The organism is Pantoea cypripedii (assembly GCF_011395035.1).
Lineage (GTDB): Bacteria > Pseudomonadota > Gammaproteobacteria > Enterobacterales > Enterobacteriaceae > Pantoea > Pantoea cypripedii_A.
On record NZ_CP024770.1, the window covers coordinates 1 to 115,343 of the forward strand.

Annotated in this window: 104 protein-coding genes and 5 pseudogenes (1 of these 109 running past the window's edge); 68 read left to right on the top strand and 41 right to left on the bottom strand. The window is 52.6% G+C overall.

Features of this window, described 5'->3' with window-relative positions; genetic code table 11:
• Positions 1–85: 85 nt before the first annotated feature.
• Positions 86–214, bottom strand: a pseudogene (locus CUN67_RS30700) (transposase); the annotation flags it as partial.
• Positions 215–317: 103 nt separating this feature from the next.
• Between CUN67_RS30700 and CUN67_RS23345 the strand changes: the two are divergent.
• The 3 genes from CUN67_RS23345 to CUN67_RS23355 all read left to right on the top strand — a co-directional run bounded on the left by CUN67_RS23345 (position 318) and on the right by CUN67_RS23355 (position 2,021).
• On the top strand, positions 318–593 hold the full coding sequence (locus CUN67_RS23345; protein WP_208717871.1) for a hypothetical protein: 276 nt from the start codon (positions 318–320) through the stop codon (positions 591–593).
• A gap of 468 nt (positions 594–1,061) precedes the next feature.
• Positions 1,062–1,391, top strand: a complete 330-nt coding sequence (locus CUN67_RS23350; protein WP_208717872.1) for a hypothetical protein — start codon at positions 1,062–1,064, stop codon at positions 1,389–1,391.
• A 141-nt stretch (positions 1,392–1,532) separates the two neighbouring features.
• Entirely contained in the window at positions 1,533–2,021 is a 489-nt protein-coding gene (locus tag CUN67_RS23355) for a DinB family protein (RefSeq protein WP_208717873.1), read from the top strand.
• Positions 2,022–2,089: 68 nt separating this feature from the next.
• Here the strand turns inward: CUN67_RS23355 and CUN67_RS23360 are convergent, their stop codons facing one another.
• Positions 2,090–2,884: an MBL fold metallo-hydrolase gene (locus tag CUN67_RS23360; RefSeq protein ID WP_208717874.1), complete on the bottom strand. Its 795-nt coding sequence runs from the start codon at positions 2,882–2,884 to the stop codon at positions 2,090–2,092.
• Positions 2,885–3,227: 343 nt separating this feature from the next.
• On the opposite strand from CUN67_RS23360, the gene CUN67_RS23365 reads away from it, so the two are divergent.
• From CUN67_RS23365 to CUN67_RS23375, 3 genes and pseudogenes are all read left to right on the top strand, one after another.
• Positions 3,228–4,130 (top strand): Rpn family recombination-promoting nuclease/putative transposase, encoded by a 903-nt coding sequence (locus tag CUN67_RS23365; protein ID WP_208717875.1) that lies wholly within the window; start codon positions 3,228–3,230, stop codon positions 4,128–4,130.
• Between the two features lie 137 nt (positions 4,131–4,267).
• A pseudogene (locus CUN67_RS23370) lies at positions 4,268–4,513 on the top strand (ISNCY family transposase); the annotation flags it as partial.
• A 153-nt stretch (positions 4,514–4,666) separates the two neighbouring features.
• Positions 4,667–4,864, top strand: a complete 198-nt coding sequence (locus tag CUN67_RS23375; RefSeq protein ID WP_208717877.1) for an Rpn family recombination-promoting nuclease/putative transposase — start codon at positions 4,667–4,669, stop codon at positions 4,862–4,864.
• A gap of 47 nt (positions 4,865–4,911) precedes the next feature.
• Here CUN67_RS23375 and CUN67_RS30455 read toward each other — a convergent pair.
• Positions 4,912–5,025, bottom strand: a pseudogene (locus tag CUN67_RS30455) (glutathione transferase); the annotation flags it as partial.
• A 193-nt stretch (positions 5,026–5,218) separates the two neighbouring features.
• On the opposite strand from CUN67_RS30455, the gene CUN67_RS23380 reads away from it, so the two are divergent.
• On the top strand, positions 5,219–6,337 hold the full coding sequence (locus tag CUN67_RS23380) for an endonuclease domain-containing protein (protein ID WP_217621315.1): 1,119 nt from the start codon (positions 5,219–5,221) through the stop codon (positions 6,335–6,337).
• Between the two features lie 81 nt (positions 6,338–6,418).
• On the opposite strand, the gene CUN67_RS23385 is transcribed toward CUN67_RS23380, so the two are convergent.
• On the bottom strand, positions 6,419–6,634 hold the full coding sequence (locus tag CUN67_RS23385) for a YdgH/BhsA/McbA-like domain containing protein (protein ID WP_084872098.1): 216 nt from the start codon (positions 6,632–6,634) through the stop codon (positions 6,419–6,421).
• 558 nt (positions 6,635–7,192) lie between these two features.
• Between CUN67_RS23385 and CUN67_RS23390 the strand changes: the two genes are divergently transcribed.
• The 15 genes and pseudogenes from CUN67_RS23390 (at position 7,193) to CUN67_RS23455 (ending at position 25,585) form a co-directional block, all read left to right on the top strand.
• The gene (locus tag CUN67_RS23390; RefSeq protein WP_208717879.1) at positions 7,193–8,053 is read left to right on the top strand and encodes an NAD(P)-dependent oxidoreductase; all 861 of its coding nucleotides are present in this window, start codon (positions 7,193–7,195) and stop codon (positions 8,051–8,053) included.
• A 131-nt stretch (positions 8,054–8,184) separates the two neighbouring features.
• Positions 8,185–8,310, top strand: a pseudogene (locus tag CUN67_RS30465) (LacI family DNA-binding transcriptional regulator); the annotation flags it as partial.
• A gap of 1,381 nt (positions 8,311–9,691) precedes the next feature.
• Positions 9,692–11,869 (top strand): polysaccharide biosynthesis tyrosine autokinase, encoded by a 2,178-nt coding sequence (locus CUN67_RS23395; RefSeq protein WP_208717880.1) that lies wholly within the window; start codon positions 9,692–9,694, stop codon positions 11,867–11,869.
• 78 nt (positions 11,870–11,947) lie between these two features.
• Positions 11,948–12,691 carry a hypothetical protein gene (locus CUN67_RS23400; RefSeq protein WP_208717881.1) on the top strand — a complete coding sequence of 248 codons (744 nt, stop codon included), beginning with the start codon at positions 11,948–11,950 and terminating at the stop codon, positions 12,689–12,691.
• A gap of 111 nt (positions 12,692–12,802) precedes the next feature.
• Positions 12,803–12,973: a hypothetical protein gene (locus CUN67_RS23405; protein WP_208717882.1), complete on the top strand. Its 171-nt coding sequence runs from the start codon at positions 12,803–12,805 to the stop codon at positions 12,971–12,973.
• Positions 12,974–13,002: 29 nt separating this feature from the next.
• Positions 13,003–15,153, top strand: coding sequence for a polysaccharide biosynthesis tyrosine autokinase (locus CUN67_RS23410; protein WP_208717883.1), 2,151 nt, complete (start codon positions 13,003–13,005; stop codon positions 15,151–15,153).
• Between the two features lie 121 nt (positions 15,154–15,274).
• Positions 15,275–16,132: a glycosyltransferase gene (locus tag CUN67_RS23415; protein WP_208717884.1), complete on the top strand. Its 858-nt coding sequence runs from the start codon at positions 15,275–15,277 to the stop codon at positions 16,130–16,132.
• Positions 16,133–16,176: 44 nt separating this feature from the next.
• Entirely contained in the window at positions 16,177–17,421 is a 1,245-nt protein-coding gene (locus CUN67_RS23420; protein WP_208717885.1) for a hypothetical protein, read from the top strand.
• A 31-nt stretch (positions 17,422–17,452) separates the two neighbouring features.
• A complete protein-coding gene (locus CUN67_RS23425) occupies positions 17,453–18,490 on the top strand; it encodes a glycosyltransferase family 4 protein (RefSeq protein ID WP_208717886.1) in 1,038 nt (345 codons plus the stop codon).
• Positions 18,491–18,529: 39 nt separating this feature from the next.
• Positions 18,530–19,345, top strand: coding sequence for a glycosyltransferase (locus CUN67_RS23430; protein ID WP_208717887.1), 816 nt, complete (start codon positions 18,530–18,532; stop codon positions 19,343–19,345).
• 68 nt (positions 19,346–19,413) lie between these two features.
• Positions 19,414–20,724, top strand: a complete 1,311-nt coding sequence (locus CUN67_RS23435) for a flippase (RefSeq protein WP_208717888.1) — start codon at positions 19,414–19,416, stop codon at positions 20,722–20,724.
• Positions 20,724–21,260, top strand: a complete 537-nt coding sequence (locus tag CUN67_RS23440; RefSeq protein WP_208717889.1) for a serine acetyltransferase — start codon at positions 20,724–20,726, stop codon at positions 21,258–21,260. The genes CUN67_RS23435 and CUN67_RS23440 overlap by 1 nt, the downstream gene beginning before the upstream one ends.
• Before the next feature lie 69 nt (positions 21,261–21,329).
• Positions 21,330–22,205, top strand: a complete 876-nt coding sequence (locus tag CUN67_RS23445) for a beta-1,6-N-acetylglucosaminyltransferase (RefSeq protein WP_208717890.1) — start codon at positions 21,330–21,332, stop codon at positions 22,203–22,205.
• A gap of 49 nt (positions 22,206–22,254) precedes the next feature.
• Positions 22,255–23,925 carry a hypothetical protein gene (locus CUN67_RS23450; RefSeq protein ID WP_208717891.1) on the top strand — a complete coding sequence of 557 codons (1,671 nt, stop codon included), beginning with the start codon at positions 22,255–22,257 and terminating at the stop codon, positions 23,923–23,925.
• 85 nt (positions 23,926–24,010) lie between these two features.
• On the top strand, positions 24,011–25,585 hold the full coding sequence (locus tag CUN67_RS23455; RefSeq protein WP_208717892.1) for a hypothetical protein: 1,575 nt from the start codon (positions 24,011–24,013) through the stop codon (positions 25,583–25,585).
• Between the two features lie 51 nt (positions 25,586–25,636).
• On the opposite strand, the gene pckA is transcribed toward CUN67_RS23455, so the two are convergent.
• Entirely contained in the window at positions 25,637–27,262 is a 1,626-nt protein-coding gene (gene pckA, locus CUN67_RS23460; RefSeq protein WP_208717893.1) for a phosphoenolpyruvate carboxykinase (ATP), read from the bottom strand.
• Between the two features lie 218 nt (positions 27,263–27,480).
• Here pckA and CUN67_RS23465 point away from each other — a divergent pair, with 218 nt between their 5' ends.
• On the top strand, positions 27,481–28,374 hold the full coding sequence (locus tag CUN67_RS23465) for a LysR family transcriptional regulator (RefSeq protein WP_084878285.1): 894 nt from the start codon (positions 27,481–27,483) through the stop codon (positions 28,372–28,374).
• A 2-nt stretch (positions 28,375–28,376) separates the two neighbouring features.
• Here the strand turns inward: CUN67_RS23465 and CUN67_RS30470 are convergent.
• A pseudogene (locus CUN67_RS30470) lies at positions 28,377–28,559 on the bottom strand (hypothetical protein); the annotation flags it as partial.
• Positions 28,560–28,977: 418 nt separating this feature from the next.
• On the opposite strand from CUN67_RS30470, the gene CUN67_RS23470 reads away from it, so the two are divergent.
• The 9 genes from CUN67_RS23470 (at position 28,978) to CUN67_RS23510 (ending at position 44,191) form a co-directional block, all read left to right on the top strand.
• Positions 28,978–30,087, top strand: a complete 1,110-nt coding sequence (locus CUN67_RS23470; RefSeq protein ID WP_208717894.1) for an SDR family oxidoreductase — start codon at positions 28,978–28,980, stop codon at positions 30,085–30,087.
• 407 nt (positions 30,088–30,494) lie between these two features.
• On the top strand, positions 30,495–31,031 hold the full coding sequence (locus CUN67_RS23475) for a hypothetical protein (protein ID WP_208717895.1): 537 nt from the start codon (positions 30,495–30,497) through the stop codon (positions 31,029–31,031).
• 44 nt (positions 31,032–31,075) lie between these two features.
• Entirely contained in the window at positions 31,076–37,711 is a 6,636-nt protein-coding gene (locus CUN67_RS23480) for a hypothetical protein (RefSeq protein ID WP_208717896.1), read from the top strand.
• A gap of 347 nt (positions 37,712–38,058) precedes the next feature.
• Positions 38,059–38,505, top strand: coding sequence for a hypothetical protein (locus CUN67_RS23485; protein WP_208717897.1), 447 nt, complete (start codon positions 38,059–38,061; stop codon positions 38,503–38,505).
• A 658-nt stretch (positions 38,506–39,163) separates the two neighbouring features.
• Entirely contained in the window at positions 39,164–40,264 is a 1,101-nt protein-coding gene (locus tag CUN67_RS23490; RefSeq protein WP_208717898.1) for an ABC transporter ATP-binding protein, read from the top strand.
• Between the two features lie 27 nt (positions 40,265–40,291).
• Complete coding sequence (locus tag CUN67_RS23495; protein ID WP_208717899.1) at positions 40,292–41,569, top strand: ABC transporter substrate-binding protein; 1,278 nt, start codon at positions 40,292–40,294, stop codon at positions 41,567–41,569.
• Between the two features lie 10 nt (positions 41,570–41,579).
• Complete coding sequence (locus CUN67_RS23500; protein WP_208717900.1) at positions 41,580–42,491, top strand: carbohydrate ABC transporter permease; 912 nt, start codon at positions 41,580–41,582, stop codon at positions 42,489–42,491.
• Positions 42,488–43,282, top strand: a complete 795-nt coding sequence (locus CUN67_RS23505) for a carbohydrate ABC transporter permease (protein WP_208717901.1) — start codon at positions 42,488–42,490, stop codon at positions 43,280–43,282. The genes CUN67_RS23500 and CUN67_RS23505 overlap by 4 nt, the downstream gene beginning before the upstream one ends.
• 12 nt (positions 43,283–43,294) lie before the next feature.
• The gene (locus CUN67_RS23510; protein WP_208717902.1) at positions 43,295–44,191 is read left to right on the top strand and encodes a metallophosphoesterase; all 897 of its coding nucleotides are present in this window, start codon (positions 43,295–43,297) and stop codon (positions 44,189–44,191) included.
• Here CUN67_RS23510 and CUN67_RS23515 read toward each other — a convergent pair.
• The 4 genes from CUN67_RS23515 to CUN67_RS23530 form a co-directional block, all read right to left on the bottom strand.
• A complete protein-coding gene (locus tag CUN67_RS23515) occupies positions 44,188–44,964 on the bottom strand; it encodes a TraX family protein (protein WP_208717903.1) in 777 nt (258 codons plus the stop codon). The two genes, CUN67_RS23510 and CUN67_RS23515, sit on opposite strands and share 4 nt — an antisense overlap.
• A 185-nt stretch (positions 44,965–45,149) precedes the next feature.
• The gene (locus CUN67_RS23520; protein WP_208717904.1) at positions 45,150–45,551 is read right to left on the bottom strand and encodes an H-NS family histone-like protein; all 402 of its coding nucleotides are present in this window, start codon (positions 45,549–45,551) and stop codon (positions 45,150–45,152) included.
• Positions 45,552–46,178: 627 nt separating this feature from the next.
• Positions 46,179–47,447, bottom strand: a complete 1,269-nt coding sequence (gene otnK / locus CUN67_RS23525; protein WP_208717905.1) for a 3-oxo-tetronate kinase — start codon at positions 47,445–47,447, stop codon at positions 46,179–46,181.
• Complete coding sequence (locus tag CUN67_RS23530; RefSeq protein WP_208717906.1) at positions 47,441–48,109, bottom strand: aspartate/glutamate racemase family protein; 669 nt, start codon at positions 48,107–48,109, stop codon at positions 47,441–47,443. The genes otnK and CUN67_RS23530 overlap by 7 nt, the downstream gene beginning before the upstream one ends.
• A gap of 198 nt (positions 48,110–48,307) precedes the next feature.
• Between CUN67_RS23530 and CUN67_RS23535 the strand changes: the two genes are divergently transcribed.
• Together CUN67_RS23535 and CUN67_RS23540 are read left to right on the top strand one after the other, a co-directional pair.
• Complete coding sequence (locus CUN67_RS23535) at positions 48,308–49,558, top strand: alpha-hydroxy acid oxidase (protein ID WP_208717907.1); 1,251 nt, start codon at positions 48,308–48,310, stop codon at positions 49,556–49,558.
• Positions 49,555–50,250 carry a molybdate ABC transporter substrate-binding protein gene (locus CUN67_RS23540; protein ID WP_254711472.1) on the top strand — a complete coding sequence of 232 codons (696 nt, stop codon included), beginning with the start codon at positions 49,555–49,557 and terminating at the stop codon, positions 50,248–50,250. The genes CUN67_RS23535 and CUN67_RS23540 overlap by 4 nt, the downstream gene beginning before the upstream one ends.
• Here the strand turns inward: CUN67_RS23540 and CUN67_RS23545 are convergent.
• Positions 50,247–51,281: a LacI family DNA-binding transcriptional regulator gene (locus tag CUN67_RS23545; RefSeq protein ID WP_208717909.1), complete on the bottom strand. Its 1,035-nt coding sequence runs from the start codon at positions 51,279–51,281 to the stop codon at positions 50,247–50,249. The genes CUN67_RS23540 and CUN67_RS23545 overlap by 4 nt on opposite strands.
• A 265-nt stretch (positions 51,282–51,546) precedes the next feature.
• On the opposite strand from CUN67_RS23545, the gene CUN67_RS23550 reads away from it, so the two are divergent.
• The 8 genes from CUN67_RS23550 to CUN67_RS23585 all read left to right on the top strand — a co-directional run bounded on the left by CUN67_RS23550 (position 51,547) and on the right by CUN67_RS23585 (position 60,774).
• On the top strand, positions 51,547–52,854 hold the full coding sequence (locus CUN67_RS23550) for an MFS transporter (protein ID WP_208717910.1): 1,308 nt from the start codon (positions 51,547–51,549) through the stop codon (positions 52,852–52,854).
• A gap of 11 nt (positions 52,855–52,865) precedes the next feature.
• A complete protein-coding gene (gene otnC, locus CUN67_RS23555) occupies positions 52,866–53,504 on the top strand; it encodes a 3-oxo-tetronate 4-phosphate decarboxylase (protein WP_208717911.1) in 639 nt (212 codons plus the stop codon).
• An 88-nt stretch (positions 53,505–53,592) separates the two neighbouring features.
• Positions 53,593–54,744, top strand: coding sequence for a lactonase family protein (locus CUN67_RS23560; RefSeq protein WP_208717912.1), 1,152 nt, complete (start codon positions 53,593–53,595; stop codon positions 54,742–54,744).
• Positions 54,745–54,795: 51 nt separating this feature from the next.
• The gene (locus CUN67_RS23565) at positions 54,796–55,503 is read left to right on the top strand and encodes a hypothetical protein (RefSeq protein ID WP_208717913.1); all 708 of its coding nucleotides are present in this window, start codon (positions 54,796–54,798) and stop codon (positions 55,501–55,503) included.
• A gap of 137 nt (positions 55,504–55,640) precedes the next feature.
• Complete coding sequence (locus CUN67_RS23570; RefSeq protein ID WP_208717914.1) at positions 55,641–57,047, top strand: c-type cytochrome; 1,407 nt, start codon at positions 55,641–55,643, stop codon at positions 57,045–57,047.
• Positions 57,037–57,561, top strand: a complete 525-nt coding sequence (locus tag CUN67_RS23575) for a sugar dehydrogenase complex small subunit (protein ID WP_208717915.1) — start codon at positions 57,037–57,039, stop codon at positions 57,559–57,561. The genes CUN67_RS23570 and CUN67_RS23575 overlap by 11 nt, the downstream gene beginning before the upstream one ends.
• Positions 57,558–59,195 carry a GMC family oxidoreductase gene (locus tag CUN67_RS23580; protein ID WP_208717916.1) on the top strand — a complete coding sequence of 546 codons (1,638 nt, stop codon included), beginning with the start codon at positions 57,558–57,560 and terminating at the stop codon, positions 59,193–59,195. The genes CUN67_RS23575 and CUN67_RS23580 overlap by 4 nt, the downstream gene beginning before the upstream one ends.
• Before the next feature lie 148 nt (positions 59,196–59,343).
• The gene (locus CUN67_RS23585; RefSeq protein ID WP_208717917.1) at positions 59,344–60,774 is read left to right on the top strand and encodes a ShET2/EspL2 family type III secretion system effector toxin; all 1,431 of its coding nucleotides are present in this window, start codon (positions 59,344–59,346) and stop codon (positions 60,772–60,774) included.
• Positions 60,775–60,900: 126 nt separating this feature from the next.
• On the opposite strand, the gene CUN67_RS23590 is transcribed toward CUN67_RS23585, so the two are convergent.
• Entirely contained in the window at positions 60,901–62,328 is a 1,428-nt protein-coding gene (locus CUN67_RS23590; protein WP_208717918.1) for a Cu(+)/Ag(+) sensor histidine kinase, read from the bottom strand.
• A complete protein-coding gene (locus CUN67_RS23595; RefSeq protein ID WP_208717919.1) occupies positions 62,318–63,001 on the bottom strand; it encodes a copper/silver response regulator transcription factor in 684 nt (227 codons plus the stop codon). The genes CUN67_RS23590 and CUN67_RS23595 overlap by 11 nt, the downstream gene beginning before the upstream one ends.
• Positions 63,002–63,163: 162 nt before the next feature.
• Here CUN67_RS23595 and CUN67_RS23600 point away from each other — a divergent pair, with 162 nt between their 5' ends.
• Genes CUN67_RS23600 through CUN67_RS23615 form a run of 4 tightly spaced genes read left to right on the top strand, consistent with a single transcriptional unit; the run spans position 63,164 to position 69,348 of the window.
• Entirely contained in the window at positions 63,164–64,549 is a 1,386-nt protein-coding gene (locus tag CUN67_RS23600) for a Cu(I)/Ag(I) efflux RND transporter outer membrane protein (protein ID WP_208717920.1), read from the top strand.
• 32 nt (positions 64,550–64,581) lie between these two features.
• Positions 64,582–64,935 (top strand): cation efflux system protein CusF, encoded by a 354-nt coding sequence (gene cusF / locus CUN67_RS23605; protein WP_208717921.1) that lies wholly within the window; start codon positions 64,582–64,584, stop codon positions 64,933–64,935.
• Positions 64,936–64,961: 26 nt separating this feature from the next.
• On the top strand, positions 64,962–66,203 hold the full coding sequence (locus CUN67_RS23610; protein ID WP_208717922.1) for an efflux RND transporter periplasmic adaptor subunit: 1,242 nt from the start codon (positions 64,962–64,964) through the stop codon (positions 66,201–66,203).
• A gap of 10 nt (positions 66,204–66,213) precedes the next feature.
• On the top strand, positions 66,214–69,348 hold the full coding sequence (locus tag CUN67_RS23615; RefSeq protein WP_208717923.1) for a CusA/CzcA family heavy metal efflux RND transporter: 3,135 nt from the start codon (positions 66,214–66,216) through the stop codon (positions 69,346–69,348).
• A gap of 4 nt (positions 69,349–69,352) precedes the next feature.
• On the opposite strand, the gene CUN67_RS23620 is transcribed toward CUN67_RS23615, so the two are convergent.
• Positions 69,353–69,955 (bottom strand): cupin, encoded by a 603-nt coding sequence (locus CUN67_RS23620; RefSeq protein WP_208717924.1) that lies wholly within the window; start codon positions 69,953–69,955, stop codon positions 69,353–69,355.
• Between the two features lie 234 nt (positions 69,956–70,189).
• On the opposite strand from CUN67_RS23620, the gene CUN67_RS23625 reads away from it, so the two are divergent.
• The gene (locus CUN67_RS23625) at positions 70,190–70,474 is read left to right on the top strand and encodes a hypothetical protein (RefSeq protein WP_208717925.1); all 285 of its coding nucleotides are present in this window, start codon (positions 70,190–70,192) and stop codon (positions 70,472–70,474) included.
• 9 nt (positions 70,475–70,483) lie between these two features.
• Positions 70,484–70,903, top strand: a complete 420-nt coding sequence (locus CUN67_RS23630) for a type II toxin-antitoxin system PemK/MazF family toxin (RefSeq protein ID WP_208717926.1) — start codon at positions 70,484–70,486, stop codon at positions 70,901–70,903.
• A 59-nt stretch (positions 70,904–70,962) separates the two neighbouring features.
• Here the strand turns inward: CUN67_RS23630 and CUN67_RS23635 are convergent, their stop codons facing one another.
• The 4 genes from CUN67_RS23635 to CUN67_RS23650 all read right to left on the bottom strand — a co-directional run bounded on the left by CUN67_RS23635 (position 70,963) and on the right by CUN67_RS23650 (position 74,505).
• Positions 70,963–72,075 carry an NAD(P)/FAD-dependent oxidoreductase gene (locus CUN67_RS23635; RefSeq protein WP_208717927.1) on the bottom strand — a complete coding sequence of 371 codons (1,113 nt, stop codon included), beginning with the start codon at positions 72,073–72,075 and terminating at the stop codon, positions 70,963–70,965.
• A gap of 14 nt (positions 72,076–72,089) precedes the next feature.
• Positions 72,090–72,833 (bottom strand): amino acid ABC transporter ATP-binding protein, encoded by a 744-nt coding sequence (locus CUN67_RS23640; protein ID WP_208717928.1) that lies wholly within the window; start codon positions 72,831–72,833, stop codon positions 72,090–72,092.
• The gene (locus CUN67_RS23645; protein WP_208717929.1) at positions 72,830–73,624 is read right to left on the bottom strand and encodes an amino acid ABC transporter permease; all 795 of its coding nucleotides are present in this window, start codon (positions 73,622–73,624) and stop codon (positions 72,830–72,832) included. The genes CUN67_RS23640 and CUN67_RS23645 overlap by 4 nt, the downstream gene beginning before the upstream one ends.
• Positions 73,625–73,692: 68 nt before the next feature.
• Positions 73,693–74,505 carry an ABC transporter substrate-binding protein gene (locus tag CUN67_RS23650; protein ID WP_208717930.1) on the bottom strand — a complete coding sequence of 271 codons (813 nt, stop codon included), beginning with the start codon at positions 74,503–74,505 and terminating at the stop codon, positions 73,693–73,695.
• A 198-nt stretch (positions 74,506–74,703) separates the two neighbouring features.
• Here CUN67_RS23650 and CUN67_RS23655 point away from each other — a divergent pair, with 198 nt between their 5' ends.
• Positions 74,704–75,795 (top strand): LacI family DNA-binding transcriptional regulator, encoded by a 1,092-nt coding sequence (locus CUN67_RS23655; RefSeq protein WP_208717931.1) that lies wholly within the window; start codon positions 74,704–74,706, stop codon positions 75,793–75,795.
• Between the two features lie 322 nt (positions 75,796–76,117).
• Here the strand turns inward: CUN67_RS23655 and CUN67_RS23660 are convergent, their stop codons facing one another.
• Positions 76,118–76,666, bottom strand: a complete 549-nt coding sequence (locus CUN67_RS23660; RefSeq protein ID WP_208717932.1) for a DUF2778 domain-containing protein — start codon at positions 76,664–76,666, stop codon at positions 76,118–76,120.
• Positions 76,667–77,046: 380 nt separating this feature from the next.
• Between CUN67_RS23660 and fecI the strand changes: the two genes are divergently transcribed.
• The 8 genes from fecI to CUN67_RS23700 all read left to right on the top strand — a co-directional run bounded on the left by fecI (position 77,047) and on the right by CUN67_RS23700 (position 86,049).
• Positions 77,047–77,568 (top strand): ferric citrate uptake sigma factor FecI, encoded by a 522-nt coding sequence (fecI, locus tag CUN67_RS23665; RefSeq protein ID WP_208717933.1) that lies wholly within the window; start codon positions 77,047–77,049, stop codon positions 77,566–77,568.
• Position 77,569: 1 nt separating this feature from the next.
• A complete protein-coding gene (fecR, locus tag CUN67_RS23670) occupies positions 77,570–78,523 on the top strand; it encodes a ferric citrate uptake sigma factor regulator FecR (RefSeq protein WP_208717934.1) in 954 nt (317 codons plus the stop codon).
• Between the two features lie 87 nt (positions 78,524–78,610).
• Positions 78,611–80,950: a TonB-dependent Fe(3+) dicitrate receptor FecA gene (fecA, locus tag CUN67_RS23675; RefSeq protein WP_208717935.1), complete on the top strand. Its 2,340-nt coding sequence runs from the start codon at positions 78,611–78,613 to the stop codon at positions 80,948–80,950.
• Positions 80,951–80,964: 14 nt separating this feature from the next.
• Positions 80,965–81,831 carry a Fe(3+) dicitrate ABC transporter substrate-binding protein gene (locus CUN67_RS23680; protein WP_208717936.1) on the top strand — a complete coding sequence of 289 codons (867 nt, stop codon included), beginning with the start codon at positions 80,965–80,967 and terminating at the stop codon, positions 81,829–81,831.
• On the top strand, positions 81,828–82,793 hold the full coding sequence (fecC, locus tag CUN67_RS23685) for an iron-dicitrate ABC transporter permease FecC (protein WP_208717937.1): 966 nt from the start codon (positions 81,828–81,830) through the stop codon (positions 82,791–82,793). The genes CUN67_RS23680 and fecC overlap by 4 nt, the downstream gene beginning before the upstream one ends.
• On the top strand, positions 82,790–83,749 hold the full coding sequence (gene fecD / locus CUN67_RS23690; RefSeq protein WP_208717938.1) for a Fe(3+) dicitrate ABC transporter permease subunit FecD: 960 nt from the start codon (positions 82,790–82,792) through the stop codon (positions 83,747–83,749). Before fecC ends, fecD begins: the two co-directional genes overlap by 4 nt.
• Positions 83,750–84,523, top strand: coding sequence for a Fe(3+) dicitrate ABC transporter ATP-binding protein FecE (fecE, locus tag CUN67_RS23695; RefSeq protein WP_208717939.1), 774 nt, complete (start codon positions 83,750–83,752; stop codon positions 84,521–84,523). It abuts the gene before it with no gap.
• A 143-nt stretch (positions 84,524–84,666) separates the two neighbouring features.
• Positions 84,667–86,049, top strand: a complete 1,383-nt coding sequence (locus tag CUN67_RS23700; protein ID WP_208717940.1) for a scabin-related ADP-ribosyltransferase — start codon at positions 84,667–84,669, stop codon at positions 86,047–86,049.
• A 35-nt stretch (positions 86,050–86,084) separates the two neighbouring features.
• On the opposite strand, the gene CUN67_RS23705 is transcribed toward CUN67_RS23700, so the two are convergent.
• Positions 86,085–86,771 carry a response regulator gene (locus CUN67_RS23705; RefSeq protein WP_208717941.1) on the bottom strand — a complete coding sequence of 229 codons (687 nt, stop codon included), beginning with the start codon at positions 86,769–86,771 and terminating at the stop codon, positions 86,085–86,087.
• Complete coding sequence (locus CUN67_RS23710) at positions 86,761–88,398, bottom strand: ATP-binding protein (protein ID WP_208717942.1); 1,638 nt, start codon at positions 88,396–88,398, stop codon at positions 86,761–86,763. Before CUN67_RS23710 ends, CUN67_RS23705 begins: the two co-directional genes overlap by 11 nt.
• Before the next feature lie 334 nt (positions 88,399–88,732).
• Between CUN67_RS23710 and CUN67_RS23715 the strand changes: the two genes are divergently transcribed.
• Genes CUN67_RS23715 through citG form a run of 8 tightly spaced genes read left to right on the top strand, consistent with a single transcriptional unit; the run spans position 88,733 to position 96,088 of the window.
• On the top strand, positions 88,733–90,103 hold the full coding sequence (locus CUN67_RS23715) for a 2-hydroxycarboxylate transporter family protein (protein ID WP_208717943.1): 1,371 nt from the start codon (positions 88,733–88,735) through the stop codon (positions 90,101–90,103).
• Between the two features lie 22 nt (positions 90,104–90,125).
• On the top strand, positions 90,126–90,989 hold the full coding sequence (locus tag CUN67_RS23720) for a fumarylacetoacetate hydrolase family protein (protein ID WP_208717944.1): 864 nt from the start codon (positions 90,126–90,128) through the stop codon (positions 90,987–90,989).
• Between the two features lie 15 nt (positions 90,990–91,004).
• Positions 91,005–92,024 carry a [citrate (pro-3S)-lyase] ligase gene (citC, locus tag CUN67_RS23725; RefSeq protein ID WP_208717945.1) on the top strand — a complete coding sequence of 340 codons (1,020 nt, stop codon included), beginning with the start codon at positions 91,005–91,007 and terminating at the stop codon, positions 92,022–92,024.
• Positions 92,025–92,041: 17 nt separating this feature from the next.
• Entirely contained in the window at positions 92,042–92,335 is a 294-nt protein-coding gene (citD, locus tag CUN67_RS23730) for a citrate lyase acyl carrier protein (RefSeq protein ID WP_208717946.1), read from the top strand.
• Positions 92,332–93,207 (top strand): citrate (pro-3S)-lyase subunit beta, encoded by an 876-nt coding sequence (citE, locus tag CUN67_RS23735; RefSeq protein ID WP_208717947.1) that lies wholly within the window; start codon positions 92,332–92,334, stop codon positions 93,205–93,207. Before citD ends, citE begins: the two co-directional genes overlap by 4 nt.
• A 10-nt stretch (positions 93,208–93,217) precedes the next feature.
• Positions 93,218–94,744 carry a citrate lyase subunit alpha gene (gene citF, locus CUN67_RS23740; protein ID WP_208717948.1) on the top strand — a complete coding sequence of 509 codons (1,527 nt, stop codon included), beginning with the start codon at positions 93,218–93,220 and terminating at the stop codon, positions 94,742–94,744.
• A complete protein-coding gene (gene citX / locus CUN67_RS23745; protein ID WP_208717949.1) occupies positions 94,741–95,280 on the top strand; it encodes a citrate lyase holo-[acyl-carrier protein] synthase in 540 nt (179 codons plus the stop codon). Before citF ends, citX begins: the two co-directional genes overlap by 4 nt.
• Positions 95,258–96,088 (top strand): triphosphoribosyl-dephospho-CoA synthase CitG, encoded by an 831-nt coding sequence (gene citG, locus CUN67_RS23750; RefSeq protein ID WP_208717950.1) that lies wholly within the window; start codon positions 95,258–95,260, stop codon positions 96,086–96,088. The genes citX and citG overlap by 23 nt, the downstream gene beginning before the upstream one ends.
• Here the strand turns inward: citG and CUN67_RS23755 are convergent, their stop codons facing one another.
• The 10 genes from CUN67_RS23755 to CUN67_RS23800 form a co-directional block, all read right to left on the bottom strand.
• Complete coding sequence (locus CUN67_RS23755) at positions 96,089–96,634, bottom strand: GNAT family N-acetyltransferase (protein WP_208717951.1); 546 nt, start codon at positions 96,632–96,634, stop codon at positions 96,089–96,091.
• Positions 96,631–97,902 carry a type II toxin-antitoxin system HipA family toxin gene (locus CUN67_RS23760; protein ID WP_208717952.1) on the bottom strand — a complete coding sequence of 424 codons (1,272 nt, stop codon included), beginning with the start codon at positions 97,900–97,902 and terminating at the stop codon, positions 96,631–96,633. The genes CUN67_RS23755 and CUN67_RS23760 overlap by 4 nt, the downstream gene beginning before the upstream one ends.
• Positions 97,899–98,213: a helix-turn-helix domain-containing protein gene (locus tag CUN67_RS23765; RefSeq protein ID WP_208717953.1), complete on the bottom strand. Its 315-nt coding sequence runs from the start codon at positions 98,211–98,213 to the stop codon at positions 97,899–97,901. The genes CUN67_RS23760 and CUN67_RS23765 overlap by 4 nt, the downstream gene beginning before the upstream one ends.
• A 159-nt stretch (positions 98,214–98,372) precedes the next feature.
• The gene (locus tag CUN67_RS23770) at positions 98,373–99,314 is read right to left on the bottom strand and encodes a threonine ammonia-lyase (RefSeq protein ID WP_208717954.1); all 942 of its coding nucleotides are present in this window, start codon (positions 99,312–99,314) and stop codon (positions 98,373–98,375) included.
• Entirely contained in the window at positions 99,311–100,318 is a 1,008-nt protein-coding gene (locus CUN67_RS23775; RefSeq protein ID WP_208717955.1) for a succinylglutamate desuccinylase/aspartoacylase family protein, read from the bottom strand. The genes CUN67_RS23770 and CUN67_RS23775 overlap by 4 nt, the downstream gene beginning before the upstream one ends.
• 5 nt (positions 100,319–100,323) lie before the next feature.
• The gene (locus CUN67_RS23780) at positions 100,324–101,106 is read right to left on the bottom strand and encodes a transporter substrate-binding domain-containing protein (protein WP_208717956.1); all 783 of its coding nucleotides are present in this window, start codon (positions 101,104–101,106) and stop codon (positions 100,324–100,326) included.
• 18 nt (positions 101,107–101,124) lie between these two features.
• On the bottom strand, positions 101,125–101,853 hold the full coding sequence (locus CUN67_RS23785; protein ID WP_254711473.1) for an amino acid ABC transporter ATP-binding protein: 729 nt from the start codon (positions 101,851–101,853) through the stop codon (positions 101,125–101,127).
• Complete coding sequence (locus CUN67_RS23790) at positions 101,834–102,490, bottom strand: amino acid ABC transporter permease (RefSeq protein WP_084878931.1); 657 nt, start codon at positions 102,488–102,490, stop codon at positions 101,834–101,836. The genes CUN67_RS23785 and CUN67_RS23790 overlap by 20 nt, the downstream gene beginning before the upstream one ends.
• 2 nt (positions 102,491–102,492) lie before the next feature.
• Entirely contained in the window at positions 102,493–103,155 is a 663-nt protein-coding gene (locus CUN67_RS23795; protein WP_208717957.1) for an amino acid ABC transporter permease, read from the bottom strand.
• Positions 103,139–103,666: a RidA family protein gene (locus CUN67_RS23800; RefSeq protein WP_208717958.1), complete on the bottom strand. Its 528-nt coding sequence runs from the start codon at positions 103,664–103,666 to the stop codon at positions 103,139–103,141. The genes CUN67_RS23795 and CUN67_RS23800 overlap by 17 nt, the downstream gene beginning before the upstream one ends.
• A 281-nt stretch (positions 103,667–103,947) precedes the next feature.
• Between CUN67_RS23800 and CUN67_RS23805 the strand changes: the two genes are divergently transcribed.
• Positions 103,948–104,682 (top strand): FadR/GntR family transcriptional regulator, encoded by a 735-nt coding sequence (locus CUN67_RS23805; protein ID WP_208717959.1) that lies wholly within the window; start codon positions 103,948–103,950, stop codon positions 104,680–104,682.
• 105 nt (positions 104,683–104,787) lie between these two features.
• On the opposite strand, the gene CUN67_RS23810 is transcribed toward CUN67_RS23805, so the two are convergent.
• The 3 genes from CUN67_RS23810 to CUN67_RS23820 all read right to left on the bottom strand — a co-directional run bounded on the left by CUN67_RS23810 (position 104,788) and on the right by CUN67_RS23820 (position 106,010).
• Positions 104,788–104,940 carry a Hok/Gef family protein gene (locus CUN67_RS23810; RefSeq protein WP_208717960.1) on the bottom strand — a complete coding sequence of 51 codons (153 nt, stop codon included), beginning with the start codon at positions 104,938–104,940 and terminating at the stop codon, positions 104,788–104,790.
• Positions 104,941–105,323: 383 nt separating this feature from the next.
• Positions 105,324–105,476, bottom strand: coding sequence for a Hok/Gef family protein (locus tag CUN67_RS23815; protein ID WP_208717961.1), 153 nt, complete (start codon positions 105,474–105,476; stop codon positions 105,324–105,326).
• 381 nt (positions 105,477–105,857) lie between these two features.
• Positions 105,858–106,010 (bottom strand): Hok/Gef family protein, encoded by a 153-nt coding sequence (locus tag CUN67_RS23820; RefSeq protein ID WP_208717961.1) that lies wholly within the window; start codon positions 106,008–106,010, stop codon positions 105,858–105,860.
• Between the two features lie 353 nt (positions 106,011–106,363).
• On the opposite strand from CUN67_RS23820, the gene CUN67_RS23825 reads away from it, so the two are divergent.
• Entirely contained in the window at positions 106,364–107,074 is a 711-nt protein-coding gene (locus CUN67_RS23825) for a methyltransferase domain-containing protein (RefSeq protein WP_208717962.1), read from the top strand.
• A 270-nt stretch (positions 107,075–107,344) separates the two neighbouring features.
• Positions 107,345–108,958: a dipeptide ABC transporter ATP-binding protein gene (locus tag CUN67_RS23830; RefSeq protein WP_208717963.1), complete on the top strand. Its 1,614-nt coding sequence runs from the start codon at positions 107,345–107,347 to the stop codon at positions 108,956–108,958.
• Here CUN67_RS23830 and CUN67_RS23835 read toward each other — a convergent pair.
• The 7 genes from CUN67_RS23835 to CUN67_RS23865 all read right to left on the bottom strand — a co-directional run.
• Complete coding sequence (locus tag CUN67_RS23835) at positions 108,944–110,038, bottom strand: hypothetical protein (protein ID WP_208717964.1); 1,095 nt, start codon at positions 110,036–110,038, stop codon at positions 108,944–108,946. The two genes, CUN67_RS23830 and CUN67_RS23835, sit on opposite strands and share 15 nt — an antisense overlap.
• 87 nt (positions 110,039–110,125) lie before the next feature.
• The gene (locus CUN67_RS23840) at positions 110,126–110,938 is read right to left on the bottom strand and encodes a rhodanese-like domain-containing protein (protein ID WP_208717965.1); all 813 of its coding nucleotides are present in this window, start codon (positions 110,936–110,938) and stop codon (positions 110,126–110,128) included.
• Entirely contained in the window at positions 110,928–111,899 is a 972-nt protein-coding gene (locus tag CUN67_RS23845; protein ID WP_208717966.1) for an ornithine cyclodeaminase, read from the bottom strand. The genes CUN67_RS23840 and CUN67_RS23845 overlap by 11 nt, the downstream gene beginning before the upstream one ends.
• On the bottom strand, positions 111,900–112,898 hold the full coding sequence (locus tag CUN67_RS23850) for a 1-aminocyclopropane-1-carboxylate deaminase/D-cysteine desulfhydrase (protein WP_208717967.1): 999 nt from the start codon (positions 112,896–112,898) through the stop codon (positions 111,900–111,902). It lies immediately after the preceding gene.
• Positions 112,882–114,309, bottom strand: a complete 1,428-nt coding sequence (locus CUN67_RS23855) for a M20 family metallopeptidase (protein ID WP_208717968.1) — start codon at positions 114,307–114,309, stop codon at positions 112,882–112,884. Before CUN67_RS23855 ends, CUN67_RS23850 begins: the two co-directional genes overlap by 17 nt.
• Positions 114,306–115,220, bottom strand: a complete 915-nt coding sequence (locus CUN67_RS23860) for an ABC transporter permease (RefSeq protein ID WP_208717969.1) — start codon at positions 115,218–115,220, stop codon at positions 114,306–114,308. The genes CUN67_RS23855 and CUN67_RS23860 overlap by 4 nt, the downstream gene beginning before the upstream one ends.
• A 1-nt stretch (position 115,221) precedes the next feature.
• Positions 115,222–115,343, bottom strand: the 3' portion of a protein-coding gene (locus tag CUN67_RS23865) for an ABC transporter permease (protein ID WP_208717970.1). Its footprint extends 727 nt past the window's final position; the window shows 122 of its 849 coding nt (coding positions 728–849); its start codon lies beyond the right edge, outside the window — the gene reads right to left on this strand; it ends in the stop codon at positions 115,222–115,224.

Consider the following 115,343-nt stretch of genomic DNA (forward strand, 5'->3'; position numbering starts at 1 on the left):
GCGTTTTTGTTTTACGCCCCCGGGGCTTAGCGACGCGGCCCTCATTTTTCCAGAGACGCATCCATTTAAAGAGGAGGTTGTCGTTAACATTATGCTGTCGTGCCAGGGCGGCAACGCTGCCGTTTTCCTCAAGGGTTTTAAGCGCCATGTGAACCAGCCGGAGCTTAAATTCGGGCGTATAGCGCTGGCGTGTCAGAGATGTAGAGTCAGTCATCAGGTGTCCACCTAACCGGAATAAGTGGACGCTTAAATTACAGGGAGAGACGAAATTAACCAGACGGTGCTGGCTGCACGCTTACTGATAGCAGGAGGTTGGCATGAATGATAATAGACCAGTTCCCTGGCCCTGGGCGCAGGAAATTAAGAACAACCCCAGGATACTGAAAGACGGTGAGTCAATCATAATTGTTTGGCCATTGTCGGTTCAGAAGGATAGCCCTTTAGTGCAGGACTTACTTGGAAAAGTATGTCAGATACATCGTAAAGGTGATGTTCTTATCCAGGACATTGTTCCGGGTAGAATTACTATCTGTCTCGATGAAGATAGCAGGGTGATCGAGGTGTTTGAGGAGTCTCCCCTCCCACAGAGTTAAATTCAAAGTTGAGCCAGATCTTACCCAACAATGAATTTAAAGCCCGGAATTTATCAAGATGACGCAATACCAACCTGCACGTGGCGGACAGGTATCACAGCGTCATCTGTTCCTACTGGCACTGATAGAAAGACAGTAGATTAGCCCCTTAGATCATCAAGCGGACGGCAAATCCGATAAGAATGACGCTGAAAAAGAGTTGCTGAATGCGCTGAAAGCGGACGTTTCTATCAGGAAAACGGCCATAGATACCAGTGAGTAAACCCCGTAAGGACAAGAGCCAGACCCAGCCCATACAGATAGATAGCTCCTGCCCGATTCACGATATCTAACGTCCATGATTGCATCCTGAATAATGTCCTCAGTCCAAATGCTGCTGCTGTTAGCGTTAGTTTCTGTTAAACGGTGGTTTAGTGTTAAATTTGCATAAGTAACGTATTCGTCAAGAGCATTAGTAATAGGGACATTATGAAAATCAGTGAAGAACAACTTTTACAGTCTGGTTTTACCTGCAATGACCTGCAAAAGCTAAAGCGGTATCTTGTTAAGAAAGAACTGACCCTGGATATGGTGGTCAGTGACTTATCAAGACGTTTCCAGGCTGCAGTATGCCTAACCATAGGAATTGTGGCGATTTACATCGCCATCCTGCTGCTCGCCTCAAGAGAAAACATAATCTCTACAGGTATTGCGATGATTTTTGCGTTTCTCGTAGTCTGGTTCTTTCAGCCGCCGATTCTGGCCTGGAAATCCTGGTGTTTCCAAAAAAAGTGCCTTAGCGGGAAGAGCCATCCGTAGAGAGAAAATCAAAAATGATTTTTGCTTTCAGACCATAACCAACGATTCTCTAAAGGTGTTTGTTAATCTGGAGCAGATTCTAAGTTATTGTCCAGTATCTTATTGATATGATGGACCAATGTATAAGGCCGGGAACAGACCATGAGCACACAAACCATCGTTACAATGCTTAAATACAAGCGCTGGATCGATATCGAAACGTTAAAAGCGATTAAAGAAGTCGACACCTCTGCTAATGCAGAAAAACGACATCTGACGCTCCGCCTGATGAACCATATTTATGTCGTTGATATGATTTTCAGGGCCAACCTGACAGGGCAGCAGCATGGGTACACTGCGCTCAATACTCCGGAGACTCCCTCTGCTGATGAGCTGCTGAGTAAAATGGCCGCATGCACAGATTGGTATATCGAAGCGGTTAACGCCATGGCTGCAGAGGATCTCGCTGCTACGATAAAGTTCCAGTTCGTAGACGGCGGTGAGGGTGAAATGAAGGCCGTGGATATGCTTAATCATGTTTTGTTCCACGGGACATATCATCGCGGTGCGGTGGGCTGGCTACTTTCAGAGTGTGGAGTCACGCCTCCCAAAGACGTTTTGACGGTTTTCCTCAGAGACCATAATCAGTAGATCCGCCTGACTGCGCTCCTGATTTTCCAGATACTGGGTGGGTTTTTTAAACTACCCAGATGTCCGCTTCACACCCCGATACAGGCGATATATTTCTCCCCTGAACGACGTACAATTTCCCCCGCATTTCCCGTGATATTCCTTCCTTCAAACGCACCATAAAGTCTTGCAAACTTCACGGCACTCAGGCGCTGCACGATGTCCCGGACCGTTGCCGCCGGTAGCGGCAGCATGTTGGGGTAGCTCCACATAAAGGAGACGGCATTCGCCCCCGGGGTGACCTGGACAGTGTCCCCGCTAAGCAGTATCCCTTCATCCCACGCCCAGTGCAGCACGCAGCTACCTGCGAAATGCCCTCCGAGATGCATGACGGTGACGTCAGCAGCCAGTTTAATCGCGTCGCCTTCCCAGAGTCTGATATATGGGCTATCGCGCATGATCCACTGACGATCGCTGGTGTGCAGATATACCGGGGCGTCAAATTCGGCTGCCCATTCCTGCATGGTGGTGTAGAAATGCGGATGCGATATGGCGATGGCTTTGAGTCCACCCAGCGCGGAAATTAACGTTTTCGTGGCGTCGTCGAGAGTGGCTATGCAGTCCCACAAAATATTCCCTTCCGCTGTTCTCAGCAGGAACGCGCGTTGACCAATCGCAAAATCAGGCACGGTGGTGATGCTGAAGAGGCTGGTTTCGTGTTGTTGCCACTTATTGGTGTGTGAGGCGAGGAGGCCAGGTAAATCGACCCATTGCTGTCCTGTGTCAGGCACAAACTGCCTTGCATCTTCGCAGATTTTACATAGGTCCGGGGGAGTGCCGGTGATCGCATAGGATGTGCCGCAGGCTTTGCATAACATGATCATCGCGTCGTCCTCTCTGTCTCATGAGTATCCAATCAACATGGCATATCAACGCACCAGGGTGTGCCGGTTAGTGCTGCTTTTGCGTCCGATGTTCGTTATCCACCTGACCAGAAAACCGACTTAATAAGGCGAACGAAATGCTGAGGCGGGAAATATATGAGGGTATCGATAGCGGATCTCGGGGCCTAACTACCGACATTGCGCACAGAAAGCTGTATGAATAACCAGTAATCTATCAAAATTCTGCGGTTCAGGATCCTTTATTGAAATGCCCATAAGATCAAATGCATAGCAGATTTTTCGTCAATAGCAGGTGAGCACCATCCCCATCAAGGAGAAGGACATGTCGTACAGGAAAGCCAGGAGAGGGAAAAATGCCACCCCAACCCCGCATGACCTTGTATTTAAGCAGTTTCTGACTCACCCCGATACCGCCCGGGATTTCATGCAGCTTCACCTCCCGGCAGAGCTGCAGTCCGTCTGTGACTTCAGAACCCTTAAGCTGGAATCAGGAAGTTTTGTTGAGGAAAGTCTGCGTCCCTACTTTAGTGACGTTCTCTACAGTCTGAAGACCACAACCGGTGATGATGGCTACGTGCATGTGCTCATCGAGCATCAGTCTTCCCCGGACAGACATATGGCTTTCAGGCTTCTTCGCTACGCAGTGGCAGCCATGCAACGCCACCTGGACGCCGGGCACAAAAAACTTCCGCTGGTGATACCGGTATTGTTTTACACCGGTAAGCGCAGCCCTTATCCGTATTCAACCCGCTGGCTGGATGAATTCAGCGATCCGATTCTGGCCGGGAAGCTCTACAACAAGGGGTTCCCGCTGGTTGATGTCACCGTCATTCCTGATGCTGAAATCATGGAACACCGCAGTATGGCGGCCCTGACTTTGATACAGAAACACATTCACCGACGCGATCTGGCTGAGCTGCTGGATAATCTGGCCACTCTTTTGCAGACGAAACCCATGACAGGACAGCAGTTTGTTTCGCTGATAAACTACGTTGTGCAGGCAGGCGAAACTTCAAACGCAGAAGCCTTTGTACGTAAACTGGCACGGCAAGTGCCGAAACACGAGGACGAACTGATGACTATCGCGGAACAACTTGAACAGAAGGGCTTCGAGAAAGGTAAACTCGAAGTTGCCCGTAATATGTTGCTGAACGGCATGGACCGTAGCACCGTCATGAGAATGACCGGTCTGACCGAAGAACAGCTGTCACAGATTAAGCACTAATCTATACCTCGCCTGTATCCTCCCCGAACAACCGTTTTTCTGATACTGACAGGACGGGGAGGTAACCACATTAAACCTGGTGTTCTGCCTTACTATCGGAGGCATTTATTGAATTTACAGGTGGACGGGCACAGTGAGTGCCAAATTTCGAGGATGAACTGATGACTATCGCGGAACAGCTTGAACAGAAGGGCTTCGAGAAGGGCATCCAGCTCGGTGAACAACGCGGAATCGAGAAAGGCGAACAACGCGGAATCGAGAAAGGTGAACAACGCGGAATCGAGAAAGTTGCCCGAAGTCTGTTGCTGAACGGCATGGACCTTTGCACCGTCATGAGAATGACCGGTCTGACCGAAGAACAATTATCACAGATAAAGCACTAATCTATACCTCGCCTCTATCCTCCCTGAACAACCGTTTTTCTGATACTGACAGGACGGGGAGGTAACCACATTAAACCTGATATTCTGCCTTACTATCGGAAGCATTAATTGAATTTACAGGCGCACTGAGTGCCAAATTTTGAGGATAAACTGATGACAATCGCACAACAACTTGAAATGAAGGGCTTCGTAATTGGATTCGTAATTGGCTTCAAACGGGGTATGTGGATCGGTGAACAAAAAGGTAAACGTCAAGTTGCCCGAAATATGTTGCTGAACGGCATGGATCGCATCACCGTGATGCAAATGACCGGCCTGACCGAAGACGACTTGTCACAGATTGACCACTGATCGGTCCCTGTCGCCATCAGATTGTTGCCAAACTCTGCTCAGCCAGACTAGAAAAACTCCATCCCGTCATAAGGATGAGCCATGCAGGCGCTGAGTCGGCTCTCCAAATCCCCGTCATGAACTTCCAGCTTGTGTCCATCCGGATCCAAAAAATAGATCGATTAACATCACTCACGGCGATGGTTAGGCGATTTATTCCGTTAAGCACGCGAAACCTCGTTAGCAGGATGGAGGAGGATGTCATTGAGCCATAAAACGCTCCATATTCAAACGGGTGTCTGTGATAATGCCACCAGGAATATTATTGACGTGTCAAAATGCCCATTGCAGAGGCATACAAATAAACAACGATAAGTGATTTACGACAACAGGGGTGTAGGTGTGCAGGATAATAAAAATAAGACCATCTGGCGTCGCGTTGGGATTATCGCGGTGCTGTTGCCCGTCTGCTTCTTCTTTCCATTTATGTTGCTGGTTATCGGCTGGCTGATATGGACTATCTATCAAGATTTGAAGACCCCCTCAGTCATCAGCGTTCCACCCGCGCCCACCTGGCGTGATGTGAAAGCGGGCGATGAGGACTGGCTCAGTCAATTCTGTGCTGGTTGTGAGTCACCCGCTGAAGAACAGTTTCTTCGTGCGATGGTTACCGCGTTTAATCTCACACCGGATAACGGAAAATTAATCTCCGCCACATTAACGCTGGAAATGCAGGTAAGCGTAGGGAACTACCGCTTTGATTTTCTGGCGAACGGTCGCCAGGTGATTGAGATTGACGGTGCTGCGTGGCACTCGTCCCCGGAACAAAAGGAGCGCGATCGCATCCGTGATGAGTTTTCTGTTGGCGAGGGTTACGGCGTTTTACGTATTCCGGCGAAAGTGGTTTTCAACACCCCCGACCAGGCCATCAGCCAGGTCAAAGACGCTATTGCGGCGACACCACGCTATACCCGGCCAGTCAAACCGCAGTCTGCAGCACCACGCAAAAGTTTCTCTCAACACCTCAGTGCAATTGCAGACGGAGTGAACGCGCTGGATCGCTTCGTAGACGATGCCAGTACGAAGCAGAAGGCGCTGGCTGAGTTTAAGTCGGCCATCCGCAACGAGCAGATGTTACTCGAAGCACTGGTATCGGAAACAGAGCGCGACATAAGTCGTGATGCCATGCCGCCATTAGCCCGCAAAAATTACGAGAATCTTAAGGCTAAACTTGAAGCGCAAGACGATGGCAAGGTGAAAGTATCGCGTGAAGAGATTTACCGATGGAAAACGATTATTCAAGCCGCTCCGAACGATGATCTGGAAATACAGGGGCAGATCGAAAGGGAATATCAGCATGAAATGGTTCAGCGGCACCAGCGGATGACGCAGCTCAAACAGCGCTGCGCGGATGATCCGGATTTTGCGTGGCGTTTTCGCCTGAAAGTTGAAGAAACCCACTTCCCTGAAGCAGACGTTATTTTTGGTGTGTGAAAAACGTTAAAACGGGTTCAGATGCGAAAAAGGCCGCCCCATGGGGCGACCTCTTCCGGCACTTCCTTTTGCGACCATCTGTTATTTGTACAGTTCAGCGGTCATGTGCACACGGTTATTGGTGTTGGCTTCGGTAATTTTATACTGATCGCCATGCTGCGCGGCCTGAGCGGCAACCTGAGCTTCAGCACCGTCCAGAGTATCGGCGGTAACAGAGATGCTCTGTGCGAAGCTGGCAGCTGACATCAGAGAAAGAGCGGCGGCAGCGGCGATGGTCATTGCTTTGATAGTTTTCATGGTCTTATTCCTTAGTTTGTTTGGTGGAAGACAGTGTGTCTTCGATGGGAATAATGATAACCATGGTAACCATTAGCATATTAACAATAAATGCGGGTATTGTGATCATGCTAACTATCACGGTGATAGGGCATACCTATATGCGCTGTACGGATTGAAGGAACACTCCCCGGCAAACCTTCGTTCAGGCTAACCCTGGTCATCAACAAAGTTTTCCCACAACGCCTCTATAGTCCGGGACATTCTCGCTGCTGGCCGGAAAAGCCTGATATCAATCGGTACCCGGAGTGCGCTTTTTTTACCAGCAGCGGCAATCGTACCAGCTTCAACATCCGGACCTTTCCCACTAATATACTAAACGATATATATGTTGACGGGCTGACTTTTACGTTATTAATATACCGATTGATACACATGTGAACGCCAGTCGACTCGCCTTCACATTTCAGTTCAATCTTGCCTTTAAGGATGTCAGTCCATAATCAGTGAGTGGCTGACAACATAACGCTGTCAAAAGCTTCACGATTTCTCACCTCATTAAGATAGAAGGATCATGATATGGAGATAGGAATCATTGGTCTGGGGGCGATGGCGCGCGCAATGGCCCTCAACCTGGTGGCTGCGGGCAATAAAGTCAGGTGCTGGAACCGCTCCGGTGGAGAAGTGCAGGGCGTGCAGATGGTGGATACGCCCGCCGAAGCCTTTCAGGCTGATGCCGTGCTGACGATGCTATCGGATGATGCGGCGATACGCAGCGTGCTGCTGGAAGGAAATGTACTCGCGCAGGCGAAACCGGGCGTTGTGCATGTCGTGAGTTCGACCATCTCGGTGGCATTTTCACATGAGCTGGCAGAACACCATCACCAGGCAGGAGTCACCTATGTGGCGGCGCCCGTACTGGGTCGGCCCGATGTGGCCGCAAAAGGCGAGCTTAACATCCTGGCTGCCGGCGATCCGGCGGCATTGCAACGTCTGCAGCCGGTGCTGGATGTAATCGGCAAGCGCACCTGGCAGCTCGGAGAGCACCCGCCGGGGGCACATGCAGCCAAAATCGCCTGCAATATGATGATTGCGATGGCGATTGAATCAATGGCCGAAGCCGTTGCTCTGACGGACGCCAATAATGTGCCGCGCAGTGACTTCTTTGAGTTGATGCTGGGAACGCTGTTTGGCAGTCGTTCCTATCAGGTGTATTCGGCGATCATCACTGAAGGAAAATACCAGCCGGGTTTTAAAGCTGAGCTGGGACTCAAAGACCTGCGTCTGGCGAGCGAGGCGGCGCAGCACCTGGCCGCACCGCTTCCTGCTCTGGCGGCAGTACATGAACAGATGCGCAAGGCCGTCGAGGCGGGAGGCGCAGAGCGTGACTGGTCGATAATGGCTGATTACACACTGCGGCAAGCACGCGGACCATATTAAAGCGGTCGGGCTGACCGCGTTAGCCCACGGAGCGACTGTAAATCCTAAAGCCACTCAAAGTGACTTAGGTAGGTTGCAGTGAAGTGGGAATCCTCGCCCTTTAGGGCGGGGAGCAGTGAAATCAGTATCCGCGGATCCGCGAGTTGTTGCCGACGCGTTTGGTTATCCGTCAGTCAACCTGGCCTTGCGTAGGAGATACCGGGGATGAGAAAGAATCTGTCATTGCGCAATTAAAATCGCTGGTGGAAAAATTATGAAGATGTTGCGTTCAGAGGAACGATCTGCAAGACACTTCTCCCTTACCGGCTTCAGGGACGATTTTATTTACCGCAGATAAACGACGCTTAGCCAGGCATAATGATATTACTTAACAATAAATCATGAATGCGAGACAGGGGTTATTAAAATCCATTAATGTTCATTCATAACCTAAATGACGTGGGTATAGGCATGACCTTGTTATAAAGCATGCTATTAAGATAAATCGCAACGACAGTTAATTAAACATTAAAAGGAAATAAAGTAATGAGAGCGAGGGATATCGAATGGACACCAGATAAGAATCGCTATGGCTGCGGATACATGGGAGTGCAATAGTCAACGATGACTACTTTAGAGTGGGGGTAATAAGCGCGTAAAATCCCCGGAAACAGGAAGCTGAAGACATTATCTTCCCGATCAGTTTTGACCTGAGTCTCATTCAATTCGGCGAATTGTAACACTCTGTTGTCAGATGGTTTTTTTGAGATTTATCACCTCATGGCCTTGAGCCTGCATACCCTGTCATATCAAGGCCTATCACCTCTTTCCCACAATCGCTATAAGATAATCACTAAATCAAATACCGTCTCATGGATGCCTGAAAAAGCCGATATGTTCGGCGAATTGTTGTGCAAAGAGAATATTCAGTGCATCTAATGTCGTTATGGATTAATTCCTAAAAGCATCAAAATTCCCAAAAATTCTCTCTTTAAAAACCGAAGGTTAGTCATTTTTATATGCCGGGCGTCTCTGTTTTATTACCCGGCAATCTATTCTATGGAAAGAAATGCAACCTGCTGGTAAACGATGGTTAGATGTCAGGAGCAGGTTGTTATTTACTCTGCGATGTCAGCATTTCTTGTATTTTCGGAAAGAGGCTATATTCTTTTCAACTTAATAGGCAGATAGTGCCATCCAGGACGAAGACATTTTCTTGCAGGCTATCTGGTATGGCGATCTCTATTTTATTTTTTCTGCCTGCGTCCTGGTTCCTGAACATTTTTTACCGGTGAGTAGTAAATAATGGGTTAAGTAAATGGATGAAAACAGTGTGGCGAAAAATATCTGGCTACCAATCCATTGATACCAATAATTAATAGAGTCATTGCAGCCGAAACGGTGATTTCCAGACAATAGCTGGAAGGTGAAATTATAAAATATCCCTACCGTATCGGCATTCGTGATGTGCTGATGGTTGCGCGTTCGCCTCAGGTAAGAGGAAAAAATCATGCTATTTGGGCACGGGTTAGGCCAGCGGGTCGTTAACAATCCCTGGCACCAAAACACGGAAGCTTGCGAACCGTTTATCAACTTATCGATCAGGCCTGTAAACGTGGGGCAAAAAGGCTCACTGGCTGATTACACAGGAATCATGGCATGACAACGGCTATCAAACATAAAATCGTCACCGCCGAATCAGATGAAATCGATTTGGGGCGCGCATACGGTGAGCTGCTCGATCATCGTAAATTGATTATTGGTGCGGTAATCGTTTCTACCATGATTGCCATAACCTATGCGTTATTTGCCACGCCGGTTTATCAGGCAAATGCGATGGTCCGGATTGAGAAAAATCAGGGTAATGCCATCCTTGAAAGTATTAACCAGATACTGCCGGATACTCAGTCAGTTGCCAAACCCGAAATAGCCTTGCTGCAATCGCGGATGATCCTGGGGAAAACTGTTGATGATTTGAATTTACAGGCCGTCATTAGCCAGAACTATTTTCCCATCTTTGGCCGCGGCTGGGCGAGGATGACCGGAGAGGTGCCGGGTAAAATCAGCATCAACCGGTTATATATGCCGCGAACTTCTGCTGGCGTCCCGCGTATTACCTTGACGGTTCTGGATAACAACCGCTTTCACGTTGCGGGTGACAACGTTCAGTTTGATGGTGAAGTGGGAAAACTCATTACCCGTGATGGCATTGCACTGAATGTTGACGCGATGAACGCGCAACCGGGTACCCAATTTACTATTACCTGGCTCTCACGTCTGGCCGCCATTGCTAACCTGCAGGATGCATTCAGTGTCGAGGACCAGGGGAAAGATACCGGGATCCTGCTGCTGAGATTGAGCAGTGACGACAAAGCCTGGGCAGCTTCGACCCTCAACAATATCACCCAGAACTATTTAGATCAGAACGTCATCCGACAATCGGCCCAGGATTCGCAAAGTCTCAATTTTATCGGCCAGCAACTGCCCCAGGTGCGTAGTGACCTCGATGCCGCCGAAGATAAACTGAATCATTATCGTAGCCAGAAAGATTCAGTGGATTTATCGCTGGAAGCAAAATCCCTGCTTGATCAGATGGTGAATGTCGATAGCCAGCTGAATGAGCTGACTTTCCTCGAAGCGGATATTTCCAAGCTGTATACCAAAGGTCATCCAACCTATAAGACGCTACTTGAAAAGCGTCAGACCTTATTGCAGGAACGCGATAACCTGAATAAGCGCGCCGCAGAAATGCCCGCTACCCAGCAGGAAGTTGAACGCCTGAGCCGCGATGTGGATTCTGGCCGCGCAGTTTACATGCAACTGATCAATCGTCAACAGGAGCTGGATATTTCGAAGAACAGCGTTATCGGCAATGTACGTATTATTGATTCGGCCGTCACGCAACCGAAACCCGTCCAGCCACAAAAACCGATGGTGGTTGTCACTGGTCTGCTTTTAGGTTTGATGTTTGCACTCCTTGTGATCGTGCTGAAAATTCTGCTGCGCCGCAGAATTGAATCTCCTGAGCAGTTGGAAGAACAGGGTATTAGCGTGTATGCCAGTGTCCCTATGTCCGAATGGCTAAGTAAGCTGAATAACAGCGGGAAAGTAAAACGCTTCAAAGGGAAAAGCTCCGTCGCAGAGAGCAAGTTCCTGGCGATCGAAAATCCTGCTGATATCGCTATTGAAGCATTGCGCAGCCTGCGCACCAGCCTTTACTTTGCCATGCTGCAGGCGAGAAATAATGTTCTGATGATCTCGGGTCCCACACAACATGCGGGTAAGACATTTATCGCCAGTAACTTAGCGGCGGTGATGGCTCAGTCAGGCAAGAGAGTTTTATTTATTGATGCCGATATGCGCAGAGGCTATGTCCATAAACTGTTCAACCATAAAGGCACGAAAGGGCTGTCAGACATTATCAGTGGCAACGTCAACCCTGACGAGTTAGATAAGAAGATTCCCTGCGTCGGCTTCGATTTTATATGTCGCGGGAGCATTCCACCTAACCCTGCGGAATTATTGTCACATTACAGATTTGAAAGATTTTTAGCATGGGCATCCAGTAATTATGATCTGGTTCTTGTCGATACCGCCCCCATTCTGGCCGTGACTGATGCAGCAATTATTGGACGCCATGCAGGTACATCCATGCTGGTGGCACGTTTTGAGGTCAACACGCTCAAGGAAGTTGACGTCAGTATTAAACGTTTCGAAAGTGCAGGGGTGGAAATTAAAGGATGCATTCTTAATGGTGTGGTCAATAAGGCCAGTAGTTATTATGTCTACGGATATAGCCAATATAACTACGCATATGCGGAAAACAAAAATGGATAATCGCTGCGGGTAAATGACATTGTCGTCCCGAAAAAGTGGCTGCTTCTAAACGCTAAACTCAATAGTTAAGGGTTTCCTATGCGTAAAACAATTTTCGTCGTAATTTTAAGCGGTAAAAATTATAAAGACTCACAAGTACTGAATTGCATGATGAACAGAACCTACGCTGATACCGATCTTCTGATCATCAATAGGGGACCGAATCCATTACAATTTGATAAAGACTTTATTCATACGCTGGGCTTTTTTGTGAATAGTATCGATATTAAAGAGTCGATTGGTGACCTGCCACTCGGGGAAGTGTGCAACAATGTCATCAGGATGAATGACAGATATGAAAGATTCATATTTTTTGATGATGACAGCATTCTGAACAAAGAATATATAAAAAGATTGGATCGTTACCATCAACATGGCGTGGATTTACAAATACCCAGCATTCGTGGTCGGCTTGATGGTAAGGTTTATTTTCCCATCATTAATGATTCGGTTTGTAAAACCAGCGATGGTTTGACGATTAACACAGAAGTGAACGTAAAATCATTAGGTTTGGGGTTGGTGATCTATCGTTCTTTGGTGGAAAAGTTTTCTGCAATAAGTGCGGGTGTGTTCGACAACCATTTCACCCTGAATGGTTGTGATACCGGTTTTTTTAGTCGGCTCGAATTGCTGAAAATGGAAAAGATTGATGTAGCGATACAGGTGGTCAATACGCTGAACTACTCACTGGCGCAATCTCACGATTTAACCAGTAAATGGCGTTTGCTCGATAAGATAAGGGACGGATTCTTATCCGTGAAAGTCAGTCGGTTTCGCTATTGAAACGAGTTGTTATCAATGATGTTTTTGCGAAAGAGATGGTTTTGTATTTATAAAGTTTTTACAACAAACACTTAAAATAATCAGTGATGTAATTGATTGGATTTACTTTATATGACTACTTTACAGCAGCGCATACACGTTAACGCCGCCTTGTTAATCTCTCTGGCATTGATTCATTTTATGGCGCACTCGCCACTGGCAGCCATTACTGCGAAATATCTCAATCTGGAGATTGCCGCAGATATTTGCCTGTCTGTCATGTGGCGCGGGCTATGCCTGTAAATTATGCAGCAAGATAACAGGATGAAATCATGGCCACAAAACCCGTTGTGAGTATTTATAGGCAAGAAGAAGATGGCATTGAGGTAAACCGACTCTGTGCAGAGTTGCTTGACTCCCGTCATTTAATTCTGGGGATCACCACTGGTTTTATGCTAATGGCTTTGGGCTACGCCTTTCTATTGCCCGCCACCTACCAGGCAAACGCGCTGATTCAGGTAGAACCAGAACCGACCAACACCGTGCTGGCCGGCCGCAGCAGTCTGTTGCCAGACGGTAAGCCGGTCTCTTCGATAGATGTGAAGATGTTACAGTCAAGACAGATCATCGGTGAGACAGTTGACGACCTGAATTTGCAGGCCAGTGTTCAGCCGAAGCGTTTACCTCTGATTGGTAATGTACTGGCGCGGTTGACGGGTGAAACCGGGGGCGAAATGGAGGTAAGCCAGCTCTATCTCCCCGGAGCAACGGACGATAAAACTGACCAGGCAACATTAACGGTCATTGATAGTCACCACTACCAGGTTGATTATCATAATAAATCCTTTATTGGTGAAACCGGTAAGGTGGCCGGTCAGGCGGGGATGAAGATTCTGGTAGAAAGAATGAGTGCCCTGCCTGGTGCGCAATTTATCGCAACCTATACCTCACGGTTGAATGCAATCAACGCGGTGATGCGTAATCTGACGGTACTGGACCCTGTTATAAATAGCGGCATGCTGAACCTGACACTAACAGGTAATAGCCGCAGCGAAACCATTAAGATTCTGGACAATATTGCATCGCATTATCTGAGCCAGAATATCAGCGAGCAGTCTGCGCAGGATAGTCAAAGCCTGGCGTATTTAGATCAGCAACTGCCGATTGTCCGCAGTGATTTAGATCACTTTGAAGATAAACTCAATGCTGCCAGGGAGATGAATGGGACGATTGATCTGCCGTTAGAAGCGCAGTCAGTTCTCGACCAGTCGGTCGCTATTGATAGCCAGCTGAATGACCTCACCATCAGCGAATCTGAAATCGCACAGCTTTATACCCGGGATCATCCGGCTTATAAGATCCTGCTCGATAAACGTAATACGCTGCTGACAGCGAAAGCGAAGTTGAATGAGAAAATTTCCGCGATGCCACTTATCCAGCAGGAGATATTGCGTCTGACGCGCAACGTGGATTCTAAGCACGAAATTTACATGCGGTTACTGGCCAGGCAGCAGGAACTTAAAGTCGCGGTCTCCGGAGCGATTGGCAATGTACGTATCGTCGATAGCGCGGCAGATGATTCCGACTCACTTTCATTACAAAAACTGATTATTGTTGTGCAGGGGTTGCTGCTGGGGCTTTTTGTTTCAGCGACGGTTATTTTTATCAGAATAGCGATGAATAAAGCGGTGGAAGCTGCAGATGAGCTGGAACAACGGGGACTGGCGGTGTATGCCAGCATTCCGTTTTCAGAATGGCTGGAAAAGAGAAACCGGAAAAAAACTTATCAAAAGTCATCGGCTTTTCTGCTTCGGGAAAATCCCGGCGATCTGGCAATTGAGGCGATGCGCAGCCTGCGCACTAACCTGTATTTCGCCATGCTTGAAGCTCGCAATAATATTCTGATGATTTCCGGTGCCAGTGCGAGCGCAGGGAAAACCTTTGTCAGTACCAACTTCAGTGCGGTGATGGCACAAGCCGGGAAAAAAGTGTTGTTGATTGATGCGGATTTAAGAAGGGGAACAGCGCATCAGATCTTCAATATTCAGGGGAATGCAGGGCTATCGGAGATACTCACTGCGGATTATCCGATTTCATCAATCCTGCCTGCTGAAATTAGTGACAGTCTGCATTTTATCGGACGTGGAAAAGTTGTTCAGGGTTTTACTGAGCTCCTGATGAGCAAAAGATTTGGTGAGCTAATGCGCTGGGCAGAGAAAAATTACGATTTAGTGGTGGTAGATACTCCACCGGTTCTGGCGGTTACGGATGCGGAAATTATTGGTACCTATGCCGGAACAACCATGATAGTCGTGCGATGTGCAAAAAATACGTTAAAGGAAATTGAAATCAGCCAGCGACGTTTTGAACGCAACGGTATTACCGTTAATGGCTTTATTCTGAATGGGGCGAAAATCCGTGCCAATGGTTATTACAGCTACAGCGATATCCAATATTCTTATGAATCCGTAGGGAAAGGTTAACAATGATTTTTCGCGAATAATTACGCAGCCTGGATAACCGGGAACTGGTGAATTCAATTTAAACAGCAACTTTTCACATAAAAAACGAAAGTGCATGTTGATTATGCATGGAGATAAGATTATGAATGCTAAACACGCAGCACAACCACTGGTGACAGTTTATATTCCCACGCATAACCGTTCGTCACTGGTCAAGAGCGCAATAGCATCCGTCCAAAATCAGACCTATAAAAATCTGGAAATTATTATTTGTGATGATGGTTCATCAGACGATACCGAAGCTGTAATAGGGGAGATGCAAAAGAGTGATAATCGGATCGTTTATCTGAAAAATGACGTGCCAATGGGGGCCTGTTATGCCCGCAATCGCTGTATTGAAATTGCAAAAGGTGAGTTTATCACTGGCCTTGATGATGATGATTATTTCCTCAGTGCAAGGGTAGCTAACTTTGTTGAAGCCAGCAGAAGGCTGAATAAATCGTTCCTGTGCGCCAATATGATCTTCAAAAACCGTGATATCGAGCGTAAATGGAAAGAATACACCGGTGATGTCACGCTGAATATGATGGGTTTTAAAAACTGGGTGGGTAACCAGGTTTTCATCAGGACAACGATGATGAAAAATATCGGAGGTTTTGATACCAGTTTCCCGGCCTGGCAGGATTATGACCTCTGGTATCGTATGATTCTGCGCTACGGTGCCTGTTACAGAATGAATGATGCAACTTATGTGGTAAATATTGAGGATGACCGGCCGCGTATTACCACCGGAAGCAAAGCATGGCAGGGCTATCAGAAATTCATCGCAACGCATAAAGCACACTTGAGCCGTCAGCACCTTAACTCACTTTATTTTCAGGATAAACAAAACAGGAAAGATGAAATAAATTTCAAAGAATTTATCAACTATCCTGGCATAGATAACCTGCTGATTCTGGCTAAACATAAGGTCAGAAAGCTTATTGGCATCCAGAAGTAAGTGAATTTGTGACAACAATCTAAGGTACTCTCATGACTATGAGAATGAATAAGCTAATGCCCCTGAGCTTAGCCATGAGCATGACTATTCCATTGGGTGGTTTGGTGCTGTCCTTTTTTTCTCTGGATAAAAAAGGAATGAACCGCTTGCCATTTTTTGTTATGTCGATGTTCTATTTCTTCCTGCTGATTAAGATCCCGCCATTAGGTGATCTCTACCGGCGTTATCTTGAGATCAGCGCATATGGTCCGGGGACGCGATTTTCAGATATTGCCGGTGCGCATACGGATGTTCTGCTTTATGTGAATGGCTGGATATTTCAGTTGCTGAAAATACCTTTCTTTTTCATTCCTGCTTTTTATGGCGGAGTGATGTGCTATTTATTGCTGGCATCTTTCAGAAATGTAACGCTGATAAAAAACAAAGAAAATGAGAGTCGCTCGATCTCTTCCGGAAGACTCGCGTTAACCTATTTTACAATATTTTCAACTCTCAATATCCTGAACCTGGTGTTGGGCATCCGCTACGGGGCCTCACTGGTATTTATGATTTACGCTGTCACCTGTTATTACAGCCGCAGCAAGTTGCGGTGTGGTGTATTTGTCACACTTGCGGTACTGATGCATTTTTCCATGATGTTTGTGCTATTGATTTTTCTGGCCAGCCTTGTGGTTAAAGTTGAAAAGAAATATGTACTGCCACTCAGCATATTTTTCTGGCTTTTGAGTGCAGTGGCGTTGCGCTCGATTCTGCCCAGCATCGCTTTTATGGGGATTGGCGATTACGCGATGGGAGGGTATGTTGATGGGTCCTTTAGTGCCACACCAAACGATAGTAATACCATCGCTGTGGCGTTTATTACCCGTTTGCTTGGGTTAGGTTCTTTAGTTTTCTACCTTCTGAGCAGAAGTGAAGTGAAAGGGTTCGACCGGTTCCTGAACCTATTTATTCCCTGCTGTTTTATTATGTCAATTTCATACACGGCGATGGGACGCTATCTCAATATTGCGCAGTATCTGCTGGCGATCAGGATTTGCTATGTCTATTTATTTTCAGCGGGAATCAACTCGGCAAAATTTCGCATTCTGCTCAGGAATTTTCTGGTCGCATTCGCTCTGCTTAGTCTGATTGTTATCAATATCTATACGCAGCGAAGGACATTATCGATGGGCGGCTTATGGTCTTACGCCTGGACAAGCCCGGTGTTTCTGCTGAGTTATACCGAGAAAGATTTTGATAAGTACCTCAACGATATCGACTATGACGGGTACTGGATAAAACATAGATAACTTTATTCATTTTTTAAAAAGACACCATAAAATGAAAAATAAGATCCTTTTTATTGTCCCGAGTCTGAAAAACGCGGGTCCCGTAAACGTATGTCTCACTATAATAAAAAATTTACCTGTGTTTTATGACATCGAAGTTCTGGCTCTTAATGATGGCGAACGTAAAGGGGAGTTTGCTACACGCGCTAAAGTGACTATTTTCAAACGGACAGCCGTATTACAGGCTCTGACTTTTATCAGAAAAGGCGGCTTTTCGGTCGTACATAGTCATTGCACAGTTTCGGACATCTTCAATTATTTATCGTTCGTTTCAGCTCCGCAGGTCACTACGATACATAATTACTTTGAAGTCGATTTCGTTCAGACCAAAGGGTTCGTTAAAGGAATGCTTGAAGGTCTGGTCGGACGCTTCATGATCCGTCATTTCCATAAAGTTGCCTGTTCCTATGCGGTTATGAGACATTGCGTAAGTCACCACGCGATGAAGCAGGTGACTGCCATCCCCAATGGTGTGGAACAACCGCGTTCGCAGAATAATCAGAATCATGACAATGTGGTTCATTATTTTTATTTAGGCGTGCTAAACAAAAGGAAAAATGTTCAGCAAATTCTCGAAGCGTTTAGTCACTGGTGTGAAGGCAAGCACGCGGAGCTTCATATTATTGGTTCAGGCAGCGATGAATCGTACCTTCGTGACACATTCAAAAACGATCAGATTATTTTTCATGGTAGCACTGATCAACCCCATGATCTTTATAAAGACTTCGATTGTTTTATTTCAGCATCTCATGCTGAAGGCCTCCCATTAGCACTTATCGAATCAATGGCTTCAGGTAAAACGTTTATTTGTTCAGATATCGAGCCACATAAAGAAGTCCTTGATGCTCACGAGGAGAAAAGTGGATTTTTATTTAATAAAACAACATCAGGGCTGATTGATTGCCTTGATGAGCACTATTTTTTCAACGACAAGGTCAGTCTGTCAGTCAACGCTAAAAACAATTATTCGAAAAACTATTCCGCAAAAAAAATGGCACTTAGCTATAGCGAACTTTATCAGGAGATTTGATTGCAATGATTACTGATTACACACAGCAAAAGGTGACGTATGTTACAACAACAATTCTCTGTACTAATGTCCTTATACTTTAAAGAAACACCAGAAAATCTGGAAAGTTGTTTTCTCAGCCTGGAACAGCAAACACTCCAGCCTAAGGAAATCATTCTGGTTATCGATGGCCCTATTGATAATGTACTGGAGGAAGTGGTGACACGGTGGGAAAGTAAACTCGCCGTTCAGCGGGTACAACTGGAAAAAAATATCGGGTTGGGATTAGCGCTGGCGGAAGGCATGAAGCACTGTTCCTGTGAATACATCGCCCGTATGGATACAGATGATATCTGTCTTCCGGAACGTTTTCAGCGACAGATGGCATTTCTGGCAGAAAATGGTGATGTTGCTTTACTGGGAGCAGCGGTTATTGAGTTTGACGAAACCGGACAGCAACGACTTAAACGTTTACCTGAAAGTCATGTGGATATTAAACGCTTTTCACGGCTTAAGAATCCATTCAACCATATGAGTGTGATTTTTAAAAAGTCGGTAGTTGAGCAGGTTGGTGGTTATCAACATCATTTATTTATGGAGGACTACAACCTGTGGTTAAGAATAATCGCAGAGAATTTCACAACACATAATTTAACAGATATTCTGTTGAATGTCCGGGTCGGTTCTGGCATGTTAAAGAAACGCCGAGGCATTAACTACATCAAAAGTGAAGCGTCTCTCTTTAATCTGAAAAGAAAGCTGAAGACGGTTTCAATAGTTAACAACCTTGCCGCTTTTCTTGTTCGGGTTTCCACCCGGGTTGCGCCAGAGAAGTTCCTGAACTTTCTTTATCGTGTTGATAGAGTGAAAATTTAATCTTTACCTTTCCATCCCACCATATTTATTTTTGACGTGAAACAGTTTTGCTCTTACAGGAGATTGCTGTGAACAGGCGAGTGGTCACTAATGCTTTCTGGATCATATCCGAAAAGCTGATAGCTGTATTTGGCCTGATTTTCGTTACGTCCTTCGTAGCAAAATATGTAGGGCCAGAGATATTTGGAGAAATCGCGTTTGCGACTTCAATTTTTCAGATAACGCAAATTGTTGCCCAGATGGGTAGTGATGTCATCATTTTCAAAAGGATGAGCAGGAACCAGCAGTCGGGGATTAAGATCACACTCACCACAGCCTGGTTTAGGTTGTTGATTTTTGCTGTCCTCTGTATTCCCTTTATTGCATTTACCTGGTGGCGTTTGGGTGAAGAGGGGATCTATTTTGTCTTTGCATGTTGTCTGGCCTGCTTATTCACCACGCTGGATGTGTATAACCTGTTCTTTGATGCAAAGCTGGAGTCAAAAAAGAACACGTTGATCAATGTGATTGGCCTGGTAGTGAGCCTGCTTTGTCGCTGGGGGATTGCCTGGCTGGAAATGGATCCCGTCTGGTTATGTGTACCGATAATCCTGACTGGCCTGATACCTTATGTTCTGCGACGGTTTCTTTTCCATCTGGAAATTGACAGGCCAACTGTGGTCTGGAGAAATCAGATGCGTTATGCAAAATACCTGTTTTATTCCGGTATGGCATTTGTTATCTCCTCAATCTCAGTTGCACTCTATACACGACTCTCGATGATGGGGCTGGAATTTATGGAGGGTCATGGGAGTGTCGGGGTGTTCTCGGTTGCAGCCACGCTCGCAGGCGCATGGTCATTTGTGTTCAATGCCTTTACAACTTCTGCTTTTCCTGCAATTTTTTCAGAAAATGATGATGAAGAAGCATTGAACAAAACGGCTAAGCTTAATATCACAGTCATTGCCTTATCATTACCTGTTTTTATCATTTCATTCTTTTTTGCCCGGTATTTCATCGATTATTTCTACGGTGATAAATATGAGGATGCGTATATTCCCTTGTTAATTATCTTTGGCTCAACCGTGCTCTCGGCGTTGGGGACTGTGTCTGGACGATTTATTGCCAGGTATTCAGGCTATTCATTTTTATCTAAAAAAACACCTTTGGTTCTGCTTACCAGTGTGATTCTAAATCTCCCGCTCATCTGGTTCTATGGCATTTACGGTGCTGCGTTAGCGACGCTATTAACAGAACTGATCTCTTTAACTGTGTTTAATTATTTCTTCAAAAATGGGATCATCTTTAGATTACATGTCAGAACATTTCAGATTAACTGTTTTGGTTTTCTTAACAATAAACAAATCAGGATTAATTACCATCCTGGATCAGGTGAGTAATGATGAATATTTTTCGCAGCATGAGACTGACGTTGTCAGAAATCAAAATGAATCCAGGCATCAAATCGAAGCTGGTTGTACTGTTGTATCGGCTGGCAACGCTGCATGCACGGAGAGTAAAGATATTTTATCCGATAACACTGCTCTTTGTTATCATGCATAAGTTCTTCAATGAGTTTATGTTTGGTGTCGAGATTTCATACCGGACAAAAATTGGTCACGGATTTGTTATCTGGCATGCCTATTCGGTTATCATCAATAGCGGTTGCGTGATTGGCAAGAATTTCAATATCAGACAATGTTGTACCGTAGGAGGGAACAGGCTGTCATACCCGGAACATTTTATCATTGGTGATAATGTTTCGATGGGTGTTAATTCCTGTATTCTCGGTGATGATATTGAAATTGGTCATAATGTTGTTATTGGCGCGGGTGCGATAGCGATGACCAATGTTGCTGATGATCACTATGTGATAGCGCAGAAGCCGTTTATCAAAACCCGTAAATATCAACCTGAGAATGTTCGTGTAGCCTGAGATAATGTGTAGCTTATCCTGTTGATTGAATTCATAAAATGAGCTGTTTCATCTTTAGGAGAGTAAGAAATGAAGAAGATATTTTGTATTCTTTGCCATAAAGTTACGAACCCACTTTTGTATACGGTGAATTATTTATCTTCTTTCGACGAAAATATCATCCTAATCCATGTGGACGCCAAGTCCACTATGGAGGAATTTGAGGCTTTCACTGCGAAGAATGTTTTTTTCGTCAAAGAACGTGTCGACATCTCCTGGGGCGGATTCAGTCTGGTCGATTCTACGATTAAAATTTTCAATGAAGCATTAAATTTTGATTTTGATTATATGTTCCTGATTTCGGGTGATGATCTACCTTGCATGAACAATCAGGAAATTAATGATTTATTATCCTCCATTGAAATGCGGAATCTGGTCCATTATCAGGATCAACGCAATACTTATGTTGATCCTCTGCTCAGAGTCAGGTATGACTACCCGAAATATTTCTATAAGAAAGATAAGAATTTTGTTGAGAAGGTGAAGGCACGAACATTCAGACTTATCATGCCATTTTATGTCAGCAGACGTTTTAAACAGGATGCTCATAAGGTTGCGCAGTTTTACAAAGGTACCAACTGGATTTCTTTGAACCAGAAAACGCTGCATGCTTTAATGGCCTTTATTAACACCAATGATTGGTATCGTGATTTATTTCATCATTCCTTTATTTCTGATGAGGTTTTTTTTCATACCGCACTCAAGCAGATCGGTGTGACCGATAATTATCATGACGAAAATAAACTGAATGACGCCCTAAGATATATCGACTGGACAACCGGACCGGATTATCCGAGAACTCTTGATAGCAGTGACCTTGCGAAGATCAAAGCTTCAGGCTGTGTTTTTACAAGGAAAATATCATCAGGCATTCCCTATGAGTTCTTCGAAAAACTGATCCAATAAATATTACAGGGCGTGCCTGCTGGCTCGCTCATTATCAGGGTATTTCAGAATGAAGTATATTTATGTTGATCCCTCATCAACTGTGCGTGGTGACGGGAGTCTGGCGCACCCCTTTCGTTCGATGGATGAAGTCATCGCCTCCGGAGTTACCCATCCGGTCACCGTCTCAATCAAACGCGGCACGCGTTTTTACTGGTCCTATCTGAGCCAGAATCTACTCGCTTTTTTCCTCAATCGATCGGGTACGCAAAGTGTCCTGACGTCCTATGGCGAAGGTGCCTGGCCGATCTGGTTTCCTAAAGACGCCGCCACGCGTCATACCGACACCATTTTCCAGAACTTTAATATCAACTCGTTGCAACTTTCCTCTCCCCCCGGCGAGCAACATACCGGCGGTTATCTATATGGCACGGTCCGGGGCGACGAAAACGGGGTATGCAATCTGGAAATTCACCATATCAACTTTATTGGTGATCCTGCCGCCATTTCTGGCTCAGCGCCGACAAAAGAAGTCGCCTGTATTCATCTGGCTGTCAGAGACAAAACGAATATTGCCCATAAAGTCTTTATTCATGATATTTACGGCGACCACATCAACTGTGGCATATTCTTTCGTGGTAATCCCAATCTTTCCGATCCGGCAACCTATTACGGCGATCAGCGCAAGAGTTATGGGGTACGTATCCTCGATGTTTCATTCACCAATATCGTCAACTATGGTGTTTTACTTTCCGGTGCCGCCAGTAAAAATAAAAGCCGCGATGTGCGTGGCGATGAATGGGAGTCAGGCTGGGATAATATTTATTATTCTTCCTACCGCACCAATGTTTATAACCCGGTAAAAGATCCACAAGCCTGGACCACGGCGCGTGCTGATGTCCCGCTCTGGATGACCATGTGCGCTTATGCAACCGGTCAGAATTTTGAGGTGCATGGTTCCGGCCCGGCCGCCCCCGATCGTTATGCGCTGGATTTAGATTATCACTGCAATAACTGCCTGTTACGCTGGGGTTATCTGACCAACAACGCCAAGCCATTTATGTTGGTTCAGGGACCTTTTTCTAACAGCTGGTACAACGCTAACGGTTATAAACCGCTCAGCACGGACACTTATACCCTGTACCACACCTATGGTGTCGGCTGTGTCGATAACGTGATTGAATATATTGTGTCATACAACGATGGGGTAGCGCGGACACAGCGTACCTCTGATATTTACTGGAAAAAGGCCTGTTGTTTTCGCTACTGCTATAACAACGTGGTGCGTAATTGCCTGTTCATTGACACTGTTTCTCAGGCGAATGACCATGTTCTTTATTGCAATCCGCGTAAAGAAGATAATCCTGCTGCCACCGCTCTGACGCTTGAAAATTGTATTTTTTACTGGAAACACCGGGATAATTCAGATCTCATCAGCCCGGAACATGTGTCGAAGTTTGGCAGTTTACTGACTAAATACGCTTTTAAAAATTGTATTTTCTTCTCGGAAGCCTGGCCAGCTGACGCCCCCGCGGCTTTACCTGGGGTCTCGACCAGCGACTTACACTATGTCGATCCTAAATTCCGCTTCACCGTACCCCTGGTGCCTCCAGCGGGAATGAAAGAGGCAAAAAATATCCTTCAGCTCGCCATCGATTCACCTGCGCTGAAAACGGGAAGTGCCAACACCAGTCCCGATATATGGGGACGAACAGGAAATAACATTGGCTGGCAGCAGTAACCATCGGCTTATAACCATGATGTCCGGGACTCTTTTTCGTGCTGTAGAGTTTTTTTAAAATTACCAGCATAGGCAGTAATTGATTATGACGATATCACGCAGAAATCTTTTGAACTGGCTTCTTCCTTCAGCGGTTCTCACGCTTTTCTCAACCCGTAGTTCGGCGGCAGGTACGGGTGAGGCCAGGTTAAATACGCATCCGGCAGCTGGCCACTCTCCCGCTGCGGCGGCGGAACAGACTGCTGACTTCTTTCGCGGTGAAGGGAAGGAGAGCGTTGGTAGTGGAACCGCCTCCGTGTTCGAACGGGTAAAACAACGCGGCCAGTTTGATGTTGTACAAGGGGTTTCGGATCCCAAAGGCATCGCCGGAATGGTTTTTGGCGGCCCGAACAACCGCGCGGCTTTAATTATTGATGAACGCGGCCGTATGCAGACTTATGCGACAAAAGATGGTCGACCCTCTGCGGCCAGAGTCGCCATTCCGTTCAGTGAACCCTATGGGCAGGGCGTCGCGGCCTGGAATGGCAGTATATTGCGTATGCCCTTTGCCGGTGCCGAGGATGATACGCTGCATTCTTCGCTGATATTTATCCCGAAAACTGACGGCTCCGCTGACATGTATATTGCTGGTCCCGGACAATATACCGACTACGGCGCACCTTATGGCGGGGCTGGGGTGGTTGCGCCGCGTGCCTTAACGGAGAAGGATTTAATCGCGCCATTGAGAATGGGAAGTGTCTATCCCACTGGCTGGAACAGTCAGCCTTATTGGGTCAAATTATTCACCATCAGGACCGGTGTCAGAAGCTCCGGTCCTAACTTCACCGGGCTTTATATCTCCGGCGGGACGCTAGCAGAATCAATCTATACCTATCTTATCCAGTGTAATGATGTGCTGGTTTCATCTCTGAATACCTCTACATCAAAGCATGTTTTGCGTATTACCAACCTGCGCGATCCATCCGACTCCCGGCATGACATTTCAGATCTGACCCAATTTGGCTATGTGTATGATGTTGCGAACAACATGCTGATGGTTTATGCAAAAATTGCAGCACGTAATGAAGGCGCAACGTTTATTCCACTGCGCTATACGGATGCGGCAAATTCAGGTGTGGATAAAGTCATCATCAACAGTTCAGATGATGAACACGTCACCAGTGAACCTGAAGGCATTGTGTATGTGGAGACCGCCAATTCATTGACATCAAATACCTATGTCCCACTCAATGATGGACGCGTGGTCAAGACGCTGGGAGCAGTGATCCGTATTTCTGATGCTATATCCGCTGCAACCCGATCGCCGGTACAGGATGGTTTTAAACAAAACGATAATTTGAGTGCGATTAATCGCGGTTATGCGCAGTCAGGTAAAGTCACGGTGACAAAGGAATCGACGGGAAAATATAAGGTCACAGGCGCATCAGCCATAACGAAAAATTCCGCCTGGAGAGTCAGCAATCCGATGATTGCCGGTGGGGCAGGAATACAACACCTGGTAGCCGCTATCGAGTCAGACGCTGCAAATACCCTTGTGATTGGTGTCCGGGCGCTGAAGTACGTGTACAACAGTTCCGAGGGTTTAGTCACCCCTGTCGCCAGTGACTATACGGATATTCCCGCTGACAGCTGGGTTGATATACACACAACCCTGTTGTGATGGCGACAGTTGCCTCCCCACTGACAGCGGGGAGGCATGGGGGCTTAGCGGTTATTCGCTTGCAATGTCAGGGCCTGCCAATGCAATGCGCGCTCCTTCCGACGTCTGTGCGTACTGACTGAAGTTTGTCACGAACAGACGACCCAGTTTGGCCGCTTCTTCCTGCCATTTTTCTTCTGATCCCCAGCCATTGCGTGGATCGAGCTGGCTGGTTTGTACTTCCGGCACCGCATCCGGGATCAGCAGTCCAAATACCGGTAGCGTGTTATCACCGAGCACAATGGTGTCATTCAGAATGCCACGAATGATATTACGCGTGTCGCGCAGGGAGAGTCGCTCACCGGCACCGTTCCAGCCGGTGTTAACCAGCCAGGCTTCCGCACCTGTTTCGGCCATTTTTCCCGCCAGCACTTCAGCGTATTGCGTTGGATGCAGCATCAGGAATGCTGCGCCATAGCAGGCAGAAAACGTCGGGGTGGGTCGGGTAATTCCCCGTTCGGTGCCTGCCAGTTTTGACGTGAATCCAGACAGGAAGTGATACTTCATCTGATCGGTGGTCAGGCGTGATACCGGTGGTAATACGCCAAAGGCGTCAGCCGCGAGGAAAATCACTTTGGACGGATTTCCGGCACGCGATACCGGTTTGACGATATTTTCAATATGCGACAACGGGTAGGAGACACGCGTGTTTTCGGTTTTACGTCCATCGGCATAGTCGACGCTGCCGTCAGCCCTGACGACCACATTCTCCAGCAGTGCATCGCGACGAATAGCGCGGTAGATCTCCGGTTCGGCGGCTTCACTCAGATTGATGGTTTTAGCGTAGCAGCCACCTTCAAAGTTAAACACGCCTTCATGGTCCCAGCCGTGTTCATCATCACCGATTAGCTCGCGCTGTGGATCGGTGGAGAGGGTGGTTTTGCCGGTGCCTGACAGGCCGAAGAACAGCGCCACATCGCCCTCAGCACCCCGGTTGGCTGAGCAGTGCATCGAGGCAATGCCCCGCTGTGGCAGAAAGTAGTTCATCACCGAGAACAAACCTTTCTTCATTTCACCGCCATACCAGGTGCCGCCGATCAGTTGCATTTTCTCGGAGAGGTTAAAGGCGACGAAATTCTCAGAGTTAAGCCCCTGTGCCTGCCAGTTCTGATTGGTACATTTGGAGCCGTTCATCACGATAAAATCAGGTGTGAAATTCTCCAGTTCTTCAGCCAGAGGCGGGATAAACATGTTTTTCACAAAGTGAGCCTGCCAGGCTACCTCGGTGATAAAACGTACCGCCAGGCGAGAGTCGTTGCTGGCACCACACCAGGCATCAACGACATACAGTTTTTTGCCGGATAACTGGTTGGATACCAGATGACGTAATTCAGCCCAGACCGAAGGGGAAAGGGGTTTGTTATCATTGCGACCGGTGCCCGCGTCAGACCACCACACGCTGTCCTGAGTCAGTTCATCGCGGACAATATATTTGTCTTTCGGGGAACGACCAGTGAACTCGCCAGTATCAACCGCGACGGCACCGGATGCAGTCATCATTCCGCGCTCATAGCCGCTGAGTTCAGATGAAGTTTCATGCTCGATAAGCAGATCATAATCCGGGTTATAGATCACTTCCGAAACGTCAGTGATCCCTAAATCTGACAGGGCAGTTTTAATAATCGCAGTGCTGGACATGTTATACCTGACTGATAGCTGGCTGAATATTGGGTTGCATTAAGCTGCGACCGTTTGTTGAGCGTGATAGTTAACTGAGCTGTTAATGAGTTTGCGGAAATCAGTTAATCAACTGTTCTGGATACTAGCACCATCAATCAGATGCAATGATTGCATAATTTCTATATGCCATGCATAATTTGCATAGCGCCGGTTATGGTTTTGTGAGATTCCGCACTGTGGTCAGTAATCTTGAAGTTAAATGGTTTTATGACGTCATTGCGCTGGAAGAGACCCGCAGCTTCACCTTAGCGGCGGAAAAAAGAAACATTTCTCAGTCCTCGTTCAGCCGTCGTATTCAGTCACTTGAGTCTGCCATCGGCTTTGCCATCTTCGATCGCAGCGTCAATCCACTGCAACTCACCCGGCAGGGGAAGAGTTTTGTCGGTTATGCACGCAATATGCTGGACGATATGGATTACCAGCTGAATCGAATCAAAGGGCTCGACAACTTCCGGCAAAGTATCAAATTCGATGCCGCGCCCTCACTTTCCGTCCTGCTGCTGCCTAATCTGATCGCCGGATACACCGACAGCGCCGAAAGGATCCATTATGTTGAGTCGATCAACGTGGACGAGGCGGTTTATAACCTGAAAGAAGGGAAAAGCGACTTTATTCTGACCTTCTACAATGAAGAGTTTATGAATTATCCCTTTATTCATCATAAGGTTTTCGATTCCTTCCTTCATTTAGTCAGCCCCTGTGATGTCGATGGCAGACCCTTATTCAGTCTGAATGGCGATGTTTTGCCGCTGATGAAATATGCGAACGACAGTTACATGGGACGTCAGGTTAATCAGGTTATCGACAAAATTCCCGAGAATACCTTTACCCTCAGCTTTGTGTCTTCCATGAGTGAACTGCTGAAACGCATGATCGTAAACGGCCATGGGGTGGGGTGGTTACCGCAGTATTCGATTCAGCGTGAGTTGAGAGAAGGTAAACTGGCCATTATGGATGGTTCGCTGTCTTTGCCTATCTCAGCATATGTTTATCGTTCGGGAGCGAGGTTAAATCTTGCGGCAGAGCGCTTCTGGCAGCATATAAAATCGCAAAATATCAGGCTGGATTAGTGTTAATCTTGTTCAGGTTCATGCCAGGTTGAGTATGAGTGGTATATATTACCTGACTTATAAATCTGTTGTACTTCTGGATCATCCAAACTTTGGTATGAAACTTCTCCCTTATCCAGACCATCCAGGCCTTTGATTCCGCTGATCGTGTCAGGCCAATCGTCTCGGCTTGAAATTTCTACAAGAGAGTTGCTGCATCATAGATTGCCACCTGCTTACTGACGCGCCCGACCCCGTCATTTATCCCTCCAAAACGCGCAATGTATTGTGTCGTTAATTCACCCCGTGTTTTTGAATTTTCCTGGGATACGGCAGAATAATGGTAATAAGAATGAGAATCGTAGCGGTGTGAATGAGTAACTAAACCTGCCGATGTTTTTATTAAAGTGTTTCACAGTTATGCATAATTGCATCCAAATGAAAGCGATAAGAGATAATATTTTCTTATCCCTCGTGTTTATCGGGTGAGTTGAGTTTTCTGATAAAAGTTCACTGCGACTGGGGATTTTTTTCAATGAATTATCTATTTAACTGCCATTTAATCTTGATGGAATAACGTGTGCCGGATAGCCACTATTTACACATCATCATTAGACTAAATCCATGCAAAATATATTAATCACCGGCGCAACAGGTTTTCTTGGCGGGGCAGTCACCGTTAATTTGTTAAAGAAAGGTCAAATAAATAATCTGCTGCTGCTTGTCAGGGGAGAAACGTCTGAAGAGGGGCTGGAGCGGGTTAAAAAAAATCTGGCGAAATTCGGGGTGGACCGCATTCTGCTGGAGTCCCTGACCACGCAACACATCCTGCCCGGTGATCTCTCAGAACCGGAGCATTTTGTTGCGGCTCCCCGGCTTGATAGCGTTACCCATGTCCTGAATTGTGCCGCGGTCGCATCGTTTGGCAATAACCCCTATATCTGGAAGGTGAATGTCGAGGGGACCTTTAAGTTTGCCAGCCGGATGAGCAAGGTGACTGGACTTAAACGCTTTGTCCATGTGGGAACCGCGATGTCCTGTGCTCCGCGCGCCAATAGCCTGGTGACGGAAAGTGAACTGACAACATCCCGCCAGCAGCACATCGTCGAGTACACCTGGAGTAAAGCGACGATTGAAAGAATGATGATGGAATCCTTACCCACGCTGCCACTGGTGATTGCACGTCCTTCCATCGTGGTCGGCCATTCGCAATACGGCTGTGAACCCTCTGCCAGCATCTTCTGGGTGTTCCGCATGGCACTGATGCTGGGTAAATTTATGTGTGATCTGGATGACCGCATTGATGTTGTTCCGGTGGATTATTGTGCCGATGCGCTTGAGCTGCTGCTGACAGCCGAGAAAGTTGAGAAGGATGTGTTTCACATTTCTGCCGGGGTGGACAGTAGCGTAACCTTTGCCGAAATCGACCTCGCGATGGCAAAAGCCTCGGGAGACTCCCCCGTTTCTGCCAGTTACCAGAAAGTAAATTACAAAGAATTAAGTGCCGATAAGAAAAATTTTGCTGCTCTTTTCGGCCCCTGTAACGAACGCATCATGTTGCGGGCGATGAATCTTTATGGCCATTTTTCAATGCTTAACGTAGTGTTCAGTAATGAGAAGTTACTCAAATTAGGCATGCCGCAATCATCCAAATTTACTGATTATCTCGATCGCTGCGTGGCTTCAACTAAGGGTTCTACGATTGCGGAGTTGATGGCGATTGATTTTAAATAAGGCGGCGTGACATCCGTTTTCTCCCTTATTCTGCTCCTCCACATTCCCTGCTACGGATTTTCTCTGCTTTGCTGCCGCGCAAAGCAGAGTCACGGCAATAATATTCCCACCAAAGAAATGATACGGGCATCTTAAGCGTCAACAGTTTCGCTTATAAATCGAGCGAAATTCGATAGTTCAGGTCTTTTCCCGATAATCCCGCCGGAGTGTTACCGGTAATCTCCCCTGATTGTTTTTTTACTTTCTTAACATCAGGGATTTCCATGAATCGCAACACCCTCAGTAACATTCCATCTTCAGCTACACACAAGATTGACCTCACGACAAGCAATCCGGATATATCCAAAATTCCTTCCCAGTCAGATTATTCATTTGTCGATGAGGAGTCGCTGGCCCTGATGGACGTCATGATGAACAGGGCCCTGTTCCTTGAGACTCAGGCCAAAAACGGGGAGGGTGAGAATAATGACTGGCTGCGTGATCCTGTCATCGGTGGCTTGTTTAACGAGCTGATGAAGAACAATGACATGCGCTGTTTTCTGGAGCAGCAGACGGAGCTGGAGATTACGCCGGACGCCGGGGATACACTGGCGTCAATGGTCACCTGTAAAAGCGGGTTACTGACATTTGAAGATGACATCAAGCTGGGTGGTGTGCTGGTGAAACTGCTGCGTAAGTCGGAAGCGCTGCTGATGAATAGCCCGCCAACTGAGACGATGGAAGCGCCGGAGACACCACTGCGGGCGAACCTGCCGGATGTGCCGGACCTGCTGGAGCAACGCGAGAAGCTGAAAGAGTTCCGTCAGCTGGGGGAAAACCGTAAGTTTCTGGTGGTGGACAGAGAGCGGCTGCCAGAGAAAGCTTCGGAGCTGGGAAAACAGGTGTGGACACCCTATACGCCCGCGTTGGGGGGGCAGCTGAGGCATTGCAGACTCTGTGCCTGACGCTGTCAGCTCACCCGCCCAAAACGGGCGATCAGAATGTGGGGATGATGAACGCGGTGGTATCACTGAGCGACCTGGCGGAGGCGCTGATAAAGGCGAATAAAGTGCTGGCTGGGGTGGCTGCACATAAAGCCAGCGGGGGAGAAGTGAAGCTGGAAGCTGGACCGGAGGCGGCACTGCGTGGGTTGCGACAGGCGCTATCAAAGAGTGACTGGAAGCACGTATGGGATGCCGTGGAGAAGAAAGAGAATGATGAGAATAATGAGAATAAGAAGCTTACGTGGCAGGGCAAACTGCGTGGCACGCTGAAAACGGCCTGGGAGGCCAAGGAGCAGCAGTGCGGGGAGGTGACGAAAGCCCTGAAGAAAGAACGTGAAACCTATCTCAGGAATGTATCACATGAGCTGAAGTGGCTGGAAGATGAAGACGAGGCACTGAGAACCGCCTGTTCTGGCAGCAGTAGCGCAACGGTCCGTGAGGCACAATGGGAGCTAAGAGCACTGTGCCGGGAAATCAGGGTTGAACTGGAGTTGGCAAAAACGGGTGACAAAAATCTCTTACAGGATTTGAAAAAAGTCGCGTCAGACCTGTGTGATATGTCAGCAGCATTGCAGAGCATGTCAGCTATTCAACAGGCGGTGAAGGACGGGCAGATGGCGAGTCCGGAAGATCCAGTAGCAGTACTGGCGGGTAAGGCGCTGAAAACAGTGAGGTATGACCTGGAGAAGGCGCGAGGAAAACTGGAAAAGCACCTCAGGGAGAGGCGTCTGTGCCGAAAGGGTAACGGGAGCCTGTCAGAGCAACTGAAAAAAACCAGTGAAGCGGCAAAGAAAGCGGCCGGAATGATGGACCTCAGGCGTGAAATGTTGAAACCGAAGCTGCCAGAGGCGACGATGGCAATACTGACGCGCGGGCTTAAACACAATAAAGGCGTACATGCCATAGGCCAGACGTGCGCCAGCGCGGGAGAAGTGCTGGCAGCGCTGAAGTTTATGGCAGTGAAGGGCTGGTACGGGGTAGAGAACGGCTTTGCCCACTGGTTCCACGGGGCAAAACACAGCCCACATGATCAGCAGATAAGGCTGGCGGCGACCGGTCCGCTGGGGATGATGGTTAACCTCTACCGGGCAACGGAGGATCTGGCTGCAGCGTCACTGGAGGCATCGGGGAAGCAGGCGACGGTGACGCGGCAGGTGCACGACGGAAACAGCCGGCTAAAGGCGGATGCGCAGGCGGAGACGGTGGAGCATTACCGCGCCACAAAGCTGGAGGAGCTGGATAAGAAGCGTCAGGCGACAGATCAGCAGATGGCGAATCTGAGCAACGAACTGATCGCGACACGACAGGAGCTGGACGGTATGTGGTCGCGGACGAGCAACCTGGAGCATAAGAGTGATATCACCCGGTTGCGTGATATGTGCGGTAAAACGGTAAAGGCGTGTCAGGATTCCGCGGCAAAAATGGGGCGGGAAATGGATCAGCTGGTTAATCCGGCCGGAGACAAGGCAGACATAAAAGCGAATGCGCTGAACGATAAAGACTCATACCAAAAGGCACTGTACGCCATTCAGGGATGTCAGCGTGATATCCAGCAGGCGATGAAACAGCTGGAGCTGACGGTTGCGCATATTACAGGAAAGAGTTTTGCGCTGTTTTCAAAGGATGCGCAACTGGCGAAATACTGCGCGGATATGCTCTATCAGTCGGAAACCATGCTGCCAGAAGATCTGACGGATGCAGAGCGTGATAAGTATCGTCTGCTGATAGATCATGCGGCCGAAGAGGCGGGTGCGGCTTTTCCGAAAAAATCGGACCCGGAAGGGACGGCACTGAAAAACCGGATAAAACGCGAGATCAGTCTGCGGCGGGCGGGGAGGGAACTGAAACCGGAAACGCTGGAATGTGCGACAAAGTATCGGAAGGGCTGGGCGCAGAAGCTGGCGGATAAGGCGTCAGGGAAAGTGTCGTCAGATTTCTCGAGGTGGATAATGAAATCCGCATTTAAGCAGGCACTGCCGGAGTTGTTTGGCGTGTCGTTCCCGTTGATCAAGGTGCTGAAACTGGCCTGGGGGGCCTCGCGACTGCTGGAGGCGTTTCATGAGGATATGAAACGCGTGAATGCGACGGTGACGCCGGGAACAAAGGTGCCAACGGAAGTGATAAGTGCCATGCGAAAGGCAGTGGTGCTGGGGCTGGCGGAAAAGCTTGTTACAACAGTGGGTGGGACCCCGGTGAAACTGATAAAGGACATCGCAGCGTTAGCACTGAGGGTACGCAGTAGCGGTTGCGAAGAGGCGTTCTCAGCCACGATTAAGGCACTGCCGAAAGAGTCACTGATTAACCTGGGCTTTGAGGCACCTTTCCGCGCGGGCACGGAAGTGGTGCGGCTGGTGCGTGAAGGGTTGAATGACGCGGCACAGGCAACCGCCAGCGATGAAGAAAGGGCAGGTGAGGTGGAGAAGATCCCAGTGGGGAATAGCCGCCCGGCAGAGGAGCAGGTAAAGAGCCGTCGCAAACGAAGTACACAGCCCGATATGGAACAGGCTGCTGCAGCACAGCCACCGGTAACCGGCGTACCTGAAGATGCAGAAGACGATAACCAGGTGAATGCCAGCCAGAGGACGTCCGTCGGCAGTACCGACGCCAGCGAATTCTCGATGACCGAAGCGGAATATAACGATACGCAAATCGGTATTGACGTCCGGAATAACAGCAAAATCAGAACATTTATCGAGAAAGATATTCAGAAAGTCATAGACAGGCATCCGGATGGACATGGAAAAATAACGTCGCCCTACAGCTATGTGGATACCGTTAATTACAAAACACAGCCGCCTACTTTTAAGCGCATGCGCGTGATTGATATTTACACCGGTAACGGTGCTCCTGATGATGTTAAGATATTATGGGAAGGTGGAACGGGTAAACGTGATTCAACTGACACCAGTGAGGCATTCCGCAGGGAGCTTTTTGGGCATAAGCCGTATAAATCAAACAAGGAAAAACCTTTTGAAATTATTCCTCTTGAAGTTGGAGAAATAGATGTAGAGAAATATCCGCGTTCATACACCAGGCTGCGTCAGGAATGGGCGAAGCATATGACGGAAATGCGCAAACGCATGCCAGAACTGGCAACCCTTTACCGCAGCATATTTAAACTTGGTTTTACCAATGCACTCGATTCGCCAGAAAACGATCTTTCCGCAACTGAAAAAGCAACGATAAGGGAGTACTTAAAGGGTAACACTAACCGTGTTATTACTCTGAGATATAATGGCGAGCGAGTGCCGGACGTTATTGCTTTGGTGGTGCCTGGTACCCCGGAGAATAAAACACATATATTAATTATGGATTATGATGGTAACTTCAAACGGGTTAAGGCCACTCGTGTACTTGGTGAGGTTGAAGACACTAATGTTCGCTACTCGTTTGAGCCTGATGAAGAAACTCAGCAATTTATTTCTCGCCATTTAGTCCTGGGTGACAGGGAAAAAGCCGCAGAACAGAAGACGCCAAAGATAATAATGGATCCTTCCAGTCATTACGACACAAAACTGGCAGATCGGTATTTTACTGCTCAGGAGAGAGAATTCGACCGAGTAGTGGCTGATGCACAGAAGGAGAATCTCGATAACGTATATAAAGTTATTGATACCACCGCAGGATATGTGGGTATGGCGTTGGGGATGGCGGGTTTTCCTAAATCAACTCCGATGGGAATGATTGCTTCTGCAGTAATAACCACCGCTAAGGGACTGGTAAAATATATAATTACGCCGGCTGATGATACGGTCAGGTTGCGGAATATCCGCAATCAAACTGTCAGAGATGTCATTACAGGTGGTATTGCCGATGGAACGGTCGGTAAGACGATGGATAACATGCCAAAGAACTTTAATAAGACAGCTAAAAGCGGTCTGACCTGGTATCAAAAATCAACAACGATGTCTGGGGATGCGGGTAAGATAATCAATCAAGGTGCAGATCCGATATATGACTGGATGGGGTTGACCATAGAAGATACTGAGAGATCCGATACCCTCTTTTCAAATGCTGAGCGAAGTTCAGCACTCTCAGAGGAAGCGCTGACTTCAACTTCCGGTGACGGAGTGGATAAATCAAGGACTGAAAAGCTGTGGGACCGGACCATGGCTAATCTTAGTAAGGGATTTGATGAGCTTAGATATAATAGGCTATCAACAGACACCCTGAGAGACCTGGAAGAATTAGGCATCGGTTATAAAAAAATTCTGGATAAGCATGGTAAAGAAGATTCCATTAAAGAGGCTACCGTCGACGGCGTGACGGATTATAGCCAGGTAGAATATGATCAGCACGGCGTTAATGAGCTTTGGGGTGATGCCTCGAAAGCTTATAAGAAATGGGCCCAGTCTGAGCGTCTTAAAAGAATGATCGGCAAACTGGAAGAGCTGGAGAGTAAAGTAACGGGTGATCAAACCATCCAGATTCCTTTCGATTTATTGAAGGATTTTCGCGATTCGGGGTTTAATATAGATGAGCACCTGTTAGGAAATGCTGACAATGATGATAATAACACGCAAACTCAATACCGTCGAAAACCTGAGCATACCCGGTTGAATCACACTGAGCTAAAAAGATTAAAATTCATAGCGAAAGCGAAACAGCTAAAACCCTCAGACATTAACGGCGCTCTAAGATTGCTTGATGAAATAAGATATTCTTTGAGTGGAGATGAGAAAACTACCATACCCAATGAGTTGCAGGAAATACTCGAGAAACATGGAATAAAGGTTAAGGATTATATCCGCGTTCATGGCGACGTCAAGCCTGCCCATAAGGATGTAGGTCAACAAGGATCTGCAGAACCAGAGCAACATGTACGCTTATCCCTAAAGTTATCCGATCGTATCATGGATAAACATCAATTCGGGGACCTGGCTGTCATGGCTCGTCTTAAACTCCTCGAGAAAAACGTGCAGGCACCTAAAAACGAGGTTGAGTCGCTTATTAGCAGGGGAACTCCGGGGCGGTTAAGCACGGCGACAATCAAGACTCTGAGGGATAATGGTATAAATATTGATGCTATTGCTCAACGTTATGGTACTCCGTCTTCAAAAGAGGCGGCAATAAGCGGTGCAGGCGAACTTAACGTTGCAGAGGTTGACATTGATACGACCGGTGCCAGATTACTCAAAACAAAAATTGATCAAAAAATCAGGCAATATAAAATAAGTATAATGATTGAGAGAATGAAGTCTCTTAAGAAAACGCCAGCTGGTGGCTATCGCTTGCCAAATGATATTACTGACTTCATTAAACAAGGTCAGGCAACCCCTGATGGTGAACTCTTTCTGGAGCATCTCAGACATAAAAATATCAGCGATTCGCAATTGAAATCGCTGCGCTGGATGTTAGAAGCTGAAGTTGAGTTATCGCACGAAAGTACCTATGAAGAACTCGTTGCATTTGTACAAAAAATGGAAAGCGACACTGCGCCAGGAGAGAAAGTGACTCTTCCCTCTGATTTAATTCATTATCTCAGAGCGCGTGGTGTGAATATCGATAAGTTTCTGCAGGAAAAGGGTGACTTAGTTGTTGCGAAAGATTATGCCAGAATAAGAGGTGATGAAAGTCGACTTAACAAGGCAGAAATTGAGATAGATAAAAATCATCTCAGGGAAATAGAGGACATGATTGTTGCTCAGAAAAGAAAGGCTGAGGCTACTGACATGATGAAGAGGTTAAATGGTCTCAAGACGTCAATAGATGCAAATGGTGACGTTGCCCTGCCTGAAGATATAAGGAAGTTTGTCCTTGCCAGTCAGGAAATTGATGATAATGACCCATATCTGGAAGAGTTGAAATCGAGGCCCGTTACCAAAGCTGAACTGGACTGGCTATACTGGGTATTAAAATCTGAAACTGAGCTAGACACGGACAGTACGCCGGAACAAACAATTGCCTTTATGCGGAAAATGGAAAGTTCAATGGTCGGGGATGAGACAAAACCGTTACCTCCGCGTTTAACTAACCGCTTGAGGAGCCATGGTATCAATGTTGATGATTACCTTGAACGGTCTCGCGATATCGACCCGGCGAAAAACTTTGCGGTATCACGAACTATAGATAAAAGTCGTCTCAGGGAAATAGAGGATATGATTGTTGCTCAGAAAAGAAAGACTGAGGCTACTGACATGATGAAGAGGTTAAATGATCTCAGAACGTCAATAGATGCAAATGGCGAAGTTGACCTGCCTGAAGATATAAGGAAGTTTGTACTTGCCAGTAAGGAAATGGATGATAACAACCTGTATCTGGCGGAGTTTAAATGGAGGACCGTTACCCGAGCTGAACTGGACTGGCTATACTGGTCATTAAAAGCTGAAACTGAGCTAGGCACGGACAGTACGCCGGAACAAACAATTGCCTTTATGCGGAAAATGGAAAGTTCAATGGTTGGGGATGAGACCAGGCCGTTACCTCCGCGTTTAATTGACCGCTTGAATAGCCATGGTATCAATGTTGATGATTATCTTAAAAGGTTTGGCGATACCGGCCCGGCGAAAAATTTTGCGGTACTACGAGGCAATGAAAACATTCTCGACTCGAGAGATATTAAACTGAGTAAGCCGGGACTCACGAAGTTGAGAGAGATGCTTGCCGCCCTGCCAGCTGCGCAGCCGGCCGCTGCAACGTGAGTTTGCCATGGTTTAACTCTGTTCTGACAGCGAGTGCATGCAGCAAAGGTTATGGCAGATACCCGCAAGACAAGTCATATGGCCTGGGGAAGGCAATATAGCGTACACTGGCAAGCGGTCCCGACCTCGTCTCTGAGATTGTTCAGCCTGCCTTGTAAGGTGAAGCCAGTCTCGTGAGAGTTAGCTTCCTGGTGTTATTCAACCTGGACAAGGCGGCGGGAGCCATTCTGGAAACGAAGCCGCGGTGCCAGTGACTTCCGGCGGCGCGCGGATTTCAGGTTGTCGCACAATGTTGCATGGAGGAAGGTGCTGCCGGTGAAAGCAGTGATAACACAAAGGAAGTGATTATGGACAAAACGTTTATGCCCGCTCTGATATGGGGTACCGTTTGCTTTTTGCTGTTGTATTGCACGCTGCCTTCTGACTTCGCTCAATGGTGGCAGGTTCACCAGCAGTTCGGCGTTCCCATGCTGCAACTGCTGGCGAATAGCATGATCGCCATCATTCCAGCGCTGATGCCGTTGGTGTGCTATGTGATATTAAGTGAACGGGTTACCAGCAATAAAGTATTTATCCTTGTCATCCCCGTGGTGGCGTGGTTAATCGCGAAATTAGTGATTCTGGGGGTACTTTATTTTATTGCTGCGAAAACCGGTGATATGCCGCTGTATGCAGAAGGTTTTTTCAGCCTGGTGAGAAGGATGATTACCCTTCACTGGCTGATTAATGCATTGGCGTACATCCTGGCAATTATGGCCTGCAGTTACGCCTTCTGGCGTGAGTGTCGGCGATAATAAGGAACGCCCTGCCTCTGGCAGGGCGTTCATGTTTTGCGGTTCACTCCGGGAAATGTCGCACGGGTACTGGCGTAATTCTGGGGCTGGAAATATTGTAATGACGTCGTTTTAGAATACATTGTGCGCAGGGCGTGACCTTTCTGAAATTATTCCGCGAAATACCTAATGCGATGACGAGCTGTTCATAACGACCAATCAAAATCATATCCTCTTTATTTTCGCTATAAATACGGCAGGTGGCATTATGGAGAATATGATTGTCATTAGTTTTAGATATGCTGATGTAGTATGTATTTTTCATTGTTATTATCTCTGAGGTATTGGGAAGTGGTAGGATGACTTAGACATCCTGAAATGTGTAATTATTTTGTATGTTTTGTGACCGCACTCTTATTACGTTTTGTTACATGATTAACTAACTCTTTGAAATGCCGGAAGTCACTTTTTTCTGAGAAACGTACTTTTCATACCATGGTTATACGAAATTTATATGAATCAAAATTTGTGATGAATGAAACGATCAATCAGACAATTAATTTGTATTAGCAGCGCATGGCTGAACGATGCTGCATCACTCAAACGTCATTTAACTTAAATATTTTCTTCATTATCCGCAGCTAACTTACCGCCATTCTGATTCCGGGCCAGAGGGCGCATGAGCTACCTTTCTCTTCACCATATCACCAAAGCCTGGGGCGAAAAAATTGCCCTGAATGACATCAGTTTTACGGCTGAGGAAGGGACTTTTGTGGCGTTACTTGGACCATCTGGCTGTGGTAAATCGACATTACTGCGTACCATTGCCGGTCTGGAAACCGCCGATCACGGCGAAATACATTGTCGCAATACCCTCATTACCCATCTGCCACCGTCACAGCGCAAATTGTCTATGGTATTCCAGTCCTACGCCTTGTTTCCGCACCTCAGCGTGCGGGAAAACCTGTTGTTTGGTCTGAAGGCACGCGGTGAAGACAAACAGACGTTTGCCTCGCGACTGGCTGACGTGAGTAAACTGATGGAGCTGGACAAACTGCTGGATCGCCAGCCGTCGCAGCTCTCCGGTGGACAGCAACAACGCGTGGCGCTGGGCAGGGCGGTGATCGCTAATCATCGCCTCTGTCTGATGGATGAACCACTTTCCAATCTCGACGCGAAGCTGCGTCAGAGCATGCGCCGGGAAATCCGTGCGCTCCAGAAAAAGCTGGGTCTGACCATGCTGTATGTGACGCATGATCAGACTGAAGCCATGAGCATGGCCGACAGCATTATTCTGCTCAACGACGGCTGTATCGAACAGCACGCCACGCCAGACGATCTCTACAACAATCCTGCCAGTGTGTTCGCGGCGCAATTTATTGGTGCGCCGCCGATGAACATTCTGCCGTTGCAACGTCGCGGCAGTAGCCATTACTTATCCCAGATGAACTGGCCCGTGCTGGATGATGATGAGCCAGCACTGAGTCTTGGCATCCGTGCCGAGGACATTCAGCTTATCGACACCGCACATGCCGCGCTGACCGCCCCGGTGATCAGTTATGAATATATGGGAGCCGACACCCTGCTGGTGTGTGCGCTGCCGGATATCAATGAACCCTTAACCGTGAAAGTACCGGGCATGAAACGCTTCGACGAAGGCAGCCGGGTCGGGTTGCAATGGTCCGCCTCGAAGCAATACCTGTTTTCCACCGTCACGGGAAAGCGCTGCCCATCGGCTGAACAACAACTTTTCGCATCCGGAAAAAAATACGCTGTTTAATCTTCATCTTTTGATCAGGGAATAATCATGTCTGCTATCCGTCATTTACGCCTGGCTTCTGCATTATTGCTGTGTACTGCTTCCACTGCCTTTGCCGCCGACGCGGTCAAACTGCAGATGTATTACCCGATTGCGGTCGGCGGCAAGGTCAGCCACACCGTGGATACGCTGGTGGCCGACTTCGAAAAAATTCATCCGGAAATCAGCATCCAGCCGGTTTATACCGGTGACTATGCCACGACAGTGACCAAAGCACTGACGGCGTTTCGCGGTGGCAATGCCCCGCAGATGGCTGTGATCGGCGATATCGAAGCCTATTCTCTGATTGATGCCGGTGCCATCGTGGCCGCCAGCGATCTGGCGAATGATGTTGATGGGAAAAAATGGATCGACGGTTTCTATCCGGCCTTCCTGCGTCACATTGATGGCAAAGTCTGGGGCATCCCGTTCCAGCGCTCCACGGTGGTGATGTACTGGAACAAACAGGCGTTTGAGAAAGCCGGCCTTGATGCCAACACCCCGCCTGCGACCTGGCAGCAGGTGGTGGATTTCGGTAAGAAGCTGGTGATCAAAGATAACAACGGTGTCAGCCAGTGGGGGATTGAGATCCCGTCAACACCTAACGGCTACTGGAACTTCCAGGGGCTGTCAGCCACCAACGGTGGCCGTCTGGATAACGGAAAAGGCACAGCGGTGAACTTCAATACACCGGGCAATATCGAAACGCTGCAATGGCTGACCGACCTCGGCCAGAAAGAAGGCGTGTCACCGAAGGGTGCTATTGCCTGGGGCACCACCCCGCAGGACTTTATCAGCGGCAAAACCGCCATGATGGTCACTACTACCGGCAACCTGACCGGGGTGCGTGAAAATGCCAAATTCCCGTTCGGTGTCGCGATGCTGCCGGAGAAAACACAACGCGGCAGCCCGACAGGTGGTGGCAACCTTTATGTGTTTAAAAATGCCTCCCCGGAACAGCAGAAAGCCGCGATGGAATTTATTCGCTGGGTGTCTGCACCTGAGCAGGCCGCACGCTGGAGCATTGCGACCGGTTATGTCGCCACCTCGCCAGCGGCCTGGGATACCACAGTAATGAAGGATTACGTGAAAGATGTTCCGCAGGCACTGGTTGCCCGTGAACAGCTGAAGTATGCCCAGCCGGAGCTGTCGACCTATAATAGCGTGCAGATCCAGGAAGCACTGAACCATGCGATCGAAGCGGCAGTGACCGAGACGAAAACCCCGGCTGAGGCGCTGGAGTCAGCGCAGAAGCAGGCCGATCGTCTGTTAAAATCGTACCAGTAAGCGACATACCATGAGCACACTACTCACTACAGCACCGGCTACTCGTCCCAGATTCTGGTCGTTGCAGCTGTATGGCTACCTGCTGATATTACCCGCGCTGGGGTTTTTGCTGCTGTTTACCCATTATCCGGCGCTGGCGACGGTGTGGGAGAGTGTGTTCAGTGCCGCGCGTAATGGCCATCCAGCTCGCTTTGTCGGGCTGGACACCTATGTCGCGCTGCTGGATGACGATGTGTTTATCCAGTCGCTGCTCAATAACCTGTTATATGCGGTGATCACCATTCCGCTGGCGGTGGTGTTGTCGCTGATGATGGCACTGGCGGTAAACCGCCATCTGCGCGGTAATGCGATGGTGCGTGCCGCCTTCTTTATTCCTTCTCTGCTGCCGATGATTGCCATCGCCAATTTATGGCTGTTCTTTTATACGCCGCAGCTGGGGTTGCTGAATAAGCTGCTGGCGTTGTTTTCCCTGCCAGCGGTGAACTGGCTGGGCGAGCCGGGTAGCGCCTTGTATTGCCTGATGGCGGTATCGGTATGGCGCGAGGCCGGGTTTTTTATGATTTTCTATCTCGCCGCTTTGCAGCAAATCGACCCGCGGCTGAGTGAAGCCGCTGAAATTGAAGGCGCATCGCGCGGATATTTCTTCCGCCGGGTGCAATGGCCATTGCTGATGCCCACCACCTTGTTTGTACTGATCAACGCCTCGATGAACGCATTTCGCATTGTGGACCAGGTGATTGCCATGACCAACGGCGGACCTGATAACAGCAGCAGCCTGTTGTTGTTTTATATCTATCGCACGGCGTTCAGTTACTGGGATATGCCCGCCGCGGCTGCGATGACGGTGGTGCTGCTGGTGATCCTCGCGTCGATTGCGTTGATCAAATTCAATCTGCTGGATAAGCGAGCGCATTACCAATGAGATTACTCAACCTTGCGATCTGGCTGGCCGCGCTGCTGTGGTTTTTACCGATTCTGGTGGCGTTGTGGGTGGCGATCCATCCGGCATCCGATCAGGGCAGTTTCGTGTTGTTTTCGCCACTGACCCTGCAAAACTTCGTCAATGCCTGGCATGCTGCGCCTTTTGGTCGTTATTTTCTTAATACCATCATGCTGGTGCTGATGATTGTGGTGTGTCAGCTGGTGCTGGCGACCATGGCGGCTTACGCGCTGGTACGATTCCGCCTGAAATATTCCGGCGTGTTGTTTGCCTTGATCCTGCTGCAACTGATGATCAGCCCTGACGTGCTGATCCTGAATAACTACAAAACCATTGGTGCATTGGGTCTGCGCGATACGCTGACGGGCATTGCGTTGCCCTATTTTGCCTCGGCGTTTGCCATTTTCCTGCTGCGTCAGGCGTTCAAAAGTATTCCGCTGGTGCTGGAAGAAGCCGCGATTATCGAAGGTGCCAGCCGTTTCTATATTTTGCGTAAGATTTATATCCCGCTGGCGAAGCCGATTTATGTCGCTTTTGCGCTGGTGTCGATTAGCTTCCACTGGAATGACTTCCTCTGGCCACTGGTCATCACCGATTCAGTCAGGGTGCGGCCATTGACGGTAGGCCTGCAACTGTTTTCCGCGCCTGAGCAGGGCGTGCAATGGGCGCTGATTGGTGCCGCTACGCTGATGACCACCTTACCGTTGCTGGTGCTGTTTTTGGTGTTCCAGCGTCAGTTTATCCAGTCCTTTATGCGCGCCGGTATTCGTTAAGGAGTGATAGCCATGGCATTTCCTGTTCTTATCACGCAGCAACAGCGTGACTTATTGGGTGAGGTGAGCCAGCTTTATCAGCTGCCCGCCTTACGTGCGACCGCGCAGGACCACAGCCGACTGCGCTTTGGTTTGATTGCCGATCCACAGTACGCCGATGTTGATACGGACTTCGCAAACAACCTCTACTATCGTCATGCTTTGCACAAGCTGCCCGGCGTGATTGATCAACTTAACCAACAGCCGCTGGATTTTGTCGTAACGCTGGGGGACCTGGTTGATCGCCATTGGGAAAGCTATGCCAGGTTGCTGCCGCTCTATCAGGCGCTACAACACCCACATGCGGTGGTGGTGGGTAACCATGATGCTCAGACCATCATCGGACATCTGAATGATGCTGCTGCATTACCGAAAAGTTATTACGCCTTTCGCCTGCAAGGCTGGCGCTTTATCTGTTATGACGGCAATGACATCAGTTTTTATTGCCAGGGTGAGGAACGCCAGCGGGCCGAATTATTGCTGGCCGATTTACAGGCGCGTGGAGAGCCACAGGCGCGCCCGTGGAATGGCGCCGTTGGCAGTCAGCAGTTGCAATGGCTGGAACAACAATTACAGGATGCACGGGCCTGTGGTGAGCAGGTGGTGGTATTTGGTCACTATCCTCTGGCTCCGCACAACTCCCATATCCTGTGGAATGGCACTCAGCTGGCCCAGCTTTTTAGTGATTACGGCGTGCGCGCGTGTTTCGCCGGACATGATCATCGTGGGGGGTATGCGCGTATTGGCAACACGGAATTTATCACCCTGAAAGGCATGCTGGATGGCCCTGATGCCGCACCTTTCGCGGTAGTGGAGATCACCGCCGAATCATTGACGGTGACAGGGTATGGTGGCGAGGTCAGTCGTTAAATGCGTACCGGCATGACCGCCAGTACCCCAAGCAGGGTCAGGTGCCCGGCATAAGCATGATAGAAAAAACGCCGTGGCCAGAGTCGCGTGGCAGAGATATGCGGCAGGGCGCCGACTGCCGCGATAATCAGCAGTGGCACCGCCAGCGTGGGCAGCAAATCATACATGAAGGTATTCTCATAGCCGCTGCCAGGTGTATTCAACCAGGCCAGTGCCGCCAGCACCAGCAAGAAAAACAGCCGACTTTCCGCCACCGCGCTGATGCAACGGGCGGCCATACACAGCAGGCAAAATACCACACCCGGAATGCCGTAGCTTGCGGGTGTCAGTGGCCATGCCAGCAGCAGAAGCACCGCCAGCCCGGCTATTGCGCCATTAACCCCCCAGCGAGATGCCCAGCTCAGCATCTGAGTACAACCGGCATAGGCAAACAGAATATTCAGTGCCAGCCAGGATTGTCCTTTCATCATAAACGCCAGCCAGAATAGCGGCTGGGTTGCCATCGCCCATAACCAGAGACGTCTGGCGCGCTGACGCAGCCGCACTGCGTCATCCGGCAGATTGGCTGCCCAGATAATGGTGAATAAAGGAAAGGCAATATGACCGATGGCTGAGAGCAACGCGCTGCGGCCATTTAATAAAATGGTGTTGATGTGATCGGCTAACATCGCGGCCAGAGCAATGGTTTTTATGATATCGGCCTGAAAAGGGCTTAACGATTTAACCCGGTCAAAAGGAGAGGGGATTCTAAGAGAAGTAAGCAGCGCGTGCATGGGTGGTCACCGACTATTTATGTTTTTACCGGTCATACTTCCATCTTTCGTTAACCGAAACATTACAATGTGCATCAGCGGGAGTAAAGCAGGTAATAATCCTAATCAGGTAGGTAAAAAGTAATGTGGGCCGGGCAGCCCACATTTAATCATTAGAAGAACGACGTGATCGCGGTGATCCGCAATTAGATCAGGAAGTCGTCCAGGGATTTACCACTTTCGATAGCGGCTTTAATCACCGCAGGGGTACGACCCTGACCGGTCCAGTTTTTCTCCTGACCGTCTTCGTCAGTATATTTATACTTCGCCGGACGTGGCGCGCGTTTGCTACGCGTTTTACCCGCTGACTGTAACGCACCCAATAACTCGGTCGGGTCAATGCCATCGCCCAGCAGCAGGTCACGATATTTCGCCAGCTTCTCTGCTTTCTCACGGACGGCGGCTTCTTCTGCCTGGCTCTCTTCGCGACGTTCAGTAACGATAATGATGAGCTTCTCCAGCATTTCTTCCAGCTCACTTAACTGACAGTCACGCGCCTGAGCGCGCAGAGTACGAATGTTATTTAACGCCTTAAGTGAATCACTCATGGACTTCTCCCAAAACAATCTGTGTCGTTGAACGAATAAAATTTGGTTACGCTAATTTTTACAACGCAATTATAGGTAGAGACGCTATCCTTACATTTCTGTGCAGAGAAGTACAACACAACCTCGCTGTAGAATAAAGTACGTTGAGTGTTAGTTTTAACTTTTTCTGCGGAACGTCCTGTAAGTAGTCGGGCAATTTTAATGCTAAGTGGGCGTGAATTACAATGTTTCAACGGCCGCAGCACAAATTCATCATTTATTGTTGTGAGAAAGTTCAAACGTTGGCGAAGATCTTTAATGCAGGTTTAACCAAAAAAGATCCTCGCCATTTATTGTGATCCACAGAGAGGACGCGGGCTGGCGGGAAGTCTGAAGTAGTGGTTCTGGTTAATGGTTTCGATAAATATTAAAAACAATCTGAAATCATATGAGAAAAATCTATCAGCTGGCGGATTTAACGATTTACTGTTTCAAGCTGTGCTTTGAGCTCCGCTTTATCATCATTACGAAATACCGTCGCTCGGATTTATTAAACGTATCTGGTCTGCACCCAAATTCCGGCCAGACAGACAATGCGTTTAATCCAAAAAACCCGGCAGGCGGGTTTTTTGGATGCTGGATCTCAAATCAACCCTTCCCCGCCAGCCTTTCCAGCGCGTGCTGAAAAAAACTCACCCGGCCAAAGTTGCCGGATTTCAGTGCCAGCGCCAGGGGGCGTTCGCCCGTGGCGAATAACGCCGGTACGCCGGGATCGATTTCGGCACCCACCCGCAATTGACCGAGGTTGAGCGCACTGACCACCGCGCCCGAAGTTTCGCCGCCGCCTACCACCAGGCGCTGTATCCCGGTTTCATACACCAGCTTTTTCGCTGTCTCGCCAAATAGCTGATCCAGCGCGGCGGATATCGCCTGTTGACCATAGCGTTGCTGTGCGCTTTTGATGGTGTCGGGATCGCCAGAGGAATAAACCAGCGGGCATTTGTCCAGGTTAGCGATAATAAAGGCCACCAAATCATCCGGCCCCACATCGCCCGCCATCACGTCATCAAGAGCGATTGGCAGCACCGCCCAGTGGCGCTGGTGTTCCGCTATCTGCCCCAGGGTGGCCCCGGAACAGCTGCCCACCAGAATCGCGCCCGGACCTGGCAGGGAAGGCGGTTCCGTCTGGCCTCCCTGTGCTTTACCCGCCTGAATAAAGTTATGGGGTAGTGCGGTGGCGATACCGGAACCGCCGCTGACCAGGCGCGACCCGGCGGCGGCGATGCCGATCAGGGTTAAATCATGATCGGTGATCGCATCGGCTACCAGCAGCGCCGGATCGCCGTTATGCAGCAGCTGACGAATCGTATCGCTACCCTGCACGACCTGTTGCCAGTTGATAAAACCCACCGGCGTTTTGGCCTGGCGAGCCAGTACCCGACGGATATCGGCATCGGTCATCGGCGTGAGCGGATGATGTTCCATACCGGACTCATTCAGCAGGCGGTCACGAACAAACAGATGCCCCTGATACAGGGTGCGGCCCATGGTGGGAAATGCCGGGCAGACAATCACGCGGCCAGCTTCCAGCCTGGCGGCCAGCGCGTCCAGCACCGGGCCGATATTCCCCTCGTCGGTAGAATCAAAGGTGGAGCAATACTTAAACACGATCTGTTCACAGCCCTGATCCAGCAGCCAGTTACAGGCTGCCAGCGATTGCTGTACCGCCTCTGCGGCAGGCAGTGAACGCGATTTCAGCGCCACCACCCCAACTTCCACGTCCGCAGACGCGGGCTGTTGTTGCAGGCCAAGATATTGCGTGGTGCGCAGTCCGCCTTCACCCGGCAGACCTTTGCTGAAGGTCACTGCGATATCGCTGGCACCGGTAAAATCATCGGCAATCACACCAATTAACATGATGCTGCTCCTGTCACCTGCAACTTCATCTTATCGACCGCCGCATGGGGGGCCGTCAGTACCGGCACGTTAATGTTGCTGCGCACCGCTTCCGCCGCCTGCGAGGTGGAGAAGTGCGCCAGCATAATCACATCGCAATGGCTGAGCTGAGGCGCGGCGGCGGCCACCAGGCGGTTGTGACTGGCGACATCACCCTGGCGTAACAGGTCGATGGCATCGGGAACCAGCACGCTCTCAAGCCGTGCAGTGGAGCCGATTAACGACGCGTAGTGGTCGAATTCCTGGGTCATGGTGCCGAGTGAAGGGCCAAACGTCGCCAGCATGCCAATGCGTTGTCCCTGTTGCAGCGCTGCTTCAAACATCGCTTCGTTAGGTTTCAGCACCGGAACCGGCACGCTGGCTGCCAGTGCATCGATCGCCGGGCCGAATGCGGAACAGGTCACCAGAATACCCTGAGCCTGCATGGCGTAACCGTAGCGCCCGAAAGCGACAAAGCGGTCAGTCAGGGCCGGTGACAACTGATCTTCCTTCGCCCGATCAAGGGTCAGGCCGTCATCAAGCAGGTTCACCACTTCAGCTTCTGGCCAGTTATCTTTAAACGCGTTCTGCACCGGTGCCATGGCGACCGGCGTCGCATGCAGTAAAACAATTCGTGTTGTCATCTTTTATTCCCGTCGCGGAAAAGTTGCGCTGAGGTGCTACAACACCATAACTTGCGCGACATGAAAATGTAAGGGCTTACAAAATTACGCGTAAGGTGACAGGGATCACATAAAAAAACTCAATTCCTGTCAGGATTAGCATGGGATGCATTCACCTGAGTGCGCAATTTGAAATCGCTTACACGCTGAGAGCGCAATATGACAACACATGGAGAGACGACCTCGTTAGATACGGTGGTTACCCCACAGGCGCAAACCCGTCCGGCCAATATGGTGCCACGGCCTTTTCGCGATCTGCTGGCACTCGAAGATTTCGAGCGGCACGCGCGTAAGCGCCTGCCGAATATGATTTATCAGTACGTGGCGGGTGGGGTAGAAACCGGACGCGGCATCGCAGCCTGTTATGAGGCGTATCAGCAATATGTTTTTGTACCCCGCATGTTTCGTGATGTCTCGGGTCGCGACCAGAGCGTCAGCCTGTTCGGCCATAACTGGTCCCATCCGTTTGGTGTTGCGCCGCTGGGCGGTGCCTCGTTTGTCAGCTATCGGGCCGATATCATGCTGGCGCGCGCCGCCCGCGCGATGAACGTGCCGATGATTCTCAGCGCCTCGTCGCTGATCCCGCTGGAAGAGGTGATTGCTGAAAACCCGAATGCCTGGTTTCAGGCGTATCTGGCCGGGGACCAGCCGCGCATTGATCGCCTGGTGGACCGTGTTGCGCGCGCTGGCTACCAGACGCTGGTGGTCACTGGCGATACCCCGATGCTCGGCAATCGTGAGCACAATACCCGCAGCGGCTTCAGTATGCCGATCAAACTCACCCCGAAAGTGATGTGGCAGAGCGCATTAAGCCCGCGCTGGCTGCTCGGCACCGTGGCCCAGACTTTTCTGCGTCATGGCGCACCCCATTTCGAAAACACCGATGCGGAACGCGGGCCGCCAATGATGTCCAGCAAAGTGCGTAACACCAACTCACGCGACAAACTGAGCTGGAAACATGTCGAAGCGATCCGCAAAAAATGGCGTGGCAATCTGGTGATCAAAGGGCTGATGTCGCCAGACGATGCCTTTATTGCCCGCGACCTCGGCGCGGATGCGGTCATCCTCTCCAACCACGGCGGCCGCCAGCTCGATCATACCGTGCCGCCGCTGCATACCTTAGCGGAAATCGCTGCCGCCAAAGGGGATATGAAGGTGATTATCGATAGCGGCATCCGGCGGGGTACCGACGTGATGAAAGCGATGGCACTGGGTGCGGATTTTGTCTTTCTTGGCCGCCCGTGGCTGTATGGCGCGGTGATTGGGGCACAGGCGGGCATTGAACATGGCATGCATATTCTGCGGGACGAAATCGACCGTGATATGGCGCTCATTGGCGTGACACGCCCGGATCAGCTGGATAAATCATTGTTACGTCGCGCCCCGTTATTTGCCCGTGAGGAGGGATGATTGTGACCTTGCAAATCTATAGCGCCCTGGCGTTGAGTGCGCCGTTCGAGCGCCTTACCCGCTTATGGCAGGCGACATATCCGCACATCGCGCTCCAGTTTCGCTGGCATCCGAGTAGCGTGATTGAGCAGCAGATCAACGCCGGACAGGGGGCGGATGTGGTGATCGCTACGGTGGAGACGCTGGACCGGTTAACGCAATCGGGACAAGCGGAAACCGCAAGCCGCATCGAGCTGGTGGATTCGCCTATCGGGCTGGCAGTGCTTGCCGGTGCGCCAAAACCGGCGATTCACGATACCCAGGCGCTGGTGCAGTCGCTGCTGGCGGCACGTTCGGTGGCCTGGTCGGAAGCGGGGGCCAGCGGTATTTATTTCTCCGGGCTGCTGAAGACGCTGGGCATTGACGACGCGCTACGCGACCGGGGCACGGTGATCCCGGCCGGGTTTACCGCGGAACAACTGGTGAACGGGAAGGCGGACGTGGCCGTGCAGCAAATCAGCGAATTGCTGATGGTGGAGGGGATTGAGATCGTCGGGCCGCTGCCCGCGGAGGTACAGCAGCCCATCTCGTTGTCAGCGGCGTTACTGGCGACGGTGCAACAGCGTGAGGCGGCAGAGACACTGCTCGCCTGGCTGAAAACCCCGGCGGTGACGGATGTTTTCAGCCATTTTGGGCTGGTGAGCCGGAGTTAACGTTCCTGGCGGGGCACCGAACCGCTGCTGCCCCGCACAATCAGTTCCGTTTTAATCAATGTATGCCGCTGCGCAGGCTGGTTATTCAGCGTTGCCAGCAGGTAGTCAGCCGCATGGGTGCCAATCGACGCCAGATCGACGCGCATGGTGGTCAGCGGATGCTCCAGATGCTCGGCGTATTCGTAATCGTTGAAGCCGACGATGGAAATGTCGTTAGGAATGCGCAGATAGCGCTCACTGGCCGCGCGCATCGCGCCAAAAGCCAGCAGGTCGTTACCACAGATGATGGCGGTGGGCGGCTCCGGGCTGTCCAGCAGACGGAAAACCGCTTTGCGTGCATCGTTCATGGTGTAGGCATTATCAATCAGATGGCTTTCCGGCAGGGTCAGTCCCTGCGCGGCCAGCGCTTGACGCGTGCCGTACAGACGATCGGAGATACGATCGTTCGATGGCGGCGTGCCAACAATCACTCCAAAGCGGGTATGTCCCAGCGCCAGCAGATGGCTGGCAATGGTCTGGGCGGCTCCCTCACTGTCGTATCCTACGCAGGGTTTCTCACTATCCAGGGAAAAGGTTTGCACGCAAGGCAAATCCTGGGCATTGATGCGCTCCCAGAGTTTCGGATGGTGGGTGTGGCCTACCAGCATCAGGCCATCGATGCCGTATTCAATCAGCTTGTTAACTTCTTTCAGCTCGGTATCGGGGTCAAAGTTGGAGTTGGCCAGCAGCAGCGTGTAGCCCGCGTCGTGGATTAACTGCTGAAACGCCGCCAGCGGGCGTGAGAAGGTCTCGGTCGCCAGTGTCGGCACTACGGCACCAATCGTCATGCTGCGACGCGACGCCAGGGTGCGTGCGGCGCGGTTGATCACATATCCCAGTTCTTCACACGCCTTCTCTACCGCCGCCCGGCTTTTGGCTTTGACGGTGTCACTGCCGTTCAGTACGCGTGATACGGTCGCGGTGGAGACGCCAGACAGGCGTGCGACATCCTCCAGCGAGACGCGTCCAGATCCATTCTGCTTTTCACTCATCAAGTCACTCCTGTTGAAACAGTGAGCTTGTCCACAAAATTCGCAGACAAACGCCCTGCAATTTTGAAAGCGCTTACTTTTGGCTTGACTCCATTTTGTAATCGCTTACTTTTTACATCATGTTATCAGGTTGGGGTGGCCTGCTCACGTTTAATTAACGGTTTTATGACATCTCACCCCATTTGGTAAACAAACAGCCTCTGATGACCGCCGCGCGGCAGCAGAACCTCTTGTTACTCATAAATAAATCATAAAGGAATTCACCATGCGCAGATATCCACGTATTCGCTGGCTGATGATCGTGTTCTGCTTTTTCGCCATCGCCATTAACTATATCGACCGTATCAACCTCGCGATTGCTGCCCCGCATATCAAAGCCGACCTCGGTCTGGATGATGTCAGCATGGGGCTGATCCTCGGTGCCTTTTTCTGGACTTACGCCCTGCTGCAAATCCCGGCGGGTCGCATTATCGACAAACTGGGTACCCGGGTCGGGCTGGCACTGGCCGTGGGCTGGTGGTCGCTATTTACCGTGTTTACCGCCTTTGGTAAAGGCTTCACCTCCATTTTTGCCGCCCGCCTGATGTTAGGTGTGGGCGAATCCGGTGGCTATCCTGGTTGCGCCAAGGTGGTTTACAACTGGTTTGCGAAGAAAGAGCGCGCCACCGCCAGCGGCATTTTTGATGCGGGTCCGCGTGCCGGAAGTGCGCTGGCGCTGCCGTTAGTGGCCTGGCTGATCAGCACCTGGGACTGGGAAACCTCCTTTGTGGTGACCGGGGCGCTGGGTCTGGTGTGGGTGGTCATCTGGCTGGCGTTTTACCGCGAACCGGAGGATATGAAGGGGCTGGACGAAACTGAGCGTCAGAATTTGCTGGAAGATCGCGCAGCGCCGACGGTGAGTGCCAATGCCAATGTGAAGATTGGCGCGCTGTTCCGCTACCGCACCGTGTGGGGCATGATGATTGGCTTCTTCTGCATGAACTTCGCGACCTATTTCTTTGTCACCTGGTTCCCGACTTACCTGACCATGGCGCACGGTTTCTCGCTGAAAGAGCTGGGCACGCTTGGCGCGATCCCGGCGCTGATGGGCATTCCCGGCAGCCTGTTAGGCGGAGTCGTGTCCGACTGGCTGTACCGTAAAGGCTTCAGTCTGACCACCGCGCGCAAAACCTGCCTGATTGCCGGGATGCTGCTGTCGTCAGTGATCGCCTTCGCTGCCTTTACCGACAGCATCGCGGTGATTCTGACGCTGTTCTCGCTGACCTACGCCGGACTGGCGTTCACCGCTGCCAATATCTGGACCCTGCCAGCTGATGTGGCACCGGCTTCCGGTTATGTGGCTACGCTCGGGGGGATTCAGAACTTCGCCGGAAACCTCGCCGGGATTGTCACGGCCTCCTTCACCGGCCTGATGCTGACCCTGAGCCACGGCTCATTCGTGGTGCCATTGCTGGTGGCGGGCGGTATCTGCCTGTTAGGTGCCGTTAACTTCATGTTCATCATGGGCAAAATCGAACCCCTCAAACTCGACCCCACTGACGCCGTTGGTGTGGTGGCGACAGCCAGCAAATAAGGAGACCCGTTATGAAAAGTGAAAATCAGATCCGTGAGGAGATTGTTCAGGTCGGTGCTGACCTGTTCAACCGCGGCTACACCACCGGGACAGCAGGGAACATCAGCGCCCGGCTGGAAGATGGCTGGCTGATCACCCCCACTGATGCCTGTCTCGGTCACCTGGAACCGGCGCGCATTGCGAAAGTCAGTCTGGATGGCGAGTGGGTATCCGGTGATAAGCCCTCGAAAACACTGCTGCTGCATCGCCAGATTTATGACCGTAATCCCGAGGCGCAGGGGGTGGTGCATACCCACTCGACCCATCTGGTGCAGCTGACGCTGGCTGGGGTATGGCAGCGGGACAGCATTCTGCCGCCGCTGACGCCGTATCAGGTGATGAAAGTGGGGCGCATCCCGCTGATCGGTTATCAGCGTCCCGGCCATCCGGCGGTGGCAGAGCAGGTGGCCGGACTGGCTAATGAAGTGCGCGGCGTGATGCTGGAACGCCTGGGGCCGGTTATCTGGGGTGGATCGGTTTCCGCCGCCAGCTTTGCACTGGAGGAGCTGGAAGAAACCGCGCGCCTGTGGCTGAACTGCACAGATAAACCCGCCGCGCTGGCTGATGCGGCAGTGCAGGAGTTGTGTGCGCACTTCAGTACCCGCTGGTAACTCACGCTGTACCCTACAACGACACCCGGTTGGTAGCGGCGCGATTTATCGCGCTGGAGCAGCCGCAATCAATAAAAAAGAGAATAGAATGAAAAAAACGCTAATGGTGGCAGGAATGATGCTTTTTGCTACATCACTGATGGCTCAGGCAACACCGAGCTACGTCTATGTTTCGAATGGTGACAGCGGCACCGTCACCGCTTATCAACTGGATAAGGTTAACCCCCATCTGCAACCGATCGGCGAGTATCCGACTGGCCTGAAAAGTATGCCAATGGTGGTGTCGAACGATAAAAAGACGCTGTATGTCTCGGTTCGCAGTAAGCCTTATCACGTCTCGGCCTGGCATATCGGCGATGGCGGCAAACTCAGCCATCTTGCCGATTCGCCGCTGCCGGAAGCGATGGCGTATCTGGCGCTGGATAAGACCGGCCACTTTTTATTGTCGGCTTCTTATGGTGGCGATCTGTTCAGCATCAACCGTATCGCGGCTGACGGTAAGGTTGAAAGCGCGCCGGTACAGGTGGTGCATACCGGCAAACGCGCCCATTCAATCCAGACCGACCCCAGCAACCGTTTCCTGTTTGTTCCGCTGCTGGGCGCGGATCAGCTGTTGCAGTTCCGCTTTGACGCGGCCAGCGGCAAGGTCAGTGCCAACACGCCTGCTTTTGTAAATATCCAGCGTGAAGCCGCCACCGGCCCACGTCATTTTGTCTTTGCGCCCCGGCGCGATCGGGCCGGACAGCAAAACATGTATCTGCTGACCGAGATGGCGGGCAATATCTCGCGTCTGACGCTGAATGATGATGGCACCATGACCGAGCATGAAGCGACGCCGTCGCTCGATCCGGCCATCGCACGCGATATGCAGCGCGGTGAAGCACGTCCGCTAACCGGTGACGACGACCTGCCCAAATCGGCAAAACCACGGCTATGGCAGGCGGATATTCATATCACTCCCGATGGCCGTTTCCTGTATTCCACCGAACGTACCAGCAGCCATATCACCTCATTTCGCGTGTCGCCCGAGGATGGTCGCCTGCAACTGATTAACAGCACGCAAACCGAAACTCAGCCTCGTGGCTTTGCTATTGATAATAGCGGTCACTATTTAATCGAGTCCGGGCAGAAGTCGGATAAGGTCGCGCTTTATTCCATCGATCAGCAAAGCGGCAAGCTTTCTTTAATTGAGCGAGTCCCGACCGGTGCGGGCGCAAATTGGGTGACCATCGTCGAATAAATAAGTTATGTCCGGTTATTAATATTCTCATGCATTAAACAAGGAGTTCTCATGGCTAACATTCGTCCGGCGCTGCTGTGTGCGGCTTTATTTTCTGCTGCCTTCAGCACGGGAATGCCGACTTATGCGGCGGAACACGTCGTCGCTACCCATCTTGAACCACTGCATCACGTCATCCTGGAAAACAAATATGTCACCGTGATGCGCGTGCTTATCCAGCCGGGACAAAGCACATTATTTCATGAGCAACACCTCGATTATGTCAACACGCATATCGAAGGCAGCACGGTGAAAATCGAATATCCGGATAAACCGGCGAATAACACCGAAATGAAAAGCGGCAATGTCAAATTCGGTGCCCATCAGGGTAAATCCGAGACCGATAAAGTCACCAACACCGGTAATAACGTCAATCATCAGGTCGCGTTTGAGATCAATATTCCCGGACCGCAACACTTTGGTGGCGCAACCCGTCCTGCCAGCGACGCCTTTCAACAGGTACTGGATAAGCCCACGGTGAAAGGCTGGAAGGTGACGCTGAAACCTGGAGAAAGTACCGGTGACTATGTACAGCATGGCCCGGGCGTCCGGGTGTTCTTCACCGAAGGGCGGATATTGCTGGCCGATCATGCCCATCCCAACCGGGTTAAGGAACTCTGGGTGCATGCTGGCGATGCTTTTCTGACCTCTCCTGGCAAAGTCGATATTACCGCTGCCAGCGATCAAAATATTGTTTTCAATGATTATGAGTTGTTGTAGTTTCGTTTAGGTTTGTTTCGTTCATGTATAAATAACGTAAGCAAAAGTCTGTTATTGTGTATCCCGGCAGGGAATACCTGTCGGGATGTGCACATTATTTCTACAATTCTAATTATTATTTACCGGAAGCAATTAAAATGAAGGCAAGAAAGGTTAGACGGGGTTGTCTGCCTTTCGCGTTGAGCATTCTGCTGTCTGCCACATTTTCAGCCCATGCTGAAAATGCGACCGACTCTGCGGCGCTTATTGCGAAAGGCAAGTATCTGGCTATTGCAGCAGACTGTGGAGCCTGCCATACCGCACCAGGAAACGGTGCAGAAATGGGAGGCGGTTATATTATTTCCTCCCCATTGGGGAATATTGTTTCGAGTAATATCACGCCATCAAAAATCGCAGGAATTGGTAATTATAGCGAAGCGGATTTTGCTAAGGCGGTGAGAGAAGGGGTGAATAAACAGGGGCAGCATCTTTATCCGGCGATGCCATATACCTCCTATGCCAAAATTAGCGATGACGATATTCATGCGTTATATGCTTATTTTATGCACGGAGTACAACCGGACGATAAAATCCCTGCACAAACTGATTTACCTTTTCCGTTTAATATTCGCGCCAGCATGATGGTGTGGAATGCATTGTTTGCTGATGACCAGCGGTTTACCCCGGATGCGGGTAAATCTGCGGCCGTCAATCGCGGTGATTACCTGGTGAATGCGCTGGCGCACTGCGACACCTGCCATACGCCACGTAATGCGCTGATGGGGCAGAACAACGACAAGGCACTGTCCGGCGGCAGCCTCGGCAGCTGGTACGCACCGAATATCACCCCGGATCGTGAAGCGGGCATAGGTAACTGGAGCGACGCCGAAATCGCGCAATACCTGAAAACCGGCCATGTGGCGGGCAAAGCGCAGGCGGCAGGCCCGATGGCCGAAGCGATTGAGCATAGCCTGCAATATCTGTCAGATGATGATATCAACGCGATGGTGGCTTATCTGCGCCAGGTCCCGGCAGTGAGTGCGCCTGGCCTCCCGGCACGCGATAATCAGGGTAAACCTGCGGTGAATGAAGCCGCGCTGCGTGCCTTGCCAAACACCGATCCCGGCTGGGCAGTGTACAGCAGTACCTGCGCCAACTGTCATCAACCGGATGGTGCGGGCAACGTTATCTATCCTTCGCTGTTCCACAACACCGCGACGGGCGCACCGCAGGCCGATAACCTGATTGCCACCATTGTTTATGGCGTGCATCGCACGGTTAACGGCAAGCCGGTGGATATGCCTGGCTTTGGCCCGGATGCCTACTTTACCGATCGTCTGACCGATCAGCAGATTGCCGATGTCAGCAACTATGTGCTGAAAAACTTTGGCAATGCCCAGCTTAACGTCACGCCTGAACAGGTAAAAATCCTCCGTAACGGCGGTGAACCTCCGCTGATTGCGAAGCTGGCACAGCCGCTGGCCTGGGGTGGTGCCGTGGTTGTCCTGATCATTATTGTGTTGGCCGTTTCGATTTCGCGCAGGAGAAAACATCATGGCGCATAACATTTCGCTCTCAAGGCGTCGGTTGCTCCAGGGCATGGGTATTCTCTCACTGGGCGCGATGTGCAACACGATTTTCCCGGCGCGCGGGCAGGCGGCAGAACTGATGGCCGACAATCCGTTTCTGGCGATTTCCAGCTTCCTGGTCAGTCGTTCTGTTAGCCCGATCCTCGGCCAGCGCTACTATGCCGCGCTGACGAAGCACGATGCACAATTCAGTCAAAAGCTGGATGCGTTGCATACCCTGCTGCAACAACAACATTTCTCTCATGTTGACGACTTCCTTGCGGCTACCGGCCCGGATAATGCCGACTGGCAAACCGCACGCACCATCATCTCCGCCTGGTATTCCGGGGTGGTGGGTGATGGCAGCGATCTGGAGCTGATCGCCTACGCTGATGCGCTGATGTATCTGCCCACGCGAGACGTGCTGGTGGTGCCGACTTACGGCGGCGGACCTTTTTTCTGGGCGGTAACGGAACCGGGTAAAGTGGCAACAGCAGGAGAACGCGCATGAGTGCACAAAATAAAAACGCCGATGTCATCATCATTGGATCTGGCGTAATGGGCGGACTGATTGCCACCCAACTGGCGAAAGCGGGTAAATCGGTGATCATTCTTGAGGCCGGTCCACGCGTCTCAAGGCAGGAAATTGTTGAGCGCTTTCGCAACTCGCCCTTCAAGATGTCGTTAACCAACATCAAATTGCAGGGTGTCGGTTCGCCCTATCCGAATCCGCCACACATTCCTTCTACTTACGGCGATTATCTGCAACAGGTGGGGCCGGTGAAATATCCGACCAAGTACCTGCGTGTGGTGGGAGGCACCACCTGGCACTTTGGCTCGGCATTGTGGCGCATGATCCCCAATGATTTCAGGCTCAACACGCTGTACGGTCGCGGGCGCGACTGGCCATTCGGTTATGACGAGCTGGAGCCCTGGTACGGCAAAGCAGAACATGAGCTGGGCGTGTCTGGCATGGATGGTCAGGACGAAAGCGGACAAGGCGGAAAAGCCTGGCCGCCGCGCTCAACGCCTTTCCCGATGACCGGTCTGCCGACCAGTTATATGTTTGACCGGCTGACTGAAATGCTCGGCAAGGGGGGATATAACCCGGTGCTGGAGCCGAACGGTCGCGCGACGAAGCCGTGGGGCAAACGCCCGATGTGCGCCGGTAACAATAACTGCAACCCGGTGTGTCCGATTGCCGCCAAGTATGACGGTTCGATGCATATCGACGAAGCCGAACGACTGGGCGCGAAACTGCTGGATAACTCGGTGGTGTACCGCATCGAAGCCGGGGACGACGGTAAGATTACCGGTGTCTGGTATAAAAAACCGGACGGTTCGGAACATCACTTAACCGCCGATTATTTTGTGCTGGCGGCATACGGTATCGAATCACCGAAGCTGTTGCTGATGTCCACATCGGAAAAATATCCCAACGGCATTGCCAACTCTTCCGATCAGGTAGGACGTAACCTGATGGGGCATACCGGCATCAGTATGAACGTGATGATGTCGGAAGATGTGTGGCCCGGCCAGGGACCGACCGAGCTGCTGGTGTATCTCAACAACCGTGATGGAGCGTTCCGCAAGGATTTCCCCAGCTATAAGATCAAGGTGCGTAACACGGTGCCTACCGCTGATTACACCGCGTCGCTGATCGCCAAAGGGGTGCTGGGGTCAAAACTCGATGAAGAGATTCGCCGCCAGTCGGCGCGATCGCTGAACTTTGCTATCGATTTTGAAACGCTGCCGTTGCCGGAGAACCGCGTGACGCCGAGCAAAACCAAAAAGGATGCGATTGGTATTCCTTTACCGGAGATTTATTACAGCGTCACGGATTACTGGCATGCGGGTAAGGATGAGGGCATCAAGGATTTCCATAAGTTCGCCGAACTGCTGAACGCGGAAATTTTGTCGATCGATACCAGGTATCAGGATCGTCAGCACATTATGGGCACCACCATTATGGGCGACGATCCGAAAAACTCGGTGGTGGACAGCGATTGCCGTACCCATGACCATCCGAATATGTGGATTGCCGGGACCAGCGTGATGCCTTCAGCATCCTGTATGAACCCGACACTGACCGGCGCAGCGCTGAGTCTGCGGCTGGCGCAGCACATGCTGAAAACTATGGCGTAAGGAGCAATGACCGTCGCGGTGCGATGTAGCATACATCGTGCCGCGACGACTCCTGATTTTACCCTGATAACGACAGGAATATTTAGCATGTCACGGAGGTAAGCAGTAAGGTTCTGGCAATGGATTTCCTAAAAATCAAGGAGTGAATATGCCGATAGAATCTATCGCCAGATGTACTTTGCTGGAAGTTATTGACGAGGTAGCGGAAGACGATATCAGTATCTCTGCAACCAGCGTGAAAAATGTCAATGATAAGCCTTCCTTTTATACAATCTCACCTCAGCCCATAGTTTCCAGACTGGATATCGTTAAAGCAAAGTTCAATGATGACTCGGCGTTTTTTTTAAACTCAGCCACTTCGGTAAAATGCAATAATTTTGCCATGAATTTTATTGATGTGTTTCTGGCAAATACGCCTGATGCTGCACAGGTGATAAAATCGCTAAGTTTATCGACGCAAAATGCAGGATCCATCGCGAAAAATATATCGATAAATACCCAGGAAAGAACATTAGCGATTCTTGCTCACGGGAAAGAGAACTATCTGGTTGATTATCAATTATGGGGTGAATTTTTTTACTCAGAATTTCTGAAGATGCAGAATGATAAGGTCCTGATAAAGCCATTCCTTATTTACTCTCGCCCACATATGATTAAGGAAAATCTGCATGAATTTACCGTTGGTATGCATCATACCATGGCGTTAGTGCTTTCCTGCAATAATGGTGCTTATCAGATAGCGGTTTATGACCCGACGCACACCACTGGGTACTTTGCTACTGAGATGAATGATCTGTCCGGACTCAGTAAGATGAATATATTTTCTTTTATTAATAAAGAGGATAGCATTGAATTTGTGACTAACTCGCCCGCCAGACTGATAAATGGCCTGTCCTATTTTACGGCTGTTCCAGGCTACCTGGAAGGAAGCCGTTTATCTCTTTTGCATGAAAGAAATGACCAAAGAGATATTTGTAATACTTTCCTGACTACACAAACAAAAATTTCACAACAGGAACTTTTTTATGCAGCCCTTACGGGATTGTCAGTCAAAGATTTCGTATTCTTCCTCAGGCATGTTCCGGTAAATGAACGGGCCGAATTTCTGACAATCAAAGGTGAATCGGGTAAAACAATCCTAAGTTTTCTGGCAGGTTTGCCGGATAAAGATTGTCATCTACTGCGTAACTACTTCTCTTTTATCAAGGAAGCGCTGCGGGCAGGGCTGCTGGATAAACAGGAAGTGATAAAACAACTCAGCAAAAAAGTGGTTGAAGATGTGGGCTATGCCTGGTTCGAGGTGACACTGTTTGGCCGTGCTTTTTTACGTTCCAATACCGGTAAAGTCGCAGAGGTTTTTGCTACGGAAGTTATCAATTTGATTAAGGAGAACAGGTTAACGGAGGAAGAGGGAAAAACCATTCTGGACGATATGATCGTCATAAAAGAAAAAGAGGGTGGAGTGATGTCGGAATATCCGGGTTTTGAGTTTGCTAAACTTAAACATCATATCCATGCCAGCGATGCAGGAGAGATGATTAGAAAGAATTACCCTGCGTGGTATTTTGATGAGCAATAGCATTGTCCCGTAGCGGCGCGATTTATCGCGCTATTATCAGCAATGCCCCAGCCAAAAAGCGCGCGATAAATCGCGCCTCTACAGAGGGAAAGCATGGTTTTGTTTTTCCAAAAGCATACCATCTGTTCAGCCCTGAATCCGGGGCAACCGCAGGGTAAACCGGGTGGACACCGCATCAGAAGCAACGTGAATCTCCCCCTGATGGGCGGTGACGATTGATTTGACGATGGCCAGCCCGATGCCGCTGCCTTCGCCTTTTCGCTGACGTGATGGGTCAACACGATAAAACCGGTCAAAAAGTCGTGCCAGATGCGTTGGGGCAATGGGTACGCCCGGATTTTCAACCCTCAGCTCTACCCAGGCATCACGCTGTTGCAGATGGACGGTAACCGACTCACCCGCAGGCGTATGACGAATGGCGTTGGAGAGTAAGTTGTTGATGACGCGACGCAACATCAGCGGATCACCCTTAACCCTCGCAGCGTCTCCTCCCAGCGTCAGCCCGACCTGCTGTTCCTCCGCCCAGGCTTCAAAAAACTCAAACACCTTGATGATTTCAGTGCGCAGATCCAGGGGGACGCGTTCCGGGATCAGTTGATTATTATCCGCCTGAGCGAGAAACAGCATATCGCTGACCATTTTCGCCATCCGGTTGTACTCCTCCAGACTGGAATACAGGACATCCTCCAGTTCTTTCACCGTGCGCGGCTGGCTGAGGGCAATTTCCGTCTGTGTCACCAGATTGGTGATGGGGGTTCTGATCTCATGGGCGATATCGGCAGAGAAATTGGCCTGGCGGGTGAATACATCTTCAATACGTTCAATCATATGGTTGAAGGACATCACCAACTGTTGCAGCTCAATCGGCACGTTATCGGGCTCCAGCCGGACATCCAGATTTTTCGAGGTGATGTTGTTTATTTGCTGGCTGACGTTGCGTAACGGCAGATAACCCTGGTGAACCGCCAGCAACACGATCAGGATAATCAGCAGGCTAATCACTGACGCGATGATTAACAGATTATGTTTCAGCGCGTCGAGGTAATGCAGGTGGAAATCAATCGACAGGGCGATCAGCAGTCGGTCGGTGCTGGTGTGGCCGTTGTAGGGCGAGCCGATGGCAGTGGCCAGTACCCGGTAGCTGCCCTTGCCGCTATGAGCCGCATGCGCGCCCATCGGGTCTGACCACAAAAATACCTCATCGCTATTCCCTGTGGTGCTGGCCAGCGACATCAAATCTGGCCCTTCTGCCGAACGGTATAAAACCTGATTTTCCGGGTTGAGCAGCATCACCGAGATATAACGGTAGCTGTCGAGAATGGAGTCTATTTTCTCCACTTTTTGCTGTTCTGTTGCGGTCGGGTTTTGCAGGATGGCCGTCAGCGTGCTGTTGATTTGCTTCAGATTCGTGACGTCCTGTTCCGCAAAGTGATTCTGCACTGAATGCAGCATAATCCAGGCTGAGGTGGTAAAAGCAATGATGGTGGCAAGGCTGATAAAGAAGGTAAGCCGGATCTCAAGCGACACAGGGCGGCGCAGCCACTTAATCTTCATCCGGCACCTCAAGCACATAACCGACGCCGCGCACGGTCTGGATAAGTTTGGGGGAAAAGTCGTTATCGATCTTGGCGCGCAGCCGTTTCACCGCGACATCAATGGCATTGGTATCGCTGTCAAAATTCATATCCCACACCTGCGAGGCGATCAGCGAACGGGGCAGAACCTCACCACGATGACGGAGAAAAAATTCCAGCAAGGTGAATTCCTTGCTGGTCAGGGTGATGCGGGTACCCGCGCGGCTCACCTTACGGGAGACCAGGTCAAAGGTGAGATCCGCCAGCTGGAACTGGCTCTCAGGAATAATATTGGCCCCGCGACGCAGCAGCGTTCTGACGCGTGCCAGCAACTCGGCAAAGGCAAAGGGTTTCACCAGGTAATCATCGGCACCCAGCTCCAGTCCCTTCACGCGATGTTCAATGGTGCCCAGCGCGGTCAGTAACAAAATGGGCATCCCTTTGCTGGCGGCGCGCAGCATACGCACGATATCCCAGCCGTTGACATCGGGCAGCATGATGTCCAGGACGATCAAATCGTACTCAGCGGTCATCGCCAGATGGTAGCCAGTGAGGCCGTTGTCGGCACGATCAACCACAAACCCGGCCTCGGTCAGCCCTTTGCTGAGGTATTCGCCTGTTTTCACCTCGTCTTCAACAATCAGTATTTTCATCTTCTCACCGTTCCGTCAGCCCATCGGATGCCATTCTAGGGAGCCAAAGGGCGATATCAACGACTTCAGTCGAAAATGACAGCTTTGTCATTGTTGGGTCACCCTGCCAACAGAGTCGCTTCGTTACAGTGTCCCGCGTCATCATCTGGAAACAACGGGCATATGGTCAAATTAACATTACTGGTGGCGGCTACGGTGTTTTTGCTGGCGGGATGTGTTTCGCTGGCCCCTGAATATCAAGGTCCAGAACTCCCGGTGCCGCAACAATTTTCTCTCTCTCGCAATACGCTGGTGCCGGTGAGTGCAGGCTATCAGGACACCGGCTGGCGGACCTTTTTTGTTGACCCGCAGGTTAAGCAGTTTATTGATGTGGCGCTGCGCAAGAACCTTGACCTGAGCATGGCGGCTCTGAAAGTGCAGGAAGCGCGTGCGCAGTATCGGGTAACCAATGCCGACCGCTATCCGCAGCTGGATGCTTCCACCGAAGCGAGTTACAGCGGTAGCCTGAAACGTGGCGACCTGACGGAAAAACAGTTTCAGGCCGGGCTGGATCTGAGCTTTGAGCTGGATTTCTTCGGCAGATTAAAAAATCTGAGCGAAGCCGATCGGCAAAACTATTTTGCCAGTGAAGAAGCCCGGCGCGCGGTGCATATCCTGTTGATCTCGAGGGTTGCTCAGAGTTACTTCAGCCAGCGCCTGGCGACGGCACAGCTGCGCATTGCCCGAGAGACATTGCTGAATTATCAGCAATCCTCCGCCTTTGTGGAGCAACAATTGATTACGGGCAGCAGCAATGTGCTGGCGGTGGAACAGGCACACGGGTTGATTGAAAGCACCCAGGCTGAAATTGCCAACCGGGAAGGGCAGCGGGCGCAGGCGAACAATGCCTTGCAGCTGGTGGTGGGCAGCTGGCAGGGCCTGCCAGATGATCAACGCGGCACGGTGGGCGATCTTAACCCGGTGACGCTGCCTGCCGGGCTTTCCTCGGAAATCCTGCGCCAGCGTCCGGACCTGCTGGAAGCGGAACACCAGCTGATGGCGGCCAATGCCAATATCGGTGCGGCCAGGGCCGCGTTCTATCCTTCGATTAGCCTGACCAGCGGGCTGTCGGGCAGCAGCGAGGCGTTGTCGAACCTATTTTCCACAGGCAGCGGCATGTGGAATTTTGTGCCAAAAATCGACATGCCGATTTTTAACGCCGGTCGTAACCAGGCCAACCTGACGCTCGCCGACGTGCGCCAGCAACAATCGGTGGTGAATTACCAACAAAAAATTCAAAACGCGTTTAAGGACGTCGCCGATGCGTTAGCGCTGCGTGACAGCCTCAGCAAACAAATTACCGCGCAGCAGCGTTATCTTGCTTCCCTGCAAGTTACGCTGCAACGCGCACGCGGATTATATGCCAGCGGTGCGGTGAGTTATATCGAAGTGCTGGATGCGGAACGTTCATTATTCACCACCCGGCAAACCTTACTGGATCTGCAATATGCACAGCAGGTCAATGAAATTAATTTGTTCACTGCCCTTGGCGGTGGCTGGACAGAATAACTTCGCTAGCAACGACTTCAGGAGTCAATATTATGCATCAATTCATTAAAGTGGCTTTATTCGGCATGATTCCGGCACTGGTCGCTTCAGGCGTACAGGCCAGCGAGCAACACCAGGGCATGATGTCACAGGCAGCAATGACGGCTCAGCAGCCGGTGATTAGCGCTACGGGTGTGGTTAAACAGATTGATTTAGCGAATAAAAAAATCACTATTGCCCATCAGGCGATCCCGGCGCTGGGCTGGCCCGCCATGACCATGCGCTTTACCTTTACTACCCAGGACGACAGTATCAACGCCTTAAAAGTGGGTAGCCCGGTTAACTTCTCTTTTATTCAGCAGGGAAATATCGCACTGCTGCAGGAAATAACAGTCAGTCATTCTTAATAAAATGATGTTGGTCAGGAACAATTATGGCGTCGTTGAAATTAAAATACGCTGCGGTGATGGTCAGTAGCCTGATAATAGGCGGGCTGATGGCTACAGTCGCTTTTCATGCTGTTTATTCCGCAAATAAAATAGAAGCGCAGGCACCAGAACGCAAAGTTTTATTCTGGTATGACCCGATGAAACCCGATACCAAATTTGACAAACCGGGCAAGTCACCGTTTATGGATATGGACCTGATACCCAAATACGCGGATGAAGGTGAAGCGGACAACAACAAAGGTATGCGTATTGATCCGGTGCTGGTACAAAACCTCGGCCTGAAGACCATTAAGGTCAGTAAAGGACGGCTGCAATATAACCAGACCATCCCGGCCAACGTCAGTTTTAACGATTACCAGTTCGTAATTGTGCAGGCGCGTTCGGAGGGTTTTGTGGAAAAAGTCTATCCACTGACCCTGGGCGATAAAGTCCACAAGGGCACACCGCTGATCGATATCACCATCCCGGAGTGGGTGGAGGCGCAGAGCGAATATCTGCTGCTGTCCGGGACCACAGGATCGTCCACCCAGGTGAAAGGTATCCTCGAACGGCTGCGTCTGGCCGGGATGCCGGAAGAGGATATTCAGCGCCTGCGCAGTTCCCGCACGGTGCAGACCCGCTTCACCATCAAAGCCCCTATCGATGGGGTGATCACGGCGTTTGACCTGCGCAGCGGCATGAACATCTCCAAAGATAAAGTGGTGGCACAGATCCAGGGCATGGACCCGGTGTGGATCAGCGCAGCGGTACCGGAATCAATTGCCGGGTTGCTCAGCGACAGGTCGCGTTTTGCCATCTCGATACCGGCTTATCCCGGTTACAGTTTCAACATCGAAAAATGGAACATCCTGCCGAGCGTTGACCAGACCACCCGCACGCTACAGGTGCGTTTGCAGGTAACTAACCGTGACGAGTTACTGAAACCCGGGATGAATGCGTATCTGCATCTGAATACCCAAAGCGAAGAGATGCTGCTGATCCCATCTCAGGCGGTGATTGATACCGGCGATGAGCAGCGGGTCATTGCGGTGGACAGCGAGGGGCGTTTTGCGCCGAAGGCCATCCGGGTGCTGGCGGAATCACAGCGCCAGAGCGGAGTGGCGGCCGGGTTACGTGAAGGGGAATCGGTGGTGGTCAACGGGTTGTTCCTGATTGACTCGGAAGCCAATATTACCGGTGCGCTGGCGCGGATGCGTCAGGATGCGAATGCACACGCCGGGCACTGAGGGAACGACGATGATTGCATGGATTATCCGGCGTTCGGTCGCCAATCGCTTTCTGGTGATGATGGGTGCGCTGTTTCTCAGCGTCTGGGGAGCCTGGACCCTCGTCAACACCCCGGTTGATGCCCTGCCTGATCTCTCTGATGTGCAGGTGATCATTAAAACCAGCTATCCCGGCCAGGCACCGCAGATTGTGGAAAATCAGGTCACTTATCCGCTCACCACCACCATGCTTTCCGTGCCGGGTGCTAAAACGGTGCGCGGCTTCTCGCAGTTTGGTGATTCCTATGTCTATGTGATTTTTGCTGATGGCACCGACCTCTACTGGGCGCGTTCCCGCGTGCTGGAATATCTCAATCAGGTGCAGGGGAAATTACCGGCTGGAGTCAGTTCAGAGATCGGGCCTGACGCCACCGGGGTGGGCTGGATTTATGAATATGCGCTGGTGGATCACAGCGGTAAGCACGATCTGGCGGAGCTGCGCTCATTACAGGACTGGTTTCTGAAATATGAACTGAAAACCATTCCCGACGTGGCAGAAGTGGCCTCGGTGGGCGGAGTGGTGAAGCAGTATCAGATACAGGTCAACCCGTTGCAGCTGGCGCAGTACGGCATCAGCCTGGCGGAGGTGAAAGCCGCCATTGAATCCTCCAACCAGGAAGCGGGGGGATCTTCGGTGGAAATCGCTGAAGCGGAATATATGGTGCGGGCCAGCGGCTATCTGAAGACCTTAGATGATTTCAACAACATTGTGCTGAAGACCGGCAGCAACGGCGTGCCGATCATCCTGCGTGATGTCGCCCGCGTGCAGATTGGACCGGAAATGCGGCGGGGTATTGCCGAGCTGAACGGTGAAGGCGAGGTGGCCGGTGGGGTAATTATCCTGCGCTCCGGCAAAAACGCCCGTGAAGTGATCGCTGCGGTGCGCGAAAAGCTCGACAGCCTGAAAAAAAGCCTGCCGCAAGGGGTTGAGGTGGTGACCACCTATGATCGCAGCCAGCTTATCGATCGGGCGATTGCCAATCTTAGCCATAAACTTCTGGAAGAGTTTCTGGTCGTTGCGCTGGTATGTGCGTTGTTTCTCTGGCATGTGCGTTCGGCGCTGGTGGCGATTATCTCGCTGCCGTTGGGGCTGTGTATTGCTTTCATTGTGATGCATTTCCAGGGACTGAACGCCAATATCATGTCGCTTGGTGGCATTGCCATTGCCGTGGGGGCGATGGTGGATGCGGCGATTGTCATGATTGAGAACGCCCATAAACGGCTGGAGGAGTGGCAACATCAGCATCCTGATGAACGTATCGACAACGATAGCCGCTGGCGGGTGATCACCGATGCGGCGGTGGAAGTCGGTCCGGCGTTGTTTATCAGCCTGTTGATTATCACCCTGTCGTTTATTCCTGTCTTCACGCTGGAAGGCCAGGAAGGGCGGCTGTTTGGCCCGCTGGCGTTCACCAAAACCTGGTCCATGGCGGGCGCTGCGGCGCTGGCAATTATCGTGATCCCCATCCTGATGGGATGGTGGATCCGCGGGAAAATCCCGGCGGAGAGCGACAACCCGCTCAATCGTCTGCTGATAAAGATGTATCACCCTTTGCTGCTGAAGGTGCTGCACTGGCCGAAGCTGACCTTGCTGGTTGCGGCGCTATCGATCTTCACCGTTTGGTGGCCACTGAGTCAGGTGGGCGGTGAGTTCCTGCCGAAAATCAATGAAGGGGACCTGCTGTATATGCCATCGACCCTGCCGGGCGTCTCGCCGGGGCAGGCGGCGGTGTTATTGCAGACCACGGATAAACTGATCAAAACCGTGCCGGAAGTGGCCTCCGTGTTTGGCAAAACGGGCAAAGCGGAAACCGCGACCGATGCCGCGCCGCTGGAGATGGTGGAAACCACCATCCAGCTGAAGCCTGAAGCCGAGTGGCGGCCTGGTATGACGATCGACAAAATTATCGATGAACTCGATGCGCGGGTGCGTTTGCCGGGGCTGGCCAATCTGTGGGTACCGCCGATCCGTAACCGCATCGATATGCTCGCCACCGGGATTAAAAGCCCGATTGGTATCAAAGTCTCAGGCTCGGTGCTGGCGGATATCGATACCACCGCTCAGCGCATCGAAGAAGTCGCGAAAACTGTACCTGGCGTGGTTTCGGCACTGGCGGAGCGCCTGCAAGGGGGGCGTTACATCGATGTGGATATCAACCGGGAGAAGGCGGCGCGCTACGCGATGACGGTGGCTGATGTCCAGCTGTTCGTGTCATCGGCGATTGGTGGCACCACGGTCGGCGAAACCGTGGAAGGCGTCGCGCGTTACCCGATCAATATCCGCTACCCGCAGGGGCTGCGCGACAGTCCGGAAGCGCTGCGGCAGTTGCCGATACTGACGCCGATGAAGCAGCAGATCACCCTGAGTGATGTGGCTGACGTCAGGGTGGTGTCGGGTCCCAGCATGCTGAAAACCGAGAATGCTCGCCCGACCAGCTGGATTTATATTGACGCTCGCGGTCGCGACATGGTGTCGGTGGTCAATGACCTTAAAACGGCGATTGCCGATCAGGTGAAACTCAGGCCGGGTACCAGCGTGGCGTTTTCCGGGCAGTTCGAACTGCTGGAACATGCCAACAAAAAACTGAAGCTGATGGTGCCGATGACGCTGATGATTATCTTTATCCTGCTTTACCTGGCGTTTCGCCGCGTGGATGAGGCGCTGCTGATTTTGATGAGCCTGCCTTTCGCATTGGTGGGAGGCATCTGGTTTCTCTACTGGCAGGGATTTCATCTGTCGGTTGCCACCGGCACCGGGTTTATCGCGCTGGCCGGGGTCGCCGCTGAGTTTGGCGTGGTGATGCTGATGTATCTGCGCCACGCGATAGAAAATGAACCCGCGCTGGCACGAGCGGAAAGCTTCACGCCGCAGAAGCTGGATGAGGCGCTGTATCACGGCGCGGTGCTGCGTGTACGGCCTAAAGCGATGACGGTGGCGGTGATTATTGCCGGTTTGCTGCCAATTTTGTGGGGCAGCGGGGCGGGTTCCGAAGTGATGAGCCGTATTGCTGCCCCGATGATAGGCGGCATGATCACCGCGCCGCTGCTGTCGCTATTTATCATCCCGGCGGCGTACAAACTGATCTGGCTGCGCCGCCATCGTTAAGCGTTTATGCCTTTTGCCAGCTGTGGGTCAGCGGACCGGTCTGACCCGCGACGGGATCGCTATCCGGGAACGGCAGCTGGCTGATACGTTGCAGCATCTCCGGGGTTGGCGCGGCGCGACAGATATCCCATTGCTGGTGCGGAGGATAAGCGCCCACCACCTGGAAATCATCACTGCTGCCATCATTAAAATGCCCGGTGCCTGCCGGGAGCAGCGCCACATCACCCGCCGACATGTTAATCACATGACCGCCCGGGCCGCCCAGCATCACCTTAGCGTTGCCACTGACACATCCCAGCACCTCATGCGCGGTGCTGTGATAATGATGGAAGGTAAAAATCGAGGCGACCCACTGTGGCGGCCAGCTGTTTTTCTCAAATAAGGACTCGGTGGGTGAGGTCATTTCAGCCGCTTTCGGCAGAACGTTTTGGTAAATAATCACCGGAAGATGGGGATTATTCGGCACCCAGCCGTTACGTTCCAGGCGCAGCAGCTGCACGTTTTGCGCCGTCGGGGCTGCGGTGGCGTAACGGCTAAACAGGGCAGGGGCGGTCAGTGCCAGACCGGACATGACGCGCATAAAGTGGCGACGTGATAAATCATTCATCCTTTCCTCCAGGCTTTAAATGAGATGCAGATCACGTTTTAAGTCTAATGCAAAAGTAATACATGGCAGATTTTAAGGGTTTCGTAGGCGAAGGATTTGGATGTTTATTGATATCAATTCAATATCGTGTTGCTTGACGCTGTGGATATTAAATTGATATCATCCTTTTCCTGATATGCCGCTGTCCCGGCTTCCAAAGCGAAGTAAATAGAAGCCATAACCGGAGTAAACAATATGACGGTACATGTCGTAAAAAAAACAGGTGATTTTGTTCTGCGACTGCGTGAACAGGATACCCCTAATGCGATTAGTGCTATGACTCTCGAAGCACTGATGACGGTTACTGGGATGACCAAAACCGAGCTGGCTCATTTCGCGTTACGAAAACTGGCTGACGCTTACTTGCCTCATTACGCAGAAGACAATGGACCGCTAACTGCTGCTCAAATCCAGACTATCCGCGAACTTTCTACTGCCAGCGGTAAATCGGAGGAGAGGTTTAACAAAAGTCTGCTCTAAAGGAACCTGATGACAGCGAACGTAAAACAGCATACACCGCTACCGGAACCTGGTGATATTGTCTGGTGCCATTTCCCACAGCTACCAGGAAAGCCTAGCCCTAAACCAAGACCCGCCCTGGTTTTGCAGGTATCAGATAAAGACCATGAGGTCATGGTTGTCTATGGAACGAGCCAGAAGACTCAGAAAATTTATCCGACTGAGTTCTTGCTCAAAAAAGGAGAGCCGGGATTTTCCCTCTCAGGCCTTGCTCGTGATACGAAATTCGACATGGCAGTTAAAGTTGAACTTCCCTTTAACAGTGACTGGTTCGATCTTGCCCCGATTAAAGATGGGGTGGCTTCAATGTCACCTGTGATGGGGGCATTGCATCCGACGTATCTTGAACGTGTTAAACAGGCTAATCGCAACGCTGACAAATTCTCCTGATTAGTCATCTCATCACTGACGTAAGCATAACCCGCCATATGGCGGGTTATGCTTCATTATTACGACCGACTAAATCGCTCAGGTCTGAAGGTCGCCAGCATCGGGTGCTTCGCGCCGGTGATGATCTCCTGCGCCAGCAACTCCCCCACAATTAACGCCAGAGTGGCACCGGAATGGGTAAAGGCAACAAAACATCCCGGCACCTGTTGCAGCTCGCCCAGCACTGGCTCGCCGTCGCCGGGAATCGGTTTGTAACCCATCTTCCAGCTTTGTGCCTGCAAAGGTGTGTCGTTCAGCAACAGTTTGTCGGCTTCCTGCACCAGCTGATTTACCACCTTCTCATCGATAGTAAAGCCGCCCTCAGGCAGTGGCTGGATGTCGTTCTCGTACCAGTCGTGATCCAGCGCCAGCGTATTCCCGGGATTGGGGCGCACGGCAGCGCGTGGTGTATTCAGCACCGCTGTGAGTTTTTGCTCGCCCGGTTTGGTGATCACCAGCATCGACAGCGGAGAACCGTTGGGGATAGTGACGCCCAGCGGTGCCACCACATCCGGGGTGGCGGGGCCACAGGCGACCAGCACGGTGTCAGCATACAGTTCGCCTTTTTCCCAGCGCACGCCACAGGCACGTCCCTCAGCGGTTAATACTTCCGCCTGTCCGGCAAACTCAATAATTTCGCCACCGAGCGCGCGCAACTGTTGTACCAGATGATCGATCAGATGCGGCAGGCTGACCCAGCCTTCACCCGGATTGAAGATGGCCTCACCGCTCAGCGCGGCAGGATCGATCTGTAGCTCCGTTACCGTGTCACGGCTGCGCAAGTGTGAATCATAGCCGTGTGCGTTTTCATACGCATGGCGGGCGTGCAGGGTGGCAGGTGCGGCGGCTGTCCAGAATAATCCGCCATCAAAGCGCAGCCAGTCACGGGAAGGGTCTGCGGCAAACAGCGTCCGGTAGCGATCAATGCCTGCCATACGCAACGCGTGGTAAGGTTTGGAGCGTTCACCTGCGGAGTTAAGCCACGACAGCGAACGGCCAGAAGCGCCGGAGCACAGCGCCGCCTCTGTCACCAGCGTGACTGCCGCACCGCGCTTCAAAAGCTGAACCGCACTGGAAACGCCCAGCACGCCGCCACCCAACACCACGACACGAGTCTGTTTTTCTACAGCCATATTCAGTTCCTTGTTTACAGCACTTCAGAAAGAAAACGTTGCAGACGCGGCGACTGTGGATCATCGAACAAGGCGGCAGGTGTACCGACCTCGATTATCTCGCCTTCGTCCATAAATACCACCTGGTCGGCGACCTTGCGGGCGAAACCCATCTCGTGGGTCACCACCACCATCGTCATGCCACGGCGGCACAGGTCGGCCATCAGGGTTAGTACCCCCTTCACCAGTTCCGGGTCGAGCGCCGAGGTGGCTTCGTCAAACAACATCACCTCGGGATCCATTGCCAGCGCCCGGGCAATGGCTACGCGCTGCTGCTGGCCACCGGAGAGGTCGCGTGGATGATGATCGGCACGCTGGCCGAGTCCAACCTCTTCCAGCCGCTGGCGTGCGATCGCCATCGCCTGAGATTTCGCCAGCCCTTTCACTTTCCACGGCGCCAGCGCGACGTTCTCCAGCGCGCTATGGTCGGGAAACAGATTGAAATGCTGAAACACCATGCCGATACGCAGACGCAGAGCATCTGGCTTATCGCGCAGCACCGAACGTCCGGCCAGCAACACATCGCCAGATTTCGGTTCGTGCAGCCGGTTGATGCCGCGCAGCAGGGTGGATTTACCGGAACCCGACGGCCCGATAATGCAGGTGGTGGTACCCGGCGCGACACTGAGCGACACCCGGCGTAGCACCTCAATCGGCCCGTAAGCCAGCGAGAGATCGCGCAGCTCAAGGCTGGCCCCTTTCCAGCTTGCTTCTGTCATGATGACCCCCTCTCCAGCAGTGCCTTGTTGGTGGGTTTCTGCACCTCCTCCACCTCTTTCAGCCCGCTCTGCGGCGCGGTCAGGCGGCGGCGTCCGGTGCGGTAACGCACGTCAACGTAGTTGACCATATGCGTCAGCGGTACGGTGATGATCAGATAGAACACCCCGGCCAGCATCAGCGGTGACAGGTTGCCGGTCAGAACCGCCGCATCCTGTCCGACGCGAAACAGCTCACGCTGATTGGTCATCAATCCCAGCAGATAAACCAGCGAAGAATCTTTAATGATGGCGATGAACTGATTAACGATGGCGGGCAGGACGCGGCGGATGCCCTGGGGGATCACCACCAATCGCATGGCACGGCTATAGCTCATACCCAGCGCCCGGCAGGCTTCCATCTGTCCGCGTTCAACGCTCTGGATCCCCGAGCGGAAAATCTCACCCATATAGGCGCTGGCGATCAGGCTGAGGGCAAAAATACCCAGCGGGTAGGGTGAGGGGCCAAACAACTGGTAACTGAAACGCGCCAATCCCTGACCGATCAGCAGAATGGTCAGAATTGACGGTAATCCGCGAAACAAATCGGTATACATACGCGCGGGCAGACGCAGCCAGCGCGAGGGCGAAATCCCCAGTAACGCCAGCGCCAGGCCGAGCAACGTCCCGAGCACGGTAGCCGCCAGGGAGATGATCAGGGTGTTGACCAGGCCGGTCGCCAGCAACTGCGGCAACACTTCGAGCATCGATGGCACATCAAAGAAGGTGCGGGAAAGAATTGTCAGCACGTCCATCGCCGTCTCCATTCAGTGCGGGTGATGAGCGCACTCATCACCGGTGAAAAAACAAACCCTGAGCAGCGTTACTGGCCGTCAGGCAGGTACTGTTTTGGCATCGGTGAACCGGGAAACCATTTCTGGTACAGCTGTTTCCAGGTGCCATCCTGCATGGCCGCTTTGATGGCTTTATCCAGCGCGGCTTTAAACGCCGGTTTGTCTTTGGCGATGGCAACGCCAGCGGGGGCGTTGAAAGAAGGAATATCGGCGGCGGAGACCAGTTTGAAGCGTTCGGCATAGCTTTTCGCCGCTTCATAATCGAGGAACACCGCATCCAGCGTACCGTTATTCATGGCCGATACGGCGGTGTTGTTATCCGGGAAACGCACGATGTCGGTCTGGGTGAAATGCTCGACGGCATAGTTCTCCTGCAACGTTCCCTGGATCACCCCAAGGCGATGTTTTGCCAGCGTTTCAACGTTCGTCACGCCGCTGTCGCTGCGCGTCAGCACTGTCAGATACCCGGCGAGATAACCGGTGGAGAAATCCACGGTTTTTTGCCGTGCCGGGGTGATACCGATCGCTGCCACGCCCGCATCAAACTGGCCGTTGGCGACGGCAGGCAGGATGGCGGAGAAATCCTGTCCGACGAAATCGACCTTGTCGATACCCATCCGGTGGGCGACGTTCTTAAAGAACTCCACATCGAACCCGGTGAACTGCCCGCTGGCGTCGGTGAAGGTATAGGGTTTGGAATCGCCGACGCTGGCGACGCGCAGGTGGCCTGGCGTCAGCAGGCCATAGGGGTTGTCATTACTGGCAGCAAACAATGGAAAGGAAAGCGAACACAGGGCGATGGCAGCGCCGAACAGGGCGTGCAGGTGTTTATGCGATTTCATAGCTCATCCGTTTTTGCAGGTTTAAACATCAGAGACTGTTGAGCCGGGGGATGTAATGTTTTTGAGACCGGTCTCAACGCAGGTGACTTCCTGAGCAACAGTGATTGTGAGACCGGTCTCAGGGAGTTACAATGAGTTTAAGCACACACGTTTTTCAGCGTCAATCTTCCTGTCATCAACCTGTGATTCGAATTAATTATGACCAACCAGAAAGTGCGTTCTAAAGCGCCAACCGTGGCCGATGTCGCGCGAGCAGCAAAAGTATCAAAAGCGCAGGCAGCACGCGCGCTGGGTGGCTATGGCGCGGTGAGCGAAGAAGTGCAGACCCGCGTGACCAGCGCAGCCGCAGCGCTCGGTTATCGCCCCAATGAACTGGCGCGCAGCATGAATACCGGGCGTTCCAACACCATCGGCGTGATCGTTGGCGATATTGAGAACCCGCACTTTGGTCTGGCGCTGCGCGGCATGGCAGACGTCACCCGGCAGGCGGGTTATCAGCTGCTGTTGAGCAACAGCGACGAGAAATGGCAGGCGGAGCAGGACGCGGTGCGGGTGATGCTGGAAAAACAGGTGGATGGCATCATCGTTACCCCTTGTTGTTCGGAGCGGGATAAAAACGCTCACCTGATGCAGATACTGGCGGAAGGTCGCGCATTAAAGTTATTCGATCGTGCCGTTATTGACCTGAATGTTGAAGCGATTTGCTGTGATTTTACCGATGTCGCGCAACAGGCGACGCAGGCATTGATCGCCGCCGGGCATCGTCAGGTGGCATACGTCACCAGCATGATGCTGGCGGGGGAGTTTCAGCAACTGAGCGATTTTGGTCTGACGCCAGTAGCACAGCGCGTTGGTGGCATGATGCGGGCGTTTGCTGCTGCCGGGTTGCCATTTGATCCGACGCTGGTGCAGGTCAATGCTGATGGTGATGATCAAATCCAGCAAATCGTGGCAAGGTTGTGGCAACGTGAGCAGCCGCCTACTGCGCTGATTGCCTCCGACAGCGTAGTGGCGATGTCGTTGTTACGCGAGGTGATGCGCCGTGGTTTGCGTATTCCGCAGCAGCTGTCGTTTGTCATGTACGACAATTTCCCGTGGAGCGAGATCGTATCACCGCCGCTCACGGTGGTGGCGCAGCCGGTATATGAAATGGGACGCGAAGCAGCACGAAGGTTGATTGCGGAAATTCGTGGCGAGGTGCTTGATCCGTTACCCCGGTTCAGCGCGGAACTGATTGAACGTCAGTCGATTGGGGTGATGCCTGCCATCCATGCTGGCACGGATTTGTAGCGGCGCAATTTATTGCGCGCCTTTTGGTCGGGGCACCGCTGAAAACAGCGCGATAAATCGCGCCGCTACATTCATTTAATAAACAGGTTTAAATTACCGGGATTTTAAACGTTTATATTTTATACGTAACAGTTTAATCACTGACAGAATGCCCAAACTTTCTAAAGCAGAAAGAAAAAAGATCATAATTCCATATAAAGCCTCGGGATCTGAAAATCCTTTCTCAAGCGAAAAATTGATAAATGAATCTATATTTCTTTGCAGCGTAACCATGTATAGCTGATAATTGATGACGTGTAATATCATGGTCATAATAAAAAAACTAATGACGTTTCTTAGGTTGCAAACAGACATCCTGTGATACTCCATCTATGACTTCAATGACACCATAAGATTCTAAATTTGTCCCAGGAACTTTCTGGTTACCATAAGTGTAAGTTGTTAGTAATTGACGAATATACAGAAAGTCACTTCGGTACTGAAGTGTAATGCATCCTAATGATATTCCGGCGGGACCAATCGGGTGTAAGCGGAAGTTCCCACGCCTGACATTATCAATGAAGGTATAATCATTCATTATCTGATCTTCCCGATAGAGAGCGAACCATTCAGCATGGATGGTAGGAGCGCTGCTCCACCACGTCAATAAATCTAATGCCAGAGTTTTAAGCACCGTGCCATGTCCGCCAGTAGGACGCTTCACAATATGATATTTTCCTGTAGGCAATGGACCCCTTTCTGGTATAGAGGCACAGGCCGCCCGGTTTCTGTAGACGCCATCACCTGAGAATGCCATAAAATTTCCGAAGCCATGAAGCATTAACGGAGAAAATTTCTCCCCGGTGAGAATAAACTTTCCATTAATAGCCATTAATATCCTCCTGATTAATTTCTGCTATCCATATCGCCTCATTGCGAAGGGTTAACTCTATAACATGCTTATGCGTTAAAGACGACCTTGAATGCTGGGTTTTGCGTAAAAGTTCAAATATATAAAATCGAGAATAACTATGAAGAGGGAAAGGATCTGATTATGGCCAGGTATTTTTACATCGTCCGTAGCGGCGCAATTTATTGCGCGCCTTTTGGTCGGGGCACGACTGCAAACAGCGCGATAAATCGCGCCGCGACGAATCCCTGCGGTTTTGACCAGTTCGGCATAAATTCTGTGCCGTAACTGGAAAGGTTGTAATGATAACTATTCGCAGTTAGTATCATTACACTTTTCACCATTTGACATACTTTGACATCATGTTGCCTGCTGCTGAACCCTCCGCTGCTCCGTCTCTGGCGCTGTTCTATGCCAACAACCATCGCTGGCTCAGGCAATGGCTGACGGGCAAGCTGCGTTCGGCCTTTGATGCGGATGATGTCACTCAGGATACCTTTTTACGGGTGATGTCCGGCGACCATTTGGCCGACATCCGTGATGCCAAATCCTTCCTCTGTACGCTGGCGAAGCGTGTGATGGTGGACCGTTTTCGCCGCAACGCGCTGGAAAAAGCCTACCTGGAATTACTCAGCCAGCTGCCAGAAGCGGTCGCTCCGTCACCGGAAGTGCAGCAAAGCCAGCTGGAAATTCTGCAATTGATCGACCGCATGCTGGACGGGTTGGGATATAAAGCGCGCCAGGCATTTTTGCTGTCGCAGCTGGATAACCTGACCTACGCCGAAATCGCCGCGCAGCTTTCGGTGTCAGTCAGTTCGGTGAAAAAATATATGGCGAAAGCCACCGAGCATTGCCTGCTGTTCCGTCTTGAGCAGGGGCTATGACGTGAGTACGCCGCTGTCGAATTCGCAACGGGAAGCCCTGCGTAGTGCGTCCCACTGGTACGCGGTGCTGAGCGGTGAACGCGTCAGCCCACAGCAGGAATTAAAATGGCAGCGCTGGGTTGATGCGCATCAGGATCATCAATGGGCATGGCAACAGGTGGAGAACCTGCGCCAGCAAATGCAGGGAATGCCGGGAGAGGTCGCCAGCAAAGCGTTGCGTGATTCGCAGATGACGCGCCGCCATGTGCTGAAAGGCTTGCTGCTGGCGGTGGGCGTTGGTGCGGGATGGCAGCTGTGGCGTACCGATTACCTCACCGGATTGCGTGCTGATTACCGCACCGCAACCGGCGAGATCCGGCAGCACCAGCTGGCGGATGGCAGCCTGCTGACACTCGATACCGCTTCGGCGGCCAATGTCACCTTCAGCGCCAGCGAACGGCGCATTGATTTACTCTCCGGCACCCTCGCCATCACCACCGGCAAAGATGGGCAGCAACGTCCGTTGCGGGTCTACACCCGACAGGGACAACTGACGGCACTCGGCACCGTTTTCAGCGTGCAACAACAGGACGACGCTACGCTGCTGCGCGTTAGCCAGCACGCGGTGGCGGTGCGTCTTACTGCCGATCCCCAGCAGCGGGTCACTGTTCAGCAGGGGCAAATGCTGCGTTTCTCTGCCGACCGCTTTGGTGCGATCACCAGCGATGATCATCCTGAGCCTGGCTGGGTTCACGGCTGGCTCAGCGTCAGCGATTGGCCGCTGGGAGAGGTGATTACCCAGCTGGCACGTTATCGTCAGGGTGTGCTGCGTTGCGATCCGGCTGCCGCCAGCCTGCGCGTCAGCGGTACCTTTCCGTTACGCGATAGCGATCAGGCGCTGCACGCGCTGGAACAAACCCTGCCAATCGTGGTGCATCGCGTCACCCGCTACTGGGCCACGGTCCAGCGGCGTTAAATTTTTTTTTCACCGCCATTGTCCCTTTTGCCTCCGTCATACGACTTATCTCTGAAAACCACAAAAATCATAATCTTTGGAGACGTTATGACCGCTTCACGTCCACATGCGCTGCGGGTGTTACCACTGGTGACGGCAATCCGCTTCGGCCTGCTTCCTGCGTTACTTTTCACCTCGGGGATGGTGGTGGCAGCAGCACCTGCCACCGTGCATTACAACATCGCTGCGGGTCCGCTGGACAGCGTGTTAAATCAGTTTGCGGCGACGGCAGGCATTACCTTATCGCTGGATGCCAGCCTGACGCGCGGTAAGCAAAGCGCGGGATTACAGGGCGATTATTCGCTGCATGAAGGTCTGGCGGCACTGTTGCAGGGTTCGCAGCTGGAAGCCAGTGCGCTGGGGGGCAATCTGTGGACGGTAAAACCGCAACCGACAGAGCAAAGTCTGACCGTAGTGGGTGACTGGCTGGGAGAAGCGCGCGAAAGCGACGTGTTTGAACATCCGGGGGCGCGTGACGTGGTCCGCCGTGCCGATTTTGCTAAAAACGGTGCGACCACTATGCGTGAAGTCCTTAACCGTATTCCTGGCGTCAATGCTCCGGAGAACAACGGTACCGGTAGCCATGACCTGGCGATGAATTTCGGCATTCGCGGCCTGAACCCGCGTCTTGCCAGCCGTTCGACGGTATTGATGGATGGTATCCCGGTGCCGTTTGCACCTTACGGCCAGCCGCAGCTGTCGCTGGCACCGATCTCACTCGGCAATATGGATGCGGTGGACGTGGTGCGCGGCGGCGGTGCGGTACGCTATGGGCCACAAAGCGTGGGCGGGGTGGTCAACTTTGTCACCCGCGCGATACCGAAAGATTTTGGTATCGAAGCGGGTGTTGAAGGGCAGCTCAGCCCGACGTCTTCGCAGAATAACCCAAAAGAAACCCATAACCTGCTGGTGGGCGGCACCGCGGATAACGGCTTCGGTAGCGCCATCCTCTACTCAGGCACGCGTGGCAGCGACTGGCGTGAACACAGCGCCACCCGCATCGACGATGTGATGCTGAAAAGCCAGTACGCGCCTGACGAAGTGCATACCTTTACCAGCCTGCTGCAATATTACGACGGTGAAGCGGATATGCCGGGGGGCCTGAGTCGTGCTGATTACGATGCGGACCGCTGGCAGTCGACGCGCCCTGTCGACCGCTTCTGGGGCCGTCGCCAGCTGGCCAGCCTGGGTTATCAGTTCCAGCCGGACCAGCAGCATAAGTTTAATATCCTCGGTTTCTATACCCATACACTGCGCAGCGGCTATCTGGAACAGGGTGCGCGCGTGACGTTGTCACCCCGCGAGTATTGGGTAAGGGGTATCGAGCCGCGCTACAGCCAGAGTTTTAACCTCGGTCCGACCGCCCATGAAGTGGGCGTCGGTTATCGCTATGTCAGCGAATCCGGCCACGAAATGCGTTACTACACCCCGACTGTAAGCGGCGAGTTGCCTTCCACCGCCAGCCCTTACGACCGTGATACCCGTTCCGGTACGGAGGCCCATGCCTGGTATCTGGATGATCGCATCGATATCGGCAACTGGACCATCACGCCGGGGATGCGCTTTGAACACATCGAGTCGTTCCAGCGCAACGCCATTCGCGGCACGCGCCAGGATGTCAGCTACAACGCACCGCTGCCTGCGCTTAACGTGCTGTATCACCTCACCGACAGCTGGAACCTGTATGCCAACACCGAAGGTTCTTTCGGCACCGTGCAGTACAGCCAGATTGGCAAAGCAGTGGAAAGCGGCAACGTTGAGCCGGAAAAAGCCCGTACCTGGGAAGTGGGGACCCGTTATGACGATGGCGCGCTGACGGCAGAAGTCGGCCTGTTCCTGATCAACTTTAATAACCAGTACGACTCGAACCAGACCAACGATACCGTCACCGCGCGCGGAAAGACGCGTCATACCGGGCTGGAAAGCCAGGTACGTTACAACCTTGGAGAACTGACGCCAGCGCTTGAAGAGGTATCGGTTTACGCCAGCTACGCGTATGTGAACGCTGAAATTCGCGAAAAAGGCGACACCTATGGCAATCAGGTGCCGTTCTCACCGCGTCAGAAAGGCACCTTTGGCGTGGATTACCATCCCGGCAGCTGGACTTTTAACCTCAACAGCGAATTCCAGTCGAGCCAGTTCGCCGATAACGCCAACACCGTGCAGGAAAGCGCCGACGGCAGCACCGGTCGCATTCCCGGTTTTATGCTGTGGGGCGCGCGTGCCAGTTATGATTTCGGCCCCCGCCTCGCCAACCTGAACCTCGCTGTGGGGGTGAAGAACCTGTTTGACCAGCCCTATTTCACCCGCTCCTACGACGACAACAACAAAGGCATTTATGCCGGGCAGCCACGTACTTTCTATGTGCAGGGCGCACTGAAATTCTGACAGGAGACATCATCATGCGCGTTCTGTTTTTGCTGCTGGCGTTGATGGGGTCAGCCAGCGCGGTGACGGTGCAGGATCAGCACGGCACTTTTACTCTGGAACAGACACCACAACGGATTGTGGTGCTGGAACTGTCGTTTGCCGATGCACTGGCGGCGGTGGATCTCAGCCCGGTTGGCATTGCCGACGATAACGATCCACAGCGTTTACTGGAGGAGGTGCGGGCGCACCTCCAGCCCTGGCAATCGGTCGGGCTGCGTGGGCAGCCCAGCCTGGAGGCGATCAGCAGCCTGCATCCGGATCTGATCATCGCTGATAGCAGTCGTCATGCCGGTATCTACAACGCGTTGCAGCGCATTGCGCCGGTGCTGCTGCTCAAATCGCGCAATGAAACGTACCAGGAAAATTTGCAGTCTGCGGCCATCATCGGCGAAGTGGTGGGTAAAAAACCAGAGATGGAGCAGCGGCTGGCGTTGCATCGGCAGCGTATAGCCGCCGCCGCTGCACAGCTGCCGCAGGGGACGCGGGTGATGTTTGGCACGTCGCGGGAAAATCAGTTCACGCTGCATTCGCGTGACAGCTACACCGGCGGGGTGCTGAGTGCGCTGGGGTTGCAGGTGACGGAGCCGATTAACGGTGCGGCGATGACGCCGATCGGCCTGGAGACTCTGCTGGCGCAGAACCCCGACTGGCTGCTGGTGGCGCATTATCGCCAGGAAAGCATTGTGAAGCGCTGGCAGGCCGATCCGCTGTGGGCGATGTTGAAAGTCGCACAGCAACATCATGTCCGCGAAGTTGACAGCAACAGCTGGGCGCGCATGCGCGGCTTGTTTGCAGCGGAAAAAATTTCGCGTGACGCTGTCACGTTATTCACCCAATGATACGTTGGTTAATCAGCGTGGCGCTGCTGATCAGTGCCTTCTGGTTCAGCCTGACCAGCTTCTCTGCGGTGCCGATCGCGCCGCAGTCCGCCCTGCATGCGTTATGGCCGGGACAGCCGCAAAATATCGGCGAAGCACTGGTGTTTAATCTGCGATTGCCGCGCGCGCTGGTGGCAGTGCTGCTGGGTGCTGCACTGGCGCTGGCTGGCGGCTTGTTACAGGCGTTGACGCATAATCCGCTGGCTTCGCCGTCGGTACTGGGCATCAACAGCGGTGCGGCATTAGCGATCGCGCTGGTGTCGGCTTTTGCTCCGGTGAAACTGGAAGGCTATCCACTGGCATTAATTGCCGCCGGTGGCGGCGGCCTGAGCTGGGTTTGCGTGACGCTGGCGGCACGCACCCATGACCGGCAGCGGCTGATCCTCGCCGGTATCGCGTTATCGGCATTCTGCATGGCGATGACGCGTATCGTATTGCTGCTGGCGGAGGATCACGCTTACGGCATTCTGACCTGGCTGGCAGGGGGAATTGCCCAGGTGCGCTGGCAGGAGGTGTGGCAGTTGCTGCCGGTCATGGCCGTGATCGTCCCGCTGGTGCTGACCCAGACGCGCGCCCTGAACCTGCTGAGCATGGGTGACAGCGCGGCGCATAGCCTCGGCGTGAATATCGTTGTGCTGCGCGTTGGACTGAGCATTGCGTTGTTGCTGCTGGTGGGCGCGTGCGTCAGCGTGGCCGGGCCGCTGGGCTTTATTGGCCTGCTGGTGCCGCATCTGGCGCGAGCGTGGATCGGCCACGATCTGCGAGTCATGTTGCCGATGGCGATGTTGCTCGGCGCAACCCTGCTGCTGATCGCCGATATTGCTGCCCGCGCGCTGGGCTGGCCCGGAGAACTGCCTGCCGGGGTGGTGCTGGCGCTGGTGGGCGCTCCCTGCTTTGTCTGGCTGGCAAGGAGGCAGCGATGATACCTGCGCGTTATCTGCTGCCGCTGATGTTGTTTGGGCTGGCGGTCGGCATGATTATCAGCCTGAAACTGGGTGTGCAGTCATTCTCCTGGTCAACGTTGTGGTCGGCGTGGCAACCCGCTAATGAGGCGCATTTTGTGGTGATGGAATACCGTCTGCCACGGGTGGTGCTGGCGCTGCTGGTGGGAGCGGCGCTGGCGGTGTCCGGCGTGCTGGTGCAGGGGGTGATCCGCAACCCGCTGGCATCGCCCGATATCCTCGGCGTCAATCATGCCGCCAGCCTGGCCTCGCTGGTGGCACTGCTGTTATTTCCCGCTTTTCCGCTGGGAGGGTTGCCGCTGGTGTCATTTGCCGGGGGTTGCTTTGCGCTGGGGTTGCTGCGCTGGCTGACCGGTACTTCGTCGCCGTTGCGGCTGGCAGTAGTGGGGGTGGCACTCGCCGCCTGTTTTGCCAGCGTCACCGATTATCTGTTGCTGTCGCGTCCGCAGGACATCAACACCGCGTTGCTATGGCTGACGGGCAGCCTGTGGGGACGTGACTGGCAGATGGTGCTACTGGCGTTACCGCTTCCGATTTTGCTGCTTATCAGCCTGTGTTTTTGCCGCGATCTCGACCTGCTGGCGCTGGGAGATGAGCGTGCGGCAACCCTCGGGGTTTCTTTGCGCCATTTTCAGCGCGGCGTGCTGCTGATCGGCGTGGCACTGGCCGCGCTGGCGGTGGCGGTATGCGGGCCAATCAGTTTTATCAGCCTGGTGGTGCCACATCTGGCACGTCGTCTGGTGGGGGGATGTCATGCCCGCCTGTTGCCGTTTTCCGCTTTACTTGGGGCGCTGGTGTTACTGCTGGCCGATATGCTGGCGCGCACCCTGTCTCCGCCGATGGAGCTGCCCGCCGGTGTCATCACCGCGCTGATCGGCGCTCCGTGGTTTTTCTGGCTGTTAATCAGGACACGATAGATGCAACTGAGGGTTGAGAATCTGGCTGCGGGCTACGCCGGGAAACGCGTGCTTCAGGACGTGAGCGTGAGCTTTGCCGCCGGGCAAATCACCGCGCTGCTTGGGCCAAATGGCTGCGGCAAATCGACGCTGTTAAAAACGCTGGCGCGCCTGCTGACACCCACTGCGGGACAGCTGTTTATCGGTGGTCAGCCATTGGCGCGTTTTTCCTCACGTCAGCTGGCCCGGCATCTGGCGTTGTTGCCACAGCAACATCTGACGCCGGAAGGGGTGAGCGTGGCGGAGTTGGTGGCTTATGGTCGTCATCCCTGGTTACCGCTGTGGGGGCGATTGTCGGCACAGGACAAAGATCAGGTGCAGGCCGCAATGGCACGGATGGGCATCGCTCAACTGGCGCAGCAGCGCGTCAGCGATTTATCGGGCGGCCAGCGGCAGCGGGTGTTTCTGGCGATGCTGCTGGCGCAGGATACGCCGGTCATCCTGCTGGATGAACCCACCACCTGGCTGGACATCAATCATCAGATCGAGCTGATGAAGCTGATGGGGGAGCTGAAGGCGCAGGGCAAAACCGTGGTGACCGTGTTGCACGACCTCAATCAGGCCAGCCGCTATTGTGATCGGCTGGTGCTGCTGGCAGAAGGCACATTGGTCACCGAGGGGACGCCCGCGCAGGTGTTACAACCTGAGGTCCTTAAACGCGTATTTCAGGTCAATGTGGCGGTGGTGCCGGAACCGGTGAGCGGGGCATTGATATGTGTTCATCATGATGATTAGCACCATCACCTTTATCGCTGCCTGTGAAATCGCGGAAATTAATTTGCAAAATGATTTAAGACAATGATTTTCCTCTGAATATCGAATATCTTATCGCATGGAAGTCGATGGAAATTAACACCTCAAATCAGAATGTTTTTTAAATGGAAATTAAAAACATGTCAAAAAAAACACTGCTTATTATCTCTTCTTTATTGTCGCCAACGTCAGTAGCCTATGCATTGGATACCTCTGGTTATTACCCTGACTGCCGGGAGAATATTAATTTCTCCCGGGCATCAGAGAAAGAGCCGGAATTGGTATGGAGGAATGAAAATAATACGCTATGGCGTGGCGATACGAATAATGAAGGATTAGACGCATTCAAAAATGGGATGCGACCTAAAGGGGTAACGCGAGAATACCCTGAGGCAGAACGCGATCATGACTGGCGTTGCCATAAAGAAGATTCATTTCGTTCAGTTTTCGTCAGTACTACAGAAAATTTGAAAACTGCAATTAACTTTGTCGATCTGTACCATCCGCAAAAAGAAGGCTGGGTCTATGAAATTCATGCGCCTGGTGGAATAAATCAGCAGCTATCCATTGGCGGGGCTGCCGGGACTTATGAAGCAGAGATCTCTTTTCCTGGTGGCGTAAAAGGAAAATTTATTAAGCAGGCATGTTATTACATTAAGAGACAGCTTCAGCGCTGTGAGGATAACCCCGACTTTCAGGAACCTTCATGGAAAGAAAGCCCGGAAGAAGTGGCCGCCGCAGTCACCAGTCTTACCAGGGTGGTTCCCAAAGGCCACTGCGAAACGACAGATGAAACAGTCACGATGCCCGCCGAGCTATGTCCGTTGCCGGATATGGCCACCACGCAGTATTTCCAGGAAGGGAATATCCTGGCGAAAGAGGGCATGTATATTCATTATGATGTATCCGATCGTGGGCCGGAAAAACCTGAACGATGGATTTTATTAATGAGCGGAGACAAAAAATCAGACTCCAGTCATATTGCAGTTAATATCCCGATTACAGCCAGCATGCCGGATACAGGCAATGTTTATGTTTCTCCCGACAAATTTTCATCACCGGCTTATCCCTGGCAAAAGAGATTTCAGCGATGGTCGCTGGGTGTGGCACACGCCGGGGATAATAATCAGATCTCAGGGCCTGTATCTTACTTGCATACAAACTATTTTCCGGTAAAGGGGGATGTTCTGCTGGATGAAATGGCATCAAATGCAATAACTTCAGAAGATGCTGAGAAAGGGGTTCGCGTCACGGTTAGCGCTCCTGTGGACCGTGATTCGTGGCTCTTTACTCAGATAAAAAATCCGGTGACAGGGCAGTGGGGTCTGTTTGGCGGCTATCAGAAAATAAAGGCCGGGGCCAGTAAAACGCTGGACGCAAAAATCATCCGCAGCTGGCACCCGGAGGGCGGTATTTTTCGTATCGGTTTATCGGAGAGCGTGAATACCCCTGGGGATGTCAAACCGCTGGGTAACACGCCTTATATCGAGGTGACGGACAAACCGTAACGCATGGGTAAGGCGTGACGCCTGTCACGCCTTGTTTACCCGCCCCAGCGATACATCCTTCTCGGATGTCCAATCTTGCCGTACTGCATTTCTACTGCCAGAAAGCCTGCATCCACGCAGTGCTCCAGATAGCGTCGAACGGTGGTTTTACTCAGCCCGGTTTCGCTCACCACTTCATCCACAGAAAAACAGCGTTGTGCCTGGGCAAACAGGTTTTGCACCAGCGCCAGTGTCTTCTCTTCAATACCTTTGTTGTTGTTATTCTGACGGTAATTTTTCGCCTGAAGTTGATAGAGCGAATCGACGTTCTGTTGATCGACAATCTTCCATACACGCTGCTGTTCGGCAAACTGCACAAAACGTTCCAGCGACTGGCTCAAACGCTTCCAGGAAACCGGCTTGAGAATATAGTCGAAGGCACCATTGCGGATCGCCTGGCTACAGGTGTCCATATCGCTGGCGGCAGTGATGAAAATCACCGAACAGTTCGCGCGCATTACCAGCGGGTCGCCAATCAGCGTGATGCCTTTACCATCCGGCAGATAATTGTCGAGCAACACTAATTGTGGCTGCTTGCTGTTCAGTAAGCTCTGGGCTTCTGCGAGTGACGAGGCAACCCCCACCAGCCGCAGGCAGGGATGTTCACTGATCAGTTCGGCATGCAACTGCGCCAGCGTGTTTTCATCTTCAACAATCAATACGTCTATCAGTTCAGGTTGCATAATACGGTTCTTCCAGCGTGGATACGGGACGCGCCTGGTCGCCCGTTTCAGGAATAAATAAGGAAAAAATCGTGCCGTGCGGTGCATTGGCGGAAACTTCAATCGACCCGCCCACCTGCGTGACATAGCTGGCGATTAAATACAGGCCGATACCATGATCGCCACTGCGTTTGGTGGTGATCCCGCGTTCAAAAATATGCTCGCGGATGGCCGGGTCGATACCGATACCCCGATCCGCCACTTCAATGATCAGCTCCCGCTCGTTCAGCAGGATCAGCACCTCCACCGGTTCGTGCGGCAGCGGGGAACGCTGTGTCGCCTCGATGGCGTTATCCAGCAGGTTGCCGATGATCGAGATCAGCTCGGCTTCTCCCAGCATGCGGCAGGGTCGCTCCAGCTGGCACAGCGGATCAAACGCCAACTCCACGCCTTTTTCACGTGCGCGTGCCGCTTTGCCTAACAACAGACCGCACAGGGTGGGTGAGTTAAAACGCGCAGAGATAAAGTCCAGCAGCTCCTGGGCATGTTCTGACTGGGCCTGAATGTAGCGCACTGCTTCGTCGTAACGTCCCATATGCAGCAGGCCGGAGAGCGTGGTCATACGGTTTAACTGTTCATGGCGCATAATGCGCAGGTTATCGACATAGCGTTTCACCTGGCTGAGTTGCGCACTGAGGCTGTCGATCTCGTTGCGATCGCGAAAGGTGATCACCCAACCCTGCAATTCATCCTCCAGCATTATCCGTACCCGGCTGGCGAGTACCGTTAACTGATTGAAGCGACAAATCTCGTCGTGGGTATCGTGTTCCAGAATCACTTCACGGGTGAAAAACGGTACCGGGGCAATCACTTCGCTGATGGTATGGCCACGCAGCATGCGGGTTGGCTGGCTCAAACCTAACAGTTTACGGGCCGCCTGGTTGATCACCTCGATGCGTAACTCGCTGTCGATCGCAATCACCCCTTCATAGATGGATTCCATCATCGCTTTCTGCTGACGCACCAGCAGGCCAATTTCCCGTGGCTCCAGCGAGAAAATCTGTTTTTTAATCCCGCTGGTGAAAAACCACGAAAAGACAAACAGCGCGGCCAGCAGCAACACTGCCGCGATGAAGATATTGATCACTTTACTCAGCGTAATGGTGTCGAGATAGCTGGTGAGATAACCCACCGAGATAATACCGATCACCTGATGGTTATCGTCAAATATCGGCGCTTTACTGCGCAGGGAAACGCCCAGGCCTCCCTTACGAATGGTGGTGGTGCTGATGCCGCGCAATACCGCATCATTGTCGCCACCGACCAGCTTTTTACCGACCACCTCGCCGTGCACAGAATGAAATAGATGAATCCCCTTATTATCGCCCACCACAATAAAGCTGGCATCGGTATGCAACACCACCTGATGCATAAACTGATTAATCGCCGGAATATCTTTTTCCGCTACCGCTTTCCGTAAATTAGGAATAATCGCGATCTCTTCCGCCTGTATTTTTGCCCGGGTGCTCATTTCCTGATAAAGCTGTCGGCTGACATCCTGGTAATAATAAATGCCGAGCAGAACAAAAAGACCGGAAAAGAACAGAACCAGAGAAATAAAAAGTTTGATTTGGAAGGATAGCTTCATAACGGCACGCACCACAGCCAGTAAAATGTCAATGTACCATTTTTTATCATCATTGCGCGTAGTTTACTGGAAACTTGTGATCCCTTGCACAGCAGGAGGTTGTGCAAAAAATGACATGTTAAATACTCATTTTGGGAAATGTTATTAACTTGTACTCCTGGATATAAAAACCATAAAAACCACGCAAATAATTAAGGTGTAAATCACAGAAAATAAAAGAAACCATAAAAACCATAGGTGCCATTAAAACTCCGCTTTTATTATGCTTTTCCTCACATAACCTGCGCCATTAACGCTTTACCCTGAGGGCACAAAATAACCAAGGGGCTTAATTATGAGCACAACTGACGATTCGTTTTCTGTTACCTCGGAATCACTGGCGATTCAAAAAAAATCACTCAAGGACCGGTGGTGGCATATTATGGACACCTGGAAAATCGGTATCATTCCATTGCCATTATTCCTGCTGGCCGGTGCGTTAATTGCTGTCGATTGTCTGGGTGGAAAACTCCCCAGCGATATCGTGGTGATGGTCGCGACGCTGGCGTTTTTCGGTTTTGCCTGCGGTGAATTTGGTAAACGTCTGCCGATTGTTGGCAAACTGGGTGCCGCAGCGATTTGCGCCACTTTCATCCCGTCGGCCATGGTCTACTATGGCCTGCTGCCAGACGTGGTAGTGGAATCCACCACCAAATTCTACAAATCCACCAACATCCTTTATCTGTATATCTGCTGCATTATTGTCGGAAGCATCATGAGCATGAATCGCACCACCCTGATTCAGGGCTTCCTGCGTATTTTCTTCCCGATGTTGTGCGGTGAAATTGTTGGCATGATAGTCGGCATGGGCGTTGGCCTGATGCTCGGCATGGAACCGTTCCAGATCTTCTTCTTTATCATTCTGCCGATCATGGCCGGTGGTGTGGGTGAAGGTGCAATTCCGCTGTCGATTGGTTACGCCACCTTGCTGCATATGGACCAGGGCGTGGCGCTTGGCCGTGTCCTGCCGATGGTGATGCTGGGCGGCCTGACCGCGATCATCATCTCCGGCTGCCTCAACCAGCTCGGTAAACGTTACCCGCATCTGACCGGTGAAGGCCAGCTGATGCCGAACCGCGCCAATAGCGACGAGACAGCGCCAGCGACGCCTGCAGGTAAAACCGGGTTGACCACCGACGTGACCACCATTGCCGCAGGTGCGCTGCTGGCAGTGCTGCTGTACATGATCGGGATGCTCGGCCACAAACTGATTGGCCTGCCGGCCCCGGTTGGCATGCTGTTTGTCGCGGTGCTGATCAAACTGGCGCACGGTGTGTCGCCGCGCCTGCTGGAAGGTTCGCAGGTGGTCTACAAATTCTTCCAGACCTCCGTTACCTATCCCATCCTGTTTGCTGTGGGTGTGGCGATTACGCCGTGGGAAGAACTGGTCCATGCCTTCACCATCAATAATCTGCTGGTCATCGTCAGCACCGTGTCTGCACTGGTCGCCACCGGCTTCTTCGTGGGTAAAAAGATCGGTATGCATCCTATCGATGTCGCCATCGTTTCCTGCTGCCAGAGCGGTCAAGGTGGGACAGGGGACGTTGCCATCCTCACCGCGGGTAACCGCATGAGCCTGATGCCATTTGCCCAGATTGCGACCCGTATTGGCGGTGCGATCAACGTATCGGTGTCGCTGCTTATCCTCGGCAATTTCCTCAGCTGATACATGTAGGACGGAAACGAATATGAAACTTGCAAGCTTTGTCCACCAGGGAAAGCGTAGCTACGGCATCGTCAGCGATGAGGGGGTGATCGATTTGGGTCGTCGTCTTGGCGACCGCTACGCGGATTTAAAATCGCTACTTGCGGCTGACGCGCTGCATGAAGCACAGCAGCTGAGCAGTGAAACACCGGATCTGCGCTTCGACGATCTTGAATTGTTACCGGTGATTGATAACCCCGGCAAAATCCTCTGCGTTGGCATGAATTACGCCGAAAAACGCAAAGAGTTCGATCAGCACAACCCGGCACCGACGCTGTTTGTGCGTTTTGCCGATTCGCAAACCGCGCATAACGCGCCGGTACTGAAACCGCGTCACTCCAGCGAGTTTGACTATGAAGGCGAGCTGGCGGTGATTATCGGTCTGAGCGGTGAGGATATCGCGCGCGAAGATGCGCTGAACCATGTGGCGGGCTACAGCTGTTATATGGATGGTTCCGCGCGTGACTGGCAGCACACCTGGTTTACCGCCGGAAAAAACTGGCGTCAGACCGGGGCATTTGGTCCGTGGATGACCACCGCAGATGAAATCCCGGATCCACACCGGCTGGCGATCCGTACCTGGCTGAATGGTCGTATGGTGCAGGATGACAACACCGCCAGCATGATCCACAAAGTCGCCGAACTTATTGAGTACATCAGTACCTTCACCTGTCTGCATGCCGGTGACGTGATCATCACCGGCTCGCCGGGTGGTGTGGGTAAGAAACGCAATCCGCCGCTGTTTATGCAGGCAGGCGATCGCATCGAAGTAGAGATCGAAAATATCGGTCACCTCAGCAATGTGATTATGGATGCGCCAGCTCATGTGCTGACGGCGACACACTGAGGCGCAGGCAGGATTATGCAACCACGACCCTCCATCGACTTCCGCATTGCGGAAGTCAGCGGTAACCCGCGGCGGCGCGAGACCATTCGCACCCTGCTCGCGGATAGCGGATTAGGTATGGATAGCGATATCAGTACCTTCGTTGAAGCCTGGTCGGGCGAGCGGCTGGTGGGCTGCGCTGGCCTGGCCGCTAATGTCATCAAATGTGTCGCTATCGATGAGCAGTGGCGCGGCGAAAATCTCAGCGCGCAACTGCTGGCAGAAGTTGAGCACCTGGCGCTGGCACGCGGGCATTTTCATCTGTTTCTGTGTACGCGCCCCTGTAACCGGGAGCGATTCCAGCACAACGGCTTCTGGCCAGTGGTGCAGAGCGGCGAGAACGCCATTCTGATGGAGAACACCCCCTCAGGCATCCAGCGCTATTGTCGTTCATTGCAGGCCAGCCGTGTTGCCGGGCAACGTGTTGGCGCGATCGTGATGAACGCCAATCCTTTCACGCTGGGACACCGTTATCTGGTGGAACAGGCGGCCGCCCGCTGCGACTGGCTGCATCTGTTCGTGGTGCGGGAAGACGCCTCATTCTTCCCCTTCAGCGCCCGCCTGCACATGGTGCAGTCCGGTGTTGCCCATCTGCCTAATATCACCGTGCATGAAGGTTCTCAGTACATCATCTCCCGCGCCACCTTTCCGGCCTATTTCCTGAAAGAGACCGGCAAGGTACAGCAGGCATGGAGTGAGATCGACCTGCTGTTGTTCCGCAACCACATTGCCCCGGCACTGGGCATTACCCATCGCTTTATTGGCAGCGAACCTTTTTGCGAGATTACCCGCCAGTACAACCTCAGCATGCATCAGCTGCTGGCCGACGCGGTGGCGGTGGTGGAAATCCCCCGCATCAAAGCGACGGGCAGTGCCATTTCGGCCTCAGAAGTGCGGCGATTACTGAAAACACACCAGTTTTCCCGAATTCGGGAAATTGTACCGGATACCACTTTCGCGCATCTTACAGCCCATTACAGCGCGGAAGTCGCTTAAAAATCAGGAATATAAATATGAAAATTGTGAGGGAGGCGCTGGCAGGAACGATGGAGTCCAGCGACCTGATGGTAAAAATAGCCCCCAGCGGGGGTGACCTGGAAGTGGTGATTCACAGCGAGGTGATGAAGCAATTTGGCGATCAGATCCGCCAGGTGGTACACGCCACCTTGCGGCAAATGCAGGTCTGGCAGGGTTTGATCATTATTGAGGACAAGGGTGCGCTGGATTGCGTGATCCGCGCCCGGCTGCAAAGCGCCGTACTGCGCGCTTCTGAAGAGGCGGAGATTGACTGGGGGAAACTGCAATGAAAAAACTACGTCGTAGCATGCTGTTCCTGCCGGGTGCCAATGCCGCCATGCTCTCCACCGCCTTTATTTATCGACCTGATTCAATCATGTTCGATCTGGAAGACGCGGTCGCGCTCAGGGAAAAAGATACCGCCCGTTTGCTGGTATTCCATGCGTTGCAGCATCCGATGTACCAGGACATTGAAACGGTGGTGCGTATCAACCCGCTGAATACGCCGTTTGGTTTACCGGATCTGGAGGCGGTGGTGCGTGCCGGGGTTGATGTGGTGCGCCTGCCGAAAACCGACACCCCGGAAGATATCTATGAACTGGAGCGCCACCTCGAACGGATTGAACTGGCCTGTGGACGTCCGATAGGTTCCACGCGCGTGATGGCGGCGATTGAGTCTGCCATTGGCGTGATTAACGCGGTGGCGATTGCGCGCAGCTCCCAGCGTCTGATCGGCATCGCGCTGGCGGCGTTCGACTATGTGATGGATATGCAAACCGAACGTGGTGACGGCACCGAATTGTTCTATGCACGCTGCGCCGTGCTGCATGCCGCCCGCGCTACCGGCATCGATGCCTTTGATGTGGTGTGGTCAGACGTTAACGATGAAGCCGGTTTCCTGCGCGAAGTGGAGCTGATCCGCAAAATGGGTTTTAACGGTAAGTCGCTGATCAACCCACGTCAGATTGATCTGCTGCATAACGCCTATGCCCCCACCCAGCAGGAAGTGGACCACGCTGAACGCGTGATCGAAGCGGCAGAAGAGGGCAACCGCAATGGCCTTGGCGTGGTGTCGCTGAACGGCAAAATGATCGACGCCCCCATTATTAATCATGCGCAGATGGTGCTGGAACGTGCGGCTGCGTCCGGCGTGCGTCGTTAAGGACAAAACCATGAACCAGACTGAACTTCTTCACGTTAATTTCCCGCATCTGCGTGAGTTAAAACCTTTTGAAAGTGCCCATGAGGCCACACCGTGGCTGGCAGATATCCATGCGAAACACTGCCGTAAATTGTGCGCCTCGCTGGATGACGCCATCGCGCGCAGCGGTTTGCAGGACGGCATGACCATTTCCTTCCATCACGCCTTCCGCGAAGGTGACCAGGTCATCAACAATGTAGTGGCGGCGCTGGCGCGTCTTGGATTTAAAAACCTGACGCTGGCCTCCAGTTCGCTGATGACCTGCAATGATGCGCTGATCGAGCATATCCAGAGCGGCGTTATTACGCGCATCTTTACTTCCGGTATGCGCGGCAAACTGGCGGAGGCCATTTCCCATGGACTGATGACCGAGCCGGTACAGATCCACTCCCACGGTGGCCGGGTGAAACTGTTGCAGGATGGCGAACTCAGTATTGATGTCGCTTTTCTTGGCGTGCCATGCAGCGATGAGTTTGGTAACGCCAATGGCACCGAGGGTCGATCCGCCTGTGGTTCGCTCGGTTATGCGATGGTTGATGCGCGCTTCGCGAAAAAAGTGGTGCTGCTGACGGAAGAACTGGTGCCGTTTCCCAATATGCCCGCCAGCCTCGGACAGGAGCAGGTGGATTTGATTGTCCAGGTTGCCAGCGTGGGCGATCCGGCAAAAATCAGCGTGGGAGCGGCGCGCGTCACCAGTAATCCGCGTGAACTGATGATTGCCCGCTATGCCGCCGATGTGATCGAACATTCCGGTTATTTCCGCGATGGTTTCTCGATGCAGACCGGTTCAGGCGCTGCCGCCACGGCGGCGACGCGTTTTATGGAAGAAAAAATGGCGCGGCATGGGGTCAAAGCGCGCTTTGCTCTTGGCGGCATCACCGGCAGCCTGGTCGATCTGCACGAAAAAGGACTGATCGATAAATTACTCGATACCCAGTGCTTTGACAGCGAGGCGGCAGCGTCGTTGCGGCGTAACCCGAACCATGTGGAAATCTCTACCGATGTTTATGCCAACCCCGGCGGGAAAGCGGCCAGTTGCGATCAGCTGGATGTGGTGATTCTCAGCGCGCTGGAAATTGACGTCGATTTTAACGTCAACGTGATTACCGGCTCCGATGGCGTGATGCGTGGCGCATCCGGCGGCCACTGCGATGTAGCTGCTGCGGCAAATCTGACGATAGTGGTCGCGCCGTTACTGCGCAGCCGTATCCCCACGGTGGTAAAACGCGTCACCACCCGGCTGACACCCGGCGAGAGCATTGATGTGCTGGTGACGGATCACGGCATCGCCGTGAATCCTGCGCGTCCGGAAATCCGTGAGCGACTGCTGGCGGCGGGGATGAAATTGGTCGATATCACAGCACTTTATCAGCGTGCGGTTGCCCTGACCGGTGAGCCAAAACCGATCGCCTTTACCGACCGTATCGTCGGGGTGATCCGCTATCGCGACGGTAGTGTGATTGACGTTGTCCGGCAGGTGAAGGAGGAAGATCTATGACGACTATGGTGCCCGTGCAAGCGGGCGTCAGTCTTGAAGCGCTGCTGGCGGCAAAAGAGGCTCGCGCGGCGCGTCAGACTGACTGGCTGACTCGCTATCAACAACCTATCATTTCACTGACTCTGGTGACGCCGGGTGCGGTGAAAGACAGTATCCGTTACCGCAACACCATGGGGGTGGCATTGCAGGCCTGTGATCAACTGCTGTGGCGGCATCGCTGGCCGGTGATGGCCCACCAGGTACTGTGGCTGGAAACCGGCCCGGAAGCGTTGTGGTGCGTGGAACATCCGGCAGTGGAAATCAAGGCGCAGTGCATCGAACTGGAACAGACTTTCCCGCTTGGCCGGCTGTGGGATTTTGACGTGTTTTGTCCGCAGCAGGGACAGATTGGGCGGCAGTCGCTGGATTTACACACCCGCCGTTGTCTGGTGTGCGATGAACCGGCGCATGCTTGCGCCCGTTCGCGTCGCCATTCGCCGGAAGAGGTGGTGTCTCGTGTGGAGAACATGATTGATGGCTGGTTTGCTCGCGATTAAAACTGCAACCCCAGACGTGCCCGAGCTTGCGGCACGGGCGTTGCGTATCGAACTGGATCTTACCCCCAAACCGGGCCTGGTGGATTGGGCCAATAGTGGTTCGCACCAGGACATGGATCATGCCCTGATGTTAACCAGCATTGCGACAATCACACCCTGGCTGACGGTTTTTTCCCGCTTAGGATGGGAGCATGCACAACAACCCGCCGCTGAACAGTTGTGCCTGCTGCGTCCGGCGGGCATGGCCTGCGAGCAAGCCATGCTGGAAGCGACGGGCGGGGTGAATACACACAAAGGGGGGATCTTCTCCCTTGGACTGCTGTGTTTCGCCGCCGGGCGTTTGCAGGGGCAGAGACGCAGGGTGAGCGCTGATGCCCTTTGTCGTCAGGTCAGTGATATTTGCGGTGGGCTGGTGGCGCGTGAACTGGGCAACCGCAGGCAGTGGTGCACTGCCGGGGAACGGCAATTTCGTGAATATGGTCTGACGGGCGCGCGCGGCGAGGTGGAGAGCGGTTTTGCCACAGTACGCAACGCGGTGCTGCCGTTCTGGCACCGGGAGCAGGGCGAACGCCAGCTGCAACATGCCTTGCTGCGTCTGATGGCGTCTAACCCGGACAGCAATCTGGTGTCGCGTGGTGGCATAGACGGGTTACGCTATGTCCAGGATTATGCAGCGACGCTGCTGGCAGCCGGGTGGGATAACGCAGCGTTGCGGCAGATGGATCGGGCGTTGATGGCGCGGCGCTTAAGCCCGGGCGGCAGTGCTGATTTGCTGGCCGTGGCCTGGCTGCTGGCGGCGCTTGAGTAATCAGGGAGAGGGCCGGTAATCCTCGCGCGGCAAAGCAAACAGCCAGTCGCTGTGCCACGTATTTCTCAGCCAGTAGCTTTCTGGCACTTCTTTTTCGAGGACAAAACCTGCTTTCTCCAGCAAACGACGGGAAGGGATATTTCCGGCGGTGACGGTGGCGACCAGACGCGCGATTCCCCCGGCACCAAAAGCATAATCGCAAACGGCCTGCAACGATTCCCGGGCGTATCCCTTGCCTTGTGCTTCGGGTACGAACAGAAAGCCGACTTCGGCGCAATCATTGTCCTGCCGGATATATCCGGTAACGCCAAGTCTCGTGCCGGTTTCCCGCTCCCGAACCACCAGGCATAGCCAGTGCTGGCTTTGCGGCGTCCAGACTGGTAACCGCGCCGCAAAAGCTGCACGAATGTCCTCTGCGGGTCTGGCATCGGCAACGTAAAATTGCACCTCCGGTGAGACCAGCAGACGGTGCCAGAACGCCCAGTCGTCTTCCTCTATCTGTGAACAGAGGAGCCGGGGGGTGGTTAACTGCAATCTTTGTGTCATGCGTCCAGCGCCCGAATGTTAGCCTGTATTTTTTCTGCGCTGGTTTTGATCACACTGGCTGGAATGGCATCACCCAATTCCTTTGCCACCGTAACAAAGCATGCAGCCACATCAGTCACTTCCTGAATGATCAGGTTAAGATTTTTGGCGGAAATATCTGCCGATGCGGCGGCCTTTAATAAGGCTTTACGATTGATGTTTCTGCCGTAACCGGCCACGGCCGTCTGATGCTGGCCGCCAGGTCCCATTTGTAAGGTCAGGTCATAGGCAGGCGAAACCTGCCACTCTGCGTTTTGATTAAGGATAAAAGCAAAGTTTTTGGCGTGGTCGTCCTGATTATTCATGATGACGTTGAACACCATCCTGCGCGCCTGGATCTCCCGCTCTCGCACTGAGCGGGTAATCATGCCTGTCGCCTGGAGTATGTCACTGTAATCAAGGCAGGGCAGCCGGAAATCCGCCTGGAGTGCACCGGCCATACTTAGCACGGGTACCCGCATACCCGCCACGCGATCAAAACGCTTCACGCCGAAAGCAGATAAACCTGCCCCGAGATCGAACCACTGGCTGTCAGGAAAATCGATGCCAGCGAGGCGCGCCATGCGTGCATACACCTCTTCAAGTGCACATACCCAGGTCTCTTCCTGCGCAGCGGGAAATTTTATCAACCAGGGATGACTGCCAGCGAACGGTGTTGAAGCAATATGCCCAGTGACCGGATTCAATTCGACCAGCACTTTTGGCCGTGCACCATGGGGTGACCCGCCAAGTCGTACCAGCTCTGGTAATACGTCGGAGTGTTGACCTGCGACTTCAATCTGAATTTCCTGAGCCAGGATCGCCAGATCATCGATATTTTGTTGGTATTTATCCTGCTCAGGCATGTTGAGCAGTGGTCGGTAGGTCAGTGCCCCCATGGTGTTGTTGCCCAGCATCGCCAGGCGATCAAGAGCCGATAACGCGGCAGGTTCGATATTATTACGGCGCAGCAGGCGGTCCAGCAGTAAACGACCCCATCCATCCGGCAATGAATCGGCGATAAAGCCAGGGACACCTTCCTGATGACGTTCAAAGTCGGCATAGGTGGTGCTGTCCGTTGGATGCAGTAGCGGAGAAAATTCAATGCCGCGCTGAATGCTCTCCTGTGAATATTCAAACAGCCACTGGCCGCGACCACTGGCCGCAGCCAGAATACCCAGCGGCCATTCTTCTCCCCATCCCTGATAAATCACTTCAAGCCGCTGAAGAGGTTGATACTGACCTGTCATTTTCCTTTCACCTTCCGTTGTGTTGCGCGTTGCCGGGTGGGTTCCCTGAGTGCCTCAACCTGGGCGATGCTGAGCGCTGGGGTGGAAAATAGCTGGGTCATCTCTTTTTCCAGTCGCAGGGCAAACACCACTTTCATAAAATTTTCCAGGGTGGCTTTACCGTCGTTTTCCAGATTTTTCAGCGCAGAAACCGAGATGCCCGCTTTTTCTGCCAGTTCCTTTTGCAGCATATTACGGCGCAGGCGTTGGTGTTTTAACCGTTGCCCAAGCTCGGACAATAGCTTTGCTTCAGAATAGAGATTAAGGGACATATATAAAGCTCCTGGTGCCTTTTTACTGACATAAGGGTTTTATTTATGGCTTTTATTATAACACAGGAGAGTGAAAGGAGTGATGGTGATTTAATGGTCTTAAATAAAGCCCTTAATGGCATTTTTCGACAATAAGAGCTTCAAATAAGTCTTTTAATTCTACATGCCGTTGGTGCCGCTACCGCACAGTACCACAGCGATTTTCTCATCGGGTTTGCAGGCAAACAGCTGGCGGGTGACTGCCGCGACTGCGGTGGCGGCACCCAGCTCAATCGCCAGGCCGGTTGCCGCCCAGACTTCACGGGCCGAGGCCTCCACCTGATCTTCCGGCACCAGCACGATTTCGTCGACATACTGCTCCACCAGCGCAAAATTGATGGCTTCCGTCGAACGCGCCGCGAGGATTGGCACAATGGTTTTGACCTGTTCCAGCTTGACGATGTGCTGCTGCTGACGGCAGGTCCACATCATCGGACAGCCCGCTGCCTCCACGCCAATGATACGAATGCCGGGCTTCAGCAACTTCGCCGCCTGTGCCACTCCGGCAATCAGACCACCACCGCCAATCGACACCACCAGCGTGTCCACTTCGGGCCACTGTTCGAGTATCTCCAGCGCCATGGTGCCCTGGCCGATAATCACGTCACGGTCGGCATAGGGATGAAGCAGCGCGCCCCCCGTTTCCTCAATGCGGGCACCTGCCGCATCCCAGCTCTGGTCCCAGAAATCGCCTTCCACTGTCAATTTGGCACCGTAACTTGCGATGCGCTGACGCGTCAGTTCGGTGCTGGTGTTCATCACGAAAACATCCGTCGGGAGTTCAAGTTGCTGACCAACCCAGGCAACGGCCGCACCGAAGTTACCGCCCGATGCAGTGGCCAGTCCCTGATTGCGTACCGTTAGTGGCAGGTTGAGCACGCGATTAAACGCGCCGCGAGCTTTAAAAGAACCGGTAACCTGTGAACACTCTGCTTTCAGGCGCAGCTCGATACCCGGCACCGGTTGCCAGGGTGCGGCCTCCACCAGTGGCGTTTTGCGCACCCAGGGGCGAACACGGTCCAGTGCGGCCTGGTAGTCATTCAGGGTGATTTTTTCGCTCATGCCTGCTCCTTCGGGTTCAGGTCCTGCACCAGCACCGCCAGACTGTTACCCTGCGCGGTAGCACCAAAGGTGCGTTGTGAATAGATACATCCCCCCTGGGGGAAATGCACCGCCTGGGGTTGTGCGTGTGGTTCTGTCAGGCGATGCAGCCAACCCGCCAGCTCGCCTGCGCTTACTTCATCACCGATATCATGTAACGGCTCAAACCAGCCGTCTCCGGGAGAGAGCAGGTTGCCGCCAGCAGGGATAAATACCTGGCGTGATGGCTCTGCGGGAACCACTTCCGCGCTGATCACCCCCAGATGATTGAGTACGCGCGTTACCGCAGCGCGGGTACGCCGGACACCGTGCGGGGAAACACTGCCGTTCCAGCCCATTTCTGCCGCAATCGCCGGTAAACCCAGATTGGCGGCGGCACCACAGCTGGTACGGGGATCCCCCATATTGTTGGTGACCACCGTCAGCGTGGCACCAAAGGCCCGCGCCATCGCTTCACTGCGTTCACGCACCTGCGGATCGAGTTCTTCGGTGACCACCACCTGCGCACTTTCCTCGATAAACAGTGAGCTGCCGCCGCTGTGCAGATCGATATAGAAATCACACAGCGGGAAGATAGTCTCGTGGATCCAGGCGGCAATTTGCTCGGTCGGCGTGCCCCACGGGTTACCGGGGAACACGCGCGCCAGATTTTTGTTGTCAAGCGGGCTGACGCGCATTGAGGCGCGTAGCGCCGGGGTATTGGCGCAGGGCAGCAGGATCAGACGTCCCTGTACCTGGTCCGGCGTCAGGTTGCGGATCAGCTCATTAATAATGATCGGTCCTTCATACTCGTCGCCGTGAATACCGCCGGTGATCAGTACTGTCGGGCCGCTGCCATTGGCGATCACCGTCAGCGGCATGGCAATGGTGCCCCAGGCATCGGTATGCGCCGACAGGGGCAGGTGGGCGAAACCTACCTGCTTACCCTGGCGATGAAAATCGATTTCACTAAATACTGTGGACATGCCGACTACTCCGCTTTCAGATCGTTTTGCGCATCGTTAAACCATTTCTGCCGCAGCGCTGGCAGCTCCCCATCCTGGGTGCTTTTATCGATAAACTGATTAATCGCCGCCATCAACTCGGGCTGGCCCGGGCGGATGGCAATATAGGCCGGGCTTTTGCGCAGCAGGTATTTCAGCGCGATATGTTTCGATGGGTTCTCCTGCGCCACCTTTTGCGCAATCAGGTTGTTTTCGGCAAACATCGGTGCCTGACCCGCCAAAAATGCGCTGACGGCGGAGGCGGTATCTTCCAGACGCAGATAGTTGCCCTGCGGGTTTTGATCGCTCAGTGTCAGGTCTGGCGTTGATCCCTTAGGTACGGCGATGGTGGCGTTACCGAGGTCGCTCAGCTTATCGACTTTTTTCACACTGTCACCGCCATACACCCCGAGGTAAACCGCCGCATAAGGTTCAGAAAAGTTCACCAGTTTGGCACGCTCCGGGCTGGAGCCGAGCGCGGCTATCAACACATCCACTTTGCGCGACATCAGGTAAGGAATGCGGTTGGCTCCGGTAACCTGCTGCAATTGCAGTTTGACGCCCATGTTGTCGGCCAGCTTCTGCGCCAGCTCCACATCCAGCCCGGTGGGTTTACCGGCGGCGTCGGTGAAGCCCCAGGGGGCGGCATCAACGGTGGTGGCGACACGCAGTACGCCACGGGATTTGATGTCATCCAGCGAGCTGGCCTGCGCCAGCAGCGGCAGGGTACAGAGCGCGATCAGCGCCAGGGTTTTAACCATCGTTTTCATGCGTTTTCTCCGGTGTAGTTAAGCTGGGGTTTGCACAAAGCGTTGTAATTCCGGGGTGCGGGGGGTACCGAACACCTCGGCTGGCGGGCCGCTTTCCCATACCTCGCCCTGATGCATAAAAATCACCTTGCTGGACACTTTGCGGGCAAAGGCCATCTCATGGGTGACGGCAATCATCGTCATGCCTTCTTTCGCCAGATCTTCCATGACCCGCAACACTTCACCCACCAGTTCCGGGTCAAGTGCTGAGGTGGCTTCATCAAACAACATCACTTCAGGTGACATCGCCAGCGCGCGGGCAATGGCGACGCGCTGCTGTTGTCCCCCTGACAGGGAAGAGGGGAAGGCATCGCGTTTCTGTCCCAACCCGACCTGCTCCAGCAGACGTTTTGCCAGTGCCGGGGCTTCCGCTTTGGTAATGCGCCGGGTCAGTAGCGGTGCCAGCGTCACGTTTTCCGCCGCCGTCAGGTGGGGAAACAGGTTAAAACTCTGGAATACCATGCCTACGTTCTGGCGGAGTTTCTGCAACTCGGCAGCGCTACCGCCCACCTGTAGGCCACCAACGTGAATGGTGCCGCTATCCGGTTGCTCCAGCCCGTTAATACAACGCAGAAGGGTGCTTTTGCCGGAACCACTTTTGCCAATAATGGTAACGATATCGCCGCGTTCGACGGTGGTGGTGATACCCCGTAACACTTCGTTCTGCCCAAAGCTTTTCTTAACTGCATCAATGACGACCAGCGACATGAAAACGAGCCTCCAGTTGAAGGGAAAGTCGCGCCAGTGGAAAACACAGCGCGAAATAACAGAGTGCCACCAGCAGGTAAATCACCAGGGGTTGCAGGGTTGACCCACTGACTATCTGGCCGGAACGGGTCAGCTCTACGAAGCCCACCAGCGCAGCCAGTGAGGTGTTTTTGATCAGTTGTACCGAGAAACCGACAGTCGGAGGCAGCGACAGACGAAACGCCTGCGGCAGGATGACGGTACGCAGCATTTGCAGCCGCGAGATCCCCAGTGACAGCGAGGCTTCCCACTGCCCCTTCGGCACCGCCATGATGCTGCCGCGCCAGATTTCCCCGAGAAATGCGCCTGCTGACAGTGAAAAAGCGATCAGGGCGGCGGTAAAGGAACTGACATCAATACCGAGAAACATTGGCGTACCGAAAAACAGCAGGAACAACATACCCAGCAGCGGAATGCCCTGAATCAGTTCGACATAAAACCAGGCGATGCCCTGTAACCAGCGCTGGTGGGAAGTGCGTGCCATCGCCACCAGCAGTCCGATCACCGCACCACAGGCAAAGGTGGATAGCGCCAGCAACAGCGTCCAGCGCAGGGCGCTGATGATCATCCAGATATCATGAAGAGAAATACCGCGCATGCTTACCTCCGCGCCTGGAAGCGATACCAAACGATACGCAGCAGCACTTTCATCAGGCTGACGGCGAAGAAATAAAGGCCGCAAATCAGCAGATAGATTTCAAAGCTGCGAAAGGTACGTGAATCGACGAAACTGCCACTGTGGAAGATTTCTTCCACACCAATCTGCGAAATCAGGCTGGTACCAATCAGTGTCAGCACCATCTGGCTGGCAAGCGCCGGGAAGACGTTCTGCATCGCCGGTAATGTCAGCACATGCGAGATGATTTGCCGCTTCGACAGCCCCAGCGCTTCACCCGCCTCGGTTAAGCCGCGCGGCAGAGAGAGTAAACCGGCACGTAAAATCTCCGTCATATAAGCCCCGCAATACAGCGACAGGGCGATAATGCCCGCCACCGGTGGCGAAAGATGCAGCCCGAGGCTGGGCAGGCCGAAGTAGATCAGGAATAGCTGCACCAGCGATGGCGTGTTGCGGAAAAACTCCACATAGCAGCGCACCAGCCGACGCCAGGCAGGGCGGACATAGACCAGCGTCAATGCGCAGATCGCCCCCAGCATCAGCCCGAACAGGATCGATAACAGGGCATAGATGGCGGTTTCCATCAATCCCTTTGCCAGCACGCCGGTATAGGGTTGCAGTGCGGCAAAATCAAAGACGTAATCCATCGGCGACTGCCTCCTCCAGTTCGAAAATGGCTTCAATTTCCACTGTCTGGTTTTGCGGCAGTGAACCGGCACCAATGGCGGAACGTGCGCCACGGCCAATTTGCTCACCAAACACCTGCACAAACAGATCGGAACAGCCATTGATGACTTGTGGATGCTGTTTGAAGGCCTCATGGGCATTGACCCAGCCCAGCAGTTTGACCACGCTTTTTACTGCTCCGAGGTCACCAGTTGCCTGGCGTGCCACGGCGAGTAAATTCAGGCCGGTCAGACGTGCATGGTCGTAAGCATCTTCGACGCTCACCTCACTGCCGACTTTGCCGGTGTAGAGATGACCACTGGCTTCCAGTGGTCCCTGTCCGGAGAGATAAAGAAAGTTGCCAAACAGCCGCCAGGTGACAAAATTTGCGACCGGGGTTGGTACTGGCGGTAACTCAATGCCCAACGCCAGCAGATGATCGCTTAAGCGGCATTCCGCAGGAGATAATGGCGTTGCGAGAGACGTGTTCATTTTTTGCCCTGAGTAGATTTTTTCGGCATTATGAACATGCTGGTTTTTAATGGTCAACCATAATGGTTAACCAATAAGTAATTTGTATGGTCGATTTGTGAGGTGCTTCACGATAAGGTCAGAAAACAGCAGGGTGAAGGGATAAGCAAAGGATCTGGCGAGGAATAATGACTGGCATCGGGCCGAAAACGCTGCTCGCCGTGACGTTAATCTCAGGCTATAATCGCCGGCAGCTGACCAAATTGGTCAGCCATTTACAGGTATTTATCAGGAGTCGCCGGATGAACAGCACTGATGACATCTCCCAGCGTATTGTCGGTCACGATAAAACGGCTGCCGTAAGCGTTTATCGTTCCATAATGCAGGCCATCCGCGATGGGGACCTGAAAGCAGGCGATAAATTACCCAATGAGCGTGAGCTGGCGCGCCGTTTTGATACGTCACGCAGCACCGTGCGCAACGTGTTGGCAATGATGTCCACTCAGGGGTTGGTGACACGTAAAGTTGGTAGCGGTTCTTACTTATCCGATAACCTGCAAAATCAGCTGAATGATGCCGATCGACCTGTTGCCGCCTGGCATAAAGAGGTCCCGACCTATAGCGAGATTCTTGAAGGTCGACTGCTGTTTGAGCCGATGATGATGCTGCTGGTCACGGCGCGTGCGACTGAGGAAGACTTCGCCAAAATGCGCCACCATTTGCAGGGGATTCGCGAGGCTCAGGAGTGGCTCCTGTATAAAGAACATATCTACGCGGTGCATCAGGCGATGTTTGCTGCCACCCGTAACCGCTTCCTGATCCAAATCTTTGATAATGTGATCGCAGACCGGCGCGCGGTGCAGTATGACGGGCAGCATTCGCTGCACTCGGCCGTCAGCGAGATTGTGCGTGAGCAGACGCTACGCGAGCTGACACCGCTGGTGGAGGCACTGGAAGCCCGTGACGGTAAGCTGGCCCAGAAACGTGCGGATGATTACTTTACCCGTATCCTCGCCTCGCTGAGTGTCTACGGTTAATCACGTCACTGACAAACCGCCTGAGCCGGTCCGGAAAGAAGGGTGCCTGAGAGCCCATGCCTGACAACAACCGGAACGGCGGGATGACTCCCGCCGTGGTGACCCTTACCGGATGGTTTCACATGCCATCGAAACAGCCACCTCCACGAAATGGGCGCGGAAGCGTATCTCACAGAGATCCTTGCGCATGCCCAGTATGACGGCGGTCACCGCCAGAATCATAAAGGAGGCGAATAGCATCGCCGTAAACTGTTTCATGGTTGCTTCTCCTTCTTGCCTTGCGGCGCGTAAGAGGCTACCTTTATGTTGCTACGCATAAGAGCGGCCTCAGGTTGATGAAAATCTCCCGGGGCTTTTCTCTTTCTGCCGTCAGCCATGCTTAAGACAGAAAGTCTCAAGCACCCGCCGCAAGTCTACGCTGTGTCCCCTGATACTACAATTCTGCTAATGAGTAACGCGTTGATGTAATAACGTGGCGGAGAGACTGATTTTTGATTTAAAATCAGATGGATAGTGATTTTCCTGCGGAGAGGAATATTTCTCAGAGGGGGTGTGCCTGTACCGGGCTGGAAAGAAGGGTGCCTGAGAGCCCGTGCCTGACAACAACCGGAACGGCGGGATGACTCCCGCCGTGGTGACCCTTACCGGATGGTTTCACATGCCATCGAAACAGCCACCTCCACGAAATGGGCGCGGAAGCGTATCTCACAGAGATCCTTGCGCGTGCCCAGTATGACGGCGGTTACCGCCATGATCATAAAGGAGGCGAATAACATCGCCGTAAACTGTTTCATGGTTGCTTCTCCTTCTTGCCTTGCGGCGCGTAAGAGGCTACCTTTATGTTGCGAGCATAAGGGGGCCTCAGGTTGATGAAAATCTCCTGGGGCTTTTCTCTTTCTGCCGTCAGCCATGCTTAAGACAGAAAGTCTCAAGCACCCGCCGCAAGTCTACGTTATGCCGCCTGACACTACAATTCTGCTAATGAGTAACGTGTTGATGTAATATCATGACGGGATGACTGTTTTTTTATTTAAAATCATATAGATAGTAATTTTCCTGCGCAGAGGAATATTGATCAGAAAGGGCGTGCCTGAACCGGGCTGGGAAGAAGGGTGCCTGAGAGCCCGTGCCTGACAACAACCGGAACGGCGGGATGACTCCCGCCGTGGTGACCCTTACCGGATGGTTTCACATGCCATCGAAACAGCCACCTCCACGAAATGGGCGCGGAAGCGTATCTCACAGAGATCCTTGCGCGTGCCCAGTATGACGGCGGTTACCGCCATGATCATAAAGGAGGCGAATAACATCGCCGTAAACTGTTTCATGGTTGCTTCTCCTTCTTGCCTTGCGGCGCGTAAGAGGCTACCTTTATGTTGTCTGGCATAAAGGGGGCCTCAGGTTGATGAAAATCTCCTGGGGCTTTTCTCTTTCTGCCGTCAGCCATGCTTAAGACAGAAAGTCTCAAGCACCCGCCGCAAGTCTACGTTATGCCACCTGATACTACAATTCTGCTAATGTGTAACGCGTTGATGTAATAACTTAACGGAATGATTTATTTTTGATTTAAATCAATACGATAGTGTTTTGCTATGGTGAAGATTCATTGCCAGAAATGGAGGCTGTAACGTCTTACAGAATCGGAAAGCAGTGAGACAATGGATTATGTTTTGAGGGGAATATGGATATAAAAGAAGTAGAGATACTTGGCGATCATGTTAATAAACACTGGTATTACATTTCTAAATCAAAAGCCTTATTAAAGATAATGGATAGTATCTCACCTTGCAAAATTATGGATGTTGGTGCCGGGTCTGGCTATTTTTCTAAATTTCTATTGAATAATACCACGGCATCAGAATCTTTGTGTGTCGATATTAGTTATGAAAAAGAAGAAACACTGACTGAGAACGGAAAATCTATACATTTTGTCCGTGAGGTAGAAAAATCACATTCAGACCTGGTATTACTGATGGATGTAATGGAACACGTCGATGATGACGTTGATCTTCTGAGTCATTATGTAAAAAAGGTTGATATTGGTACAAAGTTCCTCATCAGTGTCCCGGCATTTGAGTGGTTATGGAGCCCTCATGATGACTTTCTGGAACATCGCAGACGTTATACGCTTTCTCAACTTGAGAATAGCGTTGAAAAATCCGGTTTATCTATTAATAAGTCATGTTACTACTTTGGAATGGTATTACCTTTAGCGATTGCAACTCGTCTCCTGTCAAGGAGGAGTAAAAACAAAAGCTCTCAACTTAAAAAGCACAATGTTTTTACTAATGCAATATTAAAGGCGCTTTGTTCAATTGAACTTTTATTTTTCAGGCAGAACAGATTAGGTGGCCTGACGGTTTTTTGTTATGCAGAGAAAAAACATGATTAACATACTTAAATAGAGGACATGCAAAAGCTCCGCAGAAAAACATACGGCGATTTTTTTCTGCGGAGGCTGCTACTGACCTGTACAGACCCAGTGCCACCTAACCAGGCATTTCTCACCCGTTTAGTCACCATGAGCTGCCTGACCGCTGCGGAACGCGAGAAAAACCTCTCCCTTATATCCTTAATCCTCCCGTCATAACCTAACGTTCTTGTTGGCTTTTCTCTCAGGATATATCCTGTATTTTTCCGCTTTTTTCGGATCTATGACCCTATGAATGCAGCCACGCGCCTGCTCTGTGTAGAACACCTCAGTCTGGCAACGCATGACAACCGTGTGCTGGTGGATGATGTCTGTTTCCATCTCGACCAGCGGGAAATCCTGGCGCTGGTGGGGGAGTCGGGTTCCGGCAAGACACTGACCTCGCTGGCGTTGATGAACCTGCTGCCTGCAAACGTCCTGCAAACCGCAGGAACGTTGCGCTTTCAGGACGAGGTGCTGGATGCGCGTCGCATTGCGTCGCTGCGTGGTTGCCGCATCGCCACCGTGTTTCAGGAACCGATGACCAGCATGAACCCTACGCTGCGCATTGGTGAACAGATTGCGGAGGTGCTGGTGCGCCATCGCCAGTTCAGCTGGAAGCAGGCGCAACGTGAAGCGATAGCACTGCTCGACCGGGTGGGTATCGTCAATCCTCAGCAACGGGCGCGGCAATATATTCATCAGCTCTCGGGTGGCATGCGCCAGCGTGTGATGATCGCCAGTGCTATCAGCGGACAACCTGATGTGCTGATCGCTGATGAACCCACCACCGCACTGGACGTCACTATCCAGGTGCAAATCCTCACGTTGTTGCAGGAACTGCAACAGGAAATGGGGATGGGCATGCTGCTGATCACCCACGATCTCTCCGTGGTGGCACGCTATGCGCATCGGGTCTGCGTGATGCAGCAGGGGCGTCTGGTTGAGCAGGGGGATGTGGTCAGCACGCTCGGCACGCCCGCACATCCTTATACGCGCAAGCTGATTGATGCTTCGCTGTCTCATCTCCCACCGGCGGCCCCTGCCCATGCGGCTCAGACGCCATTGCTGGTGCTTAACAACATTTGTAAAAGTTACCCGATACCAGGCCGGCTGCCATTATGGCCAGCCAGGCGCCAGACGGTGCTGCATCCCACCAGTTTGCAAATCCAGCCAGGAGAAATCGTCGGTCTGATTGGTGAGTCTGGCTCGGGTAAAACCACCCTGGGCAGCGCAGCGATTGGGTTGATCGAGGCAGACAGTGGTGAAGTCCAGTTTCAGGGGCAACGGCTGCAGGGTAGGCAACTCAGTAAGTTACGTCGTCATGCGCAAATCATTTTCCAGGACCCTTATGCCAGCCTGAATCCAAAAATCACGGTCGGAGAACAGATTGCCGAACCGTTACGTGTCTGGCAATTGCGCCACGGTAAGGGCATTGAGGCGCGCGTCAATGAGTTGCTGGAGCTGGTGGGATTAAAGCCGGAACACGCCAGCCGCCTGCCCGGCGCGTTTTCCGGTGGGCAGCGTCAACGCATCGCCATTGCCCGTGCGCTGGCGATGGAACCAAAACTACTGGTGGCAGATGAAGCCGTGGCTGCGCTCGATCTCTCGGTGCGAGGCCAGGTCCTGATGCTGTTCAGCGAGCTGCGGGAAAAGCTGGGTTTGTCGGTGTTGTTTATCAGTCACGATCTCAGTGCGGTCCAGCAGCTTTGTGACCGGGTGGTGGTGATGTATCACGGTCGGATCGTGGAAGCCGGTGCCACTGCCAGCGTGGTAGGGGATCCTCAGGAGAGTTATACCCGTCAACTACTGGCAGCCGCCCCCAACATTCAGCAGGCACTGGCCGGGCGGTCAGCGTCTCTGTAACGGGGGAGTGATATGGAAGGTCGCTTCCCGGTAAAAAATGCTATTCAGCTGGTCATCACGATAGGTTTGTATTTGCGTCAGTTCTAATCTGGCGCGTTGTTTGTGGTATTCCTCAGCGCTCAGTTGGAGTTGTTGCACGGTGTGAGCCTGGAATACTTTATTAATATCGTAATTTGAAGCAAATAAGGCCCATTCAAGAAATGGGTCTTCATTGCTTTCAATATCCTGTCTGATGACACGCTGCACAGCGTCTTCAATTTGCACAATAATGGTCAATCGCCGCTTCAGGAGAGTGAGATCCCTGTCATCGAGATGGCGATTATGTTCCAGTATGTCGTCAACATCACGCATGCTGACCCGGATACCAAGGGTTAACTTGGCCAGAAATTCCACCTCAGCTTTATCAATGTATTCACGGACTATTCCGCAACGTTTAACTTCAGCCTGGGCTAATCGGGTCCGGGTAGCGGCGATCTCATGCTGCATACGTTGTAAGCGTGGATGTCCAGATTCCGGGGAGTGATGTTCACCCTGAGGCGCTACGGGGAGCGTAGCCTGCATGATTTCCTGCCTGAATGTGTGCTGGTTAATGGCTAACAGCAACCGGCAGAGCGGATTCTTCGCAACTTTCACGCGCAGGACATTGTAATTGTTCTCGGTTGTCAGTGGGGGTGTGCCTGCTTCAGCTAATATTTTTTTCAACTCCTGTACCCACTTTCCTGCCTTTGGATATTCACGGTCCATGGCACGGATAAATACCGCTTCGCTGGCAATATCGGCAGCGGTAAATGACGGAGCATCCGCTTGCGATGTTGCGCCGTTAGTCAGAATGGCGGTGACGATTTTTTCCAGCGTGTTGTTTAACTCGGGTGAATGCGGTTTTCCGGGGCGATAAGGATAATCAGTGATGCAGGATTGCAGCGTTTTCAGTACCGCTTCACCTGCTTTGGTGGCGATACTGGATCCGTGTTGATGGACCGTATTGTGTATTTGCACGATACGGGCGAGACGGATTTCTGGCTGCTCAGCGGAGGCGCGATTAAGCGGCTGCGGGCCAGATGAAGATGAGACAATCGACATGTGTTCCTCCCTGAATACCCGATATCGGACCTATTACATCCTGGTCAGGAACGGAAAAAATCGACGCCGATCGACTTTCTCCGGGATTCAGGGTAACAGCGGGAGTTCGTCGTGTTCTGCCCATTCATGCCAGGAACCGACATAGATGGCAACGTTGTCATAACCGGCCATGTTGAGCGCCGCCAGCACCGTGGCCGCCCGGGCACCACGATGGCAATAAACCTGCAACTGCGCTTCGCGTGGCAGACCCGCTGCTTCAGCACGGCGGGCAATTTCCGCGACGGGCAGAAAGTGGCCATTTTCCACCACATCTTCCCAGAACAGCAGCGCGGAGTGTGGAATACGTCCGGCGCGATGACAACATTCGTGCACAAAGCTGCCATCAAATTCGGTCGGGCGACGCGCATCCACGTTAATGACTTTTTTGCCATCAGCGGCGATAACCTGTTGACGGCTGCAAGCCCAGCGTTTGTCCCAGCTGACCGCGGGTAAAGACGCCTGTTGCGTGACGGTGTAACTTAATCCTTCACCGGGTTGCAGTCCGTTTCCTGCGGCGACCCAGGCATCGATGCCGCCATCAAGGATTAATGCATCATCCCGGCCCAGCAACCAGGCAAACCAGGATCCGCGCGGCGATCGCATACCGACCTGCTGTTCGAAAAACACCGGCGTCGCAGCAGGATAAGCCGCAAACAGCGGCTGGAGTGCTGCCGCTGCTTCGGCGGCCATCACTTCCAGTCCTGCTGGCGTGCTGTCCGCAATAAAATAGTCGTAAACGTTACAGTGATGAGCATCAGGTAGCGTGGCGGATCGCCACTCTCCCACGTCGCGCACATCAATCAACAGGAAATGTTCACCCCGCGACTTTCTCACCGCCAGCGCATTGGCCTTAATGATCATCAGCGACCTCATTAAACAGGGAGTATACCGTTCCCCGCTGCTGTTGCTCTGCGGCTGCGAGCACGCGGGCGGCGAGAGCGATATCAAACACGTTCAGTCCGAAGGAAGAGAAATAAACGCTGTCATCGGCGGCGGGCCGCCAGCCATCGAGCACCAGCGTTTCCAGCGTGGCGGCCACGTCCTGCGCGGCAAACTCACCTGCGCGATACATCTGAAACAGGCTTTTCGCACTGCGCTGCGCAAAATCGCCCCAGGCATCGACCACGACCTGGCTGCTGGCCTTGATCGCGGCAAAACTCACTTCGTGATAACCCACCTGGACGATCAAGCGGCCAGGCTGTACCGCGCAGGCATCGACGATGGGTTGTGCGGCACTGGTACAGGTAATCACAGCGTCATAGGGGCGAGTCAGCGCGGCGGTAAGATCGGGTTCAGGTGTGATGCTGGAGAAGCCGGCAATTTTTTCCGGCGTGCGATTCCACATGCCGATCTGCGTCAGGGCAGGAAACAGATGCTGCAACATGCGCAGATGCGCTTGTGCGTGCAGACCCGCGCCCAGCAGCAAGACGCGTTTCACCGGACGCGGAGCGGCATATTGCAGCGCCAGCGCCGTCACCGCGGCTGTGCGCGCGGCCGTTAATGCGCCACTGGCCAGCAGGCCACGGGGGACGCCGGTTTGCGCATCGTTAATCAGCGTCACCGCCAGTGCGGCGGGTAACGTATCAGGGCGCTGCGGGCGGTGTGCGGTCCACTTCACGCCAGCAGCATTAAAATGTCCGCCAACCCTGGCAGGGAGTGCATAGGCTTTACCGAGCGGGGTATCGAGGTCAACGTGGTTCTCAGCGGGCATGTGAGCCTCACCGGAACGCATTAACCCGATCACTGCCCGGACATCCGCCAGCGCCAGTGCGGGATCGTCTCCACCCAGCAGCGCGACGGTTGCTTCATCCAGCATGCGCATTTACTGCTCCAGCAGCCGATCGGCGAAAGGATAAAGTGCCGGGGAACCGCCGCAGTGCACGAAAGTCACACGGGATCCCTGGGGAATACGCCCCTGTTCAACCAGCGACAGCAATCCGTGCATGGCTTTACCGGTGTAAACCGGATCAAGCAACACGCCTTCCTGCTGTGCCAGCTGATAAATGGCGTCGATACCGCCCGCAGACGGGATACCATAAGCCTCGCCCACGTAGCCGTCCTCTATCCAGATATCTTCCGGTTGCCAGCGTTGCGGCCATTGCAGCAGGTCGGCACAATCCTGCGCCATGCCTGAAATACGCGGCTGGAACCACTCCGCTTTGGCGCTGACGCTGATGCCAATGACCTGCGTTTGCGGCCAGTAGCGACGGGTGCCGACATGCAGACCCGCGAGGGTGCCGCCGGATCCGGTGGGTGCCACGATAAAATCCGGTGCCGGTTCGTTGCGTTCGGCCAGCTGTGCGGCGATTTCCTCAACCGCACGGACATAACCCAGTGCGCCGAGCGGTGTCGCACCACCCAGCGGGATGATCATCGGCTTCTCGCCGCGTGCGGTAGCCGCATCGGCGTGGGCCTGCATCGCCCCTTCGATCTGGGTGAAGTAGCCATCCGGGTCGAGAAATTGCACCTCGGCACCAAATAGCTTATCGAGCAGCAAATTACCCTGCCAGCTGGCGGGAGGATTGCCACGCAGGACCAGCACCGGACGCATGCCAAACTTACGCGCCGCCGCTGCGACCATGCGGGCGTGATTTGACTGATGTCCGCCGGTGGTGATCACCACGTTGACGCCCGCCTGACAGGCTTCTGCCATCAGGTACTCCAGCTTGCGGACTTTATTGCCGCCGCCGCCGAAGCCGCTGTAATCATCGCGTTTGATGGTGAAAGAAATCCCCAACGCCTCCCCGAGCCGGGGTAGCGGCTCGAGCGGCGTTGGGAAAAACCCCAACGGAACGCGTTTAAACTCATCGACTGTCTTCATGGTTGTTACCTGTAATATTTTGTTTTGGTACTTCTCTGGTGTTTCCCTGGTGTGGCGCGACCCGGCCAAAGGCCGGATCATTGAATGCGGCGAGCCATAAGCTCAGTGACTGCTGGAAGCGTTCCAGTCCAGTCAGGGTGACAAACTCGTTTACGGCATGGGCGTTGCCGCCGTGACCCAGCCCGCCAATCAGAAAGGCGGGCGCAATAGCGGCGAAGGCGTAGGCAGGGGCGCAGCCCGGTGCCCACGGCCAGATTTGCGGTTCCGCTCCCAGCGTCTGATAGCTGGCTATCAGTTCATCGACGCCGCGCGCGTGGCGACGGAAGCGGGTGCCGGGATAGCGATCCAATAACTCAAGCGTGGTGCCGGAGAGATCCGGTTGCGCGAGACGCTGCTGCGCGCTGGCAATCATCCGGTCCTGATCAAAATCTGGCGGGATGCGGAAGGCCAGTTCGGCACTGGCGCGATAAGGGATCACCCCGCGTCCACCGGTGGGATCGCTGTGTAATTCCGCCAGCGTCAGCACCGCGCTGCCCAGCAGCGTTTGCAGGCAGGTGACGGTGTCACCTTCTATCATCAGGCGCTGGCTGCGCCGGAAACGTAATTCGTCATCAATGCTGAACGACTGCGCCAGCGTGGTCAGCAACCCGGTGGCTTCATCATCGGGGGTGATATGGCCGAGCACACCGCTTTGGCTGGCGGGTGCGAGGGCATCCAGCGCCTGTACCAGACGCCAGGCGGGATTGGCAATCCAGCCGGCATTGCTGGCATGAATGGCGGATGAAGGGCCACCCCAGTCGCCGCCGGTGACACTTAAGCGACCGGTCGCGAGGCCGGTAAAGCCGAGATAAACACGGGGCGCACCGCCGCCGTATTCACACAGTGACGGAAACAGCACCGCCTCGGCAGGCGCAACGGGACAGGGTTGTTGCGCGAGATAACGCCGCAGCGTGCCGCTGCCAATTTCCTCTTCGCCTTCCAGCAGGACCTCCAGGTTGCAGGCGAGTTGGTTGTCCTGCAACAGTTCGCGCAGCAGGATCAGCATCGCCGCTACCGGCCCCTTATTATTCTCGGCACCACGTCCGACGAAGACATCGCCCAGCGCGTCCCAGTGGCAAACGCCGCCAGTGAACGGGTGCACATCCCAGCCAGCGTCATCAGCAGGCATCACGTCGTACATGTTGTAGAGCACCACGGTTTTGCTGGCACCGGTATCGATACGCACATGCACCACGGGTGGGGTATCTGCGGGCTGCGCGTCGACCGGATAGATGGCCGTTGCGTGCAGCTGCTCCACCATCCAGTTTTCTAACCAGGCGGCCAGGCCACGCTGTGCCGCAAGCTGACCCGCCACGCTTGGCCAGCGCGTTAACTCACTCAGCAGGTCTAAGGTGGCAGCAAGTCGGCTCACAGACGGATCCTCGGGTTAAGCACCAGATAAAGCAGGTCGATCAGCAAATTAATTGCGACAAACACCAGTGCAGCCAACAGCACGATAGCCTGCACCAGCGGGAAGTCGCGGTTCTGAATCGCCTGAATGGCCAGACGACCAATCCCCGGCCAGGCAAAAATAATCTCCGTTACCAGCGCTCCGCCAAGCAGGGAGGCAAAATACATGCCCTGCACGGTAATCACCGGAATCAGCGCATTGCGCAATCCATGCCGTACCACGATACGCCAGGCGCTTAGGCCTTTGGCTCGCGCGGTACGGATATAATCCTGTTGCAGTACATCCAGCAGGCTGGCCCGGGTCAGACGGGCGACTGCGCTCATATAAAACGCCCCCAGGCTGATGGCGGGCATAATCAGCGCGGCAAAACTGCCGTAACCACTTGAGGGCAGCCATTGCAGATGGAGGCTGAAGAATAAGATCATCAGCAGCCCCAGCCAGAACACCGGCACGGCCTGGCCGCTAAAGGCCACCAGGCGGCAAAGCAAATCCCAGAAACTGTGCGGCCGCAGGGCGCTGATAATGCCCAGCAACAGGCCGAGTAACGAGCTCCAGACCAGCGCGCTCACGGCCAGCAGGGCGGTGGCAGGCAGCCGCTCGCCTATCAGTGCCAGCACCGGCTGGCTGTAGCGCAGCGATTCGCCAAAATCGCCCTGTAGCACGCCGCTCAGGTAATGGCCGTACTGCCAAAGCAGTGGGCGATCGAACCCCATGCTGTGACGAAAGTTAGCAATCTCCTGCTGGCTGGAGCCGGGCGGCATCATCAATGCCGCCGGATCGCCGGTAAGATGCAGGCTGAAGAAAATCAGCAGCGATACACCCAGCAACACCAGCACAGACTGGCCAAGGCGGTTGATTAAAATGTTCAGCATTTTAGTCAAGCCTCGTGTGAGTGCGACGCAGCAGCGCATCGCCCAACAGGTTGCAGCCAATCACCAGCGCGGCAATCACCAGGCCGGGATACAACACCAGCCATTGCGCCAGCAACATATAGG

Coding starts and splice junctions, on each gene's coding strand:
- CUN67_RS23345 (WP_208717871.1), top strand. CDS start 318: ATGAATGATAATAGACCAGTTCCCTGGCCCTGGGCGCAGGAAATTAAG.
- CUN67_RS23350 (WP_208717872.1), top strand. CDS start 1,062: ATGAAAATCAGTGAAGAACAACTTTTACAGTCTGGTTTTACCTGCAAT.
- CUN67_RS23355 (WP_208717873.1), top strand. CDS start 1,533: ATGAGCACACAAACCATCGTTACAATGCTTAAATACAAGCGCTGGATC.
- CUN67_RS23360 (WP_208717874.1), bottom strand. CDS start 2,884: ATGATCATGTTATGCAAAGCCTGCGGCACATCCTATGCGATCACCGGC.
- CUN67_RS23365 (WP_208717875.1), top strand. CDS start 3,228: ATGTCGTACAGGAAAGCCAGGAGAGGGAAAAATGCCACCCCAACCCCG.
- CUN67_RS23375 (WP_208717877.1), top strand. CDS start 4,667: ATGACAATCGCACAACAACTTGAAATGAAGGGCTTCGTAATTGGATTC.
- CUN67_RS23385 (WP_084872098.1), bottom strand. CDS start 6,634: ATGAAAACTATCAAAGCAATGACCATCGCCGCTGCCGCCGCTCTTTCT.
- CUN67_RS23390 (WP_208717879.1), top strand. CDS start 7,193: ATGGAGATAGGAATCATTGGTCTGGGGGCGATGGCGCGCGCAATGGCC.
- CUN67_RS23395 (WP_208717880.1), top strand. CDS start 9,692: ATGACAACGGCTATCAAACATAAAATCGTCACCGCCGAATCAGATGAA.
- CUN67_RS23400 (WP_208717881.1), top strand. CDS start 11,948: ATGCGTAAAACAATTTTCGTCGTAATTTTAAGCGGTAAAAATTATAAA.
- CUN67_RS23405 (WP_208717882.1), top strand. CDS start 12,803: ATGACTACTTTACAGCAGCGCATACACGTTAACGCCGCCTTGTTAATC.
- CUN67_RS23410 (WP_208717883.1), top strand. CDS start 13,003: ATGGCCACAAAACCCGTTGTGAGTATTTATAGGCAAGAAGAAGATGGC.
- CUN67_RS23415 (WP_208717884.1), top strand. CDS start 15,275: ATGAATGCTAAACACGCAGCACAACCACTGGTGACAGTTTATATTCCC.
- CUN67_RS23420 (WP_208717885.1), top strand. CDS start 16,177: ATGAATAAGCTAATGCCCCTGAGCTTAGCCATGAGCATGACTATTCCA.
- CUN67_RS23425 (WP_208717886.1), top strand. CDS start 17,453: ATGAAAAATAAGATCCTTTTTATTGTCCCGAGTCTGAAAAACGCGGGT.
- CUN67_RS23430 (WP_208717887.1), top strand. CDS start 18,530: ATGTTACAACAACAATTCTCTGTACTAATGTCCTTATACTTTAAAGAA.
- CUN67_RS23440 (WP_208717889.1), top strand. CDS start 20,724: ATGATGAATATTTTTCGCAGCATGAGACTGACGTTGTCAGAAATCAAA.
- CUN67_RS23445 (WP_208717890.1), top strand. CDS start 21,330: ATGAAGAAGATATTTTGTATTCTTTGCCATAAAGTTACGAACCCACTT.
- CUN67_RS23450 (WP_208717891.1), top strand. CDS start 22,255: ATGAAGTATATTTATGTTGATCCCTCATCAACTGTGCGTGGTGACGGG.
- CUN67_RS23455 (WP_208717892.1), top strand. CDS start 24,011: ATGACGATATCACGCAGAAATCTTTTGAACTGGCTTCTTCCTTCAGCG.
- pckA (WP_208717893.1), bottom strand. CDS start 27,262: ATGTCCAGCACTGCGATTATTAAAACTGCCCTGTCAGATTTAGGGATC.
- CUN67_RS23470 (WP_208717894.1), top strand. CDS start 28,978: ATGCAAAATATATTAATCACCGGCGCAACAGGTTTTCTTGGCGGGGCA.
- CUN67_RS23475 (WP_208717895.1), top strand. CDS start 30,495: ATGATGAACAGGGCCCTGTTCCTTGAGACTCAGGCCAAAAACGGGGAG.
- CUN67_RS23480 (WP_208717896.1), top strand. CDS start 31,076: ATGATGAACGCGGTGGTATCACTGAGCGACCTGGCGGAGGCGCTGATA.
- CUN67_RS23485 (WP_208717897.1), top strand. CDS start 38,059: ATGGACAAAACGTTTATGCCCGCTCTGATATGGGGTACCGTTTGCTTT.
- CUN67_RS23490 (WP_208717898.1), top strand. CDS start 39,164: ATGAGCTACCTTTCTCTTCACCATATCACCAAAGCCTGGGGCGAAAAA.
- CUN67_RS23495 (WP_208717899.1), top strand. CDS start 40,292: ATGTCTGCTATCCGTCATTTACGCCTGGCTTCTGCATTATTGCTGTGT.
- CUN67_RS23500 (WP_208717900.1), top strand. CDS start 41,580: ATGAGCACACTACTCACTACAGCACCGGCTACTCGTCCCAGATTCTGG.
- CUN67_RS23505 (WP_208717901.1), top strand. CDS start 42,488: ATGAGATTACTCAACCTTGCGATCTGGCTGGCCGCGCTGCTGTGGTTT.
- CUN67_RS23510 (WP_208717902.1), top strand. CDS start 43,295: ATGGCATTTCCTGTTCTTATCACGCAGCAACAGCGTGACTTATTGGGT.
- CUN67_RS23515 (WP_208717903.1), bottom strand. CDS start 44,964: ATGCACGCGCTGCTTACTTCTCTTAGAATCCCCTCTCCTTTTGACCGG.
- CUN67_RS23520 (WP_208717904.1), bottom strand. CDS start 45,551: ATGAGTGATTCACTTAAGGCGTTAAATAACATTCGTACTCTGCGCGCT.
- otnK (WP_208717905.1), bottom strand. CDS start 47,447: ATGTTAATTGGTGTGATTGCCGATGATTTTACCGGTGCCAGCGATATC.
- CUN67_RS23530 (WP_208717906.1), bottom strand. CDS start 48,109: ATGACAACACGAATTGTTTTACTGCATGCGACGCCGGTCGCCATGGCA.
- CUN67_RS23535 (WP_208717907.1), top strand. CDS start 48,308: ATGACAACACATGGAGAGACGACCTCGTTAGATACGGTGGTTACCCCA.
- CUN67_RS23540 (WP_254711472.1), top strand. CDS start 49,555: ATGATTGTGACCTTGCAAATCTATAGCGCCCTGGCGTTGAGTGCGCCG.
- CUN67_RS23545 (WP_208717909.1), bottom strand. CDS start 51,281: ATGAGTGAAAAGCAGAATGGATCTGGACGCGTCTCGCTGGAGGATGTC.
- CUN67_RS23550 (WP_208717910.1), top strand. CDS start 51,547: ATGCGCAGATATCCACGTATTCGCTGGCTGATGATCGTGTTCTGCTTT.
- otnC (WP_208717911.1), top strand. CDS start 52,866: ATGAAAAGTGAAAATCAGATCCGTGAGGAGATTGTTCAGGTCGGTGCT.
- CUN67_RS23560 (WP_208717912.1), top strand. CDS start 53,593: ATGAAAAAAACGCTAATGGTGGCAGGAATGATGCTTTTTGCTACATCA.
- CUN67_RS23565 (WP_208717913.1), top strand. CDS start 54,796: ATGGCTAACATTCGTCCGGCGCTGCTGTGTGCGGCTTTATTTTCTGCT.
- CUN67_RS23570 (WP_208717914.1), top strand. CDS start 55,641: ATGAAGGCAAGAAAGGTTAGACGGGGTTGTCTGCCTTTCGCGTTGAGC.
- CUN67_RS23575 (WP_208717915.1), top strand. CDS start 57,037: ATGGCGCATAACATTTCGCTCTCAAGGCGTCGGTTGCTCCAGGGCATG.
- CUN67_RS23580 (WP_208717916.1), top strand. CDS start 57,558: ATGAGTGCACAAAATAAAAACGCCGATGTCATCATCATTGGATCTGGC.
- CUN67_RS23585 (WP_208717917.1), top strand. CDS start 59,344: ATGCCGATAGAATCTATCGCCAGATGTACTTTGCTGGAAGTTATTGAC.
- CUN67_RS23590 (WP_208717918.1), bottom strand. CDS start 62,328: ATGAAGATTAAGTGGCTGCGCCGCCCTGTGTCGCTTGAGATCCGGCTT.
- CUN67_RS23595 (WP_208717919.1), bottom strand. CDS start 63,001: ATGAAAATACTGATTGTTGAAGACGAGGTGAAAACAGGCGAATACCTC.
- CUN67_RS23600 (WP_208717920.1), top strand. CDS start 63,164: ATGGTCAAATTAACATTACTGGTGGCGGCTACGGTGTTTTTGCTGGCG.
- cusF (WP_208717921.1), top strand. CDS start 64,582: ATGCATCAATTCATTAAAGTGGCTTTATTCGGCATGATTCCGGCACTG.
- CUN67_RS23610 (WP_208717922.1), top strand. CDS start 64,962: ATGGCGTCGTTGAAATTAAAATACGCTGCGGTGATGGTCAGTAGCCTG.
- CUN67_RS23615 (WP_208717923.1), top strand. CDS start 66,214: ATGATTGCATGGATTATCCGGCGTTCGGTCGCCAATCGCTTTCTGGTG.
- CUN67_RS23620 (WP_208717924.1), bottom strand. CDS start 69,955: ATGAATGATTTATCACGTCGCCACTTTATGCGCGTCATGTCCGGTCTG.
- CUN67_RS23625 (WP_208717925.1), top strand. CDS start 70,190: ATGACGGTACATGTCGTAAAAAAAACAGGTGATTTTGTTCTGCGACTG.
- CUN67_RS23630 (WP_208717926.1), top strand. CDS start 70,484: ATGACAGCGAACGTAAAACAGCATACACCGCTACCGGAACCTGGTGAT.
- CUN67_RS23635 (WP_208717927.1), bottom strand. CDS start 72,075: ATGGCTGTAGAAAAACAGACTCGTGTCGTGGTGTTGGGTGGCGGCGTG.
- CUN67_RS23640 (WP_208717928.1), bottom strand. CDS start 72,833: ATGACAGAAGCAAGCTGGAAAGGGGCCAGCCTTGAGCTGCGCGATCTC.
- CUN67_RS23645 (WP_208717929.1), bottom strand. CDS start 73,624: ATGGACGTGCTGACAATTCTTTCCCGCACCTTCTTTGATGTGCCATCG.
- CUN67_RS23650 (WP_208717930.1), bottom strand. CDS start 74,505: ATGAAATCGCATAAACACCTGCACGCCCTGTTCGGCGCTGCCATCGCC.
- CUN67_RS23655 (WP_208717931.1), top strand. CDS start 74,704: ATGACCAACCAGAAAGTGCGTTCTAAAGCGCCAACCGTGGCCGATGTC.
- CUN67_RS23660 (WP_208717932.1), bottom strand. CDS start 76,666: ATGGCTATTAATGGAAAGTTTATTCTCACCGGGGAGAAATTTTCTCCG.
- fecI (WP_208717933.1), top strand. CDS start 77,047: ATGTTGCCTGCTGCTGAACCCTCCGCTGCTCCGTCTCTGGCGCTGTTC.
- fecA (WP_208717935.1), top strand. CDS start 78,611: ATGACCGCTTCACGTCCACATGCGCTGCGGGTGTTACCACTGGTGACG.
- CUN67_RS23680 (WP_208717936.1), top strand. CDS start 80,965: ATGCGCGTTCTGTTTTTGCTGCTGGCGTTGATGGGGTCAGCCAGCGCG.
- fecC (WP_208717937.1), top strand. CDS start 81,828: ATGATACGTTGGTTAATCAGCGTGGCGCTGCTGATCAGTGCCTTCTGG.
- fecD (WP_208717938.1), top strand. CDS start 82,790: ATGATACCTGCGCGTTATCTGCTGCCGCTGATGTTGTTTGGGCTGGCG.
- fecE (WP_208717939.1), top strand. CDS start 83,750: ATGCAACTGAGGGTTGAGAATCTGGCTGCGGGCTACGCCGGGAAACGC.
- CUN67_RS23700 (WP_208717940.1), top strand. CDS start 84,667: ATGGAAATTAAAAACATGTCAAAAAAAACACTGCTTATTATCTCTTCT.
- CUN67_RS23705 (WP_208717941.1), bottom strand. CDS start 86,771: ATGCAACCTGAACTGATAGACGTATTGATTGTTGAAGATGAAAACACG.
- CUN67_RS23710 (WP_208717942.1), bottom strand. CDS start 88,398: ATGAAGCTATCCTTCCAAATCAAACTTTTTATTTCTCTGGTTCTGTTC.
- CUN67_RS23715 (WP_208717943.1), top strand. CDS start 88,733: ATGAGCACAACTGACGATTCGTTTTCTGTTACCTCGGAATCACTGGCG.
- CUN67_RS23720 (WP_208717944.1), top strand. CDS start 90,126: ATGAAACTTGCAAGCTTTGTCCACCAGGGAAAGCGTAGCTACGGCATC.
- citC (WP_208717945.1), top strand. CDS start 91,005: ATGCAACCACGACCCTCCATCGACTTCCGCATTGCGGAAGTCAGCGGT.
- citD (WP_208717946.1), top strand. CDS start 92,042: ATGAAAATTGTGAGGGAGGCGCTGGCAGGAACGATGGAGTCCAGCGAC.
- citE (WP_208717947.1), top strand. CDS start 92,332: ATGAAAAAACTACGTCGTAGCATGCTGTTCCTGCCGGGTGCCAATGCC.
- citF (WP_208717948.1), top strand. CDS start 93,218: ATGAACCAGACTGAACTTCTTCACGTTAATTTCCCGCATCTGCGTGAG.
- citX (WP_208717949.1), top strand. CDS start 94,741: ATGACGACTATGGTGCCCGTGCAAGCGGGCGTCAGTCTTGAAGCGCTG.
- citG (WP_208717950.1), top strand. CDS start 95,258: ATGGCTGGTTTGCTCGCGATTAAAACTGCAACCCCAGACGTGCCCGAG.
- CUN67_RS23755 (WP_208717951.1), bottom strand. CDS start 96,634: ATGACACAAAGATTGCAGTTAACCACCCCCCGGCTCCTCTGTTCACAG.
- CUN67_RS23760 (WP_208717952.1), bottom strand. CDS start 97,902: ATGACAGGTCAGTATCAACCTCTTCAGCGGCTTGAAGTGATTTATCAG.
- CUN67_RS23765 (WP_208717953.1), bottom strand. CDS start 98,213: ATGTCCCTTAATCTCTATTCTGAAGCAAAGCTATTGTCCGAGCTTGGG.
- CUN67_RS23770 (WP_208717954.1), bottom strand. CDS start 99,314: ATGAGCGAAAAAATCACCCTGAATGACTACCAGGCCGCACTGGACCGT.
- CUN67_RS23775 (WP_208717955.1), bottom strand. CDS start 100,318: ATGTCCACAGTATTTAGTGAAATCGATTTTCATCGCCAGGGTAAGCAG.
- CUN67_RS23780 (WP_208717956.1), bottom strand. CDS start 101,106: ATGAAAACGATGGTTAAAACCCTGGCGCTGATCGCGCTCTGTACCCTG.
- CUN67_RS23785 (WP_254711473.1), bottom strand. CDS start 101,853: ATGTCGCTGGTCGTCATTGATGCAGTTAAGAAAAGCTTTGGGCAGAAC.
- CUN67_RS23790 (WP_084878931.1), bottom strand. CDS start 102,490: ATGCGCGGTATTTCTCTTCATGATATCTGGATGATCATCAGCGCCCTG.
- CUN67_RS23795 (WP_208717957.1), bottom strand. CDS start 103,155: ATGGATTACGTCTTTGATTTTGCCGCACTGCAACCCTATACCGGCGTG.
- CUN67_RS23800 (WP_208717958.1), bottom strand. CDS start 103,666: ATGAACACGTCTCTCGCAACGCCATTATCTCCTGCGGAATGCCGCTTA.
- CUN67_RS23805 (WP_208717959.1), top strand. CDS start 103,948: ATGAACAGCACTGATGACATCTCCCAGCGTATTGTCGGTCACGATAAA.
- CUN67_RS23810 (WP_208717960.1), bottom strand. CDS start 104,940: ATGAAACAGTTTACGGCGATGCTATTCGCCTCCTTTATGATTCTGGCG.
- CUN67_RS23815 (WP_208717961.1), bottom strand. CDS start 105,476: ATGAAACAGTTTACGGCGATGTTATTCGCCTCCTTTATGATCATGGCG.
- CUN67_RS23820 (WP_208717961.1), bottom strand. CDS start 106,010: ATGAAACAGTTTACGGCGATGTTATTCGCCTCCTTTATGATCATGGCG.
- CUN67_RS23825 (WP_208717962.1), top strand. CDS start 106,364: ATGGATATAAAAGAAGTAGAGATACTTGGCGATCATGTTAATAAACAC.
- CUN67_RS23830 (WP_208717963.1), top strand. CDS start 107,345: ATGAATGCAGCCACGCGCCTGCTCTGTGTAGAACACCTCAGTCTGGCA.
- CUN67_RS23835 (WP_208717964.1), bottom strand. CDS start 110,038: ATGTCGATTGTCTCATCTTCATCTGGCCCGCAGCCGCTTAATCGCGCC.
- CUN67_RS23840 (WP_208717965.1), bottom strand. CDS start 110,938: ATGATCATTAAGGCCAATGCGCTGGCGGTGAGAAAGTCGCGGGGTGAA.
- CUN67_RS23845 (WP_208717966.1), bottom strand. CDS start 111,899: ATGCGCATGCTGGATGAAGCAACCGTCGCGCTGCTGGGTGGAGACGAT.
- CUN67_RS23850 (WP_208717967.1), bottom strand. CDS start 112,898: ATGAAGACAGTCGATGAGTTTAAACGCGTTCCGTTGGGGTTTTTCCCA.
- CUN67_RS23860 (WP_208717969.1), bottom strand. CDS start 115,220: ATGCTGAACATTTTAATCAACCGCCTTGGCCAGTCTGTGCTGGTGTTG.